This is a genomic window from Arthrobacter sp. TJ-240 (assembly GCF_058269195.1).
The window spans coordinates 731044-842969 of the sequence record NZ_JBZCNG010000001.1 but is presented as its reverse complement, the minus strand read 5'-3'; the positions used below and the strand labels follow the sequence as shown (position 1 = coordinate 842969).

Genomic DNA, 111926 nt, shown 5'->3' with positions numbered 1-111926 from the left:
CTGCCTTGACCTGCAGGCGCTTCCCCCAGGTCTCGGCGGCCTCGCGCTCGGCGCGGCCGCTGATGATGCCGAACCGGGCGAGCGAGTGCCGGAGCGTGAGGGTAGCGTTGCGCTCCACCGAGAGGTCCATGACGAGCCCCTGCTTGCGCCGGTCCTCGGGCACGAAGCCGATACCTGCGTCGATCGCGGCGCGGGGGTCCTTGCGGCGCAGCGGCTGCCCGGCCATCGTGACGGTGCCGGATTCGTAGCGGTCGATGCCGAAGACCGCGCGGGCCACCTCGGTACGCCCGGCGCCGACCAGCCCCGAGAGGGCCACGATCTCGCCGGCCCTCACCTCGAAATCGATGTCGTGGAACACGCCCGGGCGGGTCAGCCCACTGACCCGCAGGACGACGTCGCCCGCTTCCGTCTCGGTCTTGGGGAACAGGGCGTCGATGTCACGGCCCACCATCTCGCGGACGATCGCCTCGACGGACGTCGCACCAGTCTCATGCGTGGCGATGTAGGTGCCGTCGCGCATGACCGTGATGCGGTCGCAGAGGCCGAAGACCTCGTCGAAGCGGTGCGAGATGAAGAGGATGCCGCTGCCCGCGTCCCGCAGGCGGCGCGCGACGGCGAAGAGGCGGTCCACCTCGACACCGCTGAGCGCCGCCGTGGGTTCGTCCATGACCAGCACGCGGGCGTCGAGGGAGATGGCCTTGGCGATCTCGATGATCTGCTGATCGGCGATGGAGAGCCCTTCCGCCACGCGGTCCGGATCGATCGGGACGCCGAGCTGATCGAACAGCTCCCGGGCGCGTCGACGCATCTCGATGCGGCTGATCAGGCCGAAGCGGCCCTTCGGCTGGCGTCCGATGAAGATGTTCTCGGCCACCGTGAGGTCGGGGAACAGCGTGGGTTCCTGGTAGATGACCGAGATACCCGCGGCCTTGCTGTCGGCGACGTTGCGGAAGCTGACGGTCTGGCCCGCGACGAGGAACTCGCCCGCATCGGGTTGGTGCACCCCGGCGAGGATCTTCACGAGCGTGGACTTGCCCGCACCGTTCTCACCCACCAGCGCGTGGATCTCGCCGGCTGAGAGGTCGATGGTGCCGTCCGCGAGGGCGACGACCGGACCGAACGTCTTCAGCGCTCCCCGGAGGCTCAGCACCGAGGTCCGCTCCGGGTCGGTCTGGTCCATGGCCTCGCTGCCACGACCGGCAAAGTGCGTCAATGCGACTCCTCAGGGCAAATGAATCGTTTCAGAGCAACGGTTCACATCGAATAGTAGGCGTGAGCCACATCACCGTCAACAGCCCGAGACGGACCTGTTACCTCGGGCGCAGGAGCACCGGAAGCGGTCAGCCGACCGCGTGGACCGGCGCCTGGGTGCTGCCGCGCTCGACGAGTTCCGGGTCGAAGATGACCTGCCGTCGTCGTGATGCGGGCCTTTCGATCTCCTCGAGGAGGAGCTCGATGGCGGTGCGCCCCATGAGTGCGGTCGGCTTCCGGACACTCGACAGAGGCACCACCGCGGAGGTCGAGAAGTCGATGTCGTCGTAGCCGATGAGGGCGATGTCCTCCGGGATCCGCAGGCCGCGGATCAGCAGCACGGCCTGCATCACGCCGATCGCGAGGAGATCGTTGGCGCAGAAGATCCCGTCGGGCAGTTCCGCCCTGCTGCGCTGCGCGATCTCGCCGCCGACCTCGCGGCCCGCCAGGACCGTCATCGCTTCGGCCTCGACGACCTCGAGGACGGCGCCGTCGCATTCCTCGACCGCCTGGCGTGCTCCCGCCAGCCGGTCCGCCACCTGGCGGTAATCGGCCCGGGTCCCTACGAAGACGATGCGCCGCCGCCCTGCGTCGAGGAGGTGGCGCACCGCCATGTACCCTCCGGCGACGTCGTCCACGGACACCGAGCTGCAGCGTCGCTGTGCATCCGTCCGATCCACCAGCACCACCGGCATGCCGCGCGTGCGCAGGGCCTCGACGCGCGGCCCGACGTCGCCGACGGGCGAGATGAGCATGCCCTGGACGCGCTGCTGCTCGAAGACGTCGATGTAGCGGGCCTCACGGTCGGCATCCTGGCCACTGTCGCCGAGGACCACGGTGCTGCCGTTCTCGGCCGCGCAGTCCTCCGCGGCGCGGGCCAGCGAGGAGAAGAACGGATTGCCGACATCGAGCACGATCAGCCCGATGGTGCGGCTCTGGCCCGCGCGCAGTTGCCGTGCGGCGTCGTTGCGGACGAACCCCAGGTCGTCGATCGCTTCCTGCACGCGCTCCCGCGTGGCGGCGGAGACGCGCGCGGGATGGTTCAGAACGTTGGACACGGTGCCGACCGCCACTCCTGCGCGGTCCGCGACGTCCTTGATGCTGACGGTTCGGCTCTCCATGGCTACCTCGAAGCTCGCGTCCGGCCCCGGCGCGGGCGGCCGGCAGGACTGTTGACACTCGGTCTCAGGCAAGGATAACTTTGAAACGTGCCAATGAAACGATTCAAAGGCGCATCGATTCCTGATACCCCTTCCCGGCCCGTTCCGGGCAGGCGACAACACCCGAACTCCCGCCGCCGGCGGTGCCCCGAGCACCCGGCGGCCGCTCACCCTTCAACGCTGGAGAGAGTACATGACTGTCATCGACGACATCGCTGCGGAGCTGGACCAGCTCGCCATCGAGGTTCCCTCCTGGGCCTACGGCAATTCCGGAACACGCTTCAAGGTGTTCGCGACACCCGGCACCCCCCGCTCCGTCGAGGAGAAGATCGCCGACGCGGGCATGGTCAATCGGCTGACCGGCCTCGCCCCGAGCGTGGCACTCCACATCCCCTGGGACAAGGTGGACGACTACGGGGTCCTCGCCTCCCACGCCGCGGACCACGGCGTGCGGCTGGGCACCATCAACAGCAACACCTTCCAGGACGACGACTACAAGTTCGGCAGCCTGACCCACAGCGACGCCGCCGTGCGGAACAAGGCCATCGACCATATGTACGAGTGCATCGAGGTCATGAACGTCACCGGCTCCCGGGACCTGAAGATCTGGCTTGCCGACGGCTCCAACTACCCCGGCCAGGCCGACATGCGCTCCCGGCAGGACTGGCTCCAGGAGTCCCTGCGCAAGGTCTACGACCGGCTCGGCGAGGACCAGCGACTCGTGCTCGAGTACAAGTTCTTCGAGCCGGCGTTCTATCACACGGACGTGCCCGACTGGGGCACCTCCTACGCCCACTGCCTGCAGCTCGGCGAGAAGGCGCTCGTCTGCCTCGACACCGGGCACCATGCACCGGGGACCAACATCGAGTTCATCGTGGCCCAGCTGATCCGTCTCGGGAAACTCGGCTCGTTCGACTTCAACTCGCGCTTCTACGCCGACGACGACCTCATCGTCGGCGCCGCGGACCCCTTCCAGCTCTTCCGCATCATGGCCGAGGTCGTCCGCGGCGGCGGTCTGGACCCGTCGAGCGGGATCGCGCTCATGCTCGACCAGTGCCACAACCTCGAGGAGAAGATCCCCGGCCAGATCCGTTCCGTGCTGAACGTGCAGGAGATGACGGCGCGCGCGCTGCTCGTCGACCGCACCGCGCTGACCGCGGCGCAGGAGTCCGGGGACGTCCTCGGGGCCAACGCCGTCCTGATGGACGCCTTCTACACGGACGTCCGGCCCGCCCTGGCACAGTGGCGCGAGGCGAAGGGCCTGCCCGGAGACCCGATGGCGGCCTACCGGGCGAGCGGCTACCAGGACCGGATCAACACCGAACGACAGGGCGGCCTGCAGGCCGGATGGGGAGCATGACAGTGACGACGACGACAGGGCACACCACCGCTTCCACCGACCGTCCCACGAACCCGACCGTCAGGGACCTCATCGGGCGTTCCAACCGATTGGGCGCCGACAAGCGGAACACGAACTATGCCGGCGGGAACACCTCGGCGAAGGGCAGCGGGCTGGACCCGGTGACCGGTGAGGACGTCGAGCTGCTCTGGGTCAAGGGCTCGGGCGGCGACCTCGGGACGCTGCAGGAATCCGGGCTCGCGGTGCTGCGGCTGGACCGGATGCGGGCCCTCCAGGGCGTCTACCCCGGTGTGGAGCGCGAGGACGAGATGGTCGCGGCCTTCGACTACACGCTGCACGGCAAGGGCGGAGCCGCTCCGTCCATCGACACGGCCATGCACGGCCTCGTCGACGCCGCCCACGTGGATCACCTGCACCCCGACTCGGGTATCGCCGTCGCGACGGCCGCCGACGGCGAGGCGCTGACCGCGACGATCTTCGGGCCGAAGGTCGTATGGGTGCCCTGGCGCCGGCCCGGCTTCCAGCTCGGGCTCGACATCGCGGCCATCAAGGAGGCCCACCCCGAGGCCATCGGAACAATCCTCGGCGGCCACGGCATCACGGCCTGGGGCGACACCTCCGAGGAGGCCGAGGCGAACTCGCTGTGGATCATCGAGACCGCCGAACGCTACATCGCCGAGCACGGGCGGACGGAACCCTTCGGTGCCGCCCTCGAGGGCCACGCCGCGCTGCCCGCGGAGGAACGCCGGGCGAAGGCCGCTGCGCTGGCCCCGACCATCCGGGGCCTCGCCTCCACGGACAGGGCCCAAGTGGGCCACTTCACCGACGACCCCCGCGTGCTGGACTTCCTCGCCTCCGCGAACCACCCGCGCCTCGGCGCACTCGGGACGAGCTGCCCCGACCACTTCCTCCGCACCAAGGTCAAGCCGCTGGTCCTCGACCTCCCGGCCGGCGCCGACGTCGAGAGCTGCCTGCTGCGCCTGCGCGAGCTGCACGCCGAGTACCGGGCGGACTACGCCGCGTACTACCAGCGCCACGCCACCCCGGACTCCCCCGCGATGCGCGGTGCGGACCCCGCGATCGTGCTGGTGCCCGGCGTCGGCATGTTCTCCTTCGGATCCACCAAGCAGACTGCCCGCGTGGCCGGTGAGTTCTACCTCAACGCGATCAACGTCATGCGTGGCGCCGAGGCCATCTCCACCTACTCCCCCATCGAGGAGAGCGAGAAGTTCCGCATCGAGTACTGGGCCCTCGAGGAGGCCAAGCTCGCGCGCATGCCCAAGCCCAAGTCCCACGCGGGGCGCATCGCGCTGGTGACGGGTGCGGCGTCGGGCATCGGCAAGGCGATCGCCACACGCCTGGCCGCCGAGGGCGCCTGCGTGGTCATCGCGGACCTGAACATCGACAGTGCCTCCACCGTCGCGGCGGAACTGGGCGGCCCGGATGTCGCGATCGGCGTCCAGGCGGACGTCACCGACGCGGCCCAGGTGCTCCAGGCCGTGAAGGCCGCCGTCCTGGCCTTCGGGGGTCTCGACCTCGTGGTCAACAACGCCGGGCTGTCCATCTCAAAGCCGCTCCTGGAGACGACGGAGAAGGACTGGGACCTGCAGCACGACGTCATGGCGAAGGGCTCCTTCCTCATGTCGCAGGCCGCCGCGAAGGTGCTGATCGAGCAGGACATGGGCGGTGACATCATCTACATCTCCTCGAAGAACTCGGTCTTCGCCGGGCCCAACAACATCGCCTACAGCGCCACGAAGGCCGATCAGGCCCATCAGGTCCGCCTCCTCGCCGCCGAGCTCGGCGGGCACGGCGTCCGCGTCAACGGCATCAACCCCGACGGCGTGGTCCGCGGCTCCGGCATCTTCGCCGGCGGCTGGGGCGCCAAGCGGGCAGCGGTCTACGGCGTCGAGGAGGAGAAGCTCGGCGAGTACTACGCGCAGCGGACCCTCCTCAAGCGCGAGGTGCTGCCGGAGAACGTCGCCAACGCCGTCGCCGTCCTCACCTCCGACGAACTCTCGCACACCACGGGCCTGCACATCCCCGTGGATGCGGGCGTCGCCGCCGCCTTCCTGCGCTGACATGACGGACGATCCGAGCGGGGCCCAGAGGCAGGCGTTCGCCGCCGTCGACATCGGGGCGTCCTCCGGCCGCGTGATCCTCGGACGGCTGACAGACCCTGCCAACGGGACGCAGGAGTCCTCAGCGGACCGGCGAATCGAAATGGAGGTCATGCATCGGTTCCCCAACGGCGTCGTCACTCTCGACGGGCATCTTCGCTGGGACCTCGATGCGCTGTTGGAGGAGGTTCTGGTCGGACTCACCGAGGCGGCAACGGTCGCAGCCGCGCAGGGCGAGCAGATCATCAGTATCGGGATCGACACGTGGGCAGTCGACTACGGTCTGGTGGATGCGGCAGGTGAGCTCGTGGCTCAACCCATCAGCTACCGGGACGACCGCACTCGAGTGACCATCGATCAGGTGCACCGAAAGGTCGACCAGGCACGCCTCTACAGCACGACGGGCCTGCAGTTCCTGCCCTTCAACACGGTCTACCAGTTGGCGGCCGAGCGGACGCTGGAAGGCGTTCAGGCCCTGCTGATCCCCGACCTGATCGCCTACCGGCTCACCGGTGAACGCCGCACCGAATCGACGAATGCGTCCACCACGGGCCTGTTCGATGCTGTCGCCGGAGAGTGGGCTACCGAATTCCATGAGGCCCTGGGGCTACCGAAGGACCTGTTCCCGCCTCTGGTAGAGGCTGGTCAGCCTATCGGTGCCCTGCTCCCCGAGATCGCCGAGCGCACCAATCTACCGGCATCGACGAAGGTCGTTGCCGTGGGGTCCCACGACACCGCCTCAGCCGTGGCTGCGGTACCCGCCCAATCACCGCACTTTGCGTACATCTCCTCCGGAACATGGTCGCTCGTGGGGCTGGAGCTACGGCACCCGGTCCTCACCGAGGCAAGTCGGGCCGCGAACTTCACCAACGAGCGGGGAGTGGACGGAACCATCCGCTACCTGCGCAACGTGGGCGGCCTCTGGCTCCTGAGCGAATGCCGACGCACATGGGCGGAGGAGGGGATCGATGAGTCGCTCGACTCCCTTCTTGCTGCCGCAGCCGCGCTGCCCGCGGGTGGACCACAGGTCGACGTCGACGACCCTTCCTTCATCGCTCCTGGCGACATGCCGAGGCGCATCCAGCAAGCCGCCGCCAATACCGGGACGAGTGTGCCGGATGAGCCTGCAGCAATAGTCCGGAGCATCCTCGACAGCCTGGCAGCCGGATACGCACGAACCCTCGCCGACGCTGAGCGCCTCACCGACACACGAGTGGACGTGGTGCACATCGTAGGAGGCGGATCCCAGAACCAGCTCCTGTGTCAGTTGACAGCCGACGCTACGGGTAAGCCGGTCATCGCAGGACCGGTCGAAGCGACGGCGCTCGGCAACCTTCTCGTCCAAGCGCGGACCAGCGGCCACGTCGACGGCGGACTCAGCCGGCTCAGACGTCTCGTTGCGGCGGGAAGGGAGCCGGCCTACTACCAGCCACGCTCTCTCGCCTCGCCCGGCACCACGGACCTCACATCCGTCCCCATCGGAAGGACTTCCCCATGACCAAGCGCCAACTCCCCGTTCCCGCGGAGATGCTCGAGCTGATGCAGTTCAAGAAGATCGAGCTCAACGGGAAGAAGCGGCGCCTGGAGGCGGCGCTCACCATCGCGGACCTGCGCACGATCGCCAAGCGCCGCACCCCCAGGGCCGCCTTCGACTACACCGACGGCGCCGCCGAGGGTGAGCTGTCCCTGGCCCGCGCCCGGCAGGCGTTCGAGGACATCGAGTTCCACCCCTCGATCCTCCGGCCGGCCGAGCACGTCGACACCTCGGTCCAGATCCTCGGTGGGCCGAGCGCCCTGCCCTTCGGCATCGCCCCGACCGGCTTCACCCGGCTCATGCAGACCGAGGGCGAGACCGCCGGCGCCGGGGCAGCCGCCGCAGCCGGCATCCCCTTCACCCTCTCGACCCTCGGCACGACGTCGATCGAGGGCGTGAAGGCGGCCAACCCGACCGGGCGCAACTGGTTCCAGCTGTATGTGATGCGGCAGCGGGAGATCTCCTACGACCTCGTCAGGCGCGCCGGCGAGGCCGGCTTCGACACCCTCATGTTCACCGTCGACACGCCCGTCGCCGGCGCCCGCCTCCGGGACAAGCGCAACGGATTCTCCATCCCGCCGCAACTGTCCATCGGCACCATCCTCAATGCGGTGCCGCGGCCCTGGTGGTGGGTGGACTTCCTCACGACTCCGAAACTCGAGTTCGCGTCCCTGACCGATACCGGCGGAACGGTGGGAGACCTGCTGAACGCCGCGATGGACCCGACGATCAGCTACGACGATCTCGCCATCATCCGCGACCTGTGGCCAGGGAAGATCGTGATCAAGGGCGTGCAGAACGTCGAGGACTCCGTCCGTCTCGTGGACCTGGGCGTGGACGGGATCATCCTGTCCAACCACGGCGGCCGCCAGCTCGACCGCGCCCCCATCCCGTTCCACCTGCTCCCGCAGGTGGTCCGCGAGGTCGGCGCCGACGCCACGATCATGGTCGATACCGGCATCATGAACGGAGCCGACATCGTCGCCGCCATGGCCCTGGGCGCGAAATTCACCCTCATCGGCCGCGCCTACCTGTACGGGCTGATGGCCGGCGGCCGCGAAGGCGTGGACAGGGCCATCGCGATCCTCCGCGACGAGATCGAGCGCACCATGCGCCTGCTCGGGGTGTGCTCCATCGGGGAACTCGAGCCCAGGCACGTCACCCAGCTCACCCGGCTCGCGCCGGTGGCACAGGTGCACCGGGACGCCCTGGCCTCGCCCTGAATCATGACCTCACTCCGTCACGCCAGGCGGTGGCGCAGCACCTCGACGTCCTCGAGGAGGCCGGGCTCGTTCACTCCGAGCGCAGCGGTGTCCACCGGTTCCACACCATCGATACCTCACCCCTGGCCGTGATCCTCGATCGATGGCCACCCCGGAAGGCAGAATCATGAAACTCCAAGCAGTGAGCATCTTCGTCGACGACCAGCAGCGGGCCCTCGACTTCTACACGCAGCAACTGGGGTTCGTCGTGTCCGCGGACATCCCCATGGGCGCGCACCGCTGGCTCACGGTGATCGACCCTGACCGTGCGGACGCCACTGAGATCTCCCTCGAGCCCAAGGGCCACCCGGCGACCGCGCCCTTCACCGATGCGATCGCTGCTGACGGCATACCGTTCTGCGTCCTCGGAGTTCCCGATGTACAGGCCGAGTACGACAGGCTTTCCGCACTCGGCGTCACGTTCACGCAACCGCCGACCGACATGGGCCCCGTCATCGTGGCCGTACTCGACGACACCGTCGGAAACCTCCTGCAGCTCGCGCAGGTCGCCGGCTGACGCAGCGCCAGGCAATGCCTCGGGGAGTGCGTGGTGATCATCCGCCGCTGCGGGGTGCTTTCGCCTGGTAGATGATGGCGGTTGCGACATCCCTCAGCCGGACGTTCGTGTCGTTGGACATCTTCTGCAGCCGAAGGAAGGCTTCTTCGCTGGTGCAGTGATGCTGGGCCATGAGAATGCCCTTGGCCTGCTCGATGCCGGCCCGCGAGCTCATCGCTTCCTGCAGCTGCTCCACCTCCTGTCGCGCGGAGCGATAGAGCCCGGAGGTCACCATGGTCGCCGCCGAGTACTCCGTGAAGCGCTGATTCCGGTCCGCGTCGGATGCGTCCGGATCAGCACTGAGGTAATCCAGAAGACGGACGAGGTCCGCGCGGTGCTCGGTGACGTCGTGCACCTCCTGCAGAAGAGCGACCACTCGACCCTCGTCGTCCAGGACGGGGCTGTTGACCGGGCTCCAGTACCGCTCGAGGAACGCGCCGGGGCGGGCAGGATCGGGGATGTCGAAACGGTGCAGGAGCAGGCTGTCCCTCTGTCCGGTCCTCTTCACCCGTTCGAGTGATTCGCGCATCACCCTGGCCGGTTCCTGCCCGGACTGTGACGGGCTCTCGGCGAACACCTCGAAAGCCTGGCGCCCGACCAGATCGGCAGCGGAAACCCCCACCAGATCGGCGAACGCCGGATTCACGTCGATGATCACGTACTCGGGATCCATCAGCGAATACGCCGACGACGTTGCCTCGAAGATGCCCCGAGCATGAGCCTTGATGCGATCGACTGCTTCTCCCGCGCCTGCACTTACGCGCCGCTCCACCTCGTGTCCTTCTCCCTTCCAGCACCGGGACATTCCTGGGATGAAACCGATGCTCAAGCCTCTAATCATAACTACCCACCGAGCAACACGCGCGGACACCTCGACGCGCACCATCGTCCTACCCAGCCGTGCAGGGCCTATGGCAGCGGCGTGATCAGCTGCTGCAGGAGCGCTCCGTACCGACGGATGATGACGTCCTCCCCCTCCGCGAGCAGCCGCTCGTCCCCCACGACCCACAGCGCGTACATCAGCCCGCCGACCAGTGCTGCGGCCAGCCGGGCACGGAGGTCCGCATCCGGACCGACCAGGCGGGCCTCGAGCGGAGCGACGAAGGTCGTCTCGTGGAGGTGCCGCAGCTGCTCACCCACGGCTCCGGCGTCACTGGCACGCAGGAGCGTGAGATAGAGGGGCCGCAGGTGCCCGTCCTCCTCCAGCACGTACCGGACGAAGCGCTCGCCCAGGCTGTCCGGATCCCCTTCGAGCAGGGGCTGGTAGTCGGGCATCGACGGCATGGCCTCGAGGAACAAGGCCTCCTTCGTCCCGAAGTAGTGGATGGGGAGGGCGGCGTCCACACCGGCGGCGGACGCCACCGATCGCACCGAGGCGCCGGCGTAGCCCTTCTCGAGGAACAGGGTGCGCGCGGCACGGAGAATCGCCGTGCGCGTCTCGGCCCTGCCCTCGATCATGCTCCAACACTAGCTCCAGGCTTCGCGCCGCCGGCCGGCCCCTCCGTGCCGACGGGCCCAAGGGACCTTCCCGGCGGCAGGGCTAGCCATTCAACGGTGTTGAATGTAGCCTGCTGAAACGAGTACCCCTGCTCGCGGACCGTCGGAAGGACCAGCAATGACGCAGACCCCTGCCACCCTGACCGCCCACAGCACGATCGAGCAGTGGCTCGGCCACCCCGAGGGCGGGCCGGTTCTGCGGGGCTTCCTGGCGCAGGCCGGCACTGACGAGGCCGCCCTCGGGCCGGCTCGCTCCATGCCCCTGCAGCAGTTGGTCGCCCTGAGCCAGGGCGCCCTGCCGCAGGAAGCGGTCGACGGATTGGTCAAGCAGGTCAACGGGGGCGTGATCCCGGAGATGGATGCTTCCGTCTGGCAGGAGCGCATCATCCCGGGACGCTTCGAGGGACGTACCGTGATCGTCACGGGCGCCGGATCGGGGATCGGCCGCGCCACCGCGTCACGGGTGGCCCGGGAGGGCGGTCGTGTGCTCGCCGTCGACATCGCCGCTGACCGCGTGGAGGATCTCGCTGCAACCCTCGAGGGCCACCAGGTCGTCCCGATCGCGGCCGACCTCACCGACCCGGCGGCTGTGGAACGCATCATCTCCGGCGCGGACGGCCGCATCGATGCCCTGGCCAACGTGGCGGGGATCAACGACGACTTCAGCCCGCTGCACGAGGTGTCCGACGCGATGTGGACGCGGGTGTTCGCCGTCAACGTGGAAGGACTGATGCGCCTCACGCGGGCGGTCCTGCCGGTCATGCTCGACGCCGGTCACGGCTCGATCGTCAACGTCGCCTCCGAGGCGGGCCTGCGCGGCTCCGCATCGGGCGTCGCCTACACGGCGTCGAAGCACGCGGTCGTGGGCATCACCCGCAGCGCCGCGTTCATGTACGCGAAGGAAGGCCTGCGCATCAACGCCGTCGCCCCGGGGGGCGTCGCCACCGGCATCCCCATGCCGGGCACGCCCTCGGCGTACGGATCCACCCGGCTGGAGGGTGCCCGCGTCAACATTCCCAGCATCGCCGACCCGGCACACCTCGCGGCCACGATCTCGTTCCTGCTCAGCGACGACGGCGTGAACATCAACGGCGCCATCCTGCCCTCCGACGGCGGCTGGTCGGTCGTCTGACCGGACGGACGAGGTACCGACGGACCTCCTGCCAGCGGTCTGCCGTGCTGTCCATGAACGATCGGGAAGGTGAGGGAATGAAGAGGATCGACCTGCGGACGAGGCTGTTGGGTCGGCTCATCGGCCTGGCCTCCGTGACCAGGCGCTCCGAGGACCAGATCCTGGCGGACCAGCGCCGGGTGATCGGCCACAACCCGCTGACCGACCTCCTGCTCGGCGGGCTCGCCAGGGGCGTGGAGGTACGTAACACCACGGCTGCCGGCGCCGACGGGACCATCCGGGTCCGGACCTATCATCCGCCCACGTCGGGCGACACTCCCCCGCTGGTCGTGTTCATCCATGGTGGAGGCTGGACCTCGGGGAGCCTGGACACGTACGACTGGTTCGCGAGCAGCATCGCCCGGGACGCGCACGCCGTCGTCGCGTCCCTCGACTACCGGCTGGCGCCCGGTCACCGGTGGCCGGCCGCAGCGGAGGATGCCTACGCGGCGACCGTCGACCTGATCGCTCGCGGGGCCGAGCTCGGCGCCGACACGTCCCGCGTCGCCGTCGTGGGCGACAGCGCGGGAGGGAACCTGGCTGCCGTCGTCGCCCTCATGGCCCGGGACCGGTCAGGCCCCGCCATCGCGTTCCAGGGGCTGGTGTACCCCGCGACCGACATGACCATGGCGAGCCCGTCCATCGACGAGAACGCGAACGCCCCGATCCTCACGAAGGCCGACATGCTGGCGTTCCGCGGCCATTACCTCAAGGACCAGGACCCGCGGCACCCCTATGCGTCGCCCCTGCTCGCCGATGACCTGACCGGGCTTCCGCCGGCCCTGGTGCAGGTGGCCGAACACGATCCGCTGCGCGACGACGGCCTCCGCTACGCCGCGGCCCTCCAGTCGGCGGGGTCCGCCGTGCGGACCACGACCTATATCGGAATGCCCCATGGCTTCATGGCATTCCCCCGCATCAGCAGGGCCGTCCCGCAGGCACTCGGCGAGCTCTGCCAGGAGCTGCGCGGCGCACTGGCCTAGCGGGAGTCGTCAGCGGGGTGCCCGCAGGGCCACCGGGCCCTGTGCCGTCGACGGGTCGACGACGGCGCCGCGCTGCACCATCTCCGCGAGTCCGCGACCGACGAGGCGACGGGCCGCGCGGCGGGCGGGTTCCGCAAGGCCCGTGCCGCCGGTGGCCAGGGCCGTCGCGGCGTCCGCCGGGTCGACCGTCGTACCGCGCGGTGTGCCGTCGAGGCGTGCCAGGAGCCACTCCTCGAGCGCGGCGTCGATGGGCCGTATCTTCCGTGCACGGCAGGAGTCACTGCAGTAGGCGATCGACTCCCAGTTCCGCTCCCACTTCTTCCGCCACTCGATGCGGCGACCGCAGGAGCGGCAGATTCTCTGCTCGTGCCCCGCACCGCTCACATGCGGCCGAACATGGCACGGATGACGGCGAAGACGCCGTAGCAGACGAGCCCCACTGCGATGATCGTCAGCACGTACACGCCCATGGGGTGGTACTGGAGCACCTTGAGGCTGCCGTCGAGCCCGGTGGATTCCTGCGGATTGCGGTGCAGGCCGGCGAGGACGAACAGCCCGCCCACGAGGAGCAGCGCCAGCCCCTTGGCAACATGCCCGACGACGCCGAACGCCTCGATCACGCGTCCCCGGCGGGTGTCCTCGAACTTCCGGAGCTCCGGCCGGAACCCGCGGCGGAGTCCCTTGACCACGAAGTGCACGCCGATGCCGAGAAGCACCGCGGCGGTGACGAACACGAGGAAGAGCCCGATGTCCGAGGCCAGGAGGGTCCGCGTGAAGTCCACCGTCGACTCGGAGGAGTCGGGCCCGTCCCCGAGGGCGAATCGCGCGAAGGTCCCCGCCATCGACCCGTAGATGACGGCGAGCGCGCCGGACGAGACGTGCTTGCCGATGCGCTTGCCGGTGGGCAGATGCCGTGCCCGCAGGGTGGCCTCACTGAGCTGCCACAGGGCGAGGCCCGCACATCCCGCGGCGCAGATCCACATGGCCGGGGTACCGAGGTGCCCTTCGGCCACTTCCTCCAGTGCCCCGGTCGGCTCGGCCTCGCCGTTCCCTCCGAAGGCGAGGCGCAACGCGATGAAACCGATCAGGATGTGCACCACCGCGAGCGCCGCGAAGCCGAGCCGCGCGACGACATCGAGAGCGCGCGTGTCCGTCGCCTGCTCCACGGCGTCGGCCGCGCGGCCGACCAGCCCCTGCTGGTCCGCACTGCTGTCGGTGGTCACCCGTCCTCCCGGCGTCGCCCGGAGCTCCCTCCCTCTCCGGGCAGAACTCTCTGGTGATTGCTTCAGCACAGGAGCATAGGCGATGCCGACGTCCGGTGCCGGACGTTCTCCACGAAGCCAGATAGTTGCACTTCGTTACGAAGACAGCGGCCGTAACCCTTGAGTGAACGGTCTCGCCACGGCAGACTGGACTCGCCGGCATCACCGGCACGTCAGCGCACGCCAAGGTCTCAGCACTCCTCCAAGGTCGGTTCTTCAGCGCTGCCTCGACGACCAGGAGAATGCATGACCAACGACGACGCCGTGATCGAAGGCGGCTCCCTGCGCCTTGCACAGGAACGGGACCTCACCGCCCTGCTGGAAGTGATGGAGATCAGCGCGGACCTCCCCCGTGTGGTGGGCGAAGCCACCGAGATCCGCAGTGCCGCCGAAGACCTCGGCCGACTCGACGTGGCCTTCTGGGCGGAGGTGACCGCCCTCGATGCGCTGGCCCGCACGGAGGGCGCTCCCGGGGCGCGGACGCGCGGGCAGGAGATCCTCGAATGGGCACGCGAACAGGGCGACGCTCGGCTGGCCAGTCGCTGCCATGCCCTGATCGCGATGATGGACCTCATTGCCGGGCACTCCGGATCGGGGGCCGAACAGGCGACGATCGCCGTCTCCCTGCTCGACGGTTCCGAGCTGCCCCGCCTTCGGGCGAAGCTGCTGACGCGCCAGGCCCTCGGCCTCCTGGGTGCGGGCCTCCTGCAGCACGGCTTCGATGTGTCCCGCAGGGCGCTCAGCCTCGCGGAGCAGCTGGACGATCATGAGCTCATCGGCCAGTTGGCGTCCAACGCGTTCCACGCCGCGCTCGATGACGCGATGCCCGAGGAGGCGCGCTTCTGGATGCGGCGGGTCGAATCCGCGTTCGCCGCGTCCCCCGGTCTCGAGTCCGAGCTGGCCGATGTCCTCGCCCGCGGCCATCTCGCCGGAAACCGTCCCCGGGAAGCCCTCGATGTGCTCGAGAGATCCGCGGACGACGATCCCGCGAATCTGCAGCCCGAGACACGCGCCATCCGGATGCTCCTGCTGGCGCAGGCGCAGCACGGGGTCGGTGATCTCCCAGCCGCGCGTTCCGCACTCGACAGGGCGGAGCGCATCACGGCGCGTCATGCACTCGAGGAAGTCGCATCCATGATCCTCGAGGAACGCGCTGCCATCGCGGCATCCGGCGCGGACTTCCGTCTCGCCTACGAGCTGCACCGCCAGTTCCACCAGGCGGCGCGGGGTCGGTGGATCGAGGCAAGACGCTCCCAGGTGGACCACCTCTTCGCGGAACAGAACGTCACCGAGGCCCTCGCGCGGGCGGAGCAGGCGGAAGCCGCCGTCGCGGTCGATCCCCTCACCAAGGTGCGCAACCGGCGCTGGGTGGAGGACTCGCTGCCCGACGTCATCCGCACCTGGCAGACGAGCGAACCGTCGACCGGTTCACTGGCGCTCCTCGACCTCGACCACTTCAAGCAGGTCAACGACCGCTTCGGACACCCGGCGGGCGACGACGTCCTGGTCGCCGTCGCCTCCTGCCTCGAGGCATGCCCCGGGGTGCGGCATGTAGCCCGGATCGGCGGCGAGGAGTTCCTCCTGGTGCTCCACCAGCACGCCGACCAGGAACAGGTGGCGCAGCAGGTGCTGGCCGCCGTCCGCGGGCTCCAGTGGCCGCACGTCCATCACGGACTGCGACTCACGGCAAGCCTCGGCTTTGCCGCCTGTGGGGCAGGCTCGACGTCGGACGCGCTCCTGCGCGAAGCCGACCTGAACCTCTACAGAGCCAAACGCGCAGGGCGGGACCGCGCCGTCGGCCTCTGGTAGCACGCAGGTCAGTCCTGGCGGACCAGCCATTCCTCGAGGGCGGCCCGCACGAATTCGGCGCCCTGGAGTCCGCCGTAGTTCGCCGCGAACCGTGGATCACCGACGTACATCTCCCCGAGCCCTCGAACGTACTCCGAGGGCAGGGAACCGTCCTCGTTCCTCGGCGTCCCCGGGATCCCGGTGAGCCAGGCCACGTGGCGCCCTGCCAGGGCCACCGCCTCCTGGCTCGTCGGCGCGATGCCCCGCGATGCCGCGTCCGTCCAGTCGGCGTTGAGGTCCGTGACCTCCCTCCCGAAGGCGTCCTTCTCCTCCTGGGACTTGCCGCGCCACCAGGCGTCGCCCTCGGCATAGGCCTCGCGCCCCCACCGCTCCTCGACCTCGTCCCGGTAGCGGGTGTGGTCGAATCCGTTGAACATGTCTTCTGGCATGGGTTCTTCTCCTCGTTCGAGGGCCTCCACCGTGGTGAGGACCGCCGTGATCTGCCGGTCGAGCCGTTCCTGCTCGCCGCGGAGGAATTCGAGGTGGGCCCGCAGCACCGAGGCCGGCGCTTCCGCACGGGTGGCGTCCATGACCTCGGCGATGGTCGGCAAGGACAACCCCAGGTTCCTCAGCAGCAGGATGCGCTGGAGCCTCACGAGCGCCGCCGCGTCGTAGTACCGGTAGCCGTTGATCCCTACCCGGGATGGTGCGAGCAGGCCGATATCGCCGTAATGGCGCAGCGTCCGGCTCGTGGTACCGGTCAGCCGGGCGACGGTGCTGATCGGGTAGTCCACCTGGTCCTCCTCCTCCCGGCGATCGGCGCCGGGACACTCCCAGCCTATGAATTGACGTAACGTCAAGGTCAATGGCCGGGGTGGAGGAGTTTCAGCGGCACTACCGCGCGGGTCGAGGAGGAGAGGGCGAAGGCGGTCAGCTGTACCAGAACCACTGCGGCGGACGCCAGGACAGCGGAACCGCGTGGGCGTTGAAGGTGCCGCATTCGGAGCAGGTGTAGCTCGTACTGGCGGGAAGCAGATCGGTGGAGTGTTCGGCCTGGCGTGCGGGCACGAACTCCTCGAAGATCAGATAGTCGTCGGTACGGCACGTGGGGCAGAAGGGGAGCTCACCCTTCTCACCGAGCGTGGTGGGATAGCCGCCCAAGCGGAGGCTACGCCCGTGATCAAGAGTTGTCATGGGATGCACCCTTTCGGTCTTGCAGCCGACGCTGGTTGCAAGTAGATGGGGGTATTTATACGCACACACTAGACCCGCAGTACTCATAGCGGAAGGGCGGGTCCCGCACCGGGCGTGCCTTGCCTACTGGAGTGGTACTCCCTGCTGGCACAATGGCCCCATGACAGCCAGGGCTCCACGATCCGCAGCGGCACTCCCGCCCGAGCAGGCGGGGCCGCTCCGCCGTGCACTCACCGACAGCGCGGACGTGACCGTCTTCGTGGACGGTACCGCCCACAGACTGCCGAACGAGGCACAGGCCGCCGTCGTCGACCTGCTCGCACGCCTGTCCGACGGTGACGCCGTCCAGGTGACCTCGGTGGCCGAGCTGCTGACCACGTCGCAGGCGGCAGAGCTCGCCGGCATCTCGCACAGCTATCTCCGCAAGCTCACGGACGCCGGCACGCTCCCGGTCGAGTACCGCGGCTCGCACCGGCGCCTCCGGAGGTCCGACGTCGAGGAGTGGCTCCGCAGCCAGCTGCGCCGCCGAGAAGCCTCGCCGGACGCCGACGCGCATCAGGGCGCCGACACCTGACCGCCCCTAGGCGAGCTCGAACCGGGGCCGGGACCTCCACCGGCGCGCCTTGAGGGCGAGATGCAGTTCCAACCGCACCATCCCGGCGAGCGGGTCGACGCCGATCACGGACCGGATCCTCGACAGTCGGTTGTAGACGCTGCTGCGGTGCAGGTGGAGCTGGGCCGCGACGTCCTGCACGGACCCGTTCTTGTCGTACAGCAGCTCGAGGACGGGCAGCAGCTCATCCACACGGTCGGCCTCGCTCAGCTCCGCGAAATGGATGCTGCCCTGCGTCGGCGCCTGCCACCCGACGGTCCCGAGGAACTGGTACACGCCGATGTCCGCGTACGAGCACACGTCGCCGAGCTGCGGGTCCACCGCGGCGGCCTGGACGGCGTGGCGCGCCTGATGGAACGCCTCGGCCAGGTCACGGGGGTCTGCTGCTGATTCGCTCAGCCCGAGCACCACCCGGCCGACCGGGCGGCCCGCACGCTTCGCGGTCTCGCCCCGATACCGCTCGAGGACCTGCTGCAGCGCGGCAGGGCCGACGGCGGGTGCGCACAGGAGCACCGAGAAGCCGGTGGCGCCGGCGCTGAAGAGCACGGGGGCGACCCCGACCGTCGCCTGAAGGGCAAGGGTGCGCTGCAGGAGGGCGGCCTCGTGCGGGTCGCCTTCGTCGGAGGGCGCGGGCCGGGGTTCATGCGCCACGGCCAGGCGCCACGGGCCATCGCCTCCGAGTTCGCGCCAGCCGCGCAGCTCGTCGGCCGCGGCGGCGACGCCACGGCACGCGGCAAGGAAGGTGGCTTCGCGCTGCGTCCGGCGCTCGGAGGACGCCGTGTCCGTCTCGAGGAGGAGCTCGGCCAGACGGTCGATCAGGGGACGGACCGTGGGCAGGGCGGCCAGGATACCGGCGGCGGGGTCCTCTCTGGACTGCTGCTGCACCCAGAGGTAGCCCACGCGGAAACCCCGGACGAGCAGCGGTACGCAGACGCGCGCCAGCATCCCGAGGTCCTCGTTGGCGGGGACGGCGACGGCGCGCACCGCCTGGGCGATGCCGTGGCGGAGCTGCCACTCGCTGACATCGGCGGGGACCTTCTTGCTGAGCAGGAAGTTGACCCGGACGCGGTCGGCGGTGGCCTGATGGCTGCTGTAGGCGAGGAGGACGCCGTCGGGGTCCTCGAGGGACACCCCCCGTCCCAGCGACTGCGCGATCGACTCGACGACCTCGTCGATGGCCTGGTTCTGCACCCTCCCACCCTATGCGGGCAGAACGCGAAGGACGACACTTGCCGCTCGGGGACTCGACATCTGTCGATGGTGGCGGAAACGGGTATCTGCTAGTGCCCTGGGTCACAATGAGCGACAAGCCCGTCGCCGCGCGGCCGGGAGCCGACGCCGACGACTCGCCCGCCGACGGATCCTGGGCGGCCGACGGAAAGGGGCGGTCATGCCGCCTGAGTGGTCCCTATTCTGGAACCATCCCCGTCCGCCCGATCGCAGCCTGGAGAACCCCATGATCATCGGCGTCCCCAAAGAAGTGAAGAACAACGAGTTCCGTGTGGCCATCACCGCCTCCGGCGTGCACGAGTTCCGGGCCCACGGCCACACCGTGCTCGTGGAGCGGGGCGCGGGCATGGGCTCGAGCATCACGGACGCCGAGTACGAGGCCGCGGGCGCCGAGCTCGTCGACGCGGCGGACGACGTCTGGGCGCGCGCGGACATGGTCCTGAAGGTCAAGGAGCCGGTGGCCTCCGAGTACCACCGGTTCCGTAGCGAGCTCATCCTCTTCACCTACCTCCACCTCGCCGCCGAGCCCGAACTGACCCGTGCACTGCTCGACGCCGGCGTGACCGCCATCGCGTACGAGACCGTGCAGGACGGGCGTGCGCTGCCCCTGCTCGCGCCGATGTCCGAGGTCGCCGGCCGCCTCTCCGTCCAGGTGGGCGCCCAGGTCATGACCGCACCGGCCGGAGGCCCCGGCCTGCTGCTCGGCGGGGTCGCCGGCGTCCGCCCCGCCAAGGTCGTCGTCCTCGGAGCGGGCGTCGCGGGCACCAACGCGACGGCGATGGCCGTCGGCACCGGAGCCGAGGTGACCATCCTCGACATCGACATCGCACGCCTGCGCGAGATCGACGCGCTCTACGCCGGCCGGGTGAAGACCGTGGCCTCGAACTCCCTGGAGATCGAGAAATCGGTCCTGGAGGCGGATCTGGTGATCGGGTCGGTCCTCATCCCCGGCGCCCGTGCGCCCAAGCTCGTGACCAACGCCCTCGTGGCACGCATGAAGCCCGGCAGCGTCCTCGTGGACATCGCCGTGGACCAGGGCGGATGCTTCGAGGACTCCCGCGTCACCACGCACGAGGACCCCACGTTCACCGTGCACGGCTCACTCTTCTACTGCGTGGGCAACATGCCGGGCGCGGTCCCCAACACCTCCACCTACGCCCTGACCAACGTGACACTCCGCTACGCCGTCGCCCTGGCGGACAAGGGCGTCCGGGGCGCCTTCGAGGCGGATCCCGCACTCGCCCGCGGGCTCAACGTCGCCGCAGGCCAGGTGGCACACCACTCGGTGTCGCAGGCGCACGGCCTCGAGCTCGCGGCGGACCCGGCGGCACTCGTCTAGTCGACCCTCGTCAGGACCGGCCCCCACGGCTCAGGGCAGGGTGCCCTGGCGGTTTCCTCTCCCGATCGGGAAGGACGCATGGACCTGCTCGATGATGCGCGCCACCGCGAGGGCATCCTCCGCCCGCACCGGCGGAGGACCCTCGCCCCTGATCGCGGCGGCGACGCCGGCGTAGAAGGACGGGTACGCGCCCGGCTCGATCGCCAGCGGCTCGGTCCGCCCGGCGCGCCCCAGCCTCCCCCTGCCGTGGGTGCCCGCCCGGCCGGCCGCGGCGCGAGGAAGCTCCCCCGGGAGGACACCTGCCGCCAGCAGTCCCTCCTGCGGGTCGGTGCCGGTGATCGTCAGGCCTGCAGCCGCACCCGTGACGCGGAACCGCGGACGCGCCAGCGGCACGCGCGTCCCCGCGTGGAGATGGCTCGTGACGCCGCCCTCGTGCTCGAGGACGAGGAACAGCGAGTCCTCCGCGGCGCCGTCACCATCCGCCTTCAGCTCCGCGAAGACCGGGACGGCCGGACCGAGGAGCACCAGCGCCTGGTCGACGAGGTGCGGTCCGAGGTCGTACAGCACACCCCCGCCGACCGCCGCTCCCGCGTCCCGCTTCCACCGCTTCGTGCTGGGCCCCTTCCAGGACTCCATCGCCGACTCCAACCTCAGCACGCCGCCCAGCGCGCCCGAGGCGACCAGCGAACGCACGGTCAGGAAATCGCCGTCCCACCGCCGGTTGTGGAACGGGACGAGTAGCCGCCCCGCCGTCCGTGCCGTCCCGATCAGGCGCTCGCCGTCCGCCGCGCGCACCACGAAAGGCTTGTCCACGACCGCGTGCAGTCCTCGGCCGAGCACCTCGTCGGCGAGGTCCGCGTGCGTGGCCGGGGGCGTGGAGATCACCGCCAGGTCCAGGTCCGGTACGGCGCGCAGCGCCTCCTCCAGCGTGGCGACGACGACGGCATCCGGGTAGGCCGCGCGGGCCTCCGCCCGGCGGTCCGGACTGCGGGTGACGACGGCGGCGAGGTGGAGGCCGGCGTCGTGGGCGATGAGCGGGGCATGGAAGACGCGCCCGCCGTGGCCGAACCCGACCAGCACGGCCCTCACCGCACCCGGCGTCGGCATCGGCGGCATGCCCTCAGGCCGGGTCGAAGTGGGCTCGCGGGAGGGAGCCGTTGAAGCCGGCGACCATCCCACCGGCGAGCGCGCGGACCTTGACGTTGCGGGCGTTGGACGCCCGGCGCAGCTTGTCGAAGGCCTCCTTCTGCGAGCAGCGGTCCTGCCCCATGATGATCCCCACGGCGAGGTCGATCTCGGTCCGCGACTGCAGGACGGAGCGGAGGTCCTCCGCCGTCGCTGCGTGCCGGGCCATGCGCACGGCCAGCTTCAGGGCCTGCGACGCCTGCACCGCGAACGCGCGCGCCACCCGCCGGTAGTCGTCGGTGAACACGGACGCGTCCTGGGCGTACAGGTTGACGGCCGCGCGCGACGAGCCCTCGAGATCGAGCGGCAGGCAGAACATGGCACCGACGCCGCGTGCGGCGACATGCTCCATGAAGCCGGGCCAGCGGTCCTCCGACCGGGTGTCGCGGATGAAGACCTCGCTGTGCACGCGCAGCGCGTGCAGGCACGGACCGTCGTCGTGCTCGTACTGGACCTCGTCCATGGAGCGCGCCTTCGCATCGCTGCTGCCGACGGTCAGCTGCTCGTGCGGCGAGCGCTGCAGCGTGACGCCGCAGTACGTGTCGCCGTCCTGACCGAGGGCGTCCGCAGCGAACTCCGCGAGCTCCTGCAGGAACGCCCGGACGTCGGAGTGGTCGACCAGGAGGTCCTGGAGTCGCGCGGCGGCTTCCGCGGGTGACGGGGCCGGGAGTTCCCGCGGGACCATGTGCAGGTGGGGCCCGGGAACGTCGCCTCCGACGGCCTCGAGCACGCCGGACAGTTCTTCCGGGATCTCCTCCATGCGCGCACCAGCCTCACCTCGGCACCGCGCGGAAATGCCGGTGTTTTTTTGCCAGTGTACAAGAGGGCCGGGACAGTGCTACACGTGATCCTGCGCTGCTGCGAGGCCCGTGACGAGCACGCGCCAGGACGCGGCGAGGCGGGCATCGGACATGCCCCGGTGCTCCTGGAGGTGGAGCAGGAGCCCTGCGTTGAGGAACGCGGCCAGCTGGTAGGCCGCGAGCTCCGGGTCCTGCACGCCCAGCTCACGCAGCAGCATGCCCAGGTGCAGGCGGATGAGCTGCTGCGTCGGGTGCTCGGGGTCCGGTCCGCCCCGCTGCTCCGCCGCACGGAGGATCTGCCCGTCGAGGAGCATCCGCCCGATGCTCGCCTCGCCGAAGGCGATGAGCCGCTCGAGCGGCTCGGCTCCCGGGCCGAGCGGGGGCGGACCCGCCATGAAGGACTGCTGGAAGGAACGCCCGGCCTCGTCCGCGAGCGCGTGCAGCAGGCCGGCGCGGCTGCCGAAGCGGCGGAAGACCGTGCCCTTGCCGACTCCGGCGCGCCGGGCGACGGCGTCCGTGGTCAGCTTCTCCGCCCCGCACGTGGCGACGATCTCGGCCGCGGCGTCGAGCAGGAGACGCCGGTTGCGCGCCGCGTCGGTGCGCTCTCCGTCGTCGCCCGTGACCCGGAGCAATCCCTCGCCCTGCATGCCGCCACTATAGCCGCGGAATAAAACGGACCGTGGTCCGCTTGAGTTGTTCAGATGCGGTCACCGCGTCCCCTGTCAGTACCGACCTACGGTCACCCAACCACGGGAGTCTTCATGTCCACCACGATCCTCACCCTCGTCGGCAGCCTGCGGGAGGGCTCCATCAACCGCCAGCTGGCCGAGGCCGCCGCCGAGCACGCGCCCGCCGCCGTCGAGGTGGTCAGCTTCGATGCCCTGAGCGACATCCCGTTCTACAACGAGGACATCGACAACGATACCGACCGCCCGAAGGCCGCGGACGACCTCCGCGCCGCCGCGGCCGACGCCGACGCCATCCTCCTCGTCTCCCCCGAGTACAACGGCACCATGCCTGCCGTGCTCAAGAACGCCATCGACTGGCTGTCCCGCCCCTACGGTGCAGGTGCCCTCTCGGGCAAGCCCGCAGCCGTGATCGGCTCCGCCTTCGGCCAGTACGGCGGAGTCTGGGCGCACGACGAGGCCCGCCGCGCGCTCGGTGTCGCCGGCGCCACGGTCGTCGACGACGCCAAGCTCTCCATCGGCGGCTCGATCACGCGCTTCGCCGAGCTCCACCCGAAGGACGACGCCGAGGTAGCCGGCGCCGTCACCGACGTGCTGAACGCCCTCGCAGGAGCAACCGCACCCATCGCGGCCTAGTCCGGCCCGATCCGTTCGGGTCCACCCGGACAGTTGACCTGAACGACCTGAACGGCACGACGCCGGCGCCCCGCGCCGGCGTCGTGCCGTTTCTGTCCGGTGCCCGTTGCAGGTGGGGAAGGGCAGGTCAGTGCCAGAGGCTGTCGGCCCAGACGGCGTCCCGCAGGTATTCCTGCGCCGGGCCGATCTCCCACAGCTGGCCCTGCGGCTCCAGCACGCCGTCGTTCTGCATGGACTCGACGTCCTCCGACGAGCAGCCGAGGACCTCCGAGAGGTCTGCATCGACGGCCAGCACGATGGTGTTCCTTGCGTTCATGATGCAGTCCTTCGCTCGTGGTTCTGGCGGGCCGGCCGACAGGGGATCCGGACCATCGTTCAGGAGGTGGGCCTGGGATTCCACGTCCGCGCATACAGTCCCAGCGCCGCCTCCTCGCGGGCGACGAACCCGAGGCGATTGAGGGCCATGTGCGCCTGATACACCGTGAGGTGCTGTGCGCTGCGGCTGACGCGGACCTTGTCCGCGCGGTACAGGTAGGTGTCGAGGGTTCGGAACCAGCGGCGTCGCCAGTTCTGCACAGCCGACTCGGAGGCGGTGGCTGCCATGAGGGCATGGAATCCGGTGGCCTTGGATGCGACCTGCGCCGTCATCGCCTCGCGTACCCCGGAGGCACGCGGCCCGACGTCGGCCGTGCAGGTGCGCAGGTGACCGTCCCAGTAGAGATCCCAGGTCAGGCGACGGCGGTCGGGCCAGCCCGCGGATCGGGGACCGCGCAGCATGCTCTGCACAGCATCGAAGAGCACCAGGGCGCCCAGTGCCGAGCGGCTCTGCATGCGGGGGAAGCGCTGGTTGGCCCAGATGGCCAGCTCTGAGCTGAGCTCGAAGACCTCCTCGGCGAGATGGAGGCCCTCCACGCCGCCGTACTTCACAAGGTTGGCCTCGAGCTGGGGGTCGGCCGGCTCCTGGCCGCCGGAGTAGTAGGTGTTGCTGGCCGGTGCGGTGATGTGCTGGCGCACCACGAGCAGCGGCAGTGCGCGGGAACTGCGGGTCTGGAGCACCCTCTGGAACGCGCGGAGGCGGTCGAGGACACGCGGGTGGGCATGGATGCTCAGCCGGATCTGGCTGACGACACCCGTCGCGGCGTCCTCGTACCGGCTGAAATACCAGCGCTTGGCGCCGAGCGCCTGTGCCTGCGCCACCAGCGGGGTGACCAGCTCTTCGATGATGCCGTCCGCTACATCGAAGCCACCCGTCGAGAGGGAGAGATGCCACCACTGAGTGCTGACGACCGTTCGTGAGGCGGTTCGAACGGCGGTCACCTGGCTCATGGCTCTCTCCTTCAGGGTCTGTGATCACCCCCGCTGGGGCGGGTTCTCGGGGGGAGGCTCCGGGCTCTAGTCCGGGGTCTCCCCGTTTACTTCGGCCAGTCCCAGCTGCCTGCCATGATCTGGCCCTTGGGCCAGTCCCAACTCGCTGCGTCGACCGACTGCTGTGCCGGCGCCACGGCCGCCACCACGATCAGCAGGCCCGCAACTACGCCGAATACCTTCTTCATCGCGATCCTTCCTGGCCCGTTCCCGGGAGGTCGAGCTGTGGTGCGCTGCTGGTCCGCAGCGTCCGGAGTCCCTGCGGGTCCCTTTGCGGGGCTTCCCTGCGGGCTGGCTCACTCAGAATGTCGGCCGCCGGGAGGCGGTGTCCAGCGGTACGGATGGCCGTTTGCGGACATGGCGCGAACAGGACGCGGACATGTCCCCGGCGCTGCTGGTACGCTGCTTCGCAGTCGGGAAATCCGCGGAATGGCGGGTCTGGACGGCGCCTTCGGTCTCATGAAATTGCCAGCCTCCCTGATCTGTCATTAACTGGACATGTCATGTTTTTCGCTTTGTGACGATGCCGCTACCGCACCGGTGGCCCGGACAAGGACTGCCCATGCTGGACGCCACGTCGCTCGAGGTATACCGCTACGCCGTCGGGCATCCCGGCTGGACGCGCGCCGAAGCGTCGGATGCCCTGGGCCTGACCCTGCGCCGTATCGAGGCGGCCATCGCCGAACTCTCCGATCGCCGGCTGCTCAGCCCTGAGGCGGGACGACCGGACGGTCTCGTGGCGGTATCGCCCGACGTCGCCCTCGCGGATCTCGTCGACGCCGACGAACGCTCCCTCCAGGACCTGAAGGCACGCATCAGCAGCCAACGACGCGAGCTCTCCAGCCTCCTGCCCACCTTCCTCGAAGCGCGCAAGAGCGTTCTCGCCAGCACCTCCGTGGAGACGCTCGAGGACCCCCACCTCATCCACCGGGTGCTCATCGACTACGGGCGGGACGTCACCGAGAAGGTCTACATCGCGCAGCCCGGCCAGGGTTCGACGGCGGACGTCCACGAGGAGAGCATCCGCAAGGATCTCGAACTGCTGGAGAACGGCGTGCGACGCCGGACCCTGTACGACACGAGCCTGCGCGACCACGTTCCCACCCGCAGGGCGGTCGAGGCGATCGCAGCCGGCGGGGGCGAGTTCGGCGTCCTCCCGTTCATCCCCCTGCGCATGCTCATCTTCGACGAGAAGCTGGCACTCGTGGGGCGTCAGCTCACGCGGGAGGACAAGGCCGCCCTGGTCATCAGGGACTCCAGCCTGATCAACATCTTCACGCTCCTGTTCGACGTCGCCTGGGAGATCAGCGAATCCTTCCTCGCACCCGAGCGCGTCGAGTCGCCCCTGAGCAGCCTGCAGCGTTCGATCATCCAGGGACTGGCCAACGGCCTGTCCGACGAGTCGATCGCCCGGCGCCTGGACATCAACGTGAGGACATGCCGGCGGCACATCGCCTGGATGCTGGACACCCTGCGCGCGGACAGCCGCTTCCAGGCCGCGCTGAAGGCACGGGACGCGGGCTGGGTCTAGGCTCGCAGCAACGCACTCCTGTGCAACACCTGTTGCCTGACGGTGAACCCCCGCCTAGACTCTGGGCGTGACGTCCTCCAGCGAAGCCCCCGCCGACCTCCTGCCCGCCGAGACCGAAGCAGCCCTCGAAAGGGCGGTCGACTCCGCCAACCGGCACGATGCGCTGTTCTCCGTGCGGGCAGCGAACATCAAGCAGTCCGCGGTGCGGGACGTCTTCGACATCTCCATCCGCCCGGGGCTCGTGTCCCTGGCCGGCGGGAGCCCGTACCTGAAGTCCCTCCCGCTCGAGGACCTCGGACGGACAGCCCAGAAGATCATCGCCGAGCACGGCCTCGAAGCCCTGCAGTACGGCGGGGGCCAGGGCATGGAGGAGCTGCGCCGGCTGGTGTGCGACGTCATGGCCGCCGAGGGCATCGCGGGCGCCAGCCCGGAGGACGTCGTGATCACCACCGGCTCACAGTCGGCCCAGGACGTCGCGGCCAAGGTGTTCTGCGACCCGGGCGATGTGATCCTCTGCGAGGACCCCACCTACGTAGGCGCCCTCAACACCTTCGAGGCGTACGAGGTGGACGTCGTCACCATCCCGATGGACGACGCCGGACTGATCCCGGACGAGCTGGAACGCACCATCGCCGACCTCGAGGCGCAGGGCCGCACCATCAAGCTGCTCTACACGATCCCCAGCTTCAACAACCCGAGCGGCATCACGATGGCGGCCGACCGCCGCCAGCGCGTCGTCGGCATCTGCCGTGCACACAACATCCTCGTCCTCGAGGACAACCCCTACGGCATGCTGCGCTTCGACGGCGAACCGCTGAAGCCCATGCGCGCGGGCAATCCCGACGACGTCATCTACCTGGGCTCCTTCTCGAAGATCTTCGCGCCCGGCGTGCGGCTCGGCTGGGCGCTGGTGCCCAAGCACCTCTACCGCCGGTTCTACCTCGCCTGCGAGGCCGTCGTGCTCTGCCCGTCGCCGCTCACCCAGATGCTCGTGACCGCCTACCTGACGGACTACGACTGGCGCGGCCACCTCCACTCGATGCGTGACCTCTACCGCGAGCGGTGCGACGCGATGCTCGGGGCCCTCGCGGAGGAACTGCCCGACGGCGTGCGCTGGACCACCCCCGACGGCGGATTCTTCGTGTGGGTCACCCTCCCCGAAGGCATCGACACCTACCCGCTGCTGTACACGGCCATCGACGCCGGCGTCGTGTTCATCCCCGGCGCCGCGTTCACCCCGTCCGACGAGCCGTCCAACAAGCTCCGCCTGGCCTTCAGCGCCGTCTCCCCCGAGGACATCGTCGAGGGCGTGCGGCGCCTCGCGCCGATCCTGCGGACGGCGATCGAGGAGAACCGGACCGCGTCCGCCTGATCGCTACCGCGGCGGGCGCCTCCGCTGGCGCAGCGTCACCGCGAGGGAGATGAGCGCCGCGACGATCAGCAGGATGGACAGCCTGGCCACCGTGCCCAGCCCGGGGAAGGCCGCCTGCAGGACGATCGACGCGACGAACCCGATCAGCACCACGAGCAGGAGCCTGTTCAGCGGGTAGCGCGGGCGCGGCCGCCGGGGATCGTCGCCGGGGAAGGGCTGGTTCATGAGCCCACCCTAGTCGAGCAGCAGGGCCGGCTCCTCGAGGATCGAGGCGACGTCGGCCATGAAGCGGGCGCTGAGGTCGCCGTCGACCACCCGGTGGTCGAAGGAGCCGCCCAGCGTGGTGATCCAGCGCGGGATGACCTCGCCGTCGAGCACCCAGGGCTTCTGCTTGATGGTGCCGAACGCCACGATCGCGACCTCCCCCGGGTTGATGATCGGCGTCCCGGTGTCGATGCCGAGCGCCCCGATGTTGGTGATGGTCAGCGTTCCGCCCTGCATCTGGGCGGGCTGCGTCCTGCCGGCCCGCGCCGTCGTCGCGAGGTCGTTCAGCGCCAGCGCCAGTTCCTTGAGAGAGAGGTCCTGGGCGTCCTTGATGTTGGGGACCATGAGGCCGCGCGGCGTCGCGGCGGCGATGCCGAGGTTCATGAAGTGCTTGACGAGGATCTCGTCCTCCGCCCAGGTGGCGTTGACGGAGGGGTTGCGCGCAGCGGCCCAGATGACGGCCTTCGCGAGGATCAGCAGGGGTGAGACCTTGATGCCCTCGAAGTCCCGGGACGCCTTGAGGCGCTTGACGAACTCCATGGTGCGGGAGGCGTCCACGTCCACGAAGATGCTGACGTGCGGGGCCGTGAAGGCGCTCTGCACCATCGCCCGGGCCGTCGCCTTGCGCACGCCCTTGACGGGGATGCGTTCGATCCGGCCGCCGCCGAGCAGCGTCCGCTCCGCCCAGAACGAATCGGCCCCGTCCTGTTCGGCGTCGCGCTGGGACTGGTAGCTCATGAGGTCCTGCTTGGTGACCTCGCCGGCGGTCCCCGTGGCCGGGACGTCGGCGAGGTTGATGCCGAGATCCCGGGCGGCCTTGCGGACCGGCGGCTTGGCCAGCACGCGATTGATGAGCTGGTTCAGCGGGTTCACCCGGGCGGGGTGCTCCGCCTCGGCCGGCTGCGGTGGCGATGCCGGCGCTCCGGCCGGGCGCGGAGCCGGAATGCCCTTGGCTGCCCCGCCGGCAGGGCTCGGCCCGTCCACTCGAGGAGCGCGCGGAGCATCGGCCCCGGTCGCCTGTGCCGCCTGCGGCTTGCGGGGGCGGCGCTTGACGGCGTCGGCCTTCGGTCCTGTGCCGACGAGCGGTCCTGGAGCGGCGTCCGGGGTCGATTCGGGAGCTGCGGCACCGGGCGCCGCAGCGGCCGGCGCGCCCGCCCCGGCGCGGGGGCTCGCGTACTCGCCCGGCATCTCGGGGACGGGGAGCGGGGCGGCATCGGCGGCATCGGCGGCATCGGCGGCATCGGCGGCATCATCGGCGGTACCGGCGGCATCATCGGCGGTACCGGCGGCACGGGCGTCGTCGGCGGCACCGACAGGAACCGGCCCGCCGTCGTGCGCCGTGCCGGGCACCGCGGCTGCGTCCTCGACGGAGATGATCGGGGTGCCGACCTCGATGGTCTCGCCCTCGGCGACGAGCAGTTCGGCGACGGTGCCCGCATAGGGCGAGGAGAGTTCGACGAGGGACTTCGCGGTCTCGATCTCGCAGATGACGTCATTGACGGACACCGTGGCGCCGGGTGCCACCTTCCACTGCACGATCTCCGCCTCGGTGAGGCCCTCTCCGACATCGGGCAGGTTGAACGTATTGAGCGTCATGGGGGTCCTTCAGTATGCGAAGGCACGGTCGAGTGCCTCGAGGATGCGGTCGATGTCCGGCAGGTACTGCTCTTCCACACGGGCCACGGGGTAGGGCATGTGGAAGCCGCCCACGCGGATGACGGGTGCTTCGAGCGAGAGGAAGGCGCGTTCGGAGATCCGTGCGGCGATCTCGCCGCCGATCCCGCCGAAGGTCGGGGCCTCGTGGGCCACGATCAGCCGGCCGGTGCGGGTCACGGACTCGGTGACGGTGTCGAAGTCGATCGGCGAGATGGAGCGGAGGTCGATCACCTCGACGCTGCGCCCGTCCTCCGCCGCGGCCGCCGCGGCAGCGAGCGCCACGGGAACGAGCGGGCCGTACGCGACGATGGTGGCGTCCGTTCCGGACCGCAGGACGTGGGCGGAGAACGGATCCCCGACCGGGGCCGACGTGTCCACCTCGCCCTTCAGCCAGTAGCGGCGCTTGGGTTCGAAGACGATGACCGGGTCCTCGCAGGTGACAGCCTGCTGGATCATCCAGTACGCGTCCTGTGCATTCGACGGCGTGATGATCCGCAGCCCGGCGGTGTGGGCGAAGAGCGCCTCGGGCGATTCCGAGTGGTGCTCCACGCTGCCGATCCCGCCTCCGTAGGGGATGCGGATGACCACGGGTGCGCTCAGCATGCCATCGCTGCGCGTCCGGAGCTTCGCGAGCTGCGTCGTGATCTGGTTGAAACCGGGGAACACGAAGCCGTCGAACTGGATCTCGCAGATGGGGCGGTAGCCCCGCAGGGCGAGTCCGATGGCCGTGCCGATGATGCCGGATTCCGCGAGCGGCGAGTCGACCACCCGCAGGGCGCCGAAGTCCTTCTTCAGGCCGTCCGTCACGCGGTACACGCCGCCGAGCTCGCCGATGTCCTCGCCCATGAGGAGCGTCTTCGGGTCGTTCTCGAGCGACGCCCTCAGGCCTTCGTTGATCGCCTTCGCGATGGTCATCGTCGCCATCAGGCGTGCTTCCCTTCGTCGGCGAAGCCGGCTTCGTACTGCTGGAAGAACCGCAGCTCCTCCTGGATGAGCGGATGCGGTTCGGCGTAGACCGCGGCGAAGCGGCTCTCGAGGTCCGGTGCGGTCATGGCCAGCACGGCCTTACGGAGATCCGCGGCCATGGTGGCGGCCTCGGCGCCGAGGTCCTCGAAGAAGGCGTCGTCAGCGAGGCCCGCAGCGCGGAGATACGTCTCGAGGCGGATCAGCGGGTCGCGGGGCAGCCACTCCTGCTCGTCCTGGGTCAGTCGGTACTTCGTCGGATCGTCGGCCGTGGTGTGGGCGCTCATCCGGTACGTGTAGGCCTCGATCAGCACCGGGCCCCTGCCGGACCGCGCGTGCTCGAGCGCCCAGCGCGTGACCGCCTCGACGGCGACGACGTCGTTGCCGTCCACCCGCACACCGGGGAAGCCGTAGCCCTCGGCCCGCTGGGCGAGGGGCACCTTCGCCTGCACGCTCGACGGGACGGAGATGGCCCACTGGTTGTTCTGGCAGAAGAACACCACGGGGGCGTCGAAGGAGGCGGCGAACACCATGGACTCGTGGATGTCGCCCTCCGAGCTCGCGCCGTCGCCGAAGTACGCGATAGAGGCGGCCCGGGGCAGCGACGGGTCGGCGAGCTGGTCCCGCTGCAGCCCCATGGCGTAGCCGACGGCGTGCAGGGACTGCGCCGCCAGCACCAGCGTGTACAGGTGGAAGTTCCGCTCGCGGGGGTCCCAGCCGCCGTTCGTCACGCCCCGGAAGAGGCGGAGGATGTCGGACAGCTCGACGCCGCGGGTGAGGGCGACGCCGTGCTCCCGGTACGTGGGGAACGCATAGTCCTGCGGCGCGAGGGCCCGCCCGGAGCCGATCTGCGCCGCCTCCTGCCCGGTGAGCGGGACCCAGAGTGCCAGCTGCCCCTGGCGCTGCAGGGCGGTGGACTCCTGGTCGAAGCGGCGGATCAGGAACATGTCGCGGTACAGCGAGCGCAGGTGCCCGGCGTCGTCCGCTGCGAGGTAGGGCGAGAAGTCGACGTGCTCGCCGGCGATCGTGGCGGTGAGGCTGCGGGCCATGGTCCCATCGGCCGCGAGGACCTGCAGCGTCACGACGCCGTGTTCCCCGTCGGGCTCCGCGGGCAGCGTGGCACGCACGACCTCCTCGGCCTCGAATTCCGCTGCCGGCAATCGGCTGCTGTTCATTTCTGCTCCTCACCCGACGCTGTACATTCCGTAGAAGGAATGTGTGCCGTAAGTCATACACCGCCGCACATATGTTCCGGCGGCATCTCGACCAAGACTAATCAGCGCGCGCTCGTAGGCCTATTTAAGACGGGGCCGTATCGCCTCACCCTGCGGCCGGGCGGTGGCTGTACTCTCCGCACAGCTCGAGGAAACGGCTGTTGGCCGCTTCCTCCCCGATCGAGACGCGCACGCCCTCCGAGCCGAAGGCGCGGACCGAGAGCGCCCGCTCGGCGGCCCGCGCGGCGAAGTCCTGCGTGTGCTCGCCGAGCGCCAGCCAGACGAAGTTCCCCTCCGCCTCGGGAACGGCCCAGCCGAGGTCGCGGAGGCCGCGGACCACGCGGGTCCGCTCGTCCACGATGGACTGCACCCTGGCTTCCACCGCGTCGATGTGGCGGAGGGAGGTCACGGCAGCATGCTCGGCGACCTGCGACACCGCGAACGGCACCGCCGAGACCCTGAGGTGCTCGGTGAGCCCCTGCTGCGCGACGGAGTACCCGACCCGCAGTCCCGCGAGGCCGTGGGCCTTCGAGAAGGTGCGCAGGACGATGACGTTCGGGTACTCCCGGTACAGCTCGATCCCGTCGACGGCGTCGTCGCGCCGGACGAACTCCTGGTAGGCCTCGTCGATGACGACGACGACGTGCGCGGGTACCTCGGCGAGGAAGCCGACCACCTCGTCCCGCGTGAGGATCGGGCCGGTGGGATTGTTCGGCGTGCAGAGCAGGACCACGCGCGTGCGGTCGGTGACGGCCCGGGCCATCGCCTCGAGGTCGTGGGTCCCGTCCGACCGGACCGGGACCTGTACGCCGGTGGCGCCGGCGAGGCCCACGCTGATGGGGTAGGCCTCGAAGGACCGCCAGGCGTAGACCACCTCGTCGGGCGCGTCGAAGTCGTTCTGCCCGGCGAAGGTGGCGAGGATCTGGTTCAGGGCACCGAGGCTGCCCGCGCCGGTCACGATGTCGGTGGGAGGGACGCCCAGATACGCCGCCAGTTCGGTCCGCAGGGCCGTCGTCAGGGGGTCGGGGTAGCGGTTGATGGAGGTCTCGGCCGCGATGGCCTCGAGCACGGCCGGGAGGGGCGGCAGCGGGTTCTCGTTCGAGGAGAGCTTGAAGCTCTCCAGTCCCTCCACGACGACGGGCGGCTTGCCCGCCGCGTAGCGCGGCAGCTTCCCGAGGACGCCGCGCGGCCGGATGCCGGCGTCGCTGCGGGGATCCGCCTGGTCGGAGGGGGGTGCCGGAAGGTCATCGATCGACGTCATGGGTTCAGCCTAGACCCGCCGTCCCGGGAGCCGCGCGGGGGCCGGAGGCCGGCGTCCCGCGGGGTCCGGAGGCCGGCGTCCCGCGCCGGCAGAGGCTTCCGGGTGGCCGTGAAGGAGTAGCGGTCGGCCGTCCCCGCGGCCGCCGCGGCCAGCAGGGACGACGCCGGCGCCAGGGACGGGGCGTCGCTGGCATCCACCAGCCGCGCCCCGACCGCGTAGTTCTCCAGCGTGTGGGCGGCTCCGAGGCCGCGCGGCTCCTGCGAGCCGTCCTCCGTGCGGGCGGGGCCCGGCACAGGGGTGGCGAGCTGCACGGTGGTCCGGTGGCGGCCGTCGGCGTTGGGCAGGGCGTCGAGCCGCGGCACGGCGTCGTCGTGGTGCTCGAGGTGCAGGTACTCACCCGCACCCGCCGCGTGCAGCCCGGTGGGCGAGCCGACGGTCAGGACCACCTGCACATCGAACCGCTCGCCGACCCCGCCAGACCCGGCGAGGTTCACGGCGTGGAGTCCGCCCTGGCTGTAGCCGGCGACGATGACCGCATCGCCGTCCCGAGCGCCCGCCCGCCCGAGCGCCTCGAGCACCGCTGCGTCGGTGAACCGGCTGTCCTCCCCGAACGCCTCCGCGACCCCTCCGGCGTCGAACGGGTTGCCGCCGGGCCCGCGGATGCGCCCCTCCTGCGTGCCCGGCAGCACGACGACGTAGACGGGATCCCTGGCCGTCCCGGCCCGGAGCACCTCGAAGGTCCCCGGGTCCTCGGCCTCGACGGCGGCCAGGCGATCGACGAGTCCGGTGACCGTGCCGTCGAAGGCGACCGGCGTACCGGCATCCCGCCCGCGGAGCTCGATGGGACCGACCTCCAGTGCGCCGCCGCGGACGGCTCCGCGGGCGAGGGCGCGGGCCGCCGCCTCGTGCCGGGCCCGGGCCGCCTCGGTGATTGCGACGGCCGCCGTGTCCGCCAGGCGGTAGGCCGTCAGGCTCGCGCCCAGCCGGTCCCTCGTGGCGGACAGCGCGCGGCCGTTGTCCAGCGCCGAGGTCCAGGCGGCGTCGAGGTGCGCGAGGGCCGCCTGGTACGACGGCCCCGCCACGCCGCCGGGCGGATCGAGGTGGAGGATCCGCCAGGGCAGCTCACTGAGGTCCCGGTCGAGGAAGGTGAGGGCGACGGCGACGCCCCCGGTGTCCGTCGCAAGGAGCGAGAGCACCCGCACCGCCTCGTCGAGCTCCTCCCACTGGAACCGGATGCCGCCCACGCCTCCGCGGACGGTGAGCGGACCGTCGTCGCCCTGGACGGGGCGGAGTCCGTCCGTCACGGCGCCGCCTGCCCCTGCAGGACCTCCGCCTCGAGGAGAAGACCTCCGTAGACGCGCAGGTCTGCTGCCGCCGAGTCCAGGAGGTCGATGGTCCGCGACAGCTCGGTGCACCGCTCTGAGAGATAGGCCCTGAACGCGGCACCGGCGGGCGACTCCCAGGAGAGCAGGGAGACCGACAGCGCGTGCCGCCGGATGCCCTGGAGCTGCTCCGCATGACGCCGGAGGGCGGCCTCCATGCCCGCGACCTGCCGGCTCGCGGCCACTCCCGGTTCCCATCCTGCAGCGCCTGGCGTGCTGTCCATGACCTTTCCCCTTCCTGGCGTCCCTCCACGCTAGGAACGGGAACGGCGCGGGACGGCTGGACCGGCGCCTATGTGGACACCGGCGGCTCCGCGGGCCATGAAAGGATGGGAGCATGGCTGACTCCGCTCTCCCCCGCGTCGAATTCGCTGCACTGTCCCGAGGCGAGGGGACGTCGCTGACCCTCGGACCGCTGGACGGCCGGTACCGGGAGGCGGTCGCCCCGCTCATCGATCATCTCTCCGAGGCGGCCCTCAACCGCGACCGCGTGCACGTCGAGGTCGAGTGGCTCATCCACCTCACGCGCGGGTCCGTCCTGCCCGGGACCGAGCCGCTCTCCGAGGAGCAGGAGGCCGGCCTCCGCGCCGTCGTCACGTCCTTCGACGCCGCGTCCGTGGCCGAGCTCGGCGAGATCGAGGCCGTCACCGTGCATGACGTCAAGGCCGTGGAGTACTACCTCGGGCGGCGCCTGGAGGGACTCGGTATCGCCCACCTGAAGCCCCTCGTCCACTTCGGCTGCACCTCGGAGGACATCAACAACCTCTCCTACGCCCTGGGGATCAAGGGCGCCGTGCTCGGCACCTGGCTCCCTGCCGCGCGCAGCCTCGTCCAGGCGATCGGGGACCTCGCACGGTCCACACGGGACACCCCGATGCTGTCCCGCACCCACGGCCAGCCGGCCACGCCCACCACGCTGGGCAAGGAGATGGCCGTCGTCGCGCACCGCCTGACACGGCAGCTCGACCGCATCGCCGCCACGGAGTTCCTCGGCAAGATCAACGGGGCCACCGGCACGTATGCCGCCCACTACGCCTCGGCCCCCCAGGCCGACTGGCAGGAGGTGTCCCGGTCCTTCGTGGAGGGCCTGGGGCTCTCCTGGAACCCCCTGACCACCCAGATCGAGTCGCACGACTGGCAGGCGGAGCTGTACTCGGACGTGGCCCGCTTCAACCGGATCCTGCACAACTTCTGCACGGACGTGTGGAGCTACATCTCCATCGGATACTTCGCCCAGATCCCGGTGGCGGGGGCCACGGGCTCCTCGACGATGCCCCACAAGGTCAACCCCATCCGCTTCGAGAACGCGGAGGCGAACCTCGAGATCTCCTCGGCGCTGCTCGACGTCCTGGCCTCCACCCTCGTGACCTCGCGCTGGCAGCGCGACCTGACGGACTCGTCGAGCCAGCGCAACATCGGCGTGGCCCTCGGGCACTCGCTGCTCGCCATCTCGAACGTCGCCAAGGGCCTGGCCCGGCTCGACGTCGCGGAGGACGTGCTCGCGGCGGACCTCGACGGGAACTGGGAGGTGCTCGGCGAGGCGGTGCAGATGGTCATGCGGGCCGAGGCCATCGCGGGCGTACCGGGTCTCGACGACCCGTACGAGCGGCTCAAGGAGCTCACGCGCGGCCGCCGGGTGGACGCGGACCGCATGCGCGAGTTCGTCGGTGGTCTCGGCCTGAGCGACGCGGCCCAGCAGCGCCTGCTCGCCCTGTCCCCCGCGAGCTACACCGGCATCGCGGACCGCCTCGTGGACCACCTCGGCTGAGCCCGGACCGCTAGCAGAACGCGCCCTCCGTCGGCGCTCGCATGCCTCCTTGACGCCGTCTCCGCACGGGGAGAACGCTGGGGAGATGGAGTGGGTGACCGGTGTCCTGACGGCCGAGGACTACGAGGTGGGCCGCCAGATCGTGCAGCGCGGCGTGGCCGCCGTGTACCTCGTCGCCTTCCTGTCCGCCGTCGCCCAGTTCCCCGCCCTCCTCGGTGAGAAAGGGCTGATGCCCGTCCCGGCGTTCCTCGAGCGGGCGGGTAGCCGGGCGGGCCCGTCGCTGTTCCGCCGGCACTACTCGGACCGCCTGCTGCTCACCGTTGCGTGGGCCGGAGCAGCCGTCTCCGCCCTGCTGGTCCTCGGGCTCCCCCAGGCCGGGCCACCCTGGGTGCCGCTCGTGGCGTTCCTCCTCATCTGGTGGCTATACACCTCGATCGTGAACGTGGGCCAGACGTTCTACGGGTTCGGCTGGGAGAGCCTGCTCCTGGAGGCCGGCTTCATCGTCGCGTTCCTCGGGTCGAACGAGGTGGCGCCGCCCTTCCTGGTCCTGCTGATGATCCGCTGGCTCGTGTTCCGGCTCGAATTCGGCGCGGGCATGATCAAGATGCGCGGTGACCGATCGTGGCGTGACCTGACGGCCCTGTACTACCACCACGAGACCCAGCCGATGCCGAATCCGGCCAGCCGGTTCTTCCACCTGCTGCCCAAGCCGCTGCACCGCATCGAGGTGGCGGGCAACCACGTCACGCAGCTCGCGGTACCGTTCCTGCTGTTCGCACCCCAGCCGGTCGCGGGATTCGCGGCGCTGGTCATGATCGTGACGCAGGGCTGGCTGGTGCTGTCCGGCAACTTCGCGTGGCTCAACACGCTGACGATCATCCTGGCGTTCGGCGCCGTGCCGGACTCCTTCTACGAGGCGGTGTTCCCCGCGCTCGACCTGTCCGGTGCGTACGCGCCTACGCCGCTGTGGTTCACGCTCGTCGTCGTCCTCGCGATGCTGCTCCTGGCCTACCTGAGCTGGCCGTCGCTGGTGAACCTGTTCGCGCGCCGGCAGCTCATGAATGCGAGCTTCAACCGCTGGCACCTCGGCAACGCGTACGGCGCCTTCGGCAGCGTCACGCAGGTCCGCCACGAGGTGATCGTGGAGGGCACGCTCGACGACGCCGGACCCGGCGCGCAATGGCGCGAGTACGAGTTCAAGGGCAAGCCCGGGGACCCGTCCCGGCTGCCGCGCCAGTTCGCGCCCTACCACCTACGGCTGGACTGGATGATGTGGTTCCTCGCGCTCGGGTCCGACGGCGGCTGGTTCACGCCGCTCCTGGTCAAGCTCCTGCAGGCGGACCCGCTGATCCTGAAACTGCTGCGGAAGGACCCGTTCGACGGCGCGCGGCCCCGCTACGTGCGGGCGCGCGTCTTCCTCTACCGCTTCGCGACGCGGGAGGAGAAGCGGGAGACGGGGCTGGTGTGGATCCGCGAACCGCAGGGCGTGCTCGTCAACGCGGCGTCACTGCGCGCCGGGGCATCCTGAGCCCACCTGGTGCACCAGCTCGAGTCGACGATGGGTGCAGGGACAAAGCTCAGCCACAGCGTCTTCGCTGGGGTGAGGGCGTCCAGGACCGGCATCCACGCGGACAGGTTGATCGTGTGCCTCTTATTCCGGCAGGACGATCATTGTCAGCAGCCTCGTTCGGCGGTCTCCGGGGTCAGGGGCTTGAGTCAGTCGAGCAACCGCGCCGTCGATCGCTGCGGCTAGATCGGCCAGCTCCGTGTCGCTCAGCTGTACTGGGACCTGGCGGTAGCTGACGCCGTCGCGTTGAAGGTCGAACCCTGGGTTCTCTATGGACCGGCTGAAGGCCGCTATGAGGCCGGCAACGAAGGCGCCGAATGCCGCGCCATGTTGATCGCGGTCCATCTGCGCAAGCTCCTCAGGAGTGACACTTCCTGCGCCGTGAACAAGGGCATAGTGCCGTTCGATGGTGCCCCGCACGGCGCGCTCCTCGACGACCTCCAGGATGCCGGCCTGCGAGAGTGTCCGAACATGGCGATACAGCGTGCTCGCTGGTACGTCCGGAATCCGCTGGTGAAGCTCCGCGGTAGACCAGGTCGTGCCCGAGCGCATCGATTGCACGATGCGTAGCCGGATCGGATGGAACAGGATCTCGGTCATTGTTCGCTCTTCCATGAGCCAATCTTGCCGCCGTTGACAACATTCCCACGTTTGGGAATGATCGATCCATGCTTGTGCAGGATGTTCAGGTGCATGAACAAGGTCGTGGTCGGGGCCCCTCGGTCGTCCTTCTGCACGCCATGGCAACCAGTGGATGGATGTGGCACTCCGTCGGAGAGGACCTGGCGCAACAGTTCCACGTCATCGTTCCTGACTTACCCGGCCATGGTGGCAGCAACAGGCTGCCCTGGGTTTCCATGGCGAAGACGGCGGCCCTGGTCGATCAGGTCATTGCCGCCCGTGCAGAGGGTGGTCGGGCGCATCTGGTCGGACTATCCCTCGGCGGGTACGTCGGGCTCGAAGTTGCAGCAACCAGTTCGAGAGTTCGCAGCGTGATGGTCAGTGGGGTGAACGTCCTGCCCTTTCCTCATCCCGGGCTGATGAAGGCGATGGGTCACCTGCTCTCACCGGTGATGCAATCGGATCTCTTCATTCGATGGAACGCACGCATGCTCAAGGTACCGGCGGACCGGTTCGACGGCTTCCGCTCCGCAGCGAAGGCCTCTGACCGTGAGTCACTGCGAACCATCAACGGGCAGGCACTGCACTTCACACTGCCGGAGTCCCTGGCGCATAAGGAGGTGCCGGTTCTTGCGGTAGCCGGCAGCAGCGAACACACACTCATCCTCCAATCGCTCAGGACGATCCAAGCGACGATCCCCTGCGCGGCTGCCGGAACCGTGCCCGGAATGCATCACGGGTGGGTCGGCGAACAACCGCGGCTGTTCGGACAAGCCACACGTCACTGGCTCGAGCACCGGACGCTGCCGACAGGCCTCACTCCCCTATCCCCGACAGGCTCCTGACACCCTCCGGCTGTCCAGGTGGCTGTCTGTCATCCCGAGGATCTCGAGGAGCCCTGGGTATAGCTGCACTGCGGTATGTGGACGGGCCTGATGGAGGAGGACCTCGGCGTGGGCGCTGTTGCTGGGGGCGAGGCTGCCGTATGAGCCCACGCTGGTGCTTGAATGGCTCTCATGACTCTCTCCGGATCCGGCCCCGTACTGATCGCCTGCGCGCACGGTACGGACAACGTGCAGGGACGTAGTGAAATTGACGCCGTCCGGGCAGGCATCGCGGCCCTTCGGCCCGGCATCGACGTTCTCGAGGCGTACGTGGATGTGCAGGATCCTGATCTCGTGGACGTCGTCGCATCCCTTCCGCCCGGGCGTCAGGCTGTCATTGTGCCGTTGCTGCTGTCGGGCGGCTACCACGTCAAGGTAGACATTGCCCGGGCGGCGGCGGGCCGTCCGGAAACGGTGTCCGCCCTTCCGCTGGGCCCCGATCCGCGGCTCGCACGGGTGCTTCACCAGCGTCTTGTCGAGGCCGGGGTGGAGGACGATCACGCCGTGGTGTTGGCCGCCGCCGGTTCCTCGGACGCCTGCGCCGCCGAGGACGTCGCCGAGGTGAGGGCCGTCCTTGCCGGACTCCGCACCGGTCCCGTGCTATCCGGATTCGGTTCCAAAGCGTCGCCGTCCGTGCCCGAGGCCGTGGCGGCCTGCCGCACCGGCTCGGACGCTTCCCCGGTGGCGGTGGCGTCGTACCTTCTGGCCCCCGGGTACTTCCACGATCAACTGGCCAGGGCCGGCGCCGACGTCGTCAGCGCTCCCCTGCTGCCGGATCCGGTCATCGCCGGGATCGCACTCAGCCGGTATGACGACGCCGTTGCCCGCCTGCGGGGGGATGAGGCGGCCGTCGGTGCGGGAGGGTGTTCCAGGCCCTGCCGGGCACGCGTGAAAACGTGCCTCAGGAGCGGTTCGCCCCAACCAGCCTGATCCCGCCCGGAATGCCGGGTAGGCGGCCCAGGGAGTATTCGGAATTCATCACGGACCAGTCATCGTGGCGAACGTAGAAGCGGATCGAAGTGCAACAACGAGAGCATTCTGATCGGTAATCTTGAACCAGCGCGTGTCAGGCTTGAATGTCGTTGAAGAGCACTGTCGAGATGTAGCGTTCACCGAAGTCACACACGATCGCCACGATGAGCTTGCCGGCGTTCTCCGGACGCTTTGCCAGCTCGAGCGCGGCCCAGACGATGGCTCCAGACGATATTCCTCCGAGGATACCTTCCTCGGTTCCCAGGGCTCGGGCAACTCGTATCGAGTCCTCGAGGGAGGCGTCGATGACCTCGTCATAGATGTTGATGTCCAGAACTTCCGGGACGAAGTTCGCCCCGATGCCCTGAATCTTGTGCGGACCGGGCGCTCCACCGTTGAGGATGGCGGACTCGGCAGGCTCGACGGCGACAATCTGCACTTCGGGATTGTATTTCTTGAGGATCTGCCCGACCCCGGTCACCGTGCCTCCGGTGCCGACGCCCGCGACAAAGATATCAACAGCGCCCGAAGTATCCTCCCAGATCTCTTCGGCCGTAGTCAGCCTGTGGATTTCGGGATTAGCGGTGTTGGCGAACTGCTGGGCCCAGACGGCATTGTCCGTTGTCGCGACGATCTCCTTCGCTCGCTCGACGGCGCCTCGCATTCCTTCGGAGCCTGGGGTGAGAATGATTTCCGCCCCATAGGCTCGAAGCATCACTCGGCGCTCGGCGGACATGGTTTCGGGCATTGTCAGGATGACCTTGTAGCCACGTGCCGCGCCGACCATTGCCAGAGCGATTCCGGTGTTGCCCGAAGTGCCTTCGACGATTGTTCCGCCTGGGCGTAGGGCCCCGGATTGTTCTGCGGCATCAATGATCGCGACGCCGATCCTGTCCTTGACGCTGTTCGTCGGGTTGTAGAACTCCAGTTTCACCACCACATCCGCAGTCAGATCCTTGGTCAAGTGGTTGAGGCGCACCAAGGGGGTGCCGCCCACGAGCTGGGTGACGTCGTCGTAAATCCGGGCCATGACTGAACCTGCCTGATCTGTGCTGTAAGCGGATGAAAGAGAGGGATGTGCTGCCTGAGGCCGCGAGAGAGGAGTGCTAATTCCGGGGCGGCAGGGCCGCGATGATCGGGTGGTCGAAGCCCGTGTTGCCGACCTTCGCCGCTCCGCCGGGCGAGCCGAGGTCGTCGAAGAACTCGACGTTCGCCCTGTAGTACTCAGCCCACTGCTCGGGGGTGTCGTCCTCGTAGTAGATCGCCTCGACGGGGCACACTGGTTCGCACGCACCGCAGTCCACGCACTCGTCGGGGTGGATATAGAGCGACCGCTCGCCCTCGTAGATGCAGTCGACAGGGCACTCCTCGATACAGGCCTTGTCCTTGACGTCCACGCAGGGCTGCGCGATTACGTAGGTCACGTCCCACGCCTTTCCTCGGAACTCTGCGTGCCGGCGACGAAGTCGTCTGCCCTTGACGAAGACACTGTACGGGCGACATTCCTCGACCAGGGAGTAAGTCACCTCATGGCGGTATGTGACGAGTAACGTCTTTGTATTACTGCGTGAGACCCCGGGTTAAGGCCGTGGTAATTCCTTCGTGTCATGGCATGCGTCCACGTACTGTCCCTGTATGACAAGTTCAACAGCAGCCTCTTTGAGTGCCCGGAACAGTCTCGGCGCGACGAAAACAGGCAGGCCGAATGGGCAGTGGAAGGTCGACGGGACCGCTCCGCTGAACGCGAATGAGGCATGGAAACAGCAGGACAGTGGCCTGAACGTCCGGGACCGGATCGAGCAGGTGTATTCGAAGCATGGTTTCGATTCCATCGAGAAGACCGACCTGCACGGCCGCTTTCGCTGGTGGGGCCTTTATACCCAGCGAAAGCCGGGCATCGACGGCGGGAAGACCGCAACTCTTGAGCCGCACGAGCTCGAGGACAAATATTTCATGTTGCGGGTCCGTATCGACGGCGGCGCCCTCACCACCAGGCAATTACGTGTGATCGGCGAGATCTCGACCGACTTCGGGCGTGGAACAGCGGATCTCACGGATCGCCAGAACATACAGTTGCACTGGATCCGGGTCGAGGACGTGCCGGAGATATGGCGCCGGCTGGAAGAAGCGGGCCTTTCCACGACCGAGGCCTGTGGTGATGTTCCACGTGTAATTCTTGGATCTCCTGTCGCCGGTATCGCAGCCGACGAGATCATTGATCCCACCTCTGCTATCGAGGAACTGGCGGAACGTTTCATCGGGGATCCAGAGCTGGCCAACCTCCCTCGAAAGTTCAAGACCGCCATCACCGGGCATCCCAGCCAGGACGTGGTACACGAAATCAACGATGTTGCGTTCGTCGGGGTCGTTCACCCCGAGCTCGGACCGGGATACGACCTCTGGGTAGGGGGCGCCCTCTCCGTCACTCCCCGTTTGGCGGAACGCCTTGGCGCCTTCGTGCAGCCTGACCAAGTTGCCGACGTCTGGGTGGGTGTTACGAAGATCTTCCGTGACTACGGCTACCGGAGGCTGCGGACCAAGGCGAGGCTCAAGTTCCTGCTCGCTGAGTGGGGCGTGGAGAAGTTCCGCGAGGTCCTCGAACGGGAGTACCTCGGGTACCGGCTGGCCGACGGACCACCGGCGGCCAGGCCCTCGACTCCAGGAGACCATGTCGGAATCCATCGGCAGAGGGACGGACGGCACTTCATCGGAGTATCTCCGGTCGTCGGACGTCTTTCCGGCACGGTCCTCACATCGCTTGCAACATTGCTCGAGGAGCACGGGTCCGGGCGGCTGCGCACGACACCTCACCAGAAGCTGGTTCTCCTCGACATCCACGAAGATCAGCTCGACTCCCTGACTGCTGGTCTGGAAGCGCTGGGCCTCACTGCGAAGCCGTCGGTTTTCCGCCGTTCCTCGATCGCCTGCACGGGCATCGAGTTCTGCAAGCTGGCCATCGTGGAAACGAAGGTCACCGCAGCGACGGCAGTGGCCGAACTGGAGACGCGCCTCGCAGATCTCGCCGCGTCCGGGGTGCTGCCCGACAGGCTCTCCCTCCATGTGAACGGGTGCCCCAATTCCTGCGCCCGCATCCAGACGGCGGACATCGGGCTGAAGGGCCAACTACTGCCTGATGGTGATGGTGGTCAATCCCCCGGCTTCCAGGTTCATCTCGGTGGAGGCCTGGCCTCCATGGACCGGGAGGAAGCCGGCCTGGGCCGCACCGTCCGCGGCCTCAAAGTCACCGCTGAGGATCTTCCTGAGTATGTCGAACGGCTGGTACGCCGTTTCGTCGCCGACAAGCACCGGTCCGAGACGTTCGCGGAGTGGGCACACCGCGCCGATGAGGGAGCACTCCTATGACCGTGCACCTGCGGACGGGTGAGGAACTCCAGGCCCTCGCCCTGCAAGGCAAGGATGAGCTGGGCTGGGACGCGCCTGCCGACCTTGTCGTGGCCTGGGTTGCACGGACATTCGCCATGGAGGCTACCGCGGTGGCCAGTTCCATGGCTGATGCCGTACTGCCCCACCTCGTCTCGAAGCAGCTTCCGGGCGTGGACGTCCTGTTCCTGGAGACCGGATACCACTTCCCGGAAACCCTTGCCACGCGCAACGAAGTGGAAAGGAGCCTGGACATCAATCTGGTCGATGTCCTGCCAACTCTTTCCGTGAGCGAACAGGACCGCGCTTTCGGCAAGGATCTTTTCGCCACTGACCCGGCCCAGTGCTGCGCGCTGCGGAAGATGGGCCCTCTGAAAAGCGCTCTGGCGAACTACGAGGTCTGGTTTACCGGGGTGCGCCGGGACGAGGCTCCCACGCGGACCAACACGCCGCTGGTGACCTGGGACTCGCTCCACGGCCTGGTGAAAGTGAATCCACTGGCCGCGTGGAGTTTCGATGACCTCCTGAATTACGCCCAGGTGCATCAGGTACCCGTCAATATGCTGCTGTCCAATGGGTACCCCTCCATCGGATGCAGCCCGTGCACGCGCCCCGTAGCCCCCGGAGAAGATCCGCGGGCCGGCCGCTGGGCAGGCCTCGCCAAAACAGAATGTGGGATACACCAGTGAGCACTGCTACCGGAAACCGACTGCTTTCCAGCCTCGACTCCCTCGAGTCCGAAGCCATCCATGTTCTGCGCGAAGTCTTCGCCGAGTTCGAGCGGCCCGCACTGCTGTTCAGTGGAGGCAAGGATTCGGTGGTCATGCTGCATCTTGCAGCGAAAGCGTTCTGGCCGGGACGGGTTCCCTTCCCCGTGCTCCATGTCGACACCGGGCATAATTTCCCCGAGGTTCTGAACTTTCGCAACGAGACCGTGGACCGACTGGGGTTGAGGCTCGTCGTCGCATCGGTGCAGGACTATATCGATGATGGCCGGCTCCTGGAGCGGGCGGACGGCACGCGGAATTCCTTGCAGACCCAACCGCTGCTCGATGCCATCAGGACCAACCGCTTCGATGCCGTCTTCGGCGGAGGCCGCCGGGACGAGGACAAGGCCAGGGCCAAGGAACGAATTCTCTCGCTGCGCGACGAATTCGGCCAGTGGGACCCCCGGAACCAGCGACCGGAACTGTGGAAGCTCTACAACGGGCGGCACACCGTCGGCCAGCACGTAAGAGCCTTCCCCATCTCGAACTGGACCGAACTCGACATCTGGCGGTACATCGAACGCGAGGGCATCGCCCTGCCGGCCCTGTACTACGCCCATCCCCGCGAAGTCTTCCGTCGGGACGGGATGTGGCGCGCGGTAGGTGACGTCTCCCAACCCGCTCCCGGCGAACAGGTGCAGATCAGGTCCGTCAGGTACCGCACCGTCGGTGACATGTCCTGCACGGGCGCGGTCGACTCCGACGCGGCCGGCGCCGCTGACGTGGTGCGCGAAGTGGCACTGAGCACCATCACCGAACGTGGCGCGACCCGCGCCGACGACCGCATCTCCGAAGCCGCCATGGAGGACCGCAAGAAAGACGGGTACTTCTGATGACCATCCTGACCGACGATTCCCCCGCCCTTTCCACCGCATCACTGTTCCGTTTCGCAACGGCTGGATCGGTTGACGACGGGAAGTCGACACTCGTCGGACGGCTGCTGCACGACAGCAAATCGGTCCTGGCCGACCAGCTCGCCGCCGTTGAACGGACCTCAGCCGAACGTGGGTTCGGTGGGGCGCCGGTCGACGGGGTGCAGCAGCTCGATCTCGCCCTACTCACGGACGGCCTGCGGGCCGAGCGCGAGCAGGGCATCACCATCGATGTCGCCTACCGGTATTTCGCGACGGCGAAACGATCCTTCATCCTGGCGGACTGCCCCGGGCACGTGCAGTACACCAAGAACACGGTGACCGGAGCCTCCACCGCCGACGCCGTCGTCGTGCTCATCGATGTCCGGAAGGGTGTTCTGGAACAGACCCGCCGACACCTCGCCGTCGCGCGGCTCCTGCGCGTGCCCAACCTGATAGCAGCCATCAACAAGATAGACCTCGTGCACTACAGCGAGGCGAGATTCCGGAGCGTAGAAGCAGAGCTGCAGCAGGCCGCCGTCGAACTCGGGGAAACGAGCCTCACTGTCGTACCCGTCTCGGCCCTCGTGGGTGACAACATCGTCACCCGTTCCGAACGCACGCCTTGGTATGACGGCCCTTCGCTCCTCGAGATCCTCGAGGAGCTGCCCGCGCTGACCGATCTCGAAACGGGCAGCGAGGCCTTCCGTTTCCCCGTGCAGACGGTCCTCCGGCCCCAGGGTGCCCTCGCACCGGGTCTCGACCCGGACACCTATCGGGACTACCGCGGCTATGCCGGACAGATCGTCGCCGGCACGATCCGTGTGGGAGATGCCGTGACGGTCCTCCCCGGGGGGCGGAGTACCGTGGTTTCAGGAATCGACATGGCCGGTCAGCACCCGGCTGAGGCGTCGGCGCCGCAGTCGGTGGTCCTCCGGCTCGAGGACGATCTTGATATCTCCCGTGGTGATCTCCTTGCCGCCCCCGGTACGAGCTCGGAGAGCAGCCAGGACATCCATGCCTCGTTGTGCTGGCTCTCACCCAGGACCCTCCATCCGGGTACCACGGTCCTGGTCAAGCACGGCAGCGCGACGGTGCGTGGCATCGTGCAGGACATCCCCGGTCGCCTGGACCTCACGACGTTCACCGAGCAGCCCGCCGCGCGGCTCGATCTCAACGACATCGGCACGGTACGTATCCGTGTCGCGTCACCGCTGCCTGCCGACTCGTATGCCGCATCGCGCCATACCGGCTCGTTCATCGTGATCGATCCGGCAAGCGGCAACACACTGGCGGCCGGACTGGTCACCGCAGCAGGCCTGAGCGCCGGCGCGGGCACGGTCGCCACCGGCAACGGCGGGACCGGCTCGCCGGGAGGAATCGATGCCTCCTGAGATCCTCCGACCAATCAACGAGAATCTGCCCGCACGCCGATCGGGGCGTGGGCGCGTCCTGAGAAGCCGGGTGGCGGAGTCGCTCCTCGTGACCTGCCTCATCATCGCCCTGGCGGCCGGCGCGGCCGTTGCCGCGTATGCCTCGTCGCAAAGGGCAGCCTCCTTGATTCCCGCCCCCGAGCCCGCCTCCGCGGCCGAGGAGCTCCGATTGGGGTACTTCGGCAACCTCACCCACGCGCCGGCCCTCGTAGGACTCGAGACGGGGATCTTCGGGGAGGAGCTGGGCAGCACGCGTCTTCGCACCCAGATATTCAACGCCGGCCCTGCGGCGATCGAGGCGTTGAACGCGGGGGCCATCGATGCAGCCTTCATCGGGCCCAATCCGGCCATCAACTCCTACATCAAAAGTGAGGGCGCCTCGTTGCGGATCGTGGCCGGGGCCACCTCAGGAGGAGCGCAACTCGTGGTGCGTGCAGGTATCGCCGATGCCGGGGACCTCCGCGGAGCGACACTCGCCACCCCCCAGTTGGGCAACACGCAGGACGTTGCCCTGCGTACCTGGCTGATCGACAACGGACTGACGACCGGCACGGGCGACCCGGACGACGTCGTCATCACTCCAACCGAGAACGCCGTGTCCCTCCAGCTCTTCTCGAACGGCGATCTCGACGGAGCGTGGGTGCCTGAACCGTGGGCTACGCGCCTCGTCCTCGAGGCCGGTGGCTCGGTCCTCGTCGACGAGAAGGACCTGTGGCCGGAAGGCCGCTTCCCCACCACGCTGATCGTCGTCCGAACGGACTACCTGTCCGACCACCCCGAGCAGATCAAGGGGCTGCTCCGGGGGGAGCTGCGGGCGCTGGAATGGCTCGACTCCAACAACAGCGAGGGTGGCGATGATGCCGAGGTGTTGAACCGGGGTCTCGAGTCAGCCGAGTCCAAACCGCTTCCCGATCCCGTACTGGACCGGGCACTGAGCAATCTCGATTTCACGCAGGACCCGCTCGGCGACTCGTTGGAGCAGCTTCTGGTCAACGGGATCGCTGCGGGCACCGCCACGGAGTACGACATTCGAGGAATCGTGGACCTGACGCTGCTCAACGAAGTACGTGCGGACGCAGACCTGGATCCGATTCCGACGACCGACCCGGCAGAGGGGTAGTGGAACGCCATGATCAAGACTTCCAGCATTACGTTCCAAGGGGTGTCCAAGCGCTTCTCGCCACTGACTCCCCTGGTTCTGGAGAATGTGGATCTCGATGTGGCGCCGGGAGAGTTCGTGACGCTCCTCGGTGCATCGGGCTGCGGGAAGTCGACCCTGCTGAATCTCATCGCGGGCCTCGAGTTACCCACGTCGGGCAGCATCGGCGCTCCCAAGGCGGCGTTCATGTTCCAGGATGCGTCCCTGTTCCCGTGGCTCTCCGCACGAGGCAACGTGGAGTTGGCGCTCGAACTCCGGGGAGTCCCCCGGTCCGAGCGGGGAGTCGAGGCGGCACGCCTCCTGGAGATGGTGCACCTCGCGGATGCCGGCCGGAAGAAACCCCACGAACTGTCCGGTGGCATGCGTCAGCGCGTGGCACTGGCCCGTTCGCTCGCACAGGACCGGGAAGCGCTGCTCATGGATGAACCCTTCGCATCGCTCGATGCGATAACGCGGGACCTGCTGCACGAGGAGTTGCTGAGGGTATGGAGGGAAACCGGCCGCACCATCATCTTCATCACCCACAATGTCCGCGAGGCGGTTCTCCTCGGTCAGAGGGTGCTGCTGATGTCGTCGAGGCCGGGCAGGGTGGTCGGAGAATGGTCGACCACCGGTCAGGATCCCGCCGCCCTGGTGGGACAGATCACCGTCGAACTGCGGAAGGAGATCCGCCGCCATGCAGCGTGACACCCATACCGCCGACCTCCCGGTCCATCACCGGGTGCAGGGGGTCGACGAGACCGAACCCGATACCGCGATCGGCCGCCAGCTCGGGGCAGGGCTCGATGCCCTCCAGCAGCAGACCGTCAGCGCCGTAGGGTGGACCTCCCGGCTGACCGGGCCCCTGTTGCCACTCGCCGCGGTCGCTGCGGTGATCTACGTCTGGCAGATGTATGTCTGGCTGGTGAGGCCGCGCCCCGACGTGCTCCCCGGTCCCTTCGACGTCTTCACGACGCTCGCCCGACTGATCGCGGACGGACAGGCGCAGGCCGTCATCCTCACCAGTCTCGAACGCGGTTTCATGGGCTTCATCATCGCCGTACTGATCGCCACTCCGCTCGGCCTGGCGCTCGTTCAGAGTTCGATGCTCCGGGGAGCTTTCGGCCCGATCATCTCCGGCCTGCAGGTTCTGCCGTCGGTGGCCTGGGTACCGGCTGCGATCATCTGGTTCGGCCTGAGCGATGCCACCGTGTACTTCGTCGTCCTGATGGGGGCGGTTCCCTCCATCATCAACGGGCTCATCTCGGGGGTCGACCAGGTGCCCGGTCAGTACCGACGTGTCGGCCACGTACTGGGAGCCGGACGATGGACCGTCATATTCAAGATCGTCCTGCCGGCGGCTCTTCCCGGCTACGTCGCCGGGCTGAAGCAGGGGTGGGCGTTTTCCTGGCGCTCACTCATGGCCGCGGAGATCATCGCCACCGGCGGTGCCCTGGGCTTCGGACTCGGTGGACTGCTGGAGCAGGGCCGGGTGCTCTCGGACATGGCCGTCGTCATGGCGGCGGTCCTCATGATCCTGCTGGTCGGCGTGGTGGTGGAACTACTGGTCTTCGGTCCCCTGGAGCGCCGGCTCCTCCAACGGCGCGGCCTGCTCCAGGCAGGTCCGTCATGACCTACCCGCTGGGCTTGCAACTGGAAGGCCGGAAGGTCCTCGTGGTGGGCGGCGGACCGGTGGCCGCGCGCCGCATTCCCGCGCTGGTTGCCGACGGGGCGCTCATCACAGTCATTGCCCCGGATGCCAGTGAAGATATCAGGGACCTGGCCGCGACCGGAGCCCTGGACTGGCAGGCCAGGACCTATGGTCCGGCGGACCTCGACGACGCGTGGCTCGTGCTGGCCCATACCGGAAGCAGGCGTGTCCAGGACGCCATCGCCGCTGATGCCGAGGCTGCCCGCATCTGGTGCGTGAAGGGCGGAGACTCGGGGAACTCGTCCGCGTGGGTACCCGCCGTGGCAGCATTCGACGGCGTGACGGTGGCGGTCAACACCGACGCGGATCCCAGGCGCGCCGCCTTACTGCGTGATGGCGTGATCGCAGCCCTCGAAACCGGCAACCTGCCACTGAGGCGGCATCGGAAAGGCCCCGGGGAAGCCGGACGTGTCGCACTCGTAGGAGGCGGACCGGGTGCTGCTGGTCTGATCACTGCTCGAGGCAGGCAGCTACTGGCACAAGCGGACGTCGTCGTTGCCGACCGCCTCGGACCCCGATCCGTGCTCGCCGACCTACCGGCGGGGGTTCAGGTCATCGACGTGGGCAAGCTGCCCGGGCATCACCCGGTGCCACAGTCGGAGATCAACACCATCCTGGTGGAACAGGCACTCCTCGGCCATCTTGTCGTCCGGCTGAAGGGAGGGGACCCCTATGTGCTGGGCCGCGGCGGAGAAGAAGAACTGTATTGCCGTGAGCACGGGGTAGCCGTTGAGGTGGTACCCGGCGTCACCTCGGCTATCTCGGTACCTGCCGCAGCCGGGATACCTGTCACCCACCGCGGTATCGCGAAGGGTTTCAGCGTCCTGACCGGCCACGAGGGAATAGACCAGCAGATCGGACTCATTCCGCAAGGAAGCGATCATACGTTGATCCTCCTCATGGGGGTCTCCCTTCTCCGAAAGTCCGCGCAGACTCTCATCGACGGCGGGCGTGCTGCAGGAACCCCGGTGGCGGTCATCGAGGACGGTTGGATGCCAACGCAACGCGTGACGACCGGATCGTTGGCGACCATCGCGGACCGCGCCGAAGCCATCGGCGTGCGGGCTCCGGCTGTCATCGTGGTGGGCGACGTCGTCTCGCTCTCCCCCTCCTTCGCACCCTGACCGTTCGGACGCCGTCCGTCCCATTCCATGCAACAGAACAGGACCCTTCCCATGTCCAGCAACACCTCCATTCCCGCTCCTTGCCGGAGCGCTGCCCGCCCGCTGCGGGTTGCGATCATCGGTGCCGGGCCGGCGGGCGTCTACGCGGCCGACATCCTGACGAAGTCGGCACCCGTCGAGGCCGGTGTGCTCACGGTCAGCATCGACCTCTTCGACCGGTACCCCGCGCCCTACGGACTGATCCGTTACGGCGTGGCCCCGGACCACCCGAGGATCAAGGGCATCGTCACCGCGCTGCACAAGGTTCTCGACCGCGGCGATATCAGTTTCTTCGGGAACGTCGACTACGGCACCGATATCACCCTCGACGACCTCCAGGCGCACTACGACGCGATCATCTTCGCCACCGGAGCAATCCTCGACGCGGACCTGAACCTCCCCGGCATCGAACTCGACGGGTCCTTCGGTGGAGCCGACTTCGTGTCCTGGTACGACGGGCACCCGGACGTCAGCCGCGACTGGCCGCTCGACGCGAAGGAGATCGCCGTGATCGGCAACGGCAACGTTGCCCTGGACGTCGCCCGGATGCTCTCCAAGCGCGCCGACGACCTCCTCAGCACCGAGATTCCTGCAAACGTCTACGAGTGCCTGAAGTCCTCACCCGTCACGGACGTCCACGTCTTCGGGCGCCGTGGGCCGGCGCAGGTGAAGTTCACGCCACTCGAACTGCGTGAACTCTCGCACTCCCGTGACGTGGACATCGTTCTCTACCCCGAAGACTTCGACTTCGATGCAGCCTCCGAGCAGCAGATCGCAAGCAATAACCAGACCCGCACGATGGTCAAAACCCTCACGAACTGGCTTGTCGAGGACGAACCCACCGGCGCCTCACGCCGGCTCCACCTCCACTTCCTCCACTCCCCGGTCGAGATCCTGGGCCAGGACGGACGGGTTACCGGAATACGGTTCGAGCGCAATGAGCTCGACGGTTCGGGCAATGGAAAAGGTACCGGTGAGTTCCTCGACTATCCGGTGCAGGCCGTCTACCGCGCGGTGGGCTACTTCGGTTCACCCCTGCAGGGGCTCGCCTTCGACCACGCGCGCGGAGTGATCCCGAATGAGGCAGGGCGGGTGCTCGGAGCGGATGGAAACCCGGCACCGGGGCTTTACACCACAGGTTGGATCAAGCGTGGACCTGTCGGTTTGATCGGTCACACGAAAAGTGATGCGCTGGAAACCGTCGAATGCATCCTCGCCGATACTCCAGCGATGCTGAAGCAAACCCCGTTGCATGGTGGAGACATCGGATGGCTACTGAGAGCCCGTGCCGTGGACTACACCACGTGGGAAGGGTGGCTGAGACTGGATGCCCATGAACGACTTCTCGGCGACGAGGCGACATCCACGGTGAACGACCAGCCTGTCATACGGGAGCGAATCAAAGTAGTGTCACGCGATGAGATGGTGCACATCAGTGAGCGAGTAGGCCTCGCCGCGCCGAGTGACTGAAGCTGATAGCCCCCGGGAGTGTGGATCAGCTGCGGAGGCCTGCGAAGCTCCTGGGGGCTTCGCGCGTGCTCGTCAGCGCGGCAGCCAGGTCCTCCTGAAGGTCCGTGAGGTCCTCCACCCCGACGGACAGCCGGACCAGATCGGTGGGGACCGCGAGTGTGGTCCCCCGCACGGAGGCGTGCGTCATCTCCGAGCAGTAGCAGATCAGCGATTCCACCCCGCCGAGGCTGACCGAGAGCGCGAAGAGACGGGTGGATTCGGCGAACCGGCGCGCGGCGGTCTCGCCGGCGCTGAAGCGCACCGAGACGATGCCACCGAAACCCGACATCTGCTCTGCCGCCAGGGCGTGGCCGGGGTGCTCGGGCAGTCCGGGGTACAGTACCTCGGCGATCCCGGGCTGGTCCCGGAGCCATTCGGCCAGCGCCTGGGCATTGGAGTTGTGCCGTTCCATCCGGAGTCCGAGGGTCTTCAGGCCGCGGGCCGCCAGGAAGCAGTCCTGCGGTCCGGCGACTGCACCGCCGGCGAACTGCTGATACCCGATGGTTTCGGCCAGGGGCCTGCCACGGAACGAGCGGTCCGTGACCACGACCGCCCCGCCCAGCACATCCGAGTGCCCGCCGATGTACTTGGTCGTCGAATGCACCACCACGTCCGCGCCGAGGTCCAGCGGCCGTTGCAGGTAGGGCGAGGCGAAGGTGTTGTCGACGACCAGCAGGGCTCCGGCAGCATGTGCCAGTTTCGCCCAACCCGCGAGGTCGGCGATGCCCAGCAGCGGGTTCGACGGTGTCTCCACCCACAGCAGTGCGGTGGAACCGGGCGTGATGGCGGCAGCGACCGCGGCCAGGTCGGTGATGTCCACGGCCGTGTTCGCCACCCCCCAAGGCCCCAGGAGCCCGTTGATCAGCCGGTGGGTGCCACCGTAACCATCACCGCCGAGCACGATGTGGTCACCCGGGCGCAGCAGTGCCCGCAGCAGTGCGTCCTCGGCCGCCAGGCCGGAGGCGAAGGCGAACCCCGCCACTCCGTGCTCCAGGGCGGCGAGTTGGGCCTCGAATCCGTTGCGGGTCGGGTTGGAGCCTCGGCTGTATTCGTGCCCGGCCCGCAGCACGTTGATGCCGTCCTGCACGAAGGTGGAGGTCTGGTAGATCGGTGGGATCACCGCACCTGTGAGAGGGTCCGGCTCCTGACCGGCATGGACAGCTGTCGTGTTGAATCCTGAGTACTGTGCCATGTCAGGCTCCCGTTCCTGCGTGGACGACGGCGGAAGGGGTCGTGGTGGCCGGATCAGCAGTCCTGACCAGTGGGGCCAAGGCCAAATCCAGATCAGCGACGAGGTCATCCGCGTCCTCGAGCCCGACGGAGAGCCTGATGGTGGTTCCTGTGATACCTGCTGCAGCCCGCTGCTCGGGGCTGAGCCGGCAGTGCGTCATCGCCGCAGGGTGCGCGACCAAAGACCGGGTATCCCCCACATTCGCCACCAGCTTGAACAACCGGAGCCGGTCGATGAACGGTCCGACCTGCTCCGGGTCCGCGGCCAGGTCGAAGGAGAACACGCTGCCGGCCCTCCGCGGGAAGTCCCGGCGTGCCAGATCGGCCTGCGGGTGGCCCGGAACGCAGGGGTGGTGCACCGCGGCGACGCCCGGATGGCCGGCCAGGAACCCGATGACCTCCTGGGTGTTCTGCCCGTGCCGTGCCACCCGGATGTCCAGGGTTTCCAGGCCCTGCAGGATCTGGGCGGCACTTGTCGGGGCGAGCGACGGACCGAGGTCGTGCAGGTACTTGCTGCGCGCCAGGGCCAGGTACGCGCCGTGGCCGTGGCGTTCCCACAGGATCTCTCCGCCGTAGCGTCGCTTGGGCCTGGTGAGCTGCGGCCACTTGTCCGGATAGGCGGAGAAGTCGAAGCGTCCGCCGTCCACCACGACGCCGGCGAGGGTGGTCCCGTGCCCGCCGAGGAACTTCGTGGCCGAATACACGACGACGTCGGCCCCGTGATCCAGCGGCCGGTACAGCGCCGGCGTCGCCAGGGTGTTGTCCACCACCAACGGGACCCCGGCGCCGTGGGCTACCGCGGCGATGGCCGGCAGATCCTGCAGCGTGGCCAGCGGATTGCCGATGGACTCGGTGAGGAACGCCCGGGTCGAAGGGCGCACCGCGGACTGCCACGCGCCGACGTCGGCGGGGTCGACGAAGCTCACCTCGATCCCGAAGTCCTCGAAGGTATCCGTGAGCAGGTCCACGGTGCCCCCGTACAGCTTCGAGGAGGCGACGATGTGCTGGCCGCCGCGGACCAGCGACAGGAGGGCCACGGCCACGGCCGCCTGGCCGGTGGCCGTGGCCAGCGCGCCCACGCCGCCGTCGAGTGCAGCGATGCGCTGCTCGAGCACAGCAACGGTCGGATTGCCGGTCCGGGTGTAGGTGAAGCCCGGTTCCTTCAGCGCGAACATGCGCCGGGCCGACGCGTAGTCGGCGAATTCGTACGCCGCGGTCTGGTAGACAGGCACAGCCACAGGCCGATAGGGCGCCTGCGGTTCATAGCCTGCATGGATCTGGGTGGTGGCCGTACAGCCAGCGTCGCCGGTGCTCAAGGGGCTCCTTCGTCAGCAGTGGTTCCGTGGTCGGAGTGGTCCGGGTGGTCCGGGTGGTCCGGGGGTCCGGAAGGTCGGGCAGGCCCACGTCGGTGGGCCTGCCCGGAAGGGGCGCGGCACCCGGGAGAGCCGGGTGCCGCGCGGCGGTCATGAGCCGGTCAGGGCCTGCTCCGCCCGCTGGGCGGCGGTGCGCCCACGCGCCGCCTTCGCTGCGGTGACCAGGTTCCGCAGTGAGAGGACGGTCTCGTCGTAGCCGCGGGTCTTCAGGCCGCAGTCCGGGTTGATCCACAACTGCTGCGCAGGCAGGGCGGCCAGCGCCGTCTCGATGAGTCCGGAGATCTCCTGTTCCGAGGGCACGCGTGGCGAGTGGATGTCGTAGACCCCCGGGCCAATGCCGCGGGAGTAGCCGAATCCGGCCAGATCCGCGACCACCTCGAGGCGGGAGCGTGCCGCCTCGATGCTCGTGACGTCGGCGTCGAGCCCGTCGATCGCGGAGATGACCTCGCCGAACTCGGAATAGCACAGGTGCGTGTGGATCTGCGTGTGGTCGGCGGCACCGGACGTCGCCAGCCGGAACGCCCGGACGGACCAGTCCAGGTACGCCTGCTGGTCCGCCGAACGCAGCGGCAGCAGTTCACGCAGGGCCGGCTCGTCCACCTGCACGATCGAGATGCCTGCCGCCTCCAGGTCGGCGATCTCGTCCCGCAGGGCCAGCGCCACCTGGTTGGCTGTCTCGCCCAGCGGCTGGTCGTCGCGGACGAAGGACCAGGCAAGGATGGTGACCGGGCCGGTGAGCATGCCCTTGAGCGGGTGTTGTGTCAGCGACTGGGCGAAGGTGATCCACGGGACTGTGAACGCCTCCGGGCGCGTGACGTCGCCCCACAGGATGGACGGCCGGGTGCAGCGCGAGCCGTAGGACTGCACCCAACCCTGCTCCGTGGCCGCGAAGCCGTCGAAGTTCTCCGCGAAGTACTGGACCATGTCGTTGCGCTCCGGCTCGCCGTGCACCAGCACGTCCAGTCCGAGGTCCTCCTGCAACCGCACCACGCGGGTGATCTCCTGCCGCAGGAACTGCTCGTACTCCGCCGGGGAGATGTTGCCGTTGCGGGCCGCGGCGCGGGCGGCGCGCACCTCGTCGGTCTGCGGGAAGGAACCGATGGTGGTGGTCGGCAGCAGGGGCAGCCCCAGCCTCTCCTGCTGCAGGTCGGCCCGGTGTGCGGCGGAGCCGCGGGTGAACGCCTCCTCGGTCAGTGCGGCAGTGCGCGTGCGCACGCGGTCCACGACGACGCCGTCGAACAGCGCGCGTTCGCGCAGCACCGCCTCCGACGCCTGGAGGTCGTCGGCCACCGCCGCCCGGCCCTCGGCGAGTCCGCGTGCCAGGACCACCACCTCGACGATCTTCTGGTCGGCGAAGGCGAGCCACGCCGGCAGGTGTTCCGGCAGGGCGGTCTCGGCCACCACGTCGTGCGGCACGTGCAGCAGCGAGGTGGACGTCGCCGTGCTGACCGCGTGCGCGGTCTCCGACTGCAGTTCCTCCAGGGTGGCCAGGGAGGAGCGCAGGTCGTTCCCCCAGACGTTCCGTCCGTCCACGACGCCGGCCACGAGGCGCGTGTCGACCAGCGCCTGCAGCGCCCCGACCGAGGGCCGCGCTCCCCGGACCAGGTCCGCGTGCACCGCGTCGACGCCCGCCGCGGCGAGCACGGCCAGCGCCTGGCCCGGCTCCGCCGGATCACCGGCGGTACCGTAACCCGTGGTCACCAGGAGAGCCGGGCGGTCCGTGGTACCCGCCAGCTGCCGGTACACCCGCTCCACCAGCCCGCCGGGTGCCGCCAGCTCGCCGCCGCGGTCGCCCACGAGGCCCGGCTCGTCCAGCTGTACCCACGCGGCTCCCGCCTCCGCCAGGGCCGCGAGGATTCCCCCGTAGGCCGCCACGGCGTCGTCGATCCGGGACAGGGGGTCGAACCCGGCGGGTGCCCCCTCCTCGGCCTTGGCGAGCAGCAGGTAGGTCACAGGGCCCACCAGCACCGGGCGCAATACGGCGCCGCGGTTCTTCTGCCGTCGGATGATGGACGTCAGGCGGTGCGCCACCGCGGTGAACGGGGTTCCCGGGCCGATCTCGGGCACGAGGTAGTGGTAGTTCGTGTCGAACCACTTGGTCAGCTCCAGCGGCGCGCGGTCGCCGTCGCCCCGGGCCAGCGTGAAGTAGGCGGCTGTGTCCACGGACCCGTCCTCACCGGCCAGGTCCGCGAACCGGGACGGCAGCGCGCCCAGGGCCGCCGTGGCGTCGAGGACCTGATCGTAGAGGGCGAAATCCGCAGGGATGGAGGAATCGGCCTCCTTCAGGCCCAGCTCGGCGAGCCGTGCAACCGAGCGGTCCTGCAACTGCTCGGCCGCACGGTGCAGCCCTGCCTCGTCCAGGCGGCCGGCCCAGTAGGCCTCCAGTGCCTTCTTCAGCTCCCGGTCCGGCCCGATGCGCGGGTAGCCCAGGATCGTGGCGGCGGGGAAGGTGTCGGCGGTACTCATGTGGTGCTCCTTCGAAGGTGGTGTCGGTTCTGGATCTGGTGGGTCCGGGCCGTTCAGCCCGGAACGGCGCCGGCGAGGCGAGCCGCCGGGAGGTCGAGCTGTTCGACGACGTCGAGGGACGCTCGGAAGTCGTTGAAGGTGTAGAGATGGAGGCCAGGCGCTCCTGCCTCGAAGGCCGCCCGGGCCAGCGCCGCCGCTGCCCGCACGCCGATCCGCCGGCATTCGGCATCACTCGAGGCCGTTTCCAGGCGGTGCAGCAGCTCGGCGTCGGGACGTACGCCGGTCATGATGGCCAGCCGCTCGAGCCGCCGGACACTGACGGTGGGCATCACGCCGGGAATGATCGGGATGGTGACGCCGGCCGTGCGGGCTGCGAGGACCAGGCGCACGTAGTCGGCGGGGTCGAAGTACACCTGCGTGATGGCGAAGTCGGCGCCGGAGCGTTGCTTCGAGATCAATACCTCGACATCGTGCAGGAATGACGGCGACTCGGGGTGCGTGGTCGGATAGGCCGCCACCCCCACCGCGAGACGGCCACCGGCGAGTGAAGCACCGTGCCTGGTCTCGACCTCCCGGATCAGTGCCACCAGGTCCCGGGCGAAGGGCAGCTCGCCGCAGAACACCCCCGGCTCCGTCGGCAGGTCCCCGCGCAGGGCCAGTATGCCCCTGACTCCCAGCCCGACGAACTGCCGCACCAGCAGGTCCAGGCTCTCCCGTGTCTCCCCCACGCAGCAGAGATGGGCTACCGGGCGGAGCCGGGTGCTGGTGATCAGGTGGTCGATGAGCTCGACCGATGCCCGTCGTCGTGCCGGTGTGCCGCTGTAGGTCACCGAGACGTAGTCGGGACGGGTGGCTCCGAGTTCGTCGATCGTCCGCAGGACGGTGTCGCCGGCCTCCGGGGTGGCCGGCGGGTACAGCTCGTAGGAGAGCGACGGCGGTACCGCTCCGTGTCCTGAAAATACCATTCGAGCTCCTCGGTAGGGCCGAGGGAGCGCACCAGCAGGATGCCGCGAACCAGTGGTACCGGGCGCGGGCACGCCGAGTCCTCACGTGGGTTCACTGATGTGTCTCCATCGGTTCTGGCATTAGCACCGTTTCCGCTGTCCCCGAGGGGACAGCCAAATGGTTGCTGCGGCGTCAACAAGCCAGATCTCTCGGCCGCTCTTGATGGTTGGTGGGATCACTCTAAGCAGCGCGCCGCGCCGGGCGGCAAACCTGGCGCAACATGGCGCTGCGTGACGTCATGCGACACAGCCTCTGTCACAAAGGTCCGTCGCGACGTCATGGAACGACGCCGTGGGGTTCCGGGGACCGCTCTGCCGCTGTCCAGGGATTGATGGCCGGAACCGCCAGCCTCCGGTACGGTTCGATGTTCCCCGATACGACAGCGAGGCCCTTGTGGAGGGCTGTCGCCGCGATCAGGGAATCGGCGAGGGCCACGTCGGCAAGACCGGCGAGCGGCCCCCACGCCACGGCGACGTCGACGTCGACGGACAGGATGTTGGTGCCGAACCGTTCCGTGAATTCGTGCAGCCAGGCTTCGAGGTCCGGGAAGTGCTCGTTCCGGCGGCCCAGCGAGTGCAGCTCGCCGATGGTCAGCGCGGAGACGAAGATGCGGAAGTGACGGCGCCGATGGAGGAACCCGGTGACGGCGGGATGGGGGCTCGGACCACGCAACTCCGCGATGACGTCGGTGTCCAGAAGGAGGCCGCTCGGCGATGCCATGCCTCAGTTACCCGTCGGCCGTCGGCCCGCTCTCCTGGCGGACTCCCCTTCTGATCGCGGCGTCAGGAGGAAGGCGACGAACGCCTCGCGCGGAGCCGTGAGCACTTCGTAGTCCTGGATGCTCAACGCGATCATCGGGATCTGTGCGGGGAACGCTTTGGCTGGGGGTGGTGTCATGGGCGGACGGCGCAGGGCCGCGTCCTTTCGCGAGCTCTTGCCCGCACCAGATACCCACCGAAGGGGCGAATGCGGGCCGCTTCGTCATCCGAACCACCCTATGAGCGCGGGGTTGGTATGCGGCCTAGTCGGAGCTTGACGGCCGCAGTTCTTGAAGCTGTTGGAAGTATAGACATAACACGCCTGAAAATCCTCAGCCCAGAGCCAGGGCGGTATCGGACGCCAGCCCGACTGGTGCGAACCGGGACCACCCTGCCGCGCTTCGGTTTACAGGGTGGCCCCGGAACACTGGTGTGGCAGTGAGGCCACAGATCTTCAGCTCGTGGTGCTGAACTCGTCGCCGGCTTTGACGGCCAGGACGGGCCGGTCGACCTGCAGCAGGATGCGCTGTGCATGGCTGCCGAGGATGAACTTGCCGACCTGGCTTCTCTTCCGCAGCCCGATGACGATGAGGGACGCGTCCACTTCCTGAGCGAGGCCGATGAACTCCTCGGTGAGGTCATCAGCGTGTCCCGGCTGCCGCACGACGGCGTCGACTCCAAGGTCCCGCGCCCGCTTCACGAGGTCGGCCACCTGCTCCTCCGGGACGAGGGACGCGTCGACTGGCGCACCTTTCCGCGGTGAGTTCAGGATGACCACATTGGTGTTGCGCAGTTGTGCCTCCTTGAGGCCGGCGTCAAGGGCCGCTTCCCCTTCGGGGGTCGGGACATATCCGATGAGGATGCTCATACCGTTTCCTTCTTGTTGGTGGTGGACGCCTGCCTCGCCGAGCGGTTCTTCAGCGCCTTCTGGATGACGGGAAGAAGGATGACGACGATGAACACGAAGAGAAGCACGGCTGTGATGGGGCGCCCGGCGAATTGTGTGGCGTCACCGCCGAAGAGCAGCAGGGACCTGCGCAGGCTCTCCTCGAGGAGGGCTCCGAGGACGAAGGCGAGCACGAGGGGACCGGGTTCGAAGCCGAACTTCTTCATCAGGTATCCGACGATGCCGAAGAAGATGACCAGCCAGATGTCGAAGATGCTGTTGTTGATGGTGTAGACACCGATCAGGGTGATGAGCACCGTCACCGGGGCGAGAATCGCAGGACGTACACGGAGGATCCGCACGAAGATGCCGACCAGGGGGATGCTCATGATCAGCAGCAGGATATTGCCGATGTACATGGAGTTCACGACGCCCCAGAACAGTTCCGGATCGTTCTGTACGAGCTGCGGTCCGGGTGTGACGCCCTGAATGAGGAGGGCGCCGAAGATGATGGCCATGGTCGCGTTCGCCGGGATGCCGAGCGTCAGCAGCGGGATGAACGACGAGGTCGCTGCCGCGTTGTTCGCGGTCTCGGGGCCGGCGACGCCTTCGATCGCTCCCCTGCCGAAGCGGGAGGGGTCTTTCGCGCGCTTCTTCTCCATGGCGTAGGCGGCCAGTGAGGAGAGGGTCGCGCCGCCTCCGGGGAGGATACCGAGGAAGAAGCCGAGGACGGATCCGCGGCCGATGGCGCCGGAGGACTGCTTGAGGTCCTTGCGCGAGGGCCAGACGTTGGCGACCTTGGCCGGCGCCTGGACCTTGTTGTGGCGTTCCTCGAGGTTGTAGAGGATCTCGCCGAGGCCGAAGATACCCATGGCGATGGGCACGAAGTCGAGCCCGTCGGCGAGGGAGAGACTGCCGAGCGTGAATCGGGACTCACCGGTGAAACCGTCCCGTCCGACGGTGGCGAGCAGGAGTCCGATGGCTGCTGCGATCAGGGATTTGAGGCGGCCGCCGTTACTGACGGTTGCTACGAGCAGGATGCCGAGCAGCGCCAGGGCGGTGTACTCGGGGGGCCCGAAATCCAGGGCGAAGCCGGCGACGAGCGGTGCCAGGAAGGTGAGGCCGATGATGGCGACGGTGCCACCGATGAAGGAGCCGATGGCAGCGACGCCGAGGGCGGTGCCTGCCTTGCCCTGTTTCGTGAGGGCGTATCCGTCGAAGACGGTGACCACCGAGGACGCTTCCCCCGGAAGCCGGAGCAGCACCGAGGTGATCGTGCCGCCGTATTGAGCCCCGTAGAAGATACCGGAGAGCATGATGATGGCGGTGACGGGTTCGATGCCGTAGGTCAGCGGCAACAGGATCGCGATGGTCGCTGCGGGGCCGAGACCGGGCAGGACGCCGATCAGCATACCGATGACGACGCCGAGCAGGCAGTACAGCAGGTTGGTCGGCTCGAGGACGACGCCGAAACCGTTCAGTACCGGTTCGAAAAATTCCATGGGATTCCCTAGAACAGATGCGGGATGGGCACGTTGAGGGCCAGGACGAAGAGCAGGTAGAACGCAACAGTGATCACGACGCTCAGCAGGATCGTCATCCGCCAGGACTCACGGCCCAGGAAACGGAGCCAGACCACATTGAGGATCAGGGCCGGGATCTCGAAGCCGATCCGCCCGATCAGCAGGGTGAAGACGATGAGGCTGGCCAGGCCTGCTGCGACCTGCAGGCTGGAACGGGAGAACTTCTCCGCATCCAGGACCTTCCGGCCGAACAGTGCGAGGGCTGTTCCCAGCACGATGAGCAGGACACTGATCATGAAGGGCCACAGACCGGGCTCCGGGTCGGCGGGAGAACCCAGCCCGAGTCCTAGCGACCCGATGGTGCCTGCGACTCCGATGGCGATGACGACGACCGCCGAGGCGATGTTCGCACCCGGGCCTGCGGCTGGCGGTTTCTCCGCTTCCCATTGCGCGGCGAGATCCTCCGGCGTGAGGTCGTCGACGACATCGTCGACGAGATCCGAGCGGTGCACGGTGTGCTGACGCTCGGGGTGGAGGGGGTGCGAACCGCCGGCTGCCCGGTGGTCCGCATCAGGGGCCGGCATGGTCACTCGCCGCCGAGGTCGATGTCGTACTTCTCCACAAGCTCCTTGTACTTCGCGGCGTTGGCCGTCCACTCCTCGGCGACCTGCTCACCGTCGATCTCGTGCGGGGTGAAGAGATTCTCCTCGTTGAAGGACTTGTACTCCTCGCTCTCGAAGGCGGCCGAGACTGCCTCGCGGAGCTTTTCCAGGGCAGGCTCGGGGGTGCCCTTGGGAGCGGCGATCGCACGGTACTGGGAGACGGGGACGTCGTAGCCGGCCTCGAGGGCGGTAGGGACATCGGGCAGGTACTGGTTGCGCTCTTCGGAGAAGGTGACGATCGGAGTCAGGGTACCGGCCTCGATCTGGGGCATCGCCTCGCCCAGTTGAATCGTGGCGAAGTCGACCTGATTGCCGAGGATGGCCGTCATGGCCGGGGAGCCGCCGTCGAACGGGACGTCGGTGCCCTCGACGCCGGCTTGCTTGAAGAGCAGAGCCTGGGCGAGCTGGCTTCCCGTGCCGACGCCTGTCGTCGCGAAATTGAAGGCCTTGTCCGCAGCGACGATGTCTTCGACCGTCTTGTACTCGGACTCGGCATTGGCGACGAGCACATAGTCGTCCTGCGAGATGCCGGAGATGACCTCGAGGTCGTCGAGGGTCACAGCCTCATCCTCGCTGACGGCCAGAGGCGTGATCGCAATCAGCGAGGCGTTGAGCAGAATGAGGGTCTGGCCGTCAGGGGTTGCGTTGGCTACCTCCTGGGTTGCCAAGGCGCCGTTGGCGCCGGGCTTGTTCACCACGGGGATGGGAGCACCAAGGGTTTCCGAGGCGTTCTCCGCGATGGCTCGTCCGATCAGATCGGTGCTGCCCCCGGGATCCTGGCCGATGGTCAGGGTTACCGGGCCGGAAGGGAACTCGCTGCCCTCGCCACCTCCGCCGGAGTTGGCGACGTTGCCGCCGCAGGCGGAGAGCGTCAGTGCCAGGACCGCTGCCACACCCATGGTCGACGCGGAGCGGCGGGCGAACTTCGAATGGAACATTGGAATCTCCTTTGATGGAGGCCCAGGGTCGACCGGCCTGTGATGGCAGTCACTCTGCGCCTGATATGGAAAGCTTAGAAATCCGCGTCATGCATGTCTAAGCCCAATAAAGTATGAGCTGATACCCTCTGGGCATCATGTATTCCCTGGATCAACTGCGTGGCTTTGTGGCAGTCGCTGAAGAACTGCACTTCGGCCGTGCCGCCGAGCGCCTGCGCATGACGCAGCCACCGCTCAGCCGGCAGATCCAGAAGCTCGAGAAGGCCATCGCTGTCCAACTCTTCGAGCGCGACAGCCGCGGCGTCACGCTCACGGCCGCCGGCAGCGCCTTCCTCGGCGAGGCACAACGACTCCTGGCGCTGGCCGAGAGCGCACCCGATCTTGCCCGACGGATCTCGAAGGGATCGGCCGGGTCCATCCGCATCGGCTTCACCGCGGCATCCACGTTCGGCATTCTGGGCGCCCTGCTCAATGAGATCTCGACGGAGCTGCCCGAGGTGGACATCGAGCTGCGCGAGATGGTCACCCGTGAGCAGATCGACGCCCTGCGGGACGGTGACATCGACCTGGGGCTGGCCCGCCCTCCCTTCGACGAGGAGGTCTTCGGTTCGCGGCTGCTCTATCGCGAGCCTCTCGTGGCCGCAGTGCCGGAGACGCACCGCTTCGCCTTCATCGGTCGCCCGCTGACAGTCGAGGACCTCAGGACAGAACCGCTGATCATGCACTCACCCACCCAGGCGAGGTATTTCTACGACCTCATCGTGCGTCTGGCGCCCGCGGGCCAGCTGCGCTACGTGCATACGGTGGCGCAGATCCTCACCATGGTCTCGCTCGTGGCCGCCAACCGCGGCATAGCGCTCGTGCCGCACTCGACGACCGTTCTCGGCATCGAAGGCGTGCAGTACTGCGACGTCGAAGGCTTCGGATCGGATCCCGTCGAACTCTTTGCCATCTGGCTGAAGGAGTCCAAGAACCCGGCACTGCACCGCATCCTCGAAGTCGTCACGAGCCAGCACGACTAGGAGAGGCGATACCGCGAAGGTATCGAGCCATTCTAAAACAGTCTTAGACACGTATCGCTGCGCTTCATACGCTGAGTCCTATCGAACCTCCCGGTGCCTCCGATGGACGCGCCACCTCTACCGAAGGATCTCCTCGTGGCTCACCTGAATCCCTCCGAGCTGGCACAACGCATCAAGTCGGGTCTGCTCTCCTTTCCTGTCACGCACTTCGACCAGGAGCTGCAGTTCGACGAGGCGCGGTACCGGGATCACCTGGCGTGGCAGTCCGACTTCGACGTCGCAGGTCTGTTCGCTGCCGGCGGCACCGGCGAAGGCTTCTCCCTGACGACCGCGGAGATGGACCGGGTCGTACGCGTCGCGGTCGACGAGATCGGCGGCAAGGTGCCCGTCATCGCATCGGCTACCGGCGGGACCTTCTCGGCCATCGAACATGTTCGATCAGCCGAGCAGGCCGGAGCCGACGGAATCCTGCTGATGCCGCCCTACCTGACCGAAGCGGACCAGGATGGGCTGATCGAGCACGTCAGCGCTGTCTGCGCCGCAACGTCCCTTGGCGTCATCGTGTACAGCCGTGCGAACGCTGTCCTCAACGACCGCTCGGTCGCAATCCTCGCCGAGCGCAATCCGAACCTGATCGGGTTCAAGGACGGCATCGGGAACATCGAGCAGATGACCCGCATCTACGCCAGGGTCGGTGAACGCCTCACCTACATCGGTGGCCTTCCCACGGCAGAGACCTTCGCGCTGCCCCTGCTGCAACTGGGAGTGAGCACCTACTCGTCGGCGATGTTCAACTTCGTCCCGGAATTCGCTCTCGCGTTCTACCGTGATGTCATCGCCCAGGACAGGCCTGCCGTGTACGCGAAGCTCAACGACTTCGTCATCCCCTACCTTGACATCCGGGATCGGGTGAAGGGCTACGGGGTGAGCATCATCAAGGGCGGACTGGACGCGGTAGGTCGCAACGGCGGCCCTGTGCGCCCACCGCTGCAGAACCTCACCGAAGCCGACCAGCACGAACTGTCCACCCTGATCAAGAAGATCAGCTAGGAGCCCGCCATGACCACCACCTCAAGCCCCACCATCACAGGTCGGTCCCTCATCGCCGGCCGACCCGTCCAGGGACAGGGCGGTTCCGCGCAGGCGGTCAACCCGGCCACCAACGAAAAGCTCGAACCGGTCATCAGCCTGATTGACGGCGAGCAACTCGCCGAAGCTACCGCTGCCGCGGCCGCCGCCTTCGACGCCTACCGCGCCACGACGCCCACCGAGCGTGCCGCGTTCCTCGAACGCATTGCCGACAACATCGACGCCCTCGGCTCTGAGCTGACCGAGCGGGCCGTCCTCGAGACCGGCCTCCCCGCCGGCCGCATCGAGGGCGAACGCGCCCGCACGGTAGGACAGATGCGCCTCTTCGCCGGCGTCGTCCGGCAGGGCGATCACGTCCAGGCCCGCATCGACCCGGCCATACCTGACCGCGCCCCCCTCCCCCGCCTGGATATCCGGCAGCGCCACATCGGGCTCGGCCCGGTCGCGGTCTTCGGGGCCAGCAACTTCCCCCTCGCATTCTCCACCGGTGGCGGCGACACCGCGTCCGCCCTCGCCGCCGGCTGCCCCGTGGTCGTCAAGGCGCACAACGCACACCCCGGAACCGCGGAACTCGTGGGCCACGCCATCGCCCGCGCGGTCGAGGAGTCCGGTCTTCCGGCCGGAGTCTTCTCCCTCATCTTCGGCGCCGGAACGTCCGTCGGGCAGGCACTCGTCGCCGATCCCAACATCAAGGCCGTCGGTTTCACCGGATCCCGAGGGGGCGGCACCGCCATCATGGCAACCGCCGCCGCCCGGCCCGAACCGATCCCCGTGTACGCGGAGATGTCCTCGATCAACCCGGTCTTCGTCTTCCCCGGGGCGATCGAGGACGACGTCGATGCCCTCGCGTCGGGGCTTGTCGGGTCCCTGACCATGGGGTCCGGTCAGTTCTGTACCAATCCGGGCCTGGTCTTCGTGCCCGCAGACGCCCGAGGCGACCTGTTCGTCGCAGCGGCATCCAAAGCGCTCCAGGCAACACAGGGAACAACGATGCTCACCCGCGGTATCGCCGAAGCGTGCGCGGCCGGCGTATCCAAGCTCCGCAAGGAGTCCGACGTCGACGTCGTTGCCGAAGGCCAGCCCGGCCCCACCGAGAACGCCCCGGGCGCGGTCCTGTTCGCCACCACCACGGACACCTTCACGAACAACCTGCGCCTCCAGGAGGAGGTCTTCGGCGCCGCCGGGATCTTCGTCCGCTACAGCAGCGAGGACGAGCTCCTCGCCGCCGCCGAGGCACTCGAAGGGCAACTGACCGCAACGGTCCATGCCACGTCGTCGGACAACACTGCGATCGCCCCCCTGCTGTCCGTCCTGGAACGCCGGGTGGGTCGCATCCTCTTCAACAGCTGGCCGACCGGGGTCGAGGTAGGACACGCCATGGTGCACGGCGGACCATACCCTGCCACCTCGGACTCCCGCTCCACATCCGTCGGGTCGCTTGCGATCATGCGGTTCCAGCGGCCCGTCAGCTACCAGAACATCCCCGACGAGCTGCTGCCCGCACCCCTGCAGGAAGCCAACCCGTGGAAGCTGAACCGCCGCGTTGACGGCACCGTCATCACGGAGGGCAACCAGTGACCTCGTCCACGCCGACCGTCGCCTCGGTCGAGGTCGTCCCCGTCGCCGGGTACGACAGTATGCTGCTCAACCTCAGCGGCGCGCACGGACCGTACTTCACGCGCAACATCGCCATCATCACCGACTCGGCCGGGCGCACCGGCCTCGGGGAGGTGCCCGGCGGGGAGGCGATCCGCACGACGATCGAGGAGGCCGGTGAGCTGCTGGCCGGGCAGTCGATCGCACGCTACCGGCAACTGCTGCGCCAGGTGTCCGAGAGGTTCGCCGACCGCGACGCCGGGGGCCGTGGTGCGCAGACCTTCGACCTGCGCACCACCATCCACGCTGTCACCGCCCTCGAATCAGCGCTGCTCGACCTCATGGGCCAGCACCTCGACGTGCCGGTCGCGGAACTCCTCGGCGAGGGCCAGCAACGCGAGCGCGTCCAGATGCTCGGCTACCTCTTCTACATCGCCGACCGCACCACAACCGATCTCCCGTACATCAGTGGCGATGACACGTCCGATGCCTGGGGTCGGCTGCGGCGCGAGGAGGCAATGACGCCCGAAGCGATCGTCGCTCTCGCCGAGGCCGCCCATGCCAGGTACGGGTTCCAGGACTTCAAGCTCAAGGGCGGGGTCCTCTCGGGAGCCGAGGAAGTCGAGGCCGTCAAGGCTCTGGCCGCGCGCTTCCCCGAGGCACGCATCACGTTGGACCCCAACGGGGGCTGGCTGCTGAAGGACGCCATCGAGCTCTGCTCGGACCTGCACTCGGTCCTTGCCTACGCCGAGGACCCCGTCGGGCCAGAAGGAGGCTTCTCCGGCCGGGAGACGATGGCCGAATTCAAGCGCGCCACTGGCCTGCAGACAGCCACGAACATGATCGCCACGGATTGGCGCCAGATGGCCCACGCCATCCGCTCCAACGCCGTCGACATCCCCCTCGCCGACCCCCACTTCTGGACCATGCAGGGCTCGGTCCGCGTCGCCCAGCTCTGCAACGACTTCGGCCTGACCTGGGGATCACACTCCAACAACCACTTCGACATCTCCCTGGCCATGTTCACGCATGCAGGGGCAGCAGCACCGGGCAGAATCACGGCCCTGGATACGCACTGGATCTGGCAGGACGGACAGCCCCTCACCAAGGAACCCCTTGCCATCAAGGACGGCTACATCACCGTCCCGCAGCGCCCGGGCCTCGGCATCGACCTCGACCGCGACGCTCTCAAGGCCGCACACGAGCTCTACCTCGAGCACGGCCTGGGGTCCCGCGACGACGCTGCCGCCATGCAGTACCTCGTACCGGACTGGCAGTTCGACCCGAAGAAACCCTGCCTCGTTCGTTGACCACCGACACGAGCGAGCGGCCGGGAGTGCCGCCCCGCCCTTGCACCGACCGCAGGGCCGGGGCGGCCACCAGTCCACCCAGGGCACAGCGGTGACGGGGGTCCTTGCAGGATTCACCATTGTCGGGATCGTCATCGTCGTCGGCTACATCGCCGGCCGCCTGCAGGTCGGTGGCCCGACAGCGCCGCAGACACTCACACAGATCGCATTCTTCATCACCAACCCCGCCCTGCTCCTCACCGTCCTCGCCGAAGCGGACATCGCGGAGATCTTCTCCGCCTACGTTCCTGTGGCCGTCATCTCGGCGCTCGGCACCGCAGCTCTGTATGTTCTGGCAAGCAGGATCTTCTTCCGCCGGCCCGCAGCAGAAACCGCCATCGGCGCGATGTCCAGCTCCTATGTCAACGCGAACAACATCGGCATCCCCATCGCCGTCTACGCCCTGGGCAACGCGACCCCCGTTGTGCCGGTGCTGCTCCTGCAGCTGCTGATTCTCGCCCCGGCCTACCTGGCCCTGCTCGATCTCACCTCCGGGCAGGCACCCTCCCTGCAACGCATCCTGAGCCAGCCCTTCCGGAACCCTATGATCATCGCGTCCTTTATCGGAGTCGCCTTGTCCTGGACCGGGATGGAGCTGCCGAACGTCGTCTGGGAACCGCTTCTACTCCTCGGGGGCGCCGCAGTGCCGCTGGTCCTCCTGGCTTTCGGGATGTCCCTCCATGGGAGCTCACCGTTGACGAAACGGACACACCGGGTCGACATCCTCACCGCCACCGTCCTGAAGTCACTCGTCATGCCGGCGATCGCCTACGTAGCGGCTGCTGTCATCTTCGGGCTCGACAATGAACTCGTCTTCGGTGCCGTTCTCATGGCCGCCCTACCCACGGCGCAGAACGTCTTCATGTTCGCGAGCCGGTACGACCAGGGTGTCGCTACGGCCCGGGACGTCGTCCTCCTCTCCTCGGTCGGTGCCATCCCTGCCCTCCTGGTGACGGCAGCGGTCCTTTCCTAAACCTGTATGACAGGTTGAAAACCTGTACTATAGGTGGACGATGCATGCCACCAAGTCTGCCGACGAAGGATGATTCATGACCGACACCAGATTTCAGAACCCCCTTGCCGGCCTATCAGGAGGAGTTGCAACCACAGACCGCATCCGACACGTCAAGCTATCGACCCTGACGCTGCCGCTGCCCACCCCGATCAGTGATGCCAAGGTCCTCACAGGTCGGCAGAAGCCGATGACGGAGATCGTGTTCCTCTTCGCCGAGGTCACCACCGAAAGCGACCACCACGGCATCGGCTTCAGCTACTCAAAACGCGCCGGCGGCCCTGCACAGTACGCCCACGCCAGGGAGATCGCCGACAACCTCCTCGGCGAAGACCCCAGCGACATCGGTCGGCTCTACCAGAAGCTCCTCTGGGCAGGTGCGTCGGTCGGGCGTAGCGGGGTTGCAACCCAAGCCATCGCCGCCCTCGACATCGCCCTCTATGACCTGAAAGCGAAGCGGGCCGGTTTACCCCTGGCGAAACTGCTAGGCGCCTATCGCGACTCGGTGCAGACCTACAACACCTCCGGTGGCTTTCTTCAGGCTCCGATCGATGAAGTGAAGGAACGCGCCACACAATCCCTCCAGGAGGGTATCGGTGGCATCAAGATCAAGGTCGGCCACCCGGATTCCCGGGTCGATCTCTCACGTGTCACGGCGATCCGCGAGCACCTCGGAGCGGACGTCCCGCTGATGGTGGATGCGAATCAGCAGTGGGACCGGCCGACTGCCATGCGCATGGGCCGAACCCTCGAACAGTTCGACCTGGTCTGGATCGAAGAACCCCTGGATGCCTACGACGCCGAGGGCCACGCCCAACTCGCCCAGGCTCTCGACACCTCGATCGCGACCGGCGAGATGCTCTCCAGCGTCAGCGAACACATCAGCCTCATCGAAAACCGATCCGTCGACATCATCCAGCCCGACGCCCCGCGCATCGGAGGCATCACACCCTTCCTTCGACTCGCCGCCCTGGCCGATCAGGCGGGACTGCAGCTGGCCCCGCACTTCGCCATGGAGATCCACCTGCACCTCGCGGCCACCTACCCCCGGGAGCCATGGGTGGAGCACTTCGAATGGTTGAACCCGCTGTTCAACGAACGCCTCGAAACCCATCAGGGACGCATGATCGTCCCCGACCGCCCGGGCCTCGGCTTCACGCTCAGCGCTCAGGCCCGTGCCTGGGTCACCGACACCGTAGAGTTCGGGAGGAAATGAGCAACCTCAGCACCACCGTCGCCGATTCACTCCGACAGCAGATCATCAGCGGGCAGCTGCACCCTGGAGACAAACTGCCGGCCGAAAGCGCACTCGAGCAGGAATTCAGGGTCAGCCGCACCGTGATCCGGGAAGCCTTGTCCCGGCTGCAGACCGCCGGACTTGTCGAGAAGTACCGGGGGAAGGGCACGTACGTCCTGACCCGCCCGAGCGGCCGCCCCTTCACCGCACCGGTCCAGGAGGCGCACAGCCACCAGGACCGCCTTGATCTGCTGGATTTCCGCATAGGCCTGGAGACGGAGACAGCCGCTCTGGCTGCGCAACGCCGGTCCACGGCGCAGCTGGGGGCTATCGGTGACGCCCTGAATGCCTTCGCTGCGTCACGGCAGAAACCGTCTGCAGCCGTCACGGCTGATTACGAGTTCCACCGCCGTATCGCCATCGCCGCGAACAACCGCTTCTACCTCGACCTGCTCGAGTCCCTCGGAACGACGATGATCGCAATGCCTCAGACTCGTCTGATGCACAGCGGTCCAGAAGCACAGGGTGCCCACTACGGTCGCGTGCTCGATGAGCACCAGGCGGTTCATGACGCCATTCAACGCAGGGATCCCCAGGGCAGCGCAGCTGCAATGCGGACACACCTGTCGAACTCGCGGGCACGCCTAGCTCCGATTCGCGCTGAGTGACCAGGAGCCCTTCTCCTGTTCCGGGAACTCGGTGCCGGCCGCGAATCAGGCGAAGCAGATTGTCCAGAAGCGGGAGGCGCCCGGAATCGATGCCGGTGAGCAGGGACCGGATGATCGGCTCGTTCCGTCCGGGTCCGAGGCCGGCGCGCCGCTCGACGGACGGGGCGCGGGCCTGAGCGCGGGTAGTAGATGTCGTGCAGTTCCAGGTGGCGGACCGCCATCCTGTCGTGCCGCCAATGAGTCCGGCACGGTGTGGCATTCACAACCCTGGTATCCGCAGGTTCGACACCCGGATGCGGTCCTCTGTCCGGACTACCGTCGGGGCGTACTTCCCCGGATGATCGTCTCGGTGGGAATCGGCGCAGGGCCATCACCGGTGTCCTCGCCTCGGGCGTCGTAGGCGGTTCCGGTCGCCAACTGGAGGGCGCGCCGTCCGACGTCCTCGAGGGGGATGCGCACCGTGGTCAGCGCCGGCGTGATGTCACGGACGGTCGGGATGTCGTCGTAGCCGGCGACAGCGATCTCCGTGCCGGGTTCGATCCCGGCGTCGCGCAGGGCGGAGACGACGCCCACGGCCATGACGTCGTTGACGGCGAACACCAGGTCCACCGACGCCCCCGAGGCAAGCAGCTGCTCGGTGCCACGGTAACCGCCGTCGCGCGTGAAGTCCGAGTGGATGATGCGCTCGGGCGGCACGGAGATACCGTGGTCGGCGAGTCCTGCCATGAAACCGGCAAGCCGATCCGCTGCCGTCCGGATCTCCGGCGGCCCGGCCACCACTCCGATGTCCCGGTAGCCGAGCTCCACGAGAGTGACGGCCAGGTTCCGGGCTCCGCCGAAGTTGTCAAGGAGCACGGTGGCGAACGGCGCCGCGTCCTGGCTGATGAACGCGACCTTGCCGCCCATGTCCTCGAAGGAGGAGAGCTCTTCGCGGAGCTGCTCCTCGAACGCGGAGCCCGAGGACCTCGAGCCGGCGAGGATCATCACGCGAGGCCGCTGTCCGCGCAGTGCCCGCACGATGGCCAGCTCCCGCTGCGCGTCACGACCGGTCACGGCGATCGTGACCACGAGACCTTCCTCGCTGGCCGCATCGATCACGCCGGCGGCGATACTGGAGAAGTAGGGGTCGGCGATGTCCGACACCAGGAGAGCGGCCGTGGTGGTGGTGCCCTTGGCCACCGCCTGGGCGAAGAGGTTCGTCGTGTAGCCCAGCCGCTGCGCCGCCTCGACGACGCGCTGCCGGTACGCCTCGTTGACCTTGCGCGCACTGCCGTTCAGGGACCTCGACGCCGTGGCGAGCGAGACGCCCGCTTCCCGTGCCACGTCGTGCAGTGTCGCGGGACTTCTACTCACCGGTGCCGACATCGCTTCAACTCCTGAAGATACGGGCGGCCAACCGCTGCGGTTACGCGTCCTGACGATCCTTGAAAGGGCCATTGTTGCATGGGGCAGAATGGATGACCCGGCGGACGAGCGAATGGTAAGCGCTTTCTCTGCTACTCCGATCGGGATCGCATTCCTGTCCGATGATGGCGGAACCGCAAAAGCCTGCATGTCGTCAGCACCCCCGCCTTCCCGTCTCCATACTGGGACCGAGCGCCCCCAGCGGCCTGTTTCGGGTTGGCGGCGGCCGCGCGTGCAGCGGAATGTCACCCTGGAATACTCGTGATAGCACCGAGCTGGGCGGTAACCGGCACGACTATCGGGCGGTGGCGGCCTTGCGCGCGACGTGGACGGCGTCCCGGGTCGTGGTGCGGATGCGGTAGAGGCTGGAGCTGGCCGCAATGTAAAGGGTGCGACCGTCGTCGCCACCGAAGCACAGGTTGCCGATCCTCTCCGGTACCGCGATCCGCAGGATCCGCTCCCCGGAAGGCGCGAAGACCTGGACGGCATCCAGGCTCGAACTCCACACGTTGCCGTGCTCGTCGACACGGATCCCGTCCGGCAACCCGGGCGAGACCTCGGTGAAGACGCTGCCGTTCTTCGCGTGCCGGCCCCCATGGACGTCGTAGGCGTGGATCGCGTGCCCTACCGGCCGGTCCGCGTCCACTTCGCCGCTCGCTGGGGACACGGACGAATCCGCGACGTACAGTGTCTTTTCGTCCGGGGAGAACGCGAGTCCGTTGGGAGCTTCGACGTCGATCACGACGGGCACGACGGAGCCATCGCGCGGGTCGAAGCGGAACACGTACCGGTCCCCGTACTCCTCCTCGCCGGCGTGCCCCTCGTCGGGCCGCATGATCCCGTAGGACGGGTCACTGAACCAGATGGTCCCGTCGGACTTCACGACGACGTCATTGGGGGAATTCAGCCGTACGCTCCCGAACCGGTCGACCAGCGTCCTCGGCGCGGGGCTGTCGCCCGGCCGTACCGAGAGATCACGCTGGACGGCACGGCGACCGTGTGAGCACTCCACCACGTTTCCCTCGAGATCGAGGGTGCGGCCGTTGGCGAACTCCGCATCGTCCCGGAAGACCGTCAGGTCGCCCGTCTCCTCGCTGAACTCGACGATCCGGTTGTTGGGGATGTCGCTGAAGCGGACAGCGCGGCGCTCCGGCAGCCACACCGGCCCTTCCGCCCAGAGGGTACCGGTGGCTACCCGTCGCAGCTCGGCGCCCCGCTCGAGTAGAGGTGTCGACGTCATGTGTATCCCCTAGGATGTCGGTGCCGATGGGACCGCTGGCGCACTGGAAGCGATGCCCCCTGGCATGGTGCTATGCAGCCTTGGTTCCGTGTTCTGCCTTGACAGGCGACTTTATCGGACGTTCGAGCGACCGACCGCGTCGGGCGGCACAGGACCGGTTGGGGCCGTCCCTGTGCCGCCCGACGGTGTTCTGCCTAGACGCTGCTGGTGGCGTCCTGTACTTCGCCGACGAGTTCTTCGAGGATGTCCTCGAGGAAGAGCATGCCGGTGGTGTTACCTTCGGCGTCGAAGACTCGGGCGATGTGTGCGCCGGTCCGGCGCATGGTTGCCAGGGCGTCTTCGAGGTCGCTGCTGCGGTATGCGGAGGCGAGCCGGCGGATACGTTTTTGTGGGATCGGTTGAGTGAAGGCCTCGGGTGTGGTGAGGTCCATGACGTCCTTGAGGTGCACGTAACCGACCGGTTCGCCGGAGACGGTGAGGATGTAGCGGGAGTACCCGTGCGCGTCGACGGTTCCCTGGATGTCGGCGGGGCTCGCGGTTTCGGGCAGGTGCACGATGTCCTGGATGGGCACTTCGACGTCGGCGACGGTCTTCGAGGTGAACTCGAAGGCGTTGGTCAGGGTTCCGCTGCCATCGGCGAGGAGGCCTTCCTTCGTGGACTGCTCCACGATGGTCGCGACCTCGTCGAGGGTGAACGCGCTGGTCGCCTCGTTCTTCGGTTCGACCTTGAACAGGCGCAGGATGCCGTTGGCGATGCCATTGAGGGTCCAGATGACGGGTTTGACGACCTTCGACACGAACACCAGCGGGGGTGCGAGGAGCAGGGCTGCCCGGGTGGGGACGGAGAAGGAGATGTTCTTCGGGACCATCTCACCGAGGACCACGTGCAGGAACGTGACCAGGAGCAGGGCCACGACGAACGCGATCACGCCGATGGCTTCGGGTGGGATCGGGGTCAGTGCCAGCGGGTATTCGAGGAGGTGGTGGATCGCCGGTTCGGAGACGTTCAGGATCACCAAGGAGCACACGGTGATGCCGAGCTGGCTGGTGGCCAGCATCAGCGTGGCGTGTTCCATCGCCCAGAGCGTGGTTTTCGCGGCTTTGCTGCCCGCGTCGGCCTTCGGCTCTATCTGGGAGCGGCGGGCGGAGATGACGGCGAATTCCGCGCCGACGAAGAAGGCGTTGGCGGCCAGCAGGATGAACAGCCAGATGATGCCGGGCAGGTACTCACTCATCGGGCGGCGTCCTTCACGATACGTTCGACGACTTGGTCGTGGGCGTTCTTCGGGCCATTCGGGGTGTTCGAGGACTGGGCCGGCTCGGCCGGGGTGAAGCGGATGCGTTCCACGTGTGACCCGACGACACGCTCGACCCGCAGGGTCCCGCGGTCGAGGTTCGCACCGTCCAGTGTCTCGCCGTCGAGGTCGACCTCGTCGCCGAGTTCGGGCATGCGGTCCAGGACGTCGGTCATGTACCCGGCGATGGTGTCGTAGTCCTCGCCCTCGGGCACGTCGATACCGGTGCGTTCCTTCAGCTCGTCCGGGCGCAGTGACGCGTCGAACGTGACGGATTTACCGGTGCGGATCACGCCCACGTGCGCGCGGTCGTGTTCGTCCTCCAGCTCACCGACGATCTCCTCGATGAGGTCCTCGAGGGTCACGATGCCCGCGGTGCCACCGTGTTCGTCGGTGACGATCGCGACCTGCAAGCCCTGTCCGCGAAGGAGACCGAGGAGTGTGTCCACGCTCATGGACTCCGGCACCCGCAGGGGCTCGACCATCAGCTTGTCGGCGGTCACGATGTGCCGTGCGTCCAGGGGGACCGCGAAGGCCTGCTTGAGGTGGATGACGCCACGGATGTCGTCATTGTCCTGCCCGATGACAGGAAAGCGGGAGTACCCGGTGCTGACGGCTGTCGCGATGATGTCAGCGGCGGTGTCGGAGAACCGCACGGACGTCATACGCACCCTGGGTGTCATGACGTCATCGGCCGTGTGGTCCGAGAACAGCAGGGTGCGGTGCAGGAGTTCGGCGTGGTCCTGATCCAGGGACCCCTCGAGGGCTGAGCGGCGCACCAGGGACGAGAGTTCCTCGGCACTGCGTGCCCCGGAGAGTTCCTCCTTCGGTTCGATACCGAAGGAGCGGATGATCTTGTTCGCAGTGTTGTTGAACAGCAGGATCACGGGTTTCAGGACCATGGTGAACAGGGCCTGGAACGGGACGACGAACTTCGCCGTCTGCCGCGGCAGGGCCAGGGCGAAGTTCTTCGGCACGAGCTCACCGATGACCATGGAGAACACGGTGGCCAGGAAGATCCCCACGACCGCGCCGATGCCGGGCACGATCGATTCGGGGACGCCCGCACCGAGCAGTGGACCGCGGAGCAGCGAACTGATGGCGGGCTCGAACGTGTACCCGGTGAGCAGCGTGGTCAAGGTGATGCCGAGCTGGGCGCTCGAGAGGTGCGTCGAGGTGATCTTCAACGCCTTGATAGTAGGCTTCAGGCCCTTTTCACCGCGAGCGTCGCGGGCTTCCAGATCGCCTCGGTCGAGGTTCACGAGGGCGAATTCGGAGGCCACGAACATGCCGGTGCCGACAGTGAGGATCAGGCCGACGCCGATCATGACCAACTCATACATGGTGCGCCCCCCATCCTCGATCGGCCGGCGGTCCGGCGGTCAGGCAGGTGAGGGGCACGGGTCTATGTGAAGGAGGGTCGTCCATGATGCACAAAATCATACCAACGCTGGATGAGAAGTGGATGGGAGAAGGACGATCCAGGGGACGCCCTACCATCCCTGCCCTGCACTGGCTGGGTGCTGGCGCTCTTAAGCCGATAGCTCAAGATCAAGAACGAAGGCCTGGAGCGGGGCGGCAGCCTGTGAGCTGTGGTCCGCTTTTCCGAGCCGGGTGTGCCTAGAGTAGGATAGTCGGCCTATCGGCCGGTCGACCACTGAAGTCAACCGTAGGGAGAACATCATGGGACTCGACGACAAGATCAGCAACGCCGCCCAGAAGCTCGGCGGACAGGGCAAGGAAGCCGCCGGCAACGCCACCGGCGATGAGAACCTCAGGGCCGAAGGACAGGGCGACCAGGCAAAGGGCGACCTCAAGCAGGCCGGCGAGAAGGTCAAGGACGTCTTCAAGAAAGACTGACCACACCGGGCAGCGCTAACCGCCGTGAGTCAGTGAGCACGAAAGGGAGCGTACCGACCAGGTGCGCTCCCTTTGTTCTGCCCGCCCGATCCCTCGGCCCGGTGTCGTCAGCGGCATACGCGCGGTGAATCGATTCGGGTGTTCCGCGGACCTGGGGCCCAGCGAGAGCGGCAAGGCTCAGCGGGTCTCAGGTTCCGGACGGATGCCTAGCGGCGTGCCCCGGATCGGACGCGCTGCACCAGGAAGAGGGCCACGGATGCGACGAGAACGACCAGCCCTACGTAGAGCAGGAACTTCAGGGTCTCGACTGCTACGCCGAGAATGAGCAGGACGAGGGCGACGAGGGCGAGAACGATCAGTAGGGATTTCATGGTTCCAGTATGTCGGGCCACCTGGCTCAACCCCGAATCGGTCGTAGCCGGCGCCCCGTCCGCTTCGAGCCGTGACAGTTCTGATGCCCCGACGGTTGCTGTGCGTGATGGAGTGCAGGGGTCCTAGCCGAACGGATTGGTGTCCTGGCAGGACACCTGGTCGGCCGTCTGGTTGATCGTGCCCGTGACGTCAGGGGCTTTGAGCTTGTCGATGCCATCCCGGGCGTCGTTCCCGAGGTAGACCTGGATGCCGTTCACGGATTCATCCGGTGAAACGACGTGCGCGGGGATACCGAGTGCTGCGGCGAGGGTGTTCGCGGCGTCAGCGTAGCCGTCGCTGTAGTAGACCCCGGTCAGCGGCGTGGGTGGCGCCGGGATGTCCTGCACCTGGGTGAACCCGGCGGCCTGGAGCTGGGGCCACAAGGTCGCACCGGTGGCCGTGCCGCCGCTACCGTCCGCGACGGTCACGGGTACCAGACCCGGCGCCGGCCCCTCGCCCTGACCGGGCGCGTCCCCGGCGGATGGTTGTCCGGCGCCCTCATCGTCGGTGGTGCCGGCCGCGGCCACGGTCAGGTCAGCATCGGCGCGCAGCGCGGTGAAGAGTCCGGCGGCGATCGGCGCGTCGAGGGCGAGGCGGTTGGGATCGGCTGCGGGGACTGTGGGCACTGCGATGAAGTTGACCTTTCCCGGATCGATGTCCTTCATCCGATCGGCGATGGTCACCATGGCGGGGATGGAGGCGAGCCCGCTATCGACCGAGAGGTTGCTGGTCAGTGCGTCCGCGATCGCGAGGATGCGCTGAGGGTTCCGTAGTGTTCCCTCATCTTTCATCTTGCGGGTCAGCGATCCGAGGAAAGCCTGCTGGGCCTGAATCCTGCCGAGATCACCTCCGTCGCCGAAAGCAGCCCGCGCACGGAGGAAAGCCAGGGCTTGCTCCCCCTGCACGCTGGAGGTACCCGCGGGTAGTTTGAGACCTGATTTGGGTTCATCGATGGCCTCGGTGACGCAAACGTCCACCCCGCCCACGGCATTGGAGAGCTCGGTCACAGCGTGGAAGTCCGCCAGCATGAAGTGGTCGATCTCCAGCCCGGTCAGTTCATTGACCGTGTCGACCGCGCACCCCGGGCCCGCGTCGTGCATCGCGCTGTTGATCATGGAGCCCGGCCGCTCCTCGAACTGTCGACCGGTCCGCCCATCGACGCAGGAGGGGATATCGACCAGAAGGTCTCGCGGGAAGCTCAGGACGTTGACAACCGAGTTGTCCTCCGCGAGGTCGAGCAGCATCATGACATCCGACTGTCCGTACCCTTCCGCATCGTCCTCGGAGCCATACTCCGCGTTGGGACCACTTCTGGTGTCCGACCCCAGGACCAGAATCTGCAACCGGTCCGTCCGGTCGTCCGCGACACCCTCGGTGCGACCACCACCGGCATTGAGATCGAACGAGTCGACGTTCGTGACCAGCCGAACGGTCCAGTAACCGGCGAACACGACGACGGCAGTCACTGCGCTGAGGGCGATGAGGGAGACGAGGCGAAGCCAACGCGGGCGTGGAGGTTGCAAGGGGGCCGAGGTCGCCGCTACGAGGCGGCCCTGCTCGGGGTAGGCCAGGCGCCGGTCAGTGGCAGGGCCTGAAGCGTGATCTGGTTCGCTGGTCAAGCGTGTTTCCTCCGAGTCGGGGTCCGTCCGCGCAGGCAGGACCGTGCAGACCGGGCGATACGGGCTGCCACGATAGCAGTCGGGTATGGACGTCGACTGGGAGACCGTATCCGAGTCGCGCTTCGTCATCGATTCCGTCACGGGTCGGTCATCCTCGATGCCGGGTTCGACGCCGAACGGACCGGGTGCGTACCGTAGAAACAGTGACTCCTTCCTCGTCGACCGCGCACAGCCCGAAGAACCGACTGGCGTCGACTGCCGGGCACGCCGCACGAGGCGCCCTGATAGGCCTGGTCGAGCTGGTGCCAGGCGTCTCCGGTGGCACGGTCGCGCTCGTCCTGGGGATCTATGACCGCCTCGTCGTCTCGGCGCACAACCTCATCCGGGGCGCCGTTCTCACCCTCACGCGGATGGGCGGCCGCCGTGGTCGGTCAGCGGCCGCATCTCGATTCGCCGGTGTTTTCGCCGGCGTGGAGTGGCCGCTGATCCTGCCGCTGGCCGTCGGCATGTTCCTGGCGCTGTTCGCTCTGTCCGGTCCCCTGCATTCCTTCGTCGAGACGGAACCTGTCATCTCAAAGGCATTGTTCCTCGGCATGGTCTCCGCGAGCCTGCTGGTCCCGATCAGCATGATCCGCGCCTCCGGCCCCTCCCGTCCTCACCACAGGCCAGTGACACTGTTCTCCGGCTTGTTCTCCGGGCCGGCCGTCGTCCTCGTCGTCGCGGTGGGCGTTTTCCTGCTCCTGGGTCTGCCCACCCTCGCGGTGGAAGAGCCATCCGGCTGGGTCATCGTCCTCAGCGGGGCCGCCGCAGTCTGCGCCCTGGCGCTTCCCGGGCTCTCCGGATCCTTCGTCCTGCTTACCTTCGGAATGTACGAACCGACCCTGGCCGCAGTCAGCGCACGCGAGGGAGGCTACCTGGCTCTCTTCGTCACCGGCGCACTCCTCGGACTCGTCTCGGTGGTGCAACTGCTCACCTTCCTCCTGCGTGTTCACCGACGCGCGGTTCTTCTGGTCGCTACCGGCCTCATCCTCGGTTCGCTCCGGGCCCTCTGGCCGTGGCAGGACGGAAGCACCCTCCTGGCACCGGCTGCAGGAGATTGGGCGGGTCCTGCGCTCACCTTCCTGGCAGGCGCACTGGTGGTGCTCGCCCTGTGGTGGCGGGACCGCTCCAGGAACGCCGGCCCGGTGTCCGGAGGACAAGCATGACCGTGCAGCCCGAGCCTGAGGAGAAGGACCGCGGGGAACATCGTCCGGGAGCCACGACGTCGCGCGCCATGATGCAGCGAATCCGCAGCGGTGCGGTGCTGGCGGCACTGACGACGACGACAGCGGTCCTCGGGCGGATCCTCATCATCGCGATCACGGTCGCGGGCCTGTTCTACCTCCTGTCGGCACTGTGGGTCGTCGTCCTCCCACTGATTCTCGCCCTGCTCCTTTCCTCGATCCTGTGGCCCGTCAACAAGCTGCTCCGTCGCGTTCTGCCTGCCGCGGCCGCCGCCGCGATCACGGTGATCGCCCTGCTGGCCGCAGCACTCGGAGTCGGGTGGACCGCCGCGGTTCTCTCCATCGACGGCGTGCGGGATCTTTCGATACAGGCCGTGGACAACATACGGAACCTCGGCGACTTCGCCGAGACCCTGCCCTTCGCCGTCCCTGACGTCGACGAACTGCTCACCTCGGCCCTGGCATGGCTTCGCGAGAACGTAGGCGCGATCTACAGTCAGGTCTCCTCAGGCCTCGGCACGGTCGGGTCGATTACGGTGACGACGCTCCTGAGTCTTGTCCTGACGTTCTTCTGCCTCAAGGACGGCGACCATTTCTCAGGTTGGATGCTGCGGTGGACGACCGGCACGGTGTTCGTCCACGCCGCCGAGGTCCTCTCCAGAAGCTGGAGGGCACTATCCGCCTACGTGTCCTCGCAGGCGGCCGTAGCGCTCGTCGACGCCCTGTTCATCGGAGTCGGCCTCGCGGTTCTCGGCGTCCCACTCGCCCTGCCCCTGGCAGTCCTGATCTTCTTCGGCGGCTTCCTTCCCGTCATCGGAGCAGTAATCACCGGATTCCTTGCGGTACTCGTGGCACTGCTCTCCGACGGCTGGGTCACCGCACTGATCGTTCTTGGCATCGTGCTGCTGGTGCAGCAGCTCGAAAGCAACGTGCTGCAGCCGATCCTGGTCGGCAAGTCCCTCAAACTGCACCCCGCTGTGGTCCTGACCGGAGTGACCGCCGGCGGATCCCTCTTCGGAATCGTCGGAGCATTCCTGGCTACGCCCGTCATAGCCGTCGCGATGGTCGCCTTTCAGTACGCGCGGGAACAGGTCCTCGAATCCGCCTCGACACCCCACACGGACGCGGGTGAAGACCTCATGAGGACCGAGACCGAAGCCGCGACCTCCGATTCATGATCGCCTCGGCGTCCACATCCCCGACCCAGGGGCAATGAGGCTCCGGGTCCGCGCAGCAGGGTCCCGACATAACGATTGGCTCACATCCTTCCGCCCTCGCCCGGGACGGCCCGTGCTACCGGTGTGCGCCGTCCTGACACCGATCCATAGGAGTGGCTGATGGTCGGAGATGACTCCTGACAGGAACCGGAGCGGTGTCTGCGCCCCTCTGGACGGTTCCGGTTGAGGACACGATCGCTACGCTGGATGCCGGTCCGAAACGATCCCGGCTGACACAGGATTCATGGCTGCGGGTCGTCCACACACCTCAGAAGGAGCATGACAGTGAGCATCAAGTCGCGGGATGAAGCCGCCATCAGCCCGCCCCAGCGCCCGGCCGAGGCAGCGGGAACCATCACCGCATCAAGGGCGCGACTGGCGTTGCCGGTATTCATTCCAGCGTCGGTGCTGATCGTACTTTTCGTTGCGTTCGCCCTCATCGCACCGGACACGGCCTCCTCGCTCTTCGCGGGCATCCAGAAGAACGTCATCGGTGCGTTCGGCTGGTACTACGTGGCCCTCGTGGCCTTCTTCGTCGTGTTCGCCCTCTGGGTCGGATTCAGCCGTTACGGTGACATCCGCCTCGGCAAGGACGAGGACAAGCCCGAGTTCTCCACCATGTCCTGGTTCGCGCTCCTCTTCGCGGCAGGCATGGGTATCGGTCTGGTGTTCTGGGGGGTGGCCGAACCGCTCAATCACTTCGCGAGCCCTCGTCCTGGAGTCACCGGTTCCGACATCCAGTTGGGCCAGCAGGCCATCACGCAGACCTTCCTCCACTGGGGACTTCACGCGTGGAGCATCTACGTCGTCGTCGGCCTCTCCATCGCCTATGCCGTCCACCGGCGTGGCCGGCCCATCTCGATCCGTTGGACCCTCGAACCACTCCTGGGTGATCGCGTCAGGGGTGGTTGGGGCCACGCGATCGACGTCGTCGCCCTTGTCGGAACCCTGTTCGGAGTCGCGACATCCCTCGGACTCGGTGTCCTCCAGATATCCTCCGGCCTGGAGAGCGCCAACATCCTCGCGGCCACCGAGGCGACGCAGGTGGGGCTGATCCTCTGCATCACCACCCTGACCATCGTGTCGGTCGTCTCCGGCGTCGGGAAGGGGATGAAGTGGCTCTCCAACATCAACCTCGTGCTCGCAGCGCTGCTGCTGCTCGTGGTGCTCTTCGCCGGCCCCACCCTGTTCCTCCTGCGCGAGTTCGTCCAGTCGATCGGCCATTATCTGCAGAACGTCGTCGGCCTCACGTTCAACACGCTGGCGTTCTCCGGCGCGGAAGGTGAGGCATGGCAGGCTTCCTGGACCACCTTCTACTGGGGCTGGTGGATGTCATGGGCGCCTTTCGTCGGGATCTTCATCGCCCGCATCTCCAAGGGACGGACGGTACGGGAGTTCGTCGCCGGCGTCCTCCTCGTCCCCACGACGCTCGGATTCCTGTGGTTCTCCGTCATGGGTGGGTCCGCGATCTACCGCGAGATCTTCGGGCAGGGTGGCCTGATCGCGGATGACGGCTCCGTGGACACCGAGAACGCGCTGTTCGGGCTTCTCGGTAGCCTTCCCGGCGGTCCGGCGTTGCTGATCGGCGCCATCCTCCTGATCGCCATCTTCTTCATCACCTCGGCGGACTCGGGAGCCCTGGTGATGAGCATGATCTCCACGGGCGGTGACTCGAACCCGCGGAACTGGATCCGCGTATTCTGGGCGGTTCTTGCAGCGCTGGTCGCCATCGCCCTGCTGTTGGTGGGCGACACCGGACTCAGCTCGATCCAGACCGCGGCCATCCTCACAGCCCTGCCATTCAGCGTCGTCATGCTCCTCATGTGCGTCGCTACCGCCAGAGCCTTCCATGGCGAGCACCGGGCGTGGCAGGCCGCGCAGCGCAAGGCCGCTGCCGCGGCGATGGCGGACCGCGTCAGCGACCAGGTCAACGAGTCGATGTCGGACCAGGTCGAACGGCAGGTCCAGGAACACCTGGCGGACTACACCCGGGAGCAGGAGCCCACGAGCGCACTCGCGGACAGCACCCGGGATGCCCCGAGGTCGAATCCTGTCCCGCCTGCCTGAGCCTGTTCATTGTCGGTTCGTCCCTCGGCCTGCTGGGCGGGCAGGACAGGCCGAGGCCATACCAGGCAGCCCGAGTGCATGTGGCAAGGGGCAGTACCTCCACACATCCTGGTCACACCAGACCATTGCCTTGATACGTTCATGCCGAAGCAGCACGCGTATCCAGGAGTTCGACATCATGACCACCGCACCCACCGTCAGGCATATCGACGAAGCGACGCAGGAAATCTGGTCGGACGCCCGAGGCCGCATCTCGTTCAGGACCCTGATCGGGGACGGCACCACGTCGACCACGCAGCTTTGCTCGGGTGTCGCTCACCTCGGGCCGGGCGGCTGGCTGAGTCTTCACCGCCATGCCGCCGCCGAGGTGTATCAGGTGCTCACCGGCGAAGGGGTGGTGAGCCTGGCGGGCAAAGACCACACAGTACGGGCCGGCTCAGGCGTCTACATCCCGTCGGATGAAGAACACAGCATCCGCAACACGGGCGACGGCCCCCTCGAGTTCATCTACGTCTATGCCACCGACTCGATCACAGAGGTCGACTATGTCTGGTCCTGAATGAGCTCGTCAGTTGAGGTGGTTCACTTGCTCTTCGATGGGGATGGAGCCTGGAACCGTGATGCCCAGTTCTACGTCCTTCTGTCCTTCGATTTCGATCCGCAGGTCTCCTGAGATCACGAGGAACATCTCGTCTTCATCGTCGTGCGCGTGCCAGACGAGTTCGCGGAGACGGGCACGCGCACGACGATGCCGGTGTAACCGGGTCCCCTGGTTGCTCCTTGCAGGTTTCGGAGCAGTGGCTGCGTGGTGGGTCGGCGCAGCGGCCGCGCCATCTCCCGGCGAGAACTACGACTCGCCGGCGACAGGTGGGCTCGTCCTGGCCATGGTGTTCGTGATCATCTATCTGATCCAGAGAGAAACCGGCATCCGATTCAGGAGCATGGGGCTGCTGGCCGGGTTGGCCCTGGTCGGTATCGTCGTCAGTTGCATGGCGCTGTTCAGCATCTCTCTCGGCCTGGTGTCCTTCGGCCTGCACTGGGCCCTCACCCTCACCAGCATCATGGCGTTCGCCCTCACGACGTGGTTGGCTTCAGTGGCCTACCGCTCCGCAGCCCAGAGACTCCGCCGTGGATGAGATGCGCTTCGACGACGTCATTCACGCGCCGGCGATCAGGGCGAGGAGGCGCTCATGGCGGTGGATGGGGCCGACCTGCGCGGCCAAAGGGTGTAGCTCAGTGCCCAGATGAACTCGGCGGCGACAGCGATTCCGAGGATGCCATTCCACCCGGTCATTGCTTCGGTGCGAACCGGGTCATCGATCCACCAGGTTATTGCGGCGAGGATTCCTCCGGCGATCAGAGCAGCCCCGAGCGTTCGCAGGAAGTCAGCCCAGCACCGCTGTGTGTACTGCGCCCCGGTGATCCTCGACGGTGCGGGACCACCGGCAAACCGATGGGCAAATCGCGTATCAGCCCAAGCAACCATCCGGTGGCCGTACGTCACGGAGAACCCGATGTAGAGCGCGGCTAGGCCATGGTGCCAGGAAGCCGTAGCACCCGTCGACAGGTGGACGGTGACTGCCACCAGAAGCACCACATCGATCAGTGGAGCGCAGAGGAGCAGGACAGCTCCGAGCCGTCTGGCGCCGAGGATGTATCGGGCTGCCAGACCGGAAAGAACGGCGACCCAGAAGCCGACCTCGCACGCGATGATGACACCCAGGATCACGATTCCCCCTTTTTGGTACGACCGTGCCACGAAGTTATCACACGATCGTGCCAAAATGAGGGTCATGCCCAAGTTGATCGACAAACCAGCACGGGAACGGCTGGTCGGAGAGGCCGCCTGGCGGGTCGTCGTGCGTGACGGGATCACCAAGCTCTCCGTCCGTAATGTCGCAGGGGAGGCCGGCATAGCGGCCGGATCATTGCGCTACCTGTTCCCGACGCAGGAATCCCTGCGCGTCTACGTGCTGGACCTCGTCCGTCAGAGGGTTCTGGATCGCATCGCCGCGATCGAACGTGCTTCATCCATGCGGCAGACGGTGGAGGAATACTTCTCCCAACTCCTACCGCTCGACGCCGAGCGACGCGTGGAGATGGAAGTCTTCCTCTCGGTAGGGGTTCTTGCCTTCACTGATCCGGTGCTACAGCCCGCATACGATCGGGCGCATCAGGACCTACGGGGAGGGTGCTTGAAGTTTCTCGAACTGCTCACGGCGGATTCCAGATACAGCGGGCTTGACCCGGTGGCCGAGGCAGCGCGCACCCACGCCGTGATCGACGGGCTTGCTCTTCACCTCATCCGGCAACGCAGGAACGAAGACACGGGCTGGGCGTCGAAGGAACTCGCCCGCCATCTCGACTCCCTCGCCATGGTCGCTGCGTGAATCACATCGTGACTTCCAGGAGAAAGCACTGTACTCACCGCGCACCGTATGCACTGCGCACCGCGCGATCAGCAGAGGTGCGACCGATTCAGGCTGCTCGCCGCTTCCTCGGGCGGAATGGGTCGAGGTCGACGGTGAGACTGAGGGCGTGCGGAACAGGATCCGCGCACACGAGATCGTGCATCATGCTCAACCACTGCAGCGCCAGGGTTTCCTCAGTGAAGTACTCACCCGGATACACGGCACGCAGATAGGGGGCTGCGAGCACCTCGTCCATCGCCCCCTGACCGAGCATCGCCGCGGCGAGGATGTTCCGCGACGAGGACAGCACCTGGCGGGCGTCGGCGCTGATGTTCATGATGTGGTCGACCACGAGTAGGACGACGTACTGCCGATTGTCCGTCAGCTCGAAGCTGCGCCTCAGGATCATGAGCGCGTCCGCTTTCGAGATGGAGACATCCGCCTTGGCACGCACAGAGACGGCGCACCGCTCGAAACGGACGACGTCGAAGCGGTCATCGAAGGTGTAGGCGTTGATCACAGGACTCTTCCTCGGTCGACAGGGGGCGCAGCACTACCGAGGCAGCGTCGGTACACCAACTCAACGCATCAGCATTGTGAGACCAGTCGGAAAGAACCAGTCCCTGATTCTACTGACCAGCCCTGCTCCCCGCCAGCTTCGACCACCGGGAAACCAAGGTGCGAAGCAGCAGCCGGCGTCCTCCCGACAGCCCGTGATGCCACCTGCCCGAGGGACGCCTGCCGGCGGCCAAAGCACTCGGCGCATCGCTGGGCGCAAGTCTGCGCACAGTTCTGCACGCCTATCAGGACCTGCGTCACCAGGGCCTGATCGAGTTACGCCGGGGACGCGGCGCTGTCGTCATAGCCCCGGAGACGGATAGAACACCTCGCCCGTGACCGAGTCAGATCCGTGGTTCTGGCTCGGCGTGTTCCTACCCACAACCGGGGTGCTCCTCGGCGCCCTCGCGCTCACCCTGAGCTGAAGCGGTCCGGCAGACTCACCGGATGGGGGCGCCGGCTTTTCATTGCGGCCCTCTCGGCCATTTCCGTCTTCACCACCGCGTCGCTCCCCGTCATGCTCAGCGGCCAGGTCGGACTCACGGACCCACTGCTTGCCCCCGATCCGCGGACCATGATGGGCGTCACCGCCGCCCTCAGCCTCCTCCACGGTGCCCTCGCAGCCCTCATCACCGGCGGACGCCTCCTCGCCACCCCGACCGAGGGCACCAACCCCACTCCGGCCCTCGAGCTAGGACCGAACAAGATCGCCGGCTGGACCACCACCACGACCGCCTAGCTTCCTTGGTTCGCGCCCTCCATGCGTACCTCTGGCCAGGCTGACCACCCCCTGCGGCAGGCGGATACCGCACCTGTTGACGGCCAGCATCATGTAAAGCACACTGGACTATGTAAAGCGACATGTACATACGAGGGGGCAGCGATGACGGATCAGGGCGTACGCACGAAGTGGGGTCGCACGACCTTCGGAGCAGGGCGGTACCCGGCCATGGCGATCGCTCTCCCGTGCGGGATCGTGATCGGCGCCCTGCTCGGTGTTCTGGCTGCCATGCTCGGTGTCGGTGGATCCGACCCCGTGCTTGTAGGAGCAGTGTTCGCCGTCTGCCTCGCACCCCCTTCGACGATGCTGGCCTACCTCCTCGTGGTCGACCGGTCGACCATGACGGGCGCTGCCGAGCGACCGGAGGAGTCCGTGGAGGCGGGCTGGTACGAGAAGGCAGCTGCCGGGGCCTTGACGGATATCGTCCTTGTCGCCGGAGTCACCGCGACCGTCCTTTCCTTCATCCCGGAGGAATTCGTCCTGGACCCCAGTCTCCTGCTGGCCGCCGTCGTCGCCCTGGCCTTCCTCTCGGTCGCGGTACGTTACCTGCTCCAGCGATACCGAGGCTGACGTGCGGAACCTGGTCAATGAATCCCGCACGCGGCTTCAGTGGTCCCAGCAGAAGCTCGCCGACGAGCTCGGCGTCTCCCGTCAGACGATCATCTCCATCGAGCGCGGGCGCTTCGATCCGTCATTGCCGCTGGCCTTCCGGCTGGCGGCGATCTTCGGGACGTCCATCGAAGAGCTCTTCTTTCCCGACGACGCATCCTCCGTGGGAGCGGCCGCAGACGCATCCGCCACCTCCGTGGATTCCCAGGCATGAGCACCACCGCCGTGGCTGGTGCGAGTTGAGGGTCCCGTCGGTGACGGGAAGCAGTGGGGTTCGTGTTACGTGGGTTGCTGGCCGACGACACCGGTTTCGTAGGCGCGGATGACCGCTTCAACTCGGTTGCGGAGGCCGAGTTTGGAGAGCACCCGCCCGACGTTTGCCTTGACGGTCGACTCGCTGAGGTACAGAGTCGCTGCGATTTCGCTGTTGGTCTCGCCTTGACCGATGAGGACGAAGATCTCGCGTTCCCGTGCAGTGAGCTCGGACAGTGCGTCGTCGTCTGCCTTGGTGGTCCGATGCGCAAGGAGGTGCGGCGCGGCGATCTGGATGAGTTTCGCGGTGATGCGTGGGGACACGGCAGCGTCTCCGGAATGAATGGCGCGTATTGCGGCTACGAGATCGTCAGGGCGGGTGTCCTTCAGCAGGAAGCCGGCCGCCCCGGCCTCGAGCGCACCGAAAGCGTATTCGTCGATGTCGTAGGTGGTGACGACAAGGACGCGGGTGTCCGGATGGAGACGAGTGATGCGTTCGGTTGCTTCGATGCCGCCGATTCCCGGCATGCGGATATCCATGAGTACGACGTCGGGCTGGAGCCGGCCGACAGCGCTGACCGCTTGTGCGCCGTCGGACGCTTCACCCACGACGACCATTCCGGGATTGACGTCCAGCATCAATCTGAAGCCGTAGCGGACGAGTTCCTGGTCGTCGACGAGCAACACCCGTATGTCGTCGCTCATGGTTGCGGTTCCTCGCGTCGTAGTCGTACGAAGACGCGCCACCCGCCATCTTCGTGGGGTCCGGCCTCCACCGTCCCAGCGTAGAGTGTCGCTCTTTCCCGGATGCCGAGAAGGCCGCGGCCTGTAGGCGAGGGCATTGGTGCGGGCGCGGGCGCGGGCGGTGCGGTGTCCCGGACGAGGATAGTCACTGCTTCCGTAGCCCACATGACCGTCACCGTGACGTCTTCAACCCCGCGGGCGTGGCGGAGGACGTTCGTCAGTGATTCCTGCACGATCCGATAAACGGTGAGGCCAAGACCGGGGTCGGTCGAGGGCACCCCTGTCACGCTGAGTCGTACGGGCAGTCCGGCTGATGCGAACTCGGCTGCGAGCGCGGTGAGGTTGGACGCAGTCGGTTGCGGTGTGTGGTCCTGCGCTGAACTCTGCTCGTCGCCTCGAACACCCCCGAGGAGGCGGCGCACTTCCACCAGGGTTCGGCGGCCGGTCTCGGCAACTCGTCCGATTGCTGCTTTCGCTTCAGCGGGGCGTTCGTCTGCGACAGCGTGCGCACCGTCGGAGACGGCGATGATGACTGAGAGGCTGTGCGCGATGACGTCGTGCATCTCGCGCGCAATGCGTTCGCGCTCGAGGGCTCTGGCGATCTCTCCTTGTTGATCCCGCTCGCGCGCCAGTCTGTCCGCTCGGTCGAGGAGCTCGCCGACATGGCGTCGCCGGTGTCCCACGTTCATTCCGAGCAGTGCCGCGATCAGCAGTGCCGCGGCGATGATCAGATAGGCGTTCGCCCAGTCCAACAGCGGATCCCTGGTCAGGACTCGCGGGGCCAACCCCAGAATGGGCGGCCCGATGATCCCCCGAACGGACAAGGCCATCGCCCCTATCGCACCGCAAACCATGGCAACACCGAAATAGGTCCAGCCGACCCTTCCTGTTCGGTGCACCCCGGCGGTGTACACCGCCATCACGGCGAGCAGTAATTCAGCACCCGAACCGCCGGCCAGGGAGAGCACCGACAGCACCATCGCGGCGGTGAAGGTCAGGCCCGGATTGCCACGACGGGTCAGGAGGACCATGAGACCGCCGACGCCCAGTACGACCATCGACCATGAAGGCGTGATGTGCGGTGGCTCGGAGGACAGGAGCGCCATGCCGATGGCCAGGCCGGCATACAACGTCAGGGTGAGGGTGTCCGTGATCTGCGCACGACCAGGACGAGTCCAAAGGGGGGTGCTGCGATCGCGCGACGCCACAGTCAGGGCGCCGCGCGATCTGTTCTGCGCGAAGATCAGGCGTCCTTACGACGTAGCTGGATGAATCCCATGAGAAGGAAAAGACCCGCCCAGGTGGCTGCGACGAGCCAGCCGGCACCCGCGCTGACGTATCCGTCTGCCAGATCCATGAAAATCCCTCCGTCATCCGGGGCGTTGGACATTGCATCGCCGGCCTTCGACATCGACAGGAGGTGGAAGTTCCTGACCAGCGATGAAGCAGGAAGGACGGACAATACGATCGGTAGCAGCAAGATTATCGAGATGACAGTCGCTACCCCAGCAGCGACAGAACGCAACAGGGCGCCGATGCCCAGACCGAGAACGGCCGAGAGGCCGATGTAGACCGACCCGCCGATGAGCGCGGACATCACCCCGGCGGACGTCAGGCCCACCTCGATCCCGAGGGCGGTGAACATCGGATAGGTCACGGCCCATGAGCCGAACATCGCAACCAGGGCTGCGGCGGTCACGATGAGGAACAGTACGACCGCTTTGGCGGCGAGGACGGTGCCTCTGCCAGGGACCGCGAGGAGCGTCGATTGGATCGTCCCGCTCGAGTACTCACCGCTGATGATCAGGACCCCGAGAACCCCCGCCAGGAGCTGCCCGAACAACACGGTTCCGATAGTGACCTGATCCAGTATGAAGCCCACCGAGGGCTCGCTCGGCACCCCGGCGCTCTCCGCGGTGACACCCAGGACAGAACTGATCGCGACCCCGAGGACGACGATGGCCACCAGAAGGCTGACTGTCGATCGAAGACTCGTGAGCTTGATGGACTCGGACAGGAGGACGTCGACGAACCTCGGAGTGTTCTTCGCGGGAGCGGTCACGCGTCGGGCTTCGAGCACGTTCATTCGTGTGTTCCTGTCCCTGAGGTGCTCGATGATCGGTATTCGACGTCTTCCGCGGTGAGGGCGATGTAGGCGTCTTCCAGCGAACCCGATATCGGGGTGACTTCGTAGAGGACGACCCCGCCCGCTGATGCAGCAATAGCGACCTGTTCAGCGCTCAGCCCAGTGATCTCGATGGCACCATCGGTCAGAACCGAGAAGATGATGTCAGGCCCGGTGATCGTCGTCATCAGACGATCCGGGTCAGGAGTACGCACTCGAGTCACGGAACGAGTCGCCCCGGAAATGACGCTGCCGATGGAGTCATCCGCCAGGATCCTGCCTCGCCCGATCACGATGAGCCGGTCGGCGGTCTGAGCCATCTCGCTCATGAGGTGCGATGACAGCAACACCGTTCGGCCCTCGGCCGCCAGATCCCGCATCAATGTCCTCACCCACCGGACGCCCTCCGGGTCCAAGCCGTTCACGGGCTCGTCGAGGATGATTGTTGCCGGATCGCCGAGCAGGGCAGTAGCTATACCCAATCGTTGACTCATCCCGAGGGAGAATCCACCGACACGCTTGCCTGCGACCGAATCGAGTCCGGCCAGGCCGATGACCTCGCGCACTCGAGGAGCTCCGATCCTGTGCGTGGCCGCGATCGCGAGGAGGTGTCTGTACGCCGAGCGGCCACCGTTGACGGCCTTCGCATCCAGCAGCACACCGACCTCCCGTAACGGTGCCCGATGCTCGTGGTACAGGCGCCCGTTCACCGCCACCCGGCCCGCGCTCGGCCGATCCAGACCGACGATCATCCTCATCGTCGTGGATTTCCCCGCCCCGTTCGGCCCCAGAAAGCCCGTGACCTGCCCGGGTTCGACCGTGAAGTCGACCGCATCGACCGCAACCTTGGTCCCGTAACGCTTCACAAGCGCTTCTGCCACAATCATGTTCTTCTCTTTCGCATGCGAACCACGCTAGGCGTGCTCGCCGGCGAACACATCGGACCTGGGTCCCGCCGTGATCGGCAGTGCAGTACCTGGGTACTGCACTGCGGATCAGGGCGTGCCCCCTTGATCTCACTCGCTGCCGCGATCTTCCTCGTCGCGCCATGGCTGTTCATCGCCCTGAAAGTGGCCGGCGCCCTCTACCTGCTCTGGCTGGCCTACAAGACACTGCGACCGGGCGGCATATCCCTGTTCGAGTCGGGCGGGCTTCCCCGCGATTCCTCGAGCAAGCTCTTTCGCATGGGACTGGTCACGAACCTGATCAGCTGGTGAAGGTACTGGCTGTAAGGTCGGCGATTCTCCGGCCGTGGGAGATCGGATCGGTGGGACTGCCGCGCAGGAAGCTTGTCAGGGTCCCGTTGTAGATGAGCAGAATCGCCGCTGCCAGGTCCTCTGCGCGGGCCCCGGCCAGTGGTTCTGAAAGCCTTCGGAGGCGCCGGGTGAGCAGTGCCGTGTCGGCGCCGATCAGGTCACCTGCCGGATGGGCGGTACTGGAGATCTCCACAGCGGTCGACAGAAACGCGCACCAGCGGACGCTGTGCTGGCGTGCGCGGTACAGCTCCAGGGCGTCGAAAACCGCCAGCAGACGATCCTGATCGGAATTCGCCGCTCTGATCGCCTCATCCCAATAGGCCTCCCAGATCTCGAGCCGCCGCTGAAGGCTGGCCTGGAGCAGGCCGTCCTTACTGCCGAACTGCGCGTAGAGGGTGGCAACGGAAACGCCCGCTCGTTGAAGTACCTCATCCACCCCGGTCCTGGCGATGCCGTTCAGAAAAAAGAGTTCGTCCGCGGCATCCAGTAGCCGCTGCCTCGCCGATGACTGCCTGGCTTGTACTTCCATGGCGTCCACTATAACGTCGGTTCTACTATAACGGTCGTTCTACCTGGGAGGCGGAGTGCGCACCAATCTGCCGTTCGTCATCAGTGCTACTGCCCTGATCGCGGCCACCTACGGGCTGAGTCGTTTCGGCTATGGATTATTCGCTCCAGCCTTCGGCCGATCCTTCGACCTGACTCCCGCGGTCACCGGCACCATCTCCAGCGGCAGCTTTGTCGCTTACTGCATTGCGGCAGCCGCGGCGTACCGCATGACCGGCGCACCCCGCCTGACAGTGCTCCTTGCTGGAGCGGTCGCGGCCGCGGGCAGCATCGGAGTGGCACTCTCAGGGTCCGTGACGGTTCTGGCGGTCAGCATGCTCATCGCCGGCGCCGGCGCGGGGTTCGCCTCACCCGGCCTGGTCACGCTGGTCGAGGAGAAGATCAGCTCATCAGATGCCGCCCGGACACAAGCGGTGGTCAATTCAGGCACAGGATTCGGTGTCGTCATTGCCGGGCCCCTCGCCCTCATCCTCACCGATCAATGGCGGACAGCCTGGTGGATCATCACCATCATCAATATCAGCGCCACCATTGCCGTACTGGCTACGGGCCGACGATCCGCAGCAGTCCCACGGGCCCAAGAACGCCCCACCTTCCGCATCGCAGACCTCAGACCCCTGCTTCTGGCCGCGGCTGCCGCGCTCCTCGCAGGTGTCTCCAGCGCCGCCGTCTGGACCTTCGGCCGGTCCCTGGTGGTCACGCAAGGACAAATGACCGAACCCGAAGCGACCGTCTTCTGGGTGTGTCTGGGAGCGGCCGGCATCGCAGGCGCCTTCTCCGGCGATCTCGTCACCAGATGGGGTCTGCGAACGGGATGGATCACCACCACGACACTGATGGGTTCGGCCACCCTGGTCATCGGTGCCTGGCCCGCTGACGTCACAGCCGTGTACGTCGCCGGTGGGGCGTTCGGCGCCAGTTACGTCGCGCTCAGCGGAATCCTGATCGCCTGGGCCACCCATGTGCTTCCTGGACGCAGCGCAGCCGGAACCGCGGCCCTCTTCATCACGCTGGCCCTCGGCCAGGCCCTCGGGGCACTACTCATCGGTGCATTGCTGGGGATGGTAGGCCCCACAACGGCTTTTGCCATCTCTGCCGTGATCGCCGGTGCAAGCATCGCCCCGGCGATCCGTGGCACGACCCCTACCCGACCGAATTCCCGCGCCCGGTGAGGGATCGTCCGACGGGTTGTCGAACGGGACGCCCGGTGGCGGGACGGTCGAAGTGCAACTGCTGCCCGTCGACCTCCTAGTGCCGGCCGGCGAGGAGCCTGTACTGGGGGTTGTCGGCGAAGAAAGCCGAAGCCATGGGGCATCGGGGGGTGAGGCTCAAACGGCGTTTGTGGGCGTTGAGCACGACGTGACGCATGAGGGTCGCGCCGATCCCCTGGTCCTGGAATCCGGGCTGTTCCACGCCGTCGAGGAGCACGATCCGGGCGCCGTTCATCGTGTACTTCAGCCATGCGGCGAGGGCGCCGTCGATAATCAGCTCGAACCGGCAGTACAGGGCGTTATCGCGGAACGTCTCCTTGAGCTCGAGCGCGAGATCGGGACCGCGGGTTGCGGCCTGCCGAGCGCGGCACTCGAGTTCATCGACGATCGCTTCGTAATGATCCATGGCACCGGCGGGCGGATGTCCGGTGTCCATGAGTTTGAAGGCCTGGTTGGCCAGGACGCGCAGTTGTCGGGTCGATCGTGCTGCAAGGCCTCCATGGAACCGGTCTTCATCGAGCAGCGTGGTGTCGCGCTCATGACGGGCAGTCTGCGACTCGGGTTCCTCATGACCGGCCGGAAGGTCGGCCAGCGAGAGCGTAGAGCCCGACTCGACCGGCGTCGTCGTCGTGCGAGTGGGACTGGTGTGGACTGGGTGCAAAAGTTCTGTCATAGCCGTTCCTGTATGGGTCAGAACCATGGCCTTCGTCTAGACCCCGGTGTCTGCAAGAGAATATCGAGAAGACACCCGAAAGCAAACCAAGCCGGCTGACGACACTGCCGGGCGACCGGAATCGGCGGCCCCGGCCTAGACCCAGAGTTCGAGCTGGACCTGCCCGGCCAGACGCCTGAGGACCTGCACATCCTCCTCGGTGAAGGTGCGCGGTCGCTCGTCGATGAGGCAGAGGGTACCGATACGCCAGCCGTCGACTGTGCTGATGGGGTGGCCTGCGTAGAAGCGAATCCGGGGCCCTCCGGCTACGAGGGGATGATCCCGCCACTGCGGGGCGACGGTGGCATCAGGAATGACGAGAGTGCGGTCCTTCTCGATGGTCTTCGCGCACAATGCCAGGCCCCGTGGAAGGTCCTGGCCGATAGGTCCGACGACGGACTTGATGACCTGTGCGTCCTCGGTGATCAGGGCGATGGAGGCCGAGCTGACGCCGAAGTGCTCGCGGGCCTGCCGGGTGATCCTGTCGAAGCGTTCCTCCGGCCCGGTCTCGAGCAGCCTCGACTCGTACAACGCGTGGACGCGCCGGAATTCGGCCTCGTCCGGGTCAGGATCATGTCGGGCTTCGGCATGAGTGGGGTCAGCGGAATCAGCGGAATCAACGGAATCAACGGAATCAACGGCAGGAACACCAGCGCCGGCGCCGTGGTCCCCGACCGGCGGGGCGGTGAAGTCGTAGCCGTCGGGGGAGAGTGCCAGATCGCGGAGGTATTCGCTGTAGCCGGAGAGCGAAGCGACGTCCTGGTCGCTGTAGTGCGCGCCGTCGACCGTGGAGCCAGTGCTGTCGAGCAGTTCGTTGATGGCCTGGGCGAGCAGGTCCCGCTCGGGTGTGGAAAGCATCACCAGGCCGGACAGGTATCCCTGGATCTCCAACTCGTCGGCTTCGCCTGCGAGTTCGGAATACGTCGTCAGGACATCTTCGAGGTACAGGGCGGCGGCGCGGACGGCCTGGATCGCGCTCCACTGCTGCACATACTCATCCAGCATGCCTGATTCCTCCACCAACTCATTCGGGTTTCCCTGCAGGGCGCTCCGACGGAATGCGCGCTACGGATCAAGATTAGCGCTCTGCGTGTCCTGCGTGGTCGGACCGACCATGAGCAGGAAATTGATGCGAGCCCTTGAACATGCAGAACGCCTTCGTCCCGAGCGGGTCGGGGCCCCTGAGCGCGGCGGTCACGAGCCGCCGAGCAGCACGAGGCGTTTCTCCTTCGCGTCCCAGCGCCGGACGATCCCCGCATCGAGTTGCTCCATCGGGCGGTTCCGCAGGATGCCGAGGGCGGACGCCAGCTGGTCCGCGGTGAGGCCATGGCCGAGGGTGATGTGCGGCGTCCACGCGCCGGGCACGGTGGTGGGGACGGCGTCCGCGACGCCGTCCAGAACCCGCCAGATACGAGAGTGCAGGTCCGTCAGGGCGGCATCGGCCACCACGTGGCGGGCGAGCACGAACTTGCGCCGCGTGGGGAAGACGAGGAAGCCCGCCGTCACCAGCGCCGGCCCCTCCCCCGCCACGACGGACGCGAGATCGACGTCGTAACGGTCGTCTATGCGTGCGGCAGCCGCCAGCGTGATGTGCGGGGCGTTGCTGAAGGACTGGTGCTGGGACTGGTTGGGCAGACCGGCGGCCTCCAGCGCAGCCCAGTCCTCGAGCAGGAACGCCTCCGACGCCGGTCCCAGCAGGAGCTCGACGTCATCGGCCATGCCGTGCGTGCCCTACTGCCGGTCCCGGCGGCTCCCCTGTCCGCCGGCTCAGCGTCGCTGTCGCCGGAAGTCGCCGACGCCCTCCGAGCCGTCCACCTCGGTGGCTCCGGTACGGGGGTTGCGCTGCGGACGCTGGTAGGACAGCTCCCCACCGTTGCGACCGCCGAACGGCCTGCCGTGGTCCGCGTACTCCTCCCGGAAGAATGCCAGCGCCCAGGCGCCGAGCTGGATCCGTGCGCCGGTCCGCAGGATCGAGGGTTCCCTGCCGTTGACGCTGCCCGTGATGGCGCCGCGCGGCACCAGCACGTACTCGTCGTCCTCGGTGTGCAGGACCTCCGCGTGGACATCATCGAGGCCGTCGAGCCTCAGCATCGCGTCGACCGAACTGCCGATCGTGGTGTGGTCTGCCACGAGTTCGAACTCCCGCGGCACCTGGCCGTTCCAGACCTGCGAGTTCTGCACGAAGATGAGCCGCGGACGGCCGCCGCCCCGCACGTAGTGCGTCGTCGTGATGGTCCGCCTGATCCGGCGGTTGACCGTCGGCACCAGGGGGAACGGCGTGGACGGCGGGAGGAGCGACGGTGCGGAGCCCTTCTCGAGCGCGCGTCGCCCGATGCCGAGCAGCGGCGCGAGCGTCCCCGGCGACCCGAGCCGGATGTGAGGGGAGCGTGTGATCAGGCGCTGCGCCATGGAGGTCTCCACCGCGCCGAGGCTGACCAGCGGGCCCTTGGGACCGGCAACGGACACCGCGAGTCCGCGGCGCGCCAGGGCTCCGGCGAACGCCCGTACCTGCCCGATGCCGGGCAGGTTGTTCCCGCGGAACGCTGCCGGGTCGTCCACGAAGATCTCGACCTTGGTGCCGGCCGCCTTCACGGTGCCGGTCAGTCTCGCCTCCGGCTTGCCGTCGGTGGCCGGCTCCGCCAGCGAGAAGTCGATGTCGATGTCGAACCTGAGTGACGATGCCATGTCGGTCGGGGCGGTTCAGCCCTGGGAGGTGCCGGCGGCGTTGTCACTCGTGGTGATGCGGAGCGTCCCGTCGAACTTCCAGGTGGCACGCGGGGCGTCCGGGCCGATGTCCCTCGGGACCTCGATGGTCATGTCCTGGAGCGTGTAGTTGATGGCGGCGCCCCGGCCGGTGAGGTAGGACCACATCTCCTCGGCGAGGTCCGTCCAGTCACGGATGGTGTGGGTATCGCCGGCGCTCGCGCTCGAGGTGTTCTCAGTCATGTCGATTCCTTCATCGGTTCTTCAACAATGACAGACGTCCTCTGACTCCGTCTGACGTGGGTACCCCACACCCTAGTCGAGGCGCCGAGCCACCGGTACCCGCCGCGATACGTGCGCACCGCCGGCGGGTCCCGGTGTCCCGCAGGTCACCACTTCGGGTGGACCGTTCCCCTGAAGTGGCGGTCGTAGATGCCGGCGACGTCCGCGCTGATCCTGCCGCCGAGTTCCGTGTGATCGGCTGCGGCGGCATTGGCGCGTGCCTGCTCGGGGTTGCGCGCTCCGGGGATGACCGTGCTGACGCCGTCCTGCGCGATGATCCAGGCGAGCGCCGCCTGCGCGGTGGTGACGCCGTCCGGCACCAGGTCGGCGAACTCCTGCGCAGCCTGCAGCCCGGTCTCGTAGTCGACGCCGGAGAAGGTCTCACCGACGTCGAAGGCTGCGCCCTTGCGGTTGTAGTTGCGGTGGTCGTTCTCCGCGAACGCGGTGTCCTTCGTGTACTTGCCGGAGAGCAGGCCGGAGGCGAGGGGGACGCGCGCGATGATGCCGACGCCGGCCGCCTCCGCGGCGGGCAGGACCTCGTCGAGCGGCTTGAGGCGGAATGCGTTCAGGATGATCTGCACACTCGCGGTGCTGCCGCGGGAGATGGCCGCGAGCGCCTCGTCGGTGCGCTCCACGCTGACGCCGTAGTTCCTGATCACGCCGTCGGCCACGAGGGTGTCGAGGGCGTCGTACACCTCGTCGGAGCTGTACACGGAGGTCGGCGGGCAGTGCAGCTGCACGAGGTCGAGGGCGTCCACGCCGAGGTTGGTCCGTGACCGGTCGATCCACTGGCGGAAATTGGCGAGCGAGTAGTTCTCGGGGGTCTGGTCCACGCGGCGGCCCATCTTGGTGCCCACCAGGATGTCCTGGTCCGGGTTGTCCGCGAGGAACCGCCCGATCGTCGTCTCGCTCCTCCCGTCGCCGTAGACGTCCGCCGTGTCGAAGAAGGTCACGCCCGCTTCGACGGCGGCGTCGAGGACGGCGACGGCGTCCTTGTCCTCCACTTCGCCCCAGTCCGCGCCGAGCTGCCAGGTGCCGAGACCGACGACGGAGACGGGGCGGCCGGTTCTTCCGAGAATTCGTTGTTCCATGATTCCGACTATAGGCCGGGCAGCGTGGCCTGGGCCGCCGGAGCCCCCGCCCTCGCGCGTTCCTCCGGCGTCGTGCGATCCTCCAGAGGAGCGCGCGCCTGCGTCCGCGTGCGCTCCTCCGTGCGGGCCGGGCGGTACTCGCCCACCGACGTCGACCCCTTGCCGGGGATCCAGCGGGCGGCCTCGTGCTGCAGGTCCCTCTGCCGCTCGGCGTCCATGCGGTCCAGGAGCGCCACCACCATGTTCGACCGCGGGTTGCGGGCGAACAGGTCCCGGTAGTCCCTGACGAACTCCCAGTACAGCGCGTCCCAGCTGAACCGCCAGGGGCCGTCCCTGAAATCGCTCATCTTCTTGATGTAGTTGCTGCCGCTGACGTAGGGCTTGGTGGTGATCATGCTGCCGGCGGCGTACTGGCTCATGGCGTAGACGTTGGGCACCATGACCCAGTCGTACGCGTCGATGAACATCTCCATGAACCACTCGTAGACGGCGTCGGGCCTGGCCCGCATCAGCAGGGCCGCGTTCCCGAGGATCATGAGGCGTTCGATGTGGTGCGCGTACGCGGTGTCGAGGATCCGCGTGATCACGGAGTCCACCGGTGCAAGGCCGGTCTCGCCGGTCCACCACCGCTCGTCGAGGTCCGCGGTGAGCTCCAGTGTGTTGCCGGTCCGCATCTCGCGCCCGCGGAGCACGTAGGACGCGCGGATGTACTCGCGCCAGCCGATCACCTGGCGGATGAAGCCCTCCACGCTGGCGATGGGCGTGTCGTGGCGTTCCGCGAAGTCGAGCGCGAGATCCACCACCTCGGCGGGGTGGAGGAGCCCGGTGTTCATGCTGGAGCTCAGGGCCGAGTGGAACAGGTAGGTCTGGCCCACGGCGATGGAGTCCTCGTAGGGGCCGAACAGCTCGAAGCGCTCGGTGAGGAACGCCTCCAGGGCGTCGGACGCCTGGCGGTGCGTGACGGGCCAGTTGAAGGAGTCGGCGTTGCCGGGGTTGTCGGGGAAGGCGGTCGCGACCCAGGCGATGGCCTCCCGGACCTCCACTGGGCGCTCGAACGCGGGCAGGTCCGGCAGGGTGAGCGTCCTCGGGAGCTTCTTGCGGTTCTCCGTGTCGAAGCTCCATCTCCCGCCCGTCGGGGAGCCGTCGGCTTCGACCAGGAGGCCGAGCCGCTTGCGCTGCCACTCGTAGAAGGTCTGCATGCGCCAGTTGTGCGAGGAGAAGTAGGTGCCCAGGACGTCCCGTGCCGTGAGGAACTGCGGTGTCTCGAGGACGTGCGCCTCGACGCCGGCGTCGGCGAGCGTGCGGGCGAGCCTGCGCTCGAGCCAGTCGTCCACGACGTCGTAGTAGGTCACCATGGTGGCCCCGCGGTCGGCGAGCACTGCGGCCAGACGCTCCTGGCTGGCGAGCTCGGCCGACGTCTCCACGTAGTCCACGTCATAGCCCGCATCCTTCAGGCGTCCCGCGAAGAGGGTCATCGCAGCACGGTGCAGTACCAGCTTCTGCTGGTGGAACCGCAGGCTGCGGAACAGGAGGTCGTCCTCGAGGAACACGAAGCGGGTGTCGCGGGAGGCCTCGAGGTGCTCCTCGAACAGCTGGTTCGGCAGGACGAGTCGAACGTGCACCGGGGCGCCTTCCTGAAGGAAACAGTCGTCGGCCGCCACCCTAGCGCCCGCCTCGGACACTGCCTCGGACGACCCTCGGACGCTTGACTGTAAGCAGGCTTAGTGGTTCCGTGGGAGCACCGTTCGGCTCCTGAGAGGACCACCGTGAGATCACTCTGGCTCGACACCGCCCCGCCCATCCCGTCCGACTCCCTGCAGGACGGCGCCGCGTACGACTCCGTGGTGGTGGGGGCAGGGCTCACGGGCCTGACGACGGCGTTGCTCCTGGCCCGGGCCGGCCACCGCGTGGCGATCCTCGAAGCCCGGACCGCAGGGGCGGTGACCACCGGCAACACCACGGCGAAGGTCTCGCTCCTCCAGGGCACCAGCATCTCCACCATCCTCAAGCACCACGACGCCGAGTTGGCGCGGGCCTACGTGACCGGCAACCGGGAGGGCCAGAGCTGGTTGCTGCGGTTCTGCGACGAGCACGGTATCGGCTACGAGCGGCGCGATGCCGTGGACTACGCGACCACCGACACCGGTGCCCGGAAGCTCACCGACGAGCACGAGGCCTGCACGGAGGCCGGCCTCGTCACCGAACTCGGAAATGCCGCCGAACTCCCCTTCCCCGTCCGGAAGACCCTGCGCCTGAAGGACCAGGCGCAGTTCCACCCGCTCGAGGTCCTCGCCGGTCTGGCCTCCGAGTTCCGGCGGCACGGCGGATCGCTCATCGAGGGTGTCCGCGTCGAGGGGGTCGCGAAGGCTCGCGCGGGGGGCGACGGCGTCGAACTGAGGACCAGTGCGGGTGCCGTGACGGCATCGAACGTGGTGCTCGCGACTGGCATCCCGATCCTCGACCGCGGCGGGTACTTCACCGTGCTGCAGCCCATGCGCTCCTACTGCGTGGCGCTCACGGTCGGCGACGACGTGCCGGAGGACATGTACCTCAGCGCGGACTCCCCCACCCGGTCGCTGCGGACCGCCACGGTGAACGGCACGAAGTACCTGATCGTCGGTGGCAACGGCCACAAGGTGGGCCACAGCTCCAACACGCAGGCGAAGGTGGACGACCTCACGCGCTGGGCGCAGGAATACTTCCCCACCGCGCGGCCCGCCTACGCGTGGTCCGCCCAGGACTACACCCCGGCCGCGGCCGTCCCGTACGTCGGCAAGGTCCCGGCCGGTGGCGGGCACATCTACGCCGCGACCGGCTACAACAAATGGGGCATGACCAACGCCGTCGCCGCGTCCCTCGCCCTCGCGGCCGAGATCCTGGGCGGCAACATGCCGTGGGCCGAGACGCTCTACCGCACGAAGGTCAGCCCGGCCGATGCCCTGCAGACCGCCCAGGCGAACGCCGTCGTCGGCATGGAGATGGTCACGGGCTGGCTCTCGGGCCTCGCGCGGTCGGCGTCGTCCGCTCCCGCCGAGGGTGAGGGACGCGTGATCCGCGAGGGCGCACGACCCATCGGCGTCTGCACCGTCGACGGCGTGCAGCACCGCGTCTCCGCGGTATGCCCGCACCTGAAGGGCGTCCTCACCTGGAACGACGCCGAACGGTCGTGGGACTGCCCGCTGCACGGCTCGCGGTTCACGGCGGACGGCAGGCTGCTGGAGGGCCCGTCGACGTCGGACCTGGCGGACACCCGCAGGTAGGCCGGAGAACACGCCCGTCTCCTGACCCTGTTGCGCGCGGCGAGGAGCCCGCGACGGAAACGCACCACCGACGGAGGGAGATCGCGATGACGACAGGATGGGCGGGAGACGCGCACCTCGTGCGGGCCATGGACCGCGCGGTCGGGTCAGCACCCGCAGCGGTGGCGGTCGTCGCCCCCGGGCGTGAGCTGACGGCGACGGCGGGCTCGGACCACCGCTCCACCTTCGAGATCGGGTCCATCTCGAAAGGGCTCACGGGGCTGCTGTACCGGGACGCGGTGGAGCGGGGCATCGTCTCCTCGGACACCGTGCTTCGCGAACTGCTCCCCCTGGAAGGGCACGGGGACGTCGGCTCCGTGAGCCTGGGGTCCCTGGCCATCCACCGCTCCGGGCTCCCGGGCCTGCCGCCCGGCATGCAGCCGGTCCGCCGATCGCTCCGGTTGTGGATCCGCGGCGAGAACCCCTACGGAGATTCACTCGCCGAGCTCCTCGAGCAGACGCGCGGCCTGCGGCTCGGCACCCCCCGGCCCCGCTACTCGAACCTGGGGTTCCAGCTGCTCGGGCACGCCGTCGCTGCGGCAACCGGCAGCAGCTACGAGCGACTCCTGCATGACGTCCTCGGACCGGAATTCTCGACGCCTGCACGCGCAGCGGACCTCGGGCCCACGGACCTGAGAGGATCCACCCGCTTCGGGCGCCCCATGCACCCCTGGGTCGGCGAGGCCATCGCTCCCGCGGGAGGCATCCGCGCGACCATCGATACGATGCGGGACTTCCTCCGGTCGGTCCTCGACGGGACGGTCCCGGGCGTCTCGGCGCTCGATCCCGTCGCGGACCTCGCGCCCCGGGTCGGCATCGGCGCCGCCTGGATCACCATCGAGCATCACGGCCGCAGGGTCACGTGGCACAACGGCAGTACCGGAGGGTTCAGCAGCTGGATCGGCGTCGACCGCGACGCCGGTACCGGAGTCGTCGTGCTCACGGCGGTCCACCGCTCCGTCGACCGGCAGGGTCTCCGGCTCCTAGAGGACTTCACGTCCGGGACGGCGTCGTCGCCCGACCGCTGACCGCAGGGTGCGGGGTCGAGGTCCCGCCGGTGGGAACTTCCGGACCCGGCGGTCGAGTTAACCCTTCGGCTGCTTCTGGGGGCCGGAGGGCAGCACTTCAATCGCCACACAAGGGGTCCGTCATCGTGAGCCGAACCGTCGTCACCCGAGCCGGGCTCTTCGGGCGGCTGCTCCTGGGCGTCTTCCTGCTCGGGGGGCTCGCCGCAGTGGCGGTCCTCCTCGGGCCCGGTGTGCTCGGCGCCCTGCGCACGGACGGCATCCCCCTGCCCGGCGGCCCGGACTGCACGGTCGGGACCTCCGACGGGGTGACGGGACTCGACCGAGCCCAGGCGAAGCGTGCCACCACCGCCGTGGCACTCGCCGCCCGGGGCGTGGCGGTCCCCGACACCTCCGGCCTGGACGACGCGGTGTTGCAGCGGCTGGCCGACGGGCCGGTCGGGGACGCAGGGCCCGTCCTGAGCTGCCGGGGATCAGCGGCGACGGATCTGCCGGTGGAAGAGCTCACCGCCACCGGCCTGACACCCCGTGCCGAGCAGGTGCGCACGGACATGGCCGAGGTGTTCGGCGAGCAGAGCGTGGGTGGTTTCGCGCCGGGGGGTGTCGGCCAGGGGCATGGCGGGGATTCGACGCACTACGACGGCCGGGCCATCGACATCTTCTTCCGCCCGGTGACCGAGGAGAACCGGCGTGAGGGGTGGATGCTCGCGCACTGGCTGGTCGCCCACGCGGACGACCTGGACATCCAGTACGTGATCTTCGACGACCGGTTCTGGAGCGCACACCTCGATCGGGGGCAGTGGCATCCCTACGACGCACCCGAACCCGCCAACGAGATCCTGCGCCACCTCGACCACGTCCACGTGGACGTCCTCGGTGGTGGCCCTGCCTGAGGGCGGGTGTCAGCCTCGCGTGCGGCGGACCCTGGCGGCGAGTCCGCTCACTGAACCCGTGGACCTGCTGATGAGGATGACGAGAGCGCCGAAACCCGCGATGGAGACGGCGATGCAGGCCACGTAGAGGAACACGGAGAGACAGCCGGACGCCGGATCGAGGAACGGGTACGGGTACGGGACGCAGCCGCGATGTTGCCCTGCATGGTGAAGAACCCGAAGAAGTTGAACGGGTTCACCGCCTCACGCAGCGGGACGCGCTGCGTGCCCACGGCGAGGACGGTCATCGCCGGGCTTCCCGCGCAGCCATCTCCTTCAGCAGGTCCCGCATCTCGGTGAGGAGCGCGGTGTCGACGGGCATGGGCTCCTTCACGGCGTCCTGCGCCTCGGCATGGGCCCGGAGCCGGGCATTCGCGCGGTTCATCGGCACCACGAAGAGGAAGTACACGACGGCGGCGGTGATGAGGAACGTGATCATCGCGGTGATGACGGCTCCGACGTCGACGAACGTCGCGTCATTGCCGGACCGGAGGCGGAACCCGAGGCCGGAGGCGTCGATGCCGCCCGCGGAGGCCACGATCGGGTTGATGATGTTCGCGGTGAACGCCCCGACGAGCGCCGTGAAGGCGCTGCCGATGACGACGGCGATCGACAGTTCGATGACGTTGCCGCGCAGGATGAAGTCGCGGAAGCCCTTGATCATGGGATCCTCTCGGGGTCGGGGCATGGACGGTCGGCACGGCTCCGACGGGGGCGGGAACGCACGCCGTCAGGAGTCGGCAGGCGCGTTCCCCCGCCGGGAGACGATGAGGTCGACGACGTCGAGCAGGTCGTCGATCTCCCCGCGGCTGGTGCGGCCGGCCCCGTCCGTGGCGAAGAAGGCGGCGTCGTAGTAGAGGCCGTCACCGAGCAGCTTGACGGCGCGCGCAGCGGTGCGGTCACCGAGCTGTGCCTGGAGCGTGTCGAGCCAGCCCTCCTGGATCTCGGCCAGCGAGGACTTCGCCGTCGGGTGTCCCTGCTGGGCGAGCCGCGCCATGGACACGAGCGCCCGGTCGAGGGCGCTGTCCTCGAAGACCGAGGTGCGAACGTAGTAGCGCGCGGCTCCGTCCTCGGCCGAGGCCATCGCCTCGCGGTCCCGGTCGGCGAGTCCGCGGAGACGGTCCGCGAGGCCGTCCACGAGGGCCTCCTTCGAGGGGAAGTGGTAGAGCAGTCCGCCCTTGGAGACGTCGGCTGCGGCGGCGACCGCCTCCATGGTGGCGGCCCGCTCACCGTCGCGGATCAACGCGTTTTCGAAGCTGTCGAGGATGCGCTCGCGGGAACTGGACACCCGCTCATGATACCGGTCACGTTTCTTGTACTGTACCGGCTGGACGGTATAGCCTTGAGGAATGACAACCACACCCTCCGCTTCCGCACGCGTGTCCGAGGTGAACCCGCGTGCCGTTCAGCTCCCCTCCCTTGCCGGCCGCCGCGAGTGGTTCGCCCTCGCCGTGCTGATGCTGCCGGTGTTGCTCGTCTCCGTGGACAACACCGTGCTGAGCTTCGCCCTGCCGGAGATCTCCCGCCACTTCGCCACGAGCGGCACCATGCTGCTCTGGATCGTGGACAGCTACCCGCTCGTCCTGGCGGGACTCCTGGTCGCGATGGGCAGCTTCGGCGACCGCTTCGGCCGGCGCCGCCTGCTCATCATCGGCGCGGCGGGCTTCGCCCTGTTCTCCGTCGCGGCCGCCTTCGCGCCGACCGCCGGTTACCTCGTGGCATCCCGCGTGGGACTGGGTGTCTTCGGCGCCATGCTCATGCCCTCCACGCTCTCGCTCATCCGCAACATCTTCACAGACCGCAACCAGCGCCGGATCGCCATCGCCGTCTGGGCCGCGGGCTTCTCGGCCGGCGCCGCCCTCGGGCCCCTGCTCGGCGGCCTGCTGCTCGAGCACTTCTGGTGGGGTTCCGTGTTCCTGCTCGCGGTCCCCGTGCTCGTGCTCATGCTCGCGTTGACCCCCGTCGTCGTCCCCGAGTCGAAGGACGCCAACCCGGGCCGCGTGGACTACGCGAGCATCATCCTGTCCATCGGGACCATGCTGCCGGTGGTCTACGCCATCAAGAACCTCGCCAAGGGCGGGCCGCTGCTCGTCTCCGTGACCGCCGCGTTCATCGGCCTCGCCGCCGGCACGGTGTTCGTCATGCGTCAGCTGCAGCGCCGCGACCCCATGCTCGACGTGCGCCTGTTCACGGTGCGGGCCTTCACGGGCGCCGTCCTGGTGAACCTGCTGGCGATCTTCTCGCTCGTGGGATTCCTGTTCTTCGTGTCCCAGCACCTGCAGCTGGTGCTCGGCTACACCCCGCTGGACGCCGGGCTCGTGCTGCTGCCGGGCCTGGTCATGACGATCGTCGCGGGCCTCGGCGTCGTGCCCCTCGCCCGGCACATGCCGCCGCATGTCGTCGTGTCGATCTCACTGCTCTTCTCCGCAGTTGCGTACTCCATGATCGCGCTGCTCGGTGAGGGCGGGTCCGCCGGCTTTCTCATGATCGCGTTCGTGGTCCTCGGGGTCGGTGTCGGCGCTTCGGAGACCGTGTCCAACGACCTGATCCTGTCCACCGTCCCGGCCGCCAAGGCCGGTGCCGCGTCGGCCGTCTCGGAGACCGCCTACGAGGTGGGCTCGGTCCTCGGCACCGCGGTGCTGGGCAGCATCCTGCTGGTGTCCTACCAGCGCAACCTGCTGCTGCCCGCGGGCCTCAGCAGCGCCCAGGCCGAGTCCTCCACCGAGACCCTCGGAGGAGCGGTCGAGGTGGCCACGCAGCTCGGTCCCACCAGTGCATCCCTCCTCCGGGATTCGGCTTTCCTCGCCTTCGACAGCGGGGTCACGGTCACGGCCGGCATCGCCGCCCTGCTCATGGTGGGCGCCTCGGTCCTCGCGGCATGGAGCCTGCGGAGCACGACGGCGGAGCGCGTCGGGCACTAGGCGACCGGCACTGCACGGGGGGCCGTTCCGGGAGGAACGGACCCCTCGTGGGTTCCGGCGGGTTCCGGCGGGCGCCTGTGGTCCTGTCGGTATCCGGCCGTTGTCCGCCGACCGCCCGGGTGGAACAGTGGACCCATGGTGATCGAGGTGCGCCCCGCGACGGTGTTCGCCGATGTCGCGGCGATGGTGGGGCCCAAGCGACCGGACGCGAATGTCTGCTGGTGCCTCAGCTACCGCATCCCTTCCCGGCAGAACACCGCCCTGGTGGGCCCGGATCGCGGCGACCTCGTGCGGCGCCTGTGCGCGCAGGACCCGCCGCCCGGAGTCCTCGCCTACGACGGTGACGAGGTGGTCGGCTGGGCCGCCGTGCACCCGCGCGCCGACACGAGCTTCGCCCGGAACCGCAGGATCCCGCACATCGACGACACCGATGTGTGGTCCGTGTGGTGCATCCGGGTGCGGCCCGGCCATCGCGGGAAGGGCATCTCGCACCGCCTGCTCGCCGGCGCCGTCGACTTCGCGCGGTCCTACGACGCGCCGGCCATCGAGGGGTACCCCGTCGACAACGGGGACAGGAAAGTTGATCCCACCATGGCGTACGTCGGCACACGGAGGCTCTTCGAACAGGCCGGCTTCACGCAGGCAGCCGAGACCACGTCGGTGGTGAACGGGTTCCCGCGCATCCTGATGCGGCTGTGACCGCGCCGACAGCGATGCGCACAGCGAACACGGGCCCTCGCCGCCGGGTGTCCCGCCGGCATCGGGGACAATGGGAGGGTGGCCCTGCTTACCGAATCCCCTGTCCTCGACGCCGACGCCGTCCGCCGTGAGGCCGGACGCCGTCGTACCTTCGCCGTCATCTCCCACCCCGACGCCGGGAAGTCGACGCTGACGGAGGCCCTCGCGCTCCTCGCGCGCGCCATCCAGGACGCGGGCGTCACGCACGGCAAGTCGAGCCGCCATGCCACCGTCTCCGACTGGATGGGCATCGAGCAGGAGCGTGGCATCTCGATCAGTTCCGCCGCCCTGCAGCTGACCTACCGCGACACCATCCTCAACGTCGTGGACACCCCCGGCCACGCCGACTTCTCGGAGGACACCTACCGCGTCCTCGCGGCCGTCGACTCCGCCGTCATGCTCATCGACGCCGCCAAGGGCTTCGAACCGCAGACCGTGAAGCTGCTGGCGGTGTGCAAGGCGCGCAACATCCCGATCATCACCGTCATCAACAAGTGGGACCGCCCGGGCCTGGACGCCCTCGGCCTGATCGACGACGTCGGCGAGCGCACCGGCATGACCCCGGTGCCGCTGACCTGGCCCGCCGGTATCGCCGGTGACTTCCAGGGCCTGATCGACCTCCGCGCGGACCGGGCCATCGCGCTCGAGGCAGTCGAGGCCGGCGCCCAGGCTGCCGCCGAGACCGAGGTGGACATCGACGCCCTCGACCCGCGGGACGCCGGCGCCTGGCTCGACGCGCGCGAGGAGTCGGGGCTCGTCGAGTCCTCGAACGGCTCCTTCGACCGCGAGGAGTTCGAGGCCGCGCGCCAGACGCCCGTCCTGTTCGCGGCCGCGGCGAAGAACTTCGGCGTCTCGCAGCTCCTCGACATCCTCGTGGACGTGGCCCCCTCCCCCTCACCGCGCCCGTCGAAGGAGGATGAACCGCGCCCCATCGACGCACCCATGTCCGGCTTCGTCTTCAAGGTGCAGGCCGGCCAGGACAGCGCCCACCGCGACCACATCGCATACCTCCGCATCTGCTCGGGGACGTTCGAACGCGGCATGGTCATCACCAACCAGCGCACGGGCAAGCCCTTCGCCACGAAGTACGCGCACCGCGTCCTCGGGCGCAGCCGCGAAGTGGTGGACACCGCGTGGCCGGGCGACGTCGTCGGGCTCGTGAACGCGACGAGCCTCCGCGTGGGCGACAGCCTCTTCGCGGAGGAGCCCGTGCAGTTCCCCGACATCCCGCGCTTCTCCCCCGAGCTGTTCGCCGTCGCCCGGGCGAAGGATCCGGGGCGCTACAAGCAGTTCCGCCGGGGCATCGAGCAGCTCGAGCACGAGGGTGTGGTGCAGGTGCTGCGCTCGGATCTCCGAGGCGACCAGGCGCCCGTGCTCGCCGCCGTCGGGGCCCTGCAGTTCGAGGTCGCGGCTGAGCGGCTCGGCACCGAGTTCAACGCACCGACGTCCCTCGACAACCTCTCCTACACGCTCGCCATGCGGGTGGCCCCGGAGAGCCAGGGCGTCCCCCAGACCTTCCGCGGCGGCGAGATCCTGTTCCGGTCCGACGGCGAGATCGTCGCGGTGTTCGGTGACAAGTGGAAGGTGGGGCACTTCCGGAAGGACTTCCCCGACGTCGTGCTCGAGCCGATCGGCGCCGCCGTCGACCAGTAGGACCGCTCCCGGGCCCGGAGGTCAGTAGCTGCCCGACGCCCCGCCGCCACTGAAGCCCCCGCCTCCGTTGAACGAGGACCCGGAGGCGTTGCCCCCGGTGCCGCTGGAGTAGAGCGCGGGGTTGGCGAGGTAGAGGGGAAGCCAGACGGCCGGGTTGCTCACAGCATCGTCCCCTCGGCGGCTGTACCGGTACTTCCGGTACGCCTCACGCTGTTCCTCAGTCAGGCGCAGGTCAGGGTCCGCGGTCTCGGCCGTCCGCAGCTCCTCGTCGGAGATCCGACGACGGCGGCGCGAGTCCGCCGCGAGCAGCCAGATGATCCCGCCGAGGAGCACGGCGACACCGCCCGCGACCCACCCGAAGAGCACCCAGTCGAAGGGCTCCTTCACCGGATCCTGACCCTGCGCGTATCCGTAGATCCGGCTGACGGCCTCCGTCAGCCCCTGCGCATACTCCTCGTCGCCGAACGCCGGCTCGAGGACCTCCTCGACGACTTCCTCGGCGTCGTCGTCGGAGAACGCCTCACGCACGCCGTCGGCGGTCTCGATCCGCAGCTCGCGCTCGCCGGTGTCCGCGACCACGAGCACGCCGTTGTCCGCGCCGGCGTCGCCCATTTCCCAGTCGGTCGCGACGGACCGGGCGTAGTCCTCGATCGACCCGCCCGCGTTGTCCACCGTCAGGACGGCCACGCGCGCGGCGTCGGTCCGGCTGTTCTGCTGGTCGATGAGCGCGTTGAGCTCCTGCTCCTGCTCCGGGGTGAGGACGTCCGCTGCGTCGAGGACGTTGCCCTGCGACGGCGGCTCCGGGACCGATGCCGGGCCGCCGCCGTCGCACCCCGTGAGGAGGAGCAGCAGGACGGCGCCCGCTGTGACCGCGGCGCGACTGTTCGTCATGATCGTCCCCCTGCCTGGACGGCGGAGCGGGACCGGCGTCCCGTTCACGCACAGTCTAGAGGCCCTCGCCGGCCCTCCGCCCGCGATGGTCGTACGCGGGACTCAGGAGTCGAAGTGCGTCTCGGGAAGAGGTTGCCCTATCGACGTGACGACGGCCGCCGCGATGGCGGCGAGCTTGATGTTGCGCCCGCTGGAGGCCGCCTTGAGGATGGTGATCGCCGTCTCGTGGCTGCACCTGTTCTGGGCCATGATGATGCCCGCTGCGACGTCGATGGTGGTGCGCGAGTCCATCGCGGACCTCAACTGCTTGCTCGTATCCGCTGCCTGCGCAACCCGGACGGCCATCCGCAGCGACTTCGACGCCTCGTGGGCCAGATCGGCTGCAGCGGCGATCGCCGCCTCGTCGAAGACCTCCGGCTGCGTCGAATAGAAGTCGAGACCGGCCGCGGCGAGCCCGTCGAGCGGGATGGGCACTCCGAGGGCCGAGCGGATCCCGTGATCCATGATGGCGCGCGTGTACTCCCCGAACCGCGACTCCTTCGTGAAGTCGGCGACGACGTACACCTGGCCCTCGCGCGCCGCGCGAAGGCAGGGGCCGTCGTCGAACTCGTACTGCACCTCGTCCATGCGCAGAGCGTGCTCACTGCTGCTCGCCACCGTGGCCCGGGCGCGCGGCCGGAGGAGCGTGACACCACAGGACACCTCCGTGCCCGGGGAGGAGAGAGCGTCGGCTGCGAGGGTGGCCAGCCGGTCGAGGAACTCGTTGATGTCGGAGCTCTCCAGCACCATGTCCTGGAGCATTCCCGGCAGGGTGACGTCCCTGAAGGTCTGGTTGTCGGTCACCGCTCACTCCCGTCCCCTGGTTCCGGACGGCCGTTCGGCCGCCCGCTGATGCAACGCTACCGGCCCCGCAGCCGGCGAGGAACAGTGCCTCCGCACTGGACGCTGGTACCCGGCCCGTATGGGCCGGGTCGGACGGCGACGGCACGGCACGCCGTCACCGCCCCGCCGCGCCGTCAGCACGTACGAGGAGTGCCGTCGGGCACGGGGAGGAATCAGCCGGCGCGCCCCGCGGGGGTGATCCCACCGGAGCAGGCGGCGCCGGGTTCGCGGGTCTGCTCGCCCTGGATGTACTTGTCGAGGAAGGTGCCGAGCCGTGCGTCGTCGGCGGAATCGACCTTCAGCTGCAGGCCCCAGGCGCTGGCCGCGATCGGGCTGTCGAGGTCGGGATAGGGGCTGAGCAGCACGTAGGAGCGCGTGCCCACCAGGTCCGTGAGCTTGTCGATCTCCGCCTGGCCGATGTCCGGGTTGTACGTGATCCACACTGCGCCGTGCTCCAGGGAGTGCACCGAGTTCTCGTTGGGCAGGGGCTCGGTGTAGACACCGCAGTTGGTCCACACCGGGTTGTGGTTCCCCCCGACGGGCGGTGACTGCTCGTACTCGACCGGGCCGTCGACGTGGTCGAAGGTCACGTCGGAGAACGTCTGGACGCCGTCGATCCCCTGCGCGGCCGCCGCCTCCCGGTCCCGGTTCACCTGGACCTGATTCACGATCACCAGGGTGACCGCGATGATGATGGCGAGGATCACGGCGCCGATGCCACCGAAGATCAGGG

The 111926-nt window shown here is 67.9% G+C and carries 111 protein-coding genes and 2 riboswitches (2 of these 113 only partly in view); of the genes, 52 read left to right on the top strand and 59 right to left on the bottom strand.

Features of this window, described 5'->3' with window-relative positions:
* Together AC4D2C_RS04115 and AC4D2C_RS04110 are read right to left on the bottom strand one after the other, a co-directional pair.
* A protein-coding gene (locus AC4D2C_RS04115; RefSeq protein ID WP_490913038.1) for a sugar ABC transporter ATP-binding protein crosses the window boundary here: on the bottom strand, positions 1-1180 show its 5' portion. It extends 341 nt beyond the left edge of the window; the window shows 1180 of its 1521 coding nt (coding positions 1-1180); its start codon is at positions 1178-1180; its stop codon lies beyond the left edge, outside the window.
* A gap of 160 nt (positions 1181-1340) precedes the next feature.
* Positions 1341-2372 carry a LacI family DNA-binding transcriptional regulator gene (locus tag AC4D2C_RS04110; protein WP_490912812.1) on the bottom strand — a complete coding sequence of 344 codons (1032 nt, stop codon included), beginning with the start codon at positions 2370-2372 and terminating at the stop codon, positions 1341-1343.
* A 232-nt stretch (positions 2373-2604) separates the two neighbouring features.
* On the opposite strand from AC4D2C_RS04110, the gene rhaI reads away from it, so the two are divergent.
* From rhaI to AC4D2C_RS04085, 5 genes are all read left to right on the top strand, one after another.
* Positions 2605-3771 carry an L-rhamnose isomerase gene (gene rhaI, locus AC4D2C_RS04105; RefSeq protein ID WP_490912811.1) on the top strand — a complete coding sequence of 389 codons (1167 nt, stop codon included), beginning with the start codon at positions 2605-2607 and terminating at the stop codon, positions 3769-3771.
* A 2-nt stretch (positions 3772-3773) separates the two neighbouring features.
* Positions 3774-5852: a bifunctional aldolase/short-chain dehydrogenase gene (locus tag AC4D2C_RS04100; protein ID WP_490912810.1), complete on the top strand. Its 2079-nt coding sequence runs from the start codon at positions 3774-3776 to the stop codon at positions 5850-5852.
* A gap of 1 nt (position 5853) precedes the next feature.
* On the top strand, positions 5854-7389 hold the full coding sequence (locus AC4D2C_RS04095) for a rhamnulokinase (RefSeq protein ID WP_490912809.1): 1536 nt from the start codon (positions 5854-5856) through the stop codon (positions 7387-7389).
* Positions 7386-8648, top strand: coding sequence for an alpha-hydroxy acid oxidase (locus AC4D2C_RS04090; protein ID WP_490912808.1), 1263 nt, complete (start codon positions 7386-7388; stop codon positions 8646-8648). Before AC4D2C_RS04095 ends, AC4D2C_RS04090 begins: the two co-directional genes overlap by 4 nt.
* 166 nt (positions 8649-8814) lie before the next feature.
* Positions 8815-9204 (top strand): VOC family protein, encoded by a 390-nt coding sequence (locus AC4D2C_RS04085; protein ID WP_490912806.1) that lies wholly within the window; start codon positions 8815-8817, stop codon positions 9202-9204.
* Between the two features lie 37 nt (positions 9205-9241).
* On the opposite strand, the gene AC4D2C_RS04080 is transcribed toward AC4D2C_RS04085, so the two are convergent.
* Together AC4D2C_RS04080 and AC4D2C_RS04075 are read right to left on the bottom strand one after the other, a co-directional pair.
* Positions 9242-10015, bottom strand: a complete 774-nt coding sequence (locus AC4D2C_RS04080) for an ANTAR domain-containing response regulator (protein ID WP_490908455.1) — start codon at positions 10013-10015, stop codon at positions 9242-9244.
* A gap of 137 nt (positions 10016-10152) precedes the next feature.
* On the bottom strand, positions 10153-10701 hold the full coding sequence (locus tag AC4D2C_RS04075) for a TetR/AcrR family transcriptional regulator (protein WP_490912804.1): 549 nt from the start codon (positions 10699-10701) through the stop codon (positions 10153-10155).
* A gap of 157 nt (positions 10702-10858) precedes the next feature.
* Here AC4D2C_RS04075 and AC4D2C_RS04070 point away from each other — a divergent pair, with 157 nt between their 5' ends.
* Together AC4D2C_RS04070 and AC4D2C_RS04065 are read left to right on the top strand one after the other, a co-directional pair.
* A complete protein-coding gene (locus AC4D2C_RS04070; RefSeq protein WP_490912803.1) occupies positions 10859-11872 on the top strand; it encodes an SDR family NAD(P)-dependent oxidoreductase in 1014 nt (337 codons plus the stop codon).
* Positions 11873-11949: 77 nt separating this feature from the next.
* The gene (locus tag AC4D2C_RS04065) at positions 11950-12894 is read left to right on the top strand and encodes an alpha/beta hydrolase (protein ID WP_490912801.1); all 945 of its coding nucleotides are present in this window, start codon (positions 11950-11952) and stop codon (positions 12892-12894) included.
* Between the two features lie 9 nt (positions 12895-12903).
* Here AC4D2C_RS04065 and AC4D2C_RS04060 read toward each other — a convergent pair whose 3' ends face one another.
* Both AC4D2C_RS04060 and AC4D2C_RS04055 read right to left on the bottom strand, forming a co-directional pair.
* On the bottom strand, positions 12904-13278 hold the full coding sequence (locus tag AC4D2C_RS04060) for a DUF2256 domain-containing protein (protein ID WP_490912799.1): 375 nt from the start codon (positions 13276-13278) through the stop codon (positions 12904-12906).
* Entirely contained in the window at positions 13275-14117 is an 843-nt protein-coding gene (locus AC4D2C_RS04055) for a DUF1206 domain-containing protein (protein WP_490912798.1), read from the bottom strand. Before AC4D2C_RS04055 ends, AC4D2C_RS04060 begins: the two co-directional genes overlap by 4 nt.
* 285 nt (positions 14118-14402) lie before the next feature.
* Here AC4D2C_RS04055 and AC4D2C_RS04050 point away from each other — a divergent pair, with 285 nt between their 5' ends.
* Positions 14403-15965: a GGDEF domain-containing protein gene (locus tag AC4D2C_RS04050; RefSeq protein ID WP_490912796.1), complete on the top strand. Its 1563-nt coding sequence runs from the start codon at positions 14403-14405 to the stop codon at positions 15963-15965.
* Positions 15966-15973: 8 nt separating this feature from the next.
* Here the strand turns inward: AC4D2C_RS04050 and AC4D2C_RS04045 are convergent, their stop codons facing one another.
* Complete coding sequence (locus AC4D2C_RS04045) at positions 15974-16738, bottom strand: MerR family transcriptional regulator (RefSeq protein WP_490912794.1); 765 nt, start codon at positions 16736-16738, stop codon at positions 15974-15976.
* A 136-nt stretch (positions 16739-16874) separates the two neighbouring features.
* Positions 16875-17138, bottom strand: a complete 264-nt coding sequence (locus tag AC4D2C_RS04040; protein ID WP_490908463.1) for a hypothetical protein — start codon at positions 17136-17138, stop codon at positions 16875-16877.
* A 160-nt stretch (positions 17139-17298) separates the two neighbouring features.
* Between AC4D2C_RS04040 and AC4D2C_RS04035 the strand changes: the two genes are divergently transcribed.
* A complete protein-coding gene (locus AC4D2C_RS04035; protein ID WP_490912792.1) occupies positions 17299-17712 on the top strand; it encodes a helix-turn-helix domain-containing protein in 414 nt (137 codons plus the stop codon).
* 6 nt (positions 17713-17718) lie between these two features.
* On the opposite strand, the gene AC4D2C_RS04030 is transcribed toward AC4D2C_RS04035, so the two are convergent.
* Complete coding sequence (locus tag AC4D2C_RS04030) at positions 17719-18942, bottom strand: PucR family transcriptional regulator (protein WP_490912790.1); 1224 nt, start codon at positions 18940-18942, stop codon at positions 17719-17721.
* Positions 18943-19207: 265 nt separating this feature from the next.
* Between AC4D2C_RS04030 and ald the strand changes: the two genes are divergently transcribed.
* Entirely contained in the window at positions 19208-20320 is a 1113-nt protein-coding gene (gene ald / locus AC4D2C_RS04025; protein WP_490912788.1) for an alanine dehydrogenase, read from the top strand.
* A 30-nt stretch (positions 20321-20350) separates the two neighbouring features.
* On the opposite strand, the gene AC4D2C_RS04020 is transcribed toward ald, so the two are convergent.
* From AC4D2C_RS04020 to AC4D2C_RS04010, 3 genes are all read right to left on the bottom strand, one after another.
* The gene (locus AC4D2C_RS04020; protein ID WP_490912786.1) at positions 20351-21436 is read right to left on the bottom strand and encodes a Gfo/Idh/MocA family protein; all 1086 of its coding nucleotides are present in this window, start codon (positions 21434-21436) and stop codon (positions 20351-20353) included.
* 4 nt (positions 21437-21440) lie between these two features.
* Positions 21441-22265 carry a GAF and ANTAR domain-containing protein gene (locus AC4D2C_RS04015; protein ID WP_490912784.1) on the bottom strand — a complete coding sequence of 275 codons (825 nt, stop codon included), beginning with the start codon at positions 22263-22265 and terminating at the stop codon, positions 21441-21443.
* Positions 22266-22343: 78 nt separating this feature from the next.
* Positions 22344-22952 carry a TetR/AcrR family transcriptional regulator gene (locus tag AC4D2C_RS04010; protein WP_490912782.1) on the bottom strand — a complete coding sequence of 203 codons (609 nt, stop codon included), beginning with the start codon at positions 22950-22952 and terminating at the stop codon, positions 22344-22346.
* A 114-nt stretch (positions 22953-23066) separates the two neighbouring features.
* Between AC4D2C_RS04010 and AC4D2C_RS04005 the strand changes: the two genes are divergently transcribed.
* Entirely contained in the window at positions 23067-23627 is a 561-nt protein-coding gene (locus AC4D2C_RS04005; protein ID WP_490912781.1) for an NAD(P)H-dependent oxidoreductase, read from the top strand.
* 127 nt (positions 23628-23754) lie between these two features.
* Here the strand turns inward: AC4D2C_RS04005 and AC4D2C_RS04000 are convergent, their stop codons facing one another.
* The 3 genes from AC4D2C_RS04000 to AC4D2C_RS03990 all read right to left on the bottom strand — a co-directional run bounded on the left by AC4D2C_RS04000 (position 23755) and on the right by AC4D2C_RS03990 (position 25180).
* The gene (locus tag AC4D2C_RS04000) at positions 23755-23943 is read right to left on the bottom strand and encodes a hypothetical protein (RefSeq protein ID WP_490908471.1); all 189 of its coding nucleotides are present in this window, start codon (positions 23941-23943) and stop codon (positions 23755-23757) included.
* Between the two features lie 59 nt (positions 23944-24002).
* Complete coding sequence (locus AC4D2C_RS03995; RefSeq protein ID WP_490912780.1) at positions 24003-24953, bottom strand: lantibiotic dehydratase C-terminal domain-containing protein; 951 nt, start codon at positions 24951-24953, stop codon at positions 24003-24005.
* 86 nt (positions 24954-25039) lie between these two features.
* A complete protein-coding gene (locus tag AC4D2C_RS03990) occupies positions 25040-25180 on the bottom strand; it encodes a hypothetical protein (protein WP_490912778.1) in 141 nt (46 codons plus the stop codon).
* Between the two features lie 374 nt (positions 25181-25554).
* Here AC4D2C_RS03990 and AC4D2C_RS03985 point away from each other — a divergent pair, with 374 nt between their 5' ends.
* Both AC4D2C_RS03985 and AC4D2C_RS03980 read left to right on the top strand, forming a co-directional pair.
* Positions 25555-26523 (top strand): LuxR C-terminal-related transcriptional regulator, encoded by a 969-nt coding sequence (locus AC4D2C_RS03985; protein WP_334211229.1) that lies wholly within the window; start codon positions 25555-25557, stop codon positions 26521-26523.
* Between the two features lie 67 nt (positions 26524-26590).
* Complete coding sequence (locus AC4D2C_RS03980) at positions 26591-27895, top strand: aminotransferase-like domain-containing protein (protein ID WP_490912777.1); 1305 nt, start codon at positions 26591-26593, stop codon at positions 27893-27895.
* A gap of 3 nt (positions 27896-27898) precedes the next feature.
* On the opposite strand, the gene AC4D2C_RS03975 is transcribed toward AC4D2C_RS03980, so the two are convergent.
* The 7 genes from AC4D2C_RS03975 to AC4D2C_RS03945 form a co-directional block, all read right to left on the bottom strand.
* Complete coding sequence (locus tag AC4D2C_RS03975; protein WP_490912775.1) at positions 27899-28120, bottom strand: hypothetical protein; 222 nt, start codon at positions 28118-28120, stop codon at positions 27899-27901.
* Positions 28121-28129: 9 nt separating this feature from the next.
* Positions 28130-29755 carry a dihydrolipoamide acetyltransferase family protein gene (locus tag AC4D2C_RS03970; RefSeq protein ID WP_490912773.1) on the bottom strand — a complete coding sequence of 542 codons (1626 nt, stop codon included), beginning with the start codon at positions 29753-29755 and terminating at the stop codon, positions 28130-28132.
* Between the two features lie 9 nt (positions 29756-29764).
* The gene (locus tag AC4D2C_RS03965; protein WP_490912771.1) at positions 29765-30739 is read right to left on the bottom strand and encodes an alpha-ketoacid dehydrogenase subunit beta; all 975 of its coding nucleotides are present in this window, start codon (positions 30737-30739) and stop codon (positions 29765-29767) included.
* Positions 30739-31953 (bottom strand): pyruvate dehydrogenase (acetyl-transferring) E1 component subunit alpha, encoded by a 1215-nt coding sequence (gene pdhA, locus AC4D2C_RS03960; RefSeq protein WP_490912769.1) that lies wholly within the window; start codon positions 31951-31953, stop codon positions 30739-30741. Before pdhA ends, AC4D2C_RS03965 begins: the two co-directional genes overlap by 1 nt.
* A gap of 145 nt (positions 31954-32098) precedes the next feature.
* Positions 32099-33253: a histidinol-phosphate transaminase gene (locus AC4D2C_RS03955; RefSeq protein WP_490908479.1), complete on the bottom strand. Its 1155-nt coding sequence runs from the start codon at positions 33251-33253 to the stop codon at positions 32099-32101.
* Entirely contained in the window at positions 33250-34557 is a 1308-nt protein-coding gene (locus tag AC4D2C_RS03950) for a hypothetical protein (protein WP_490912767.1), read from the bottom strand. The genes AC4D2C_RS03955 and AC4D2C_RS03950 overlap by 4 nt, the downstream gene beginning before the upstream one ends.
* Positions 34554-34859 (bottom strand): hypothetical protein, encoded by a 306-nt coding sequence (locus AC4D2C_RS03945; RefSeq protein ID WP_490908481.1) that lies wholly within the window; start codon positions 34857-34859, stop codon positions 34554-34556. The genes AC4D2C_RS03950 and AC4D2C_RS03945 overlap by 4 nt, the downstream gene beginning before the upstream one ends.
* A gap of 113 nt (positions 34860-34972) precedes the next feature.
* On the opposite strand from AC4D2C_RS03945, the gene purB reads away from it, so the two are divergent.
* Positions 34973-36403, top strand: coding sequence for an adenylosuccinate lyase (purB, locus tag AC4D2C_RS03940; protein ID WP_490908482.1), 1431 nt, complete (start codon positions 34973-34975; stop codon positions 36401-36403).
* 85 nt (positions 36404-36488) lie between these two features.
* On the top strand, positions 36489-37931 hold the full coding sequence (locus tag AC4D2C_RS03935) for a lipase maturation factor family protein (protein ID WP_490912764.1): 1443 nt from the start codon (positions 36489-36491) through the stop codon (positions 37929-37931).
* 123 nt (positions 37932-38054) lie between these two features.
* On the opposite strand, the gene AC4D2C_RS03930 is transcribed toward AC4D2C_RS03935, so the two are convergent.
* Positions 38055-38570, bottom strand: coding sequence for a helix-turn-helix domain-containing protein (locus tag AC4D2C_RS03930; protein ID WP_490912760.1), 516 nt, complete (start codon positions 38568-38570; stop codon positions 38055-38057).
* Positions 38571-38638: 68 nt separating this feature from the next.
* On the opposite strand from AC4D2C_RS03930, the gene AC4D2C_RS03925 reads away from it, so the two are divergent.
* Together AC4D2C_RS03925 and AC4D2C_RS03920 are read left to right on the top strand one after the other, a co-directional pair.
* Positions 38639-39436, top strand: a complete 798-nt coding sequence (locus AC4D2C_RS03925; protein ID WP_490912758.1) for an alpha/beta fold hydrolase — start codon at positions 38639-38641, stop codon at positions 39434-39436.
* 171 nt (positions 39437-39607) lie between these two features.
* A complete protein-coding gene (locus tag AC4D2C_RS03920; RefSeq protein ID WP_490912756.1) occupies positions 39608-40405 on the top strand; it encodes a sirohydrochlorin chelatase in 798 nt (265 codons plus the stop codon).
* A gap of 136 nt (positions 40406-40541) precedes the next feature.
* Here AC4D2C_RS03920 and cysK read toward each other — a convergent pair whose 3' ends face one another.
* Together cysK and fdxA are read right to left on the bottom strand one after the other, a co-directional pair.
* Positions 40542-41477 carry a cysteine synthase A gene (gene cysK, locus AC4D2C_RS03915; protein WP_490912754.1) on the bottom strand — a complete coding sequence of 312 codons (936 nt, stop codon included), beginning with the start codon at positions 41475-41477 and terminating at the stop codon, positions 40542-40544.
* Positions 41478-41553: 76 nt separating this feature from the next.
* Entirely contained in the window at positions 41554-41871 is a 318-nt protein-coding gene (gene fdxA, locus AC4D2C_RS03910; protein WP_490912752.1) for a ferredoxin, read from the bottom strand.
* Between the two features lie 211 nt (positions 41872-42082).
* Here fdxA and AC4D2C_RS03905 point away from each other — a divergent pair, with 211 nt between their 5' ends.
* Genes AC4D2C_RS03905 through AC4D2C_RS03865 form a run of 9 tightly spaced genes read left to right on the top strand, consistent with a single transcriptional unit; the run spans position 42083 to position 52361 of the window.
* Positions 42083-43810: a nitrite/sulfite reductase gene (locus tag AC4D2C_RS03905; protein WP_490912750.1), complete on the top strand. Its 1728-nt coding sequence runs from the start codon at positions 42083-42085 to the stop codon at positions 43808-43810.
* Entirely contained in the window at positions 43807-44517 is a 711-nt protein-coding gene (locus tag AC4D2C_RS03900) for a phosphoadenylyl-sulfate reductase (protein ID WP_490912748.1), read from the top strand. Before AC4D2C_RS03905 ends, AC4D2C_RS03900 begins: the two co-directional genes overlap by 4 nt.
* Positions 44499-45428, top strand: a complete 930-nt coding sequence (gene cysD / locus AC4D2C_RS03895; RefSeq protein ID WP_490912747.1) for a sulfate adenylyltransferase subunit CysD — start codon at positions 44499-44501, stop codon at positions 45426-45428. The genes AC4D2C_RS03900 and cysD overlap by 19 nt, the downstream gene beginning before the upstream one ends.
* Complete coding sequence (locus tag AC4D2C_RS03890; protein WP_490912746.1) at positions 45428-46840, top strand: sulfate adenylyltransferase subunit 1; 1413 nt, start codon at positions 45428-45430, stop codon at positions 46838-46840. The genes cysD and AC4D2C_RS03890 overlap by 1 nt, the downstream gene beginning before the upstream one ends.
* A complete protein-coding gene (locus AC4D2C_RS03885) occupies positions 46830-47999 on the top strand; it encodes an ABC transporter substrate-binding protein (protein ID WP_490912745.1) in 1170 nt (389 codons plus the stop codon). Before AC4D2C_RS03890 ends, AC4D2C_RS03885 begins: the two co-directional genes overlap by 11 nt.
* A gap of 9 nt (positions 48000-48008) precedes the next feature.
* A complete protein-coding gene (locus tag AC4D2C_RS03880) occupies positions 48009-48725 on the top strand; it encodes an ABC transporter ATP-binding protein (RefSeq protein ID WP_490912743.1) in 717 nt (238 codons plus the stop codon).
* Complete coding sequence (locus AC4D2C_RS03875; RefSeq protein ID WP_490912741.1) at positions 48715-49650, top strand: ABC transporter permease; 936 nt, start codon at positions 48715-48717, stop codon at positions 49648-49650. The genes AC4D2C_RS03880 and AC4D2C_RS03875 overlap by 11 nt, the downstream gene beginning before the upstream one ends.
* The gene (gene cobA, locus AC4D2C_RS03870; protein WP_490912740.1) at positions 49647-50852 is read left to right on the top strand and encodes a uroporphyrinogen-III C-methyltransferase; all 1206 of its coding nucleotides are present in this window, start codon (positions 49647-49649) and stop codon (positions 50850-50852) included. Before AC4D2C_RS03875 ends, cobA begins: the two co-directional genes overlap by 4 nt.
* Positions 50853-50903: 51 nt before the next feature.
* The gene (locus tag AC4D2C_RS03865) at positions 50904-52361 is read left to right on the top strand and encodes an FAD-dependent oxidoreductase (RefSeq protein ID WP_490912739.1); all 1458 of its coding nucleotides are present in this window, start codon (positions 50904-50906) and stop codon (positions 52359-52361) included.
* Between the two features lie 25 nt (positions 52362-52386).
* Here AC4D2C_RS03865 and AC4D2C_RS03860 read toward each other — a convergent pair whose 3' ends face one another.
* The 9 genes from AC4D2C_RS03860 to AC4D2C_RS03820 form a co-directional block, all read right to left on the bottom strand.
* Positions 52387-53592, bottom strand: a complete 1206-nt coding sequence (locus AC4D2C_RS03860; RefSeq protein WP_490912737.1) for a cystathionine gamma-synthase — start codon at positions 53590-53592, stop codon at positions 52387-52389.
* A 1-nt stretch (position 53593) separates the two neighbouring features.
* A complete protein-coding gene (locus AC4D2C_RS03855) occupies positions 53594-54946 on the bottom strand; it encodes an O-acetylhomoserine aminocarboxypropyltransferase/cysteine synthase family protein (RefSeq protein ID WP_490912736.1) in 1353 nt (450 codons plus the stop codon).
* A gap of 147 nt (positions 54947-55093) precedes the next feature.
* Entirely contained in the window at positions 55094-57469 is a 2376-nt protein-coding gene (metE, locus tag AC4D2C_RS03850) for a 5-methyltetrahydropteroyltriglutamate--homocysteine S-methyltransferase (protein ID WP_490912734.1), read from the bottom strand.
* A 53-nt stretch (positions 57470-57522) separates the two neighbouring features.
* A complete protein-coding gene (locus AC4D2C_RS03845; protein ID WP_490912732.1) occupies positions 57523-58434 on the bottom strand; it encodes a methylenetetrahydrofolate reductase in 912 nt (303 codons plus the stop codon).
* Positions 58435-58536: 102 nt separating this feature from the next.
* Positions 58537-58643, bottom strand: a riboswitch (SAM riboswitch).
* Positions 58644-58750: 107 nt separating this feature from the next.
* Positions 58751-59194 carry a PIN domain-containing protein gene (locus AC4D2C_RS03840; protein WP_490912730.1) on the bottom strand — a complete coding sequence of 148 codons (444 nt, stop codon included), beginning with the start codon at positions 59192-59194 and terminating at the stop codon, positions 58751-58753.
* A gap of 205 nt (positions 59195-59399) precedes the next feature.
* Positions 59400-59528, bottom strand: a riboswitch (SAM riboswitch).
* Between the two features lie 158 nt (positions 59529-59686).
* Positions 59687-60100 carry a universal stress protein gene (locus tag AC4D2C_RS03835; protein ID WP_490912728.1) on the bottom strand — a complete coding sequence of 138 codons (414 nt, stop codon included), beginning with the start codon at positions 60098-60100 and terminating at the stop codon, positions 59687-59689.
* Positions 60097-61620 carry a tripartite tricarboxylate transporter permease gene (locus tag AC4D2C_RS03830; RefSeq protein WP_490912726.1) on the bottom strand — a complete coding sequence of 508 codons (1524 nt, stop codon included), beginning with the start codon at positions 61618-61620 and terminating at the stop codon, positions 60097-60099. The genes AC4D2C_RS03835 and AC4D2C_RS03830 overlap by 4 nt, the downstream gene beginning before the upstream one ends.
* Positions 61621-61628: 8 nt before the next feature.
* Positions 61629-62225, bottom strand: coding sequence for a tripartite tricarboxylate transporter TctB family protein (locus tag AC4D2C_RS03825; RefSeq protein ID WP_490912724.1), 597 nt, complete (start codon positions 62223-62225; stop codon positions 61629-61631).
* A gap of 2 nt (positions 62226-62227) precedes the next feature.
* A complete protein-coding gene (locus AC4D2C_RS03820) occupies positions 62228-63241 on the bottom strand; it encodes a Bug family tripartite tricarboxylate transporter substrate binding protein (RefSeq protein ID WP_490912723.1) in 1014 nt (337 codons plus the stop codon).
* A gap of 137 nt (positions 63242-63378) precedes the next feature.
* Here AC4D2C_RS03820 and AC4D2C_RS03815 point away from each other — a divergent pair, with 137 nt between their 5' ends.
* The 7 genes from AC4D2C_RS03815 to AC4D2C_RS03785 all read left to right on the top strand — a co-directional run bounded on the left by AC4D2C_RS03815 (position 63379) and on the right by AC4D2C_RS03785 (position 71214).
* On the top strand, positions 63379-64263 hold the full coding sequence (locus AC4D2C_RS03815) for a LysR family transcriptional regulator (protein WP_490912721.1): 885 nt from the start codon (positions 63379-63381) through the stop codon (positions 64261-64263).
* A gap of 135 nt (positions 64264-64398) precedes the next feature.
* Positions 64399-65313, top strand: coding sequence for a 5-dehydro-4-deoxyglucarate dehydratase (gene kdgD, locus AC4D2C_RS03810; RefSeq protein ID WP_490912719.1), 915 nt, complete (start codon positions 64399-64401; stop codon positions 65311-65313).
* Positions 65314-65322: 9 nt separating this feature from the next.
* Positions 65323-66930 carry an aldehyde dehydrogenase (NADP(+)) gene (locus AC4D2C_RS03805; RefSeq protein ID WP_490912717.1) on the top strand — a complete coding sequence of 536 codons (1608 nt, stop codon included), beginning with the start codon at positions 65323-65325 and terminating at the stop codon, positions 66928-66930.
* Between the two features lie 59 nt (positions 66931-66989).
* Complete coding sequence (locus AC4D2C_RS03800; RefSeq protein WP_490913036.1) at positions 66990-68258, top strand: enolase C-terminal domain-like protein; 1269 nt, start codon at positions 66990-66992, stop codon at positions 68256-68258.
* Positions 68259-68349: 91 nt separating this feature from the next.
* The gene (locus tag AC4D2C_RS03795) at positions 68350-69270 is read left to right on the top strand and encodes an AEC family transporter (protein ID WP_490913034.1); all 921 of its coding nucleotides are present in this window, start codon (positions 68350-68352) and stop codon (positions 69268-69270) included.
* Positions 69271-69346: 76 nt separating this feature from the next.
* Positions 69347-70525 carry an L-talarate/galactarate dehydratase gene (locus AC4D2C_RS03790; protein WP_490912716.1) on the top strand — a complete coding sequence of 393 codons (1179 nt, stop codon included), beginning with the start codon at positions 69347-69349 and terminating at the stop codon, positions 70523-70525.
* On the top strand, positions 70522-71214 hold the full coding sequence (locus AC4D2C_RS03785) for a FadR/GntR family transcriptional regulator (protein WP_490912714.1): 693 nt from the start codon (positions 70522-70524) through the stop codon (positions 71212-71214). Before AC4D2C_RS03790 ends, AC4D2C_RS03785 begins: the two co-directional genes overlap by 4 nt.
* 312 nt (positions 71215-71526) lie before the next feature.
* On the opposite strand, the gene AC4D2C_RS03780 is transcribed toward AC4D2C_RS03785, so the two are convergent.
* From AC4D2C_RS03780 to AC4D2C_RS03765, 4 genes are all read right to left on the bottom strand, one after another.
* Positions 71527-72537: a LacI family DNA-binding transcriptional regulator gene (locus tag AC4D2C_RS03780; protein WP_490912712.1), complete on the bottom strand. Its 1011-nt coding sequence runs from the start codon at positions 72535-72537 to the stop codon at positions 71527-71529.
* Positions 72538-72913: 376 nt separating this feature from the next.
* Complete coding sequence (locus AC4D2C_RS03775; RefSeq protein ID WP_490912711.1) at positions 72914-73858, bottom strand: SMP-30/gluconolactonase/LRE family protein; 945 nt, start codon at positions 73856-73858, stop codon at positions 72914-72916.
* A 194-nt stretch (positions 73859-74052) separates the two neighbouring features.
* Positions 74053-75093, bottom strand: coding sequence for a hemolysin family protein (locus tag AC4D2C_RS03770; RefSeq protein WP_490912709.1), 1041 nt, complete (start codon positions 75091-75093; stop codon positions 74053-74055).
* Complete coding sequence (locus tag AC4D2C_RS03765) at positions 75090-76496, bottom strand: hemolysin family protein (RefSeq protein ID WP_490912707.1); 1407 nt, start codon at positions 76494-76496, stop codon at positions 75090-75092. Before AC4D2C_RS03765 ends, AC4D2C_RS03770 begins: the two co-directional genes overlap by 4 nt.
* Before the next feature lie 340 nt (positions 76497-76836).
* Between AC4D2C_RS03765 and AC4D2C_RS03760 the strand changes: the two genes are divergently transcribed.
* Positions 76837-77013, top strand: a complete 177-nt coding sequence (locus AC4D2C_RS03760) for a CsbD family protein (protein ID WP_490908805.1) — start codon at positions 76837-76839, stop codon at positions 77011-77013.
* 206 nt (positions 77014-77219) lie between these two features.
* On the opposite strand, the gene AC4D2C_RS03755 is transcribed toward AC4D2C_RS03760, so the two are convergent.
* Positions 77220-77384, bottom strand: coding sequence for a hypothetical protein (locus AC4D2C_RS03755; protein ID WP_490908804.1), 165 nt, complete (start codon positions 77382-77384; stop codon positions 77220-77222).
* Positions 77385-77507: 123 nt separating this feature from the next.
* A complete protein-coding gene (locus AC4D2C_RS03750) occupies positions 77508-79043 on the bottom strand; it encodes an LCP family protein (protein ID WP_490912706.1) in 1536 nt (511 codons plus the stop codon).
* A gap of 203 nt (positions 79044-79246) precedes the next feature.
* Between AC4D2C_RS03750 and AC4D2C_RS03745 the strand changes: the two genes are divergently transcribed.
* The 5 genes from AC4D2C_RS03745 (at position 79247) to AC4D2C_RS03725 (ending at position 84686) form a co-directional block, all read left to right on the top strand.
* Positions 79247-80248: a DUF368 domain-containing protein gene (locus tag AC4D2C_RS03745; protein ID WP_490912704.1), complete on the top strand. Its 1002-nt coding sequence runs from the start codon at positions 79247-79249 to the stop codon at positions 80246-80248.
* Positions 80245-81444 (top strand): AI-2E family transporter, encoded by a 1200-nt coding sequence (locus tag AC4D2C_RS03740; RefSeq protein WP_490912702.1) that lies wholly within the window; start codon positions 80245-80247, stop codon positions 81442-81444. The genes AC4D2C_RS03745 and AC4D2C_RS03740 overlap by 4 nt, the downstream gene beginning before the upstream one ends.
* 318 nt (positions 81445-81762) lie before the next feature.
* Positions 81763-83550 (top strand): BCCT family transporter, encoded by a 1788-nt coding sequence (locus AC4D2C_RS03735; protein WP_490912700.1) that lies wholly within the window; start codon positions 81763-81765, stop codon positions 83548-83550.
* Between the two features lie 178 nt (positions 83551-83728).
* Entirely contained in the window at positions 83729-84109 is a 381-nt protein-coding gene (locus AC4D2C_RS03730; RefSeq protein WP_490912698.1) for a cupin domain-containing protein, read from the top strand.
* Positions 84110-84347: 238 nt separating this feature from the next.
* Complete coding sequence (locus AC4D2C_RS03725) at positions 84348-84686, top strand: hypothetical protein (RefSeq protein WP_490912697.1); 339 nt, start codon at positions 84348-84350, stop codon at positions 84684-84686.
* A 35-nt stretch (positions 84687-84721) separates the two neighbouring features.
* Here the strand turns inward: AC4D2C_RS03725 and AC4D2C_RS03720 are convergent, their stop codons facing one another.
* A complete protein-coding gene (locus tag AC4D2C_RS03720) occupies positions 84722-85345 on the bottom strand; it encodes a hypothetical protein (RefSeq protein WP_490912694.1) in 624 nt (207 codons plus the stop codon).
* Here AC4D2C_RS03720 and AC4D2C_RS03715 point away from each other — a divergent pair.
* Positions 85344-85940 (top strand): TetR/AcrR family transcriptional regulator, encoded by a 597-nt coding sequence (locus tag AC4D2C_RS03715; protein WP_490912692.1) that lies wholly within the window; start codon positions 85344-85346, stop codon positions 85938-85940. The genes AC4D2C_RS03720 and AC4D2C_RS03715 overlap by 2 nt on opposite strands.
* Before the next feature lie 88 nt (positions 85941-86028).
* Here AC4D2C_RS03715 and AC4D2C_RS03710 read toward each other — a convergent pair whose 3' ends face one another.
* Positions 86029-86481 (bottom strand): DUF7793 family protein, encoded by a 453-nt coding sequence (locus tag AC4D2C_RS03710; protein WP_490912691.1) that lies wholly within the window; start codon positions 86479-86481, stop codon positions 86029-86031.
* A gap of 203 nt (positions 86482-86684) precedes the next feature.
* Between AC4D2C_RS03710 and AC4D2C_RS03705 the strand changes: the two genes are divergently transcribed.
* From AC4D2C_RS03705 to AC4D2C_RS03690, 4 genes are all read left to right on the top strand, one after another.
* Positions 86685-86858 carry a GntR family transcriptional regulator gene (locus tag AC4D2C_RS03705; RefSeq protein WP_490913032.1) on the top strand — a complete coding sequence of 58 codons (174 nt, stop codon included), beginning with the start codon at positions 86685-86687 and terminating at the stop codon, positions 86856-86858.
* Positions 86859-87036: 178 nt separating this feature from the next.
* Entirely contained in the window at positions 87037-87258 is a 222-nt protein-coding gene (locus AC4D2C_RS03700; RefSeq protein WP_490912689.1) for a hypothetical protein, read from the top strand.
* A gap of 144 nt (positions 87259-87402) precedes the next feature.
* Positions 87403-87870, top strand: coding sequence for a hypothetical protein (locus AC4D2C_RS03695; RefSeq protein ID WP_490912687.1), 468 nt, complete (start codon positions 87403-87405; stop codon positions 87868-87870).
* A 1-nt stretch (position 87871) separates the two neighbouring features.
* Positions 87872-88123 carry a helix-turn-helix transcriptional regulator gene (locus tag AC4D2C_RS03690; protein ID WP_490912685.1) on the top strand — a complete coding sequence of 84 codons (252 nt, stop codon included), beginning with the start codon at positions 87872-87874 and terminating at the stop codon, positions 88121-88123.
* 65 nt (positions 88124-88188) lie between these two features.
* Here the strand turns inward: AC4D2C_RS03690 and AC4D2C_RS03685 are convergent, their stop codons facing one another.
* The 4 genes from AC4D2C_RS03685 to AC4D2C_RS03670 all read right to left on the bottom strand — a co-directional run bounded on the left by AC4D2C_RS03685 (position 88189) and on the right by AC4D2C_RS03670 (position 91917).
* On the bottom strand, positions 88189-88866 hold the full coding sequence (locus AC4D2C_RS03685; RefSeq protein ID WP_490912683.1) for a response regulator: 678 nt from the start codon (positions 88864-88866) through the stop codon (positions 88189-88191).
* Positions 88863-90113, bottom strand: coding sequence for a sensor histidine kinase (locus AC4D2C_RS03680; RefSeq protein WP_490912681.1), 1251 nt, complete (start codon positions 90111-90113; stop codon positions 88863-88865). The genes AC4D2C_RS03685 and AC4D2C_RS03680 overlap by 4 nt, the downstream gene beginning before the upstream one ends.
* Before the next feature lie 35 nt (positions 90114-90148).
* Entirely contained in the window at positions 90149-90871 is a 723-nt protein-coding gene (locus tag AC4D2C_RS03675) for a hypothetical protein (RefSeq protein WP_490912680.1), read from the bottom strand.
* Positions 90872-90987: 116 nt separating this feature from the next.
* A complete protein-coding gene (locus tag AC4D2C_RS03670) occupies positions 90988-91917 on the bottom strand; it encodes an ABC transporter ATP-binding protein (RefSeq protein ID WP_490912678.1) in 930 nt (309 codons plus the stop codon).
* 15 nt (positions 91918-91932) lie between these two features.
* Here AC4D2C_RS03670 and AC4D2C_RS03665 point away from each other — a divergent pair, with 15 nt between their 5' ends.
* The gene (locus AC4D2C_RS03665) at positions 91933-92247 is read left to right on the top strand and encodes a LysE family translocator (RefSeq protein ID WP_490912677.1); all 315 of its coding nucleotides are present in this window, start codon (positions 91933-91935) and stop codon (positions 92245-92247) included.
* Here the strand turns inward: AC4D2C_RS03665 and AC4D2C_RS03660 are convergent.
* A complete protein-coding gene (locus AC4D2C_RS03660) occupies positions 92237-92815 on the bottom strand; it encodes a TetR/AcrR family transcriptional regulator (protein WP_490912675.1) in 579 nt (192 codons plus the stop codon). The two genes, AC4D2C_RS03665 and AC4D2C_RS03660, sit on opposite strands and share 11 nt — an antisense overlap.
* Before the next feature lie 55 nt (positions 92816-92870).
* Between AC4D2C_RS03660 and AC4D2C_RS03655 the strand changes: the two genes are divergently transcribed.
* Positions 92871-94025, top strand: coding sequence for an MFS transporter (locus AC4D2C_RS03655; protein ID WP_490912673.1), 1155 nt, complete (start codon positions 92871-92873; stop codon positions 94023-94025).
* A 76-nt stretch (positions 94026-94101) separates the two neighbouring features.
* On the opposite strand, the gene AC4D2C_RS03650 is transcribed toward AC4D2C_RS03655, so the two are convergent.
* The 7 genes from AC4D2C_RS03650 to AC4D2C_RS03620 all read right to left on the bottom strand — a co-directional run bounded on the left by AC4D2C_RS03650 (position 94102) and on the right by AC4D2C_RS03620 (position 100474).
* Positions 94102-94737 (bottom strand): GNAT family N-acetyltransferase, encoded by a 636-nt coding sequence (locus AC4D2C_RS03650; RefSeq protein ID WP_490912672.1) that lies wholly within the window; start codon positions 94735-94737, stop codon positions 94102-94104.
* Positions 94738-94872: 135 nt separating this feature from the next.
* Entirely contained in the window at positions 94873-95781 is a 909-nt protein-coding gene (locus AC4D2C_RS03645; RefSeq protein WP_490912670.1) for a GAF domain-containing protein, read from the bottom strand.
* Positions 95782-95970: 189 nt separating this feature from the next.
* Entirely contained in the window at positions 95971-96495 is a 525-nt protein-coding gene (locus AC4D2C_RS03640) for a 2'-5' RNA ligase family protein (RefSeq protein WP_490912668.1), read from the bottom strand.
* A 48-nt stretch (positions 96496-96543) separates the two neighbouring features.
* Complete coding sequence (locus tag AC4D2C_RS03635; RefSeq protein WP_490912667.1) at positions 96544-97461, bottom strand: FHA domain-containing protein; 918 nt, start codon at positions 97459-97461, stop codon at positions 96544-96546.
* A 15-nt stretch (positions 97462-97476) separates the two neighbouring features.
* Entirely contained in the window at positions 97477-97722 is a 246-nt protein-coding gene (locus AC4D2C_RS03630) for a hypothetical protein (protein ID WP_490912665.1), read from the bottom strand.
* Between the two features lie 146 nt (positions 97723-97868).
* Positions 97869-98852, bottom strand: coding sequence for an aldo/keto reductase (locus tag AC4D2C_RS03625; protein ID WP_490912664.1), 984 nt, complete (start codon positions 98850-98852; stop codon positions 97869-97871).
* Positions 98853-98860: 8 nt separating this feature from the next.
* Positions 98861-100474, bottom strand: coding sequence for a cryptochrome/photolyase family protein (locus AC4D2C_RS03620; RefSeq protein ID WP_490912662.1), 1614 nt, complete (start codon positions 100472-100474; stop codon positions 98861-98863).
* A 144-nt stretch (positions 100475-100618) separates the two neighbouring features.
* Here AC4D2C_RS03620 and AC4D2C_RS03615 point away from each other — a divergent pair, with 144 nt between their 5' ends.
* The 3 genes from AC4D2C_RS03615 (at position 100619) to AC4D2C_RS03605 (ending at position 104069) form a co-directional block, all read left to right on the top strand.
* Entirely contained in the window at positions 100619-102112 is a 1494-nt protein-coding gene (locus tag AC4D2C_RS03615) for an FAD-dependent oxidoreductase (protein WP_490912660.1), read from the top strand.
* 86 nt (positions 102113-102198) lie between these two features.
* On the top strand, positions 102199-103179 hold the full coding sequence (locus AC4D2C_RS03610; protein WP_490912658.1) for a serine hydrolase domain-containing protein: 981 nt from the start codon (positions 102199-102201) through the stop codon (positions 103177-103179).
* Between the two features lie 125 nt (positions 103180-103304).
* Positions 103305-104069, top strand: coding sequence for a VldE C-terminal domain-containing protein (locus AC4D2C_RS03605; RefSeq protein ID WP_490912657.1), 765 nt, complete (start codon positions 103305-103307; stop codon positions 104067-104069).
* A 283-nt stretch (positions 104070-104352) separates the two neighbouring features.
* On the opposite strand, the gene mscL is transcribed toward AC4D2C_RS03605, so the two are convergent.
* Together mscL and AC4D2C_RS03595 are read right to left on the bottom strand one after the other, a co-directional pair.
* Positions 104353-104772 (bottom strand): large conductance mechanosensitive channel protein MscL, encoded by a 420-nt coding sequence (mscL, locus tag AC4D2C_RS03600; protein WP_490912655.1) that lies wholly within the window; start codon positions 104770-104772, stop codon positions 104353-104355.
* Positions 104773-104838: 66 nt separating this feature from the next.
* The gene (locus tag AC4D2C_RS03595; protein ID WP_490912653.1) at positions 104839-105396 is read right to left on the bottom strand and encodes a TetR/AcrR family transcriptional regulator; all 558 of its coding nucleotides are present in this window, start codon (positions 105394-105396) and stop codon (positions 104839-104841) included.
* A 61-nt stretch (positions 105397-105457) separates the two neighbouring features.
* Between AC4D2C_RS03595 and AC4D2C_RS03590 the strand changes: the two genes are divergently transcribed.
* The 3 genes from AC4D2C_RS03590 to AC4D2C_RS03580 all read left to right on the top strand — a co-directional run bounded on the left by AC4D2C_RS03590 (position 105458) and on the right by AC4D2C_RS03580 (position 109420).
* Complete coding sequence (locus AC4D2C_RS03590; protein WP_490912651.1) at positions 105458-107029, top strand: MFS transporter; 1572 nt, start codon at positions 105458-105460, stop codon at positions 107027-107029.
* Between the two features lie 135 nt (positions 107030-107164).
* On the top strand, positions 107165-107728 hold the full coding sequence (locus AC4D2C_RS03585; protein ID WP_490912649.1) for a GNAT family N-acetyltransferase: 564 nt from the start codon (positions 107165-107167) through the stop codon (positions 107726-107728).
* Positions 107729-107806: 78 nt separating this feature from the next.
* A complete protein-coding gene (locus AC4D2C_RS03580) occupies positions 107807-109420 on the top strand; it encodes a peptide chain release factor 3 (RefSeq protein WP_490908765.1) in 1614 nt (537 codons plus the stop codon).
* A 21-nt stretch (positions 109421-109441) separates the two neighbouring features.
* On the opposite strand, the gene AC4D2C_RS03575 is transcribed toward AC4D2C_RS03580, so the two are convergent.
* The 3 genes from AC4D2C_RS03575 to AC4D2C_RS03565 form a co-directional block, all read right to left on the bottom strand.
* On the bottom strand, positions 109442-110311 hold the full coding sequence (locus AC4D2C_RS03575; RefSeq protein ID WP_490912647.1) for a TPM domain-containing protein: 870 nt from the start codon (positions 110309-110311) through the stop codon (positions 109442-109444).
* Positions 110312-110413: 102 nt separating this feature from the next.
* Positions 110414-111154, bottom strand: coding sequence for an ANTAR domain-containing protein (locus AC4D2C_RS03570; protein WP_490912645.1), 741 nt, complete (start codon positions 111152-111154; stop codon positions 110414-110416).
* 212 nt (positions 111155-111366) lie between these two features.
* Positions 111367-111926, bottom strand: partial view of a thioredoxin-like domain-containing protein gene (locus tag AC4D2C_RS03565; protein WP_490912644.1) — the 3' portion only. Its footprint extends 94 nt past the window's final position; 560 of the gene's 654 nt are visible here — the last part of the coding sequence; its start codon lies beyond the right edge, outside the window; it ends in the stop codon at positions 111367-111369.

What these genes read in the sequence shown, in the direction of transcription:
- AC4D2C_RS04110 (WP_490912812.1), bottom strand. Translation starts at nt 2,372, where the DNA reads ATGGAGAGCCGAACCGTCAGCATCAAGGACGTCGCGGACCGCGCAGGA.
- rhaI (WP_490912811.1), top strand. Translation starts at nt 2,605, where the DNA reads ATGACTGTCATCGACGACATCGCTGCGGAGCTGGACCAGCTCGCCATC.
- AC4D2C_RS04095 (WP_490912809.1), top strand. Translation starts at nt 5,854, where the DNA reads ATGACGGACGATCCGAGCGGGGCCCAGAGGCAGGCGTTCGCCGCCGTC.
- AC4D2C_RS04090 (WP_490912808.1), top strand. Translation starts at nt 7,386, where the DNA reads ATGACCAAGCGCCAACTCCCCGTTCCCGCGGAGATGCTCGAGCTGATG.
- AC4D2C_RS04085 (WP_490912806.1), top strand. Translation starts at nt 8,815, where the DNA reads ATGAAACTCCAAGCAGTGAGCATCTTCGTCGACGACCAGCAGCGGGCC.
- AC4D2C_RS04075 (WP_490912804.1), bottom strand. Translation starts at nt 10,701, where the DNA reads ATGATCGAGGGCAGGGCCGAGACGCGCACGGCGATTCTCCGTGCCGCG.
- AC4D2C_RS04070 (WP_490912803.1), top strand. Translation starts at nt 10,859, where the DNA reads ATGACGCAGACCCCTGCCACCCTGACCGCCCACAGCACGATCGAGCAG.
- AC4D2C_RS04065 (WP_490912801.1), top strand. Translation starts at nt 11,950, where the DNA reads ATGAAGAGGATCGACCTGCGGACGAGGCTGTTGGGTCGGCTCATCGGC.
- AC4D2C_RS04050 (WP_490912796.1), top strand. Translation starts at nt 14,403, where the DNA reads ATGACCAACGACGACGCCGTGATCGAAGGCGGCTCCCTGCGCCTTGCA.
- AC4D2C_RS04040 (WP_490908463.1), bottom strand. Translation starts at nt 17,138, where the DNA reads ATGACAACTCTTGATCACGGGCGTAGCCTCCGCTTGGGCGGCTATCCC.
- AC4D2C_RS04035 (WP_490912792.1), top strand. Translation starts at nt 17,299, where the DNA reads ATGACAGCCAGGGCTCCACGATCCGCAGCGGCACTCCCGCCCGAGCAG.
- ald (WP_490912788.1), top strand. Translation starts at nt 19,208, where the DNA reads ATGATCATCGGCGTCCCCAAAGAAGTGAAGAACAACGAGTTCCGTGTG.
- AC4D2C_RS04020 (WP_490912786.1), bottom strand. Translation starts at nt 21,436, where the DNA reads ATGCCGCCGATGCCGACGCCGGGTGCGGTGAGGGCCGTGCTGGTCGGG.
- AC4D2C_RS04015 (WP_490912784.1), bottom strand. Translation starts at nt 22,265, where the DNA reads ATGGAGGAGATCCCGGAAGAACTGTCCGGCGTGCTCGAGGCCGTCGGA.
- AC4D2C_RS04010 (WP_490912782.1), bottom strand. Translation starts at nt 22,952, where the DNA reads ATGCAGGGCGAGGGATTGCTCCGGGTCACGGGCGACGACGGAGAGCGC.
- AC4D2C_RS04005 (WP_490912781.1), top strand. Translation starts at nt 23,067, where the DNA reads ATGTCCACCACGATCCTCACCCTCGTCGGCAGCCTGCGGGAGGGCTCC.
- AC4D2C_RS04000 (WP_490908471.1), bottom strand. Translation starts at nt 23,943, where the DNA reads ATGAACGCAAGGAACACCATCGTGCTGGCCGTCGATGCAGACCTCTCG.
- AC4D2C_RS03995 (WP_490912780.1), bottom strand. Translation starts at nt 24,953, where the DNA reads ATGAGCCAGGTGACCGCCGTTCGAACCGCCTCACGAACGGTCGTCAGC.
- AC4D2C_RS03990 (WP_490912778.1), bottom strand. Translation starts at nt 25,180, where the DNA reads ATGAAGAAGGTATTCGGCGTAGTTGCGGGCCTGCTGATCGTGGTGGCG.
- AC4D2C_RS03985 (WP_334211229.1), top strand. Translation starts at nt 25,555, where the DNA reads ATGCTGGACGCCACGTCGCTCGAGGTATACCGCTACGCCGTCGGGCAT.
- AC4D2C_RS03975 (WP_490912775.1), bottom strand. Translation starts at nt 28,120, where the DNA reads ATGAACCAGCCCTTCCCCGGCGACGATCCCCGGCGGCCGCGCCCGCGC.
- AC4D2C_RS03970 (WP_490912773.1), bottom strand. Translation starts at nt 29,755, where the DNA reads ATGACGCTCAATACGTTCAACCTGCCCGATGTCGGAGAGGGCCTCACC.
- AC4D2C_RS03965 (WP_490912771.1), bottom strand. Translation starts at nt 30,739, where the DNA reads ATGGCGACGATGACCATCGCGAAGGCGATCAACGAAGGCCTGAGGGCG.
- pdhA (WP_490912769.1), bottom strand. Translation starts at nt 31,953, where the DNA reads ATGAACAGCAGCCGATTGCCGGCAGCGGAATTCGAGGCCGAGGAGGTC.
- AC4D2C_RS03955 (WP_490908479.1), bottom strand. Translation starts at nt 33,253, where the DNA reads ATGACGTCGATCGATGACCTTCCGGCACCCCCCTCCGACCAGGCGGAT.
- AC4D2C_RS03945 (WP_490908481.1), bottom strand. Translation starts at nt 34,859, where the DNA reads ATGGACAGCACGCCAGGCGCTGCAGGATGGGAACCGGGAGTGGCCGCG.
- purB (WP_490908482.1), top strand. Translation starts at nt 34,973, where the DNA reads ATGGCTGACTCCGCTCTCCCCCGCGTCGAATTCGCTGCACTGTCCCGA.
- AC4D2C_RS03935 (WP_490912764.1), top strand. Translation starts at nt 36,489, where the DNA reads ATGGAGTGGGTGACCGGTGTCCTGACGGCCGAGGACTACGAGGTGGGC.
- AC4D2C_RS03930 (WP_490912760.1), bottom strand. Translation starts at nt 38,570, where the DNA reads ATGACCGAGATCCTGTTCCATCCGATCCGGCTACGCATCGTGCAATCG.
- AC4D2C_RS03925 (WP_490912758.1), top strand. Translation starts at nt 38,639, where the DNA reads ATGCTTGTGCAGGATGTTCAGGTGCATGAACAAGGTCGTGGTCGGGGC.
- AC4D2C_RS03920 (WP_490912756.1), top strand. Translation starts at nt 39,608, where the DNA reads ATGACTCTCTCCGGATCCGGCCCCGTACTGATCGCCTGCGCGCACGGT.
- cysK (WP_490912754.1), bottom strand. Translation starts at nt 41,477, where the DNA reads ATGGCCCGGATTTACGACGACGTCACCCAGCTCGTGGGCGGCACCCCC.
- AC4D2C_RS03905 (WP_490912750.1), top strand. Translation starts at nt 42,083, where the DNA reads ATGACAAGTTCAACAGCAGCCTCTTTGAGTGCCCGGAACAGTCTCGGC.
- AC4D2C_RS03900 (WP_490912748.1), top strand. Translation starts at nt 43,807, where the DNA reads ATGACCGTGCACCTGCGGACGGGTGAGGAACTCCAGGCCCTCGCCCTG.
- cysD (WP_490912747.1), top strand. Translation starts at nt 44,499, where the DNA reads ATGTGGGATACACCAGTGAGCACTGCTACCGGAAACCGACTGCTTTCC.
- AC4D2C_RS03890 (WP_490912746.1), top strand. Translation starts at nt 45,428, where the DNA reads ATGACCATCCTGACCGACGATTCCCCCGCCCTTTCCACCGCATCACTG.
- AC4D2C_RS03885 (WP_490912745.1), top strand. Translation starts at nt 46,830, where the DNA reads ATGCCTCCTGAGATCCTCCGACCAATCAACGAGAATCTGCCCGCACGC.
- AC4D2C_RS03880 (WP_490912743.1), top strand. Translation starts at nt 48,009, where the DNA reads ATGATCAAGACTTCCAGCATTACGTTCCAAGGGGTGTCCAAGCGCTTC.
- AC4D2C_RS03875 (WP_490912741.1), top strand. Translation starts at nt 48,715, where the DNA reads ATGCAGCGTGACACCCATACCGCCGACCTCCCGGTCCATCACCGGGTG.
- cobA (WP_490912740.1), top strand. Translation starts at nt 49,647, where the DNA reads ATGACCTACCCGCTGGGCTTGCAACTGGAAGGCCGGAAGGTCCTCGTG.
- AC4D2C_RS03865 (WP_490912739.1), top strand. Translation starts at nt 50,904, where the DNA reads ATGTCCAGCAACACCTCCATTCCCGCTCCTTGCCGGAGCGCTGCCCGC.
- AC4D2C_RS03860 (WP_490912737.1), bottom strand. Translation starts at nt 53,592, where the DNA reads ATGGCACAGTACTCAGGATTCAACACGACAGCTGTCCATGCCGGTCAG.
- metE (WP_490912734.1), bottom strand. Translation starts at nt 57,469, where the DNA reads ATGAGTACCGCCGACACCTTCCCCGCCGCCACGATCCTGGGCTACCCG.
- AC4D2C_RS03845 (WP_490912732.1), bottom strand. Translation starts at nt 58,434, where the DNA reads ATGGTATTTTCAGGACACGGAGCGGTACCGCCGTCGCTCTCCTACGAG.
- AC4D2C_RS03840 (WP_490912730.1), bottom strand. Translation starts at nt 59,194, where the DNA reads ATGGCATCGCCGAGCGGCCTCCTTCTGGACACCGACGTCATCGCGGAG.
- AC4D2C_RS03835 (WP_490912728.1), bottom strand. Translation starts at nt 60,100, where the DNA reads ATGAGCATCCTCATCGGATATGTCCCGACCCCCGAAGGGGAAGCGGCC.
- AC4D2C_RS03830 (WP_490912726.1), bottom strand. Translation starts at nt 61,620, where the DNA reads ATGGAATTTTTCGAACCGGTACTGAACGGTTTCGGCGTCGTCCTCGAG.
- AC4D2C_RS03825 (WP_490912724.1), bottom strand. Translation starts at nt 62,225, where the DNA reads ATGCCGGCCCCTGATGCGGACCACCGGGCAGCCGGCGGTTCGCACCCC.
- AC4D2C_RS03820 (WP_490912723.1), bottom strand. Translation starts at nt 63,241, where the DNA reads ATGTTCCATTCGAAGTTCGCCCGCCGCTCCGCGTCGACCATGGGTGTG.
- AC4D2C_RS03815 (WP_490912721.1), top strand. Translation starts at nt 63,379, where the DNA reads ATGTATTCCCTGGATCAACTGCGTGGCTTTGTGGCAGTCGCTGAAGAA.
- AC4D2C_RS03805 (WP_490912717.1), top strand. Translation starts at nt 65,323, where the DNA reads ATGACCACCACCTCAAGCCCCACCATCACAGGTCGGTCCCTCATCGCC.
- AC4D2C_RS03800 (WP_490913036.1), top strand. Translation starts at nt 66,990, where the DNA reads ATGCTGCTCAACCTCAGCGGCGCGCACGGACCGTACTTCACGCGCAAC.
- AC4D2C_RS03790 (WP_490912716.1), top strand. Translation starts at nt 69,347, where the DNA reads ATGACCGACACCAGATTTCAGAACCCCCTTGCCGGCCTATCAGGAGGA.
- AC4D2C_RS03785 (WP_490912714.1), top strand. Translation starts at nt 70,522, where the DNA reads ATGAGCAACCTCAGCACCACCGTCGCCGATTCACTCCGACAGCAGATC.
- AC4D2C_RS03775 (WP_490912711.1), bottom strand. Translation starts at nt 73,858, where the DNA reads ATGACGTCGACACCTCTACTCGAGCGGGGCGCCGAGCTGCGACGGGTA.
- AC4D2C_RS03770 (WP_490912709.1), bottom strand. Translation starts at nt 75,093, where the DNA reads ATGAGTGAGTACCTGCCCGGCATCATCTGGCTGTTCATCCTGCTGGCC.
- AC4D2C_RS03765 (WP_490912707.1), bottom strand. Translation starts at nt 76,496, where the DNA reads ATGTATGAGTTGGTCATGATCGGCGTCGGCCTGATCCTCACTGTCGGC.
- AC4D2C_RS03760 (WP_490908805.1), top strand. Translation starts at nt 76,837, where the DNA reads ATGGGACTCGACGACAAGATCAGCAACGCCGCCCAGAAGCTCGGCGGA.
- AC4D2C_RS03755 (WP_490908804.1), bottom strand. Translation starts at nt 77,384, where the DNA reads ATGAAATCCCTACTGATCGTTCTCGCCCTCGTCGCCCTCGTCCTGCTC.
- AC4D2C_RS03740 (WP_490912702.1), top strand. Translation starts at nt 80,245, where the DNA reads ATGACCGTGCAGCCCGAGCCTGAGGAGAAGGACCGCGGGGAACATCGT.
- AC4D2C_RS03735 (WP_490912700.1), top strand. Translation starts at nt 81,763, where the DNA reads ATGACAGTGAGCATCAAGTCGCGGGATGAAGCCGCCATCAGCCCGCCC.
- AC4D2C_RS03730 (WP_490912698.1), top strand. Translation starts at nt 83,729, where the DNA reads ATGACCACCGCACCCACCGTCAGGCATATCGACGAAGCGACGCAGGAA.
- AC4D2C_RS03715 (WP_490912692.1), top strand. Translation starts at nt 85,344, where the DNA reads ATGCCCAAGTTGATCGACAAACCAGCACGGGAACGGCTGGTCGGAGAG.
- AC4D2C_RS03720 (WP_490912694.1), bottom strand. Translation starts at nt 85,345, where the DNA reads ATGACCCTCATTTTGGCACGATCGTGTGATAACTTCGTGGCACGGTCG.
- AC4D2C_RS03700 (WP_490912689.1), top strand. Translation starts at nt 87,037, where the DNA reads ATGCTCAGCGGCCAGGTCGGACTCACGGACCCACTGCTTGCCCCCGAT.
- AC4D2C_RS03695 (WP_490912687.1), top strand. Translation starts at nt 87,403, where the DNA reads ATGACGGATCAGGGCGTACGCACGAAGTGGGGTCGCACGACCTTCGGA.
- AC4D2C_RS03685 (WP_490912683.1), bottom strand. Translation starts at nt 88,866, where the DNA reads ATGAGCGACGACATACGGGTGTTGCTCGTCGACGACCAGGAACTCGTC.
- AC4D2C_RS03670 (WP_490912678.1), bottom strand. Translation starts at nt 91,917, where the DNA reads ATGATTGTGGCAGAAGCGCTTGTGAAGCGTTACGGGACCAAGGTTGCG.
- AC4D2C_RS03665 (WP_490912677.1), top strand. Translation starts at nt 91,933, where the DNA reads ATGCGAACCACGCTAGGCGTGCTCGCCGGCGAACACATCGGACCTGGG.
- AC4D2C_RS03660 (WP_490912675.1), bottom strand. Translation starts at nt 92,815, where the DNA reads ATGGAAGTACAAGCCAGGCAGTCATCGGCGAGGCAGCGGCTACTGGAT.
- AC4D2C_RS03650 (WP_490912672.1), bottom strand. Translation starts at nt 94,737, where the DNA reads ATGACAGAACTTTTGCACCCAGTCCACACCAGTCCCACTCGCACGACG.
- AC4D2C_RS03645 (WP_490912670.1), bottom strand. Translation starts at nt 95,781, where the DNA reads ATGCTGGATGAGTATGTGCAGCAGTGGAGCGCGATCCAGGCCGTCCGC.
- AC4D2C_RS03640 (WP_490912668.1), bottom strand. Translation starts at nt 96,495, where the DNA reads ATGGCCGATGACGTCGAGCTCCTGCTGGGACCGGCGTCGGAGGCGTTC.
- AC4D2C_RS03635 (WP_490912667.1), bottom strand. Translation starts at nt 97,461, where the DNA reads ATGGCATCGTCACTCAGGTTCGACATCGACATCGACTTCTCGCTGGCG.
- AC4D2C_RS03630 (WP_490912665.1), bottom strand. Translation starts at nt 97,722, where the DNA reads ATGACTGAGAACACCTCGAGCGCGAGCGCCGGCGATACCCACACCATC.
- AC4D2C_RS03625 (WP_490912664.1), bottom strand. Translation starts at nt 98,852, where the DNA reads ATGGAACAACGAATTCTCGGAAGAACCGGCCGCCCCGTCTCCGTCGTC.
- AC4D2C_RS03610 (WP_490912658.1), top strand. Translation starts at nt 102,199, where the DNA reads ATGACGACAGGATGGGCGGGAGACGCGCACCTCGTGCGGGCCATGGAC.
- mscL (WP_490912655.1), bottom strand. Translation starts at nt 104,772, where the DNA reads ATGATCAAGGGCTTCCGCGACTTCATCCTGCGCGGCAACGTCATCGAA.
- AC4D2C_RS03590 (WP_490912651.1), top strand. Translation starts at nt 105,458, where the DNA reads ATGACAACCACACCCTCCGCTTCCGCACGCGTGTCCGAGGTGAACCCG.
- AC4D2C_RS03585 (WP_490912649.1), top strand. Translation starts at nt 107,165, where the DNA reads ATGGTGATCGAGGTGCGCCCCGCGACGGTGTTCGCCGATGTCGCGGCG.
- AC4D2C_RS03575 (WP_490912647.1), bottom strand. Translation starts at nt 110,311, where the DNA reads ATGACGAACAGTCGCGCCGCGGTCACAGCGGGCGCCGTCCTGCTGCTC.